The sequence below is a fragment of the Bradyrhizobium icense genome (genome assembly GCF_001693385.1).
GTDB classification, from domain to species: Bacteria; Pseudomonadota; Alphaproteobacteria; order Rhizobiales; family Xanthobacteraceae; genus Bradyrhizobium; species Bradyrhizobium icense.
In genome coordinates, this window is the sequence record NZ_CP016428.1 from 4,513,495 (window position 1) to 4,628,837 (window position 115,343).

The window sequence follows — 115,343 nt, forward strand, 5'->3', positions numbered from 1 at the left end:
AAATCACCGGACTCCACGGCGCCGGGATCAGCCGGTAGCCGTTACCGTCCTTCGCGACAAAACCGTTGGCCGGGAACGGATAGTGGAAGCCCTGGACCCGCATCTTGTCGGCGACCAGCATGTCGTAGACCCGGCGGCGGGTCTTTTCCGCCAGCGCCGGATCCTGGTCGAACATCAGGTGCCAGCCGGGATTGGTGACGAACAGCGCCGGCAGGTTGGTGACGTCAGACTGGATGAACACCTTGTCGGAGCCTGACGCGAGAACGTAGGAGGTGTGGCCCGGCGTGTGGCCGATGGTTTCCACCGCCGTCAGTCCGGGAGCTACTTCCTTGCCCCATTCATAGGGCGTCACCTTCTTCTTGAGCCCTGCCTCCAGCACGCGGCGGGCGTTCTTGAACACGGTCTGCATCCGCCCTTCCGGCGCCCGGCTCATCTCGCCGTCATCCATGAAGTACTTCCATTCCGCCGCCGGCACGAGAACCTCGGCATTGGGAAAGGTCGGCGCGTTGTCCGCAGTCAACAGACCGTTGATGTGATCGCCGTGGAAGTGCGAGATGACGACGATGTCGACCGCCTTGGGGTCGAAGCCGGCGGCGACCATGTTGGCGCCGAACTGCCCGACATTGCCCTTGCTCGATGCAAAGGCCGCAGCGCCGTTACCGGTATCGACCACCACGAGCTTGCCGCCGGTATTGATGACCAGCGGCGCGAACTGGATCGACATCTTGTCCTTCGGCATGAAGGCCTTTTCGAGCGCCGCGTTGACTTCGTCCTTCTTGACGTTGAGCACGAACGTGTCAGGCAGCGCGAAATTGTTGACGCCATCCGAAACCGCCGTCACCTGGGCATCGCCCACCTTGTAGCGATAGAAGCTCGGCGCCTGCTTGTCCGCCACAGGGGCTGCCGCCTTGGCGGGTGCCTGCGGCAAAAGCGGCGTTGCGGCGAGCGCCGCGGCTCCGGCAAGTGCGTGACGACGTGTCAATTCCATGTGATGTCCTCCCAGTGAGACGATGGATGCGGTTCGCAAGATTTCCGTTCTTGCCGGGCCTCGGTTCGGTTGCTGCCGAATTTATCAATTTCTACGTTAGCGCGACGACGGCCAGGCGACGGCGATGCGAAGATGGCTTCGGCATCTTGGGGCTAACACCCTCATCATCACCTTATTCCAATCCGCCCTACGCCACCCGCCACAGCCATTCGGCGAGTTTTCCCATGACGTCGCCGATCAGTAGCAGAGCGGCCGACCAGACCAGCGCGGAGACGAAATTGGCGATCTGGAATGGCCAGTAGGCCATCTCGAAAATGCCGGCGGCCAGCGGCACCGAGGCGCGCAGTGGCCCGAAGAAGCGGCCGATGAAGATCGAAGGCACGCCCCATTTCTTAACGAATTCTTCGCCGCGCAGCAGGATTCCAGGATAGCGCGACAGCGGCCACATCTCGGCGACGTGCTCCTTGTATTTGAAGCCGATCCAGTAAGAGACCCAGTCGCCGAGCGCCGCGCCGATGCCGCCGGCGAGCCAGACCGGCCAGAAGCTGATGCCGCTGACGCCGACCAGCGCGCCGATCGCGACCAGCGCCCCCCAGGCCGGCACCAGCAGCGAGACGAAGGCAAGCGATTCGCAGAATGCCAGCACCAGGACGACCGGTGCGGCCCAAGCCTGATTGTCGCGCACGAAATCAGCCAGGGCGCGCACATAGTCTTCCATCTGTTGAATGCCTTCCCGCCCCGTTTCCGCCTTGAACTTTCGTCTGATTCAAGGCTCTAGCCAGCCGCTTGCGTGACTTCAAGTCACAATGGCCGGCACCGCATGTGATAAAGGCAGTTCTGTCCTCCCTGGGTCGTATCCAAATAGGGTGCCGTCTCGCTTCCGAGTGCCGGTCAACTCTGCGGCGGCGCCGGCCGTTTCGCGGGCCGCGGCCTGGCCGCGCGGGGCGGCGCGACGGGTTGCAGGGTCACAATGACCGGATTTGGCTTGTGATCCATCGCCGCGCCGGTAGCGGCATCGACGCCCATTCCGACCAGGCCACCGAGAAGCACGTTGCCGGCGAAGCCTGCCGCGCCCGCTCCGGGGATCTCTTTGGTCAACGGAATGATCTGCGACTCATAGCCTTCCTTGCTGACGGTTACCGTGATGTCGGCGTTGCGCTTGGCCTGGACCACGCACGGCGTCACGCATGCCGTTGGAATATCCAGACCGGTAATCTCGGCGGTCGCGCCCGCCGGCGTGCTCGAGATGGAAATGTTCTCTGTCGTTCCCCGCGTCACGGAGGCACAGCCAAGACACGGCGCCGCGATTGCGACGGCCAACAATAGTCTGATAGTCATTTGATCGGATCCCCCCAGCCCGAGGGAACCTTCGGACGACCGTAAGGCGAATGCAAGGGCACGCCCGCGCCGGCGTTGGGATATCGTTGATAGCAGGCCCAAAAGTCACAGCTTTAAAGCCGCGAACCCTCCTGGCGCACCGTCACCTTTTGAGCCCATCCGTGGCATAGTCAGAGTGACCGATTCGCTCGCGAGATCGCGCGCAACACCTAAAGAGCCATGTCCAAACCATTGAAATCAGTTGCAAAACCAAAACCGAATGACCTCTTTGGAGCAGAATCGAAGGGCCGGGCTGCGTCCAAGGCCGCCTCGCGCGGAACCAGCGCCGAGGCCGGCTATACCGCTGCTGACATCGAGGTGCTGGAAGGCTTGGAACCGGTGCGCCGGCGCCCCGGCATGTACATCGGCGGCACCGACGAGAAAGCGCTGCACCACCTGTTCGCCGAAGTCATCGACAATGCCATGGACGAGGCACTGGCAGGGCATGCCTCCTTCATCGAGGTGGAATTGAGCGCCGACGGCTTCTTGACCGTCACCGACAACGGCCGCGGCATCCCGGTCGATCCGCATCCGAAGTTTCCGAAGAAATCTGCGCTCGAAGTCATCATGTGCACGCTGCATTCCGGCGGCAAGTTCGACTCCAAGGTCTACGAGACCTCGGGCGGCCTGCACGGCGTCGGCGTCTCCGTCGTCAACGCCCTCTCCTCGCGGCTCGAGGTCGAAGTCGCGCGCAGCCAGAAACTCTACCGGATGAGTTTCGAGCGCGGTCACCCCAAGGGCAAGCTCGAAGACCTCGGCAAGATCAACAACCGCCGCGGCACCCGCATCCGCTTCAAGCCGGATACCGACATCTTCGGCGCCAAGGCCGCGTTCAAGCCGCAGCGCCTGTTCAAGATGACTCGCTCGAAAGCGTACCTGTTCGGCGGCGTCGAGATCCGCTGGCGCTGCGATCCCACGCTGTTGAAGGGAATCGAGGACGTGCCGGCCGAGGACAGTTTCCACTTCCCGGGCGGCCTGAAGGACTATCTCGGCGCGGCCATTCACGCCGACACGCTGGTGCACCCGGATATCTTCTCCGGCAAGTCGGGGCGCAACGGCGCCCATGGCGCCTGCGAATGGGCGGTCGCGTGGACCGCGGATGCCGACGGCTTCCTCTCCTCCTACTGCAACACCGTGCCGACGCCTGACGGCGGCACCCATGAATCGGGCCTGCGCAGCGCGATGCTGCGCGGCCTGAAAGACCACGCCGAGCGCATCGGCCAGGGCAAGCGCGCCGCGCCTGTCACGTCGGAAGACGTCATGGTGGGCGCTGCCGTGATGCTCAGCGTGTTCGTGCGCGAGCCGGAATTCCAGGGCCAGACCAAGGATCGTCTCGCCACGGCCGAAGCGCAGAAGATCGTCGAGCAGGCGATCAAGGATCCGTTCGACCATTGGCTGTCGGGCAATCCGCTGCAGGCCAACAAGCTCCTCGATTTCGTCATCGAGCGCGCCGACGAACGGCTGCGCCGCCGCGCCGAGAAGGAGATCTCGCGCAAGACCGCGGTGAAGAAGCTGCGCCTGCCCGGCAAGCTTTCCGATTGCACCAACAGCGCTCAGGAAGGCTCGGAACTCTTCATCGTCGAGGGCGACTCGGCTGGCGGCAGCGCCAAACAGGCGCGCGACCGCAAAACCCAGGCCGTGCTTCCCTTGCGCGGCAAGATCCTCAACGTCGCCTCTGCGGGCAAGGACAAGCTCACCGCTAACGCGCAGCTTTCCGATCTCATGCAGGCGATCGGCTGCGGCACCGGCGCGCATTACCGCGAAGAGGATCTGCGCTATTCGCGCATCATCATCATGACCGACGCCGACGTCGACGGCGCACACATCGCGTCACTGCTGATCACCTTCTTTTATCGTCAGACACCGCGGCTGATCGACGAAGGCCACCTCTATCTGGCGGTTCCGCCGCTCTACAAGCTGACGCACGGCAGCAAGTCGGTTTATGCACGCGACGATACACACAAGGACGCGCTGTTGAAGAGCGAGTTCAACGCCAACGCCAAGGTTGAGGTGAATCGGTTCAAAGGCCTCGGCGAGATGATGCCGGCCCAGCTCAAGGAAACCACCATGGATCCGGCCAAGCGCACGTTGCTCCGCGTGGTGCTGCTGGCCGACGACCGCGAAGGCACGGCCGATTCTGTCGAGCGGCTGATGGGAACCAAGGCCGAGGCCCGGTTTGCCTTCATCTCCGACAAGGCGGAATTCGCAAGCGACGAGCTGCTGGACGTCTAATTCCGTCAGAACAGGCGATTTTTGGCCGATTTCCGGTCTTTCTGGCCGGTCATTGGCGGAATCTGCTCGTCTTTCGGGCTTTTGCCAGTCATTCCTTTTCGGCCCAGTGTGCTTCCCCCGCAACAGCAATTTGGCCGGAACTGCGTATAGTCACGGTACTGGATTTTGGGAATCGGCGCTCGCGCACCTCGTCAAGCGAACAAGAAGTTGAGGAACTAGACATGAAAAAAGTACTGCTCGCTTTGACCGCGGTTGCAGCATTCACCGGATCGGCAGTTGCGGCCGACCTCGGGGCCCGGCCCTACGCCAAGGCGCCGGCTCCTGTCGCCGCAGCGTATAACTGGACCGGCTTCTACATCTTCGGTGGTGGCGGCGGCGGGCTCTGGAGCGCTGATAGCAACGTCGTGACCTTCCCTGGGGCTCCAGTGGCCCTCACCCGCGACCAGCGGAATGGCGGCAGCGGCTGGTTCGGAACGGTCGGCGCCGGCTACGATATGCAGTTCGCCGGCCGATGGGTGGCCGGTATTTTCGGTGACGCTCAGTTCGGGGATATCCGCGGCTCCCTCAGCGATCCTTTCTTTTTCACCGAAGGCCGCATGAAGCTCGAGACGAGCTATGCCGCTGGTGTGCGACTGGGTTATCTGGTTGCTCCCAATGTGTTGTCTTACGTTAATGCTGGCTACACTGGTTCAGAGTGGTCGGGCACTACTCAATCCACTATCTTCGCGCCCGGCGGCCCGGGAATCTACACCACGCCCTCCTTCGATCGGAATGGATGGTTCATTGGCGGCGGCGTTGAGAACAACCTGGACCTTTTCGGCATCTCGGCTCCCGGCTGGTTCATGAAGACAGAGTATCGCTCTGCTTTCTATGATCGCGTCACCTTGCCGGGGACGGTCACGCCCGCCTTCGGCGGCGGTCCGACCGGTACCGCTGTGACCTTCAAGCCCTGGACGCAGACCATCAGCACCTCGCTGGTGTACCGCTTCAACTGGAGTGGCGCTCCGGTCGCCGCCAGGTACTGATCCCTTCGAATAAACTGCTCAAAAGCCCCGGCATTGTCCGGGGCTTTTTTGTTGCTCGAACACCGGACCAGTCCGGATCCGGCCGCGCGCACGAGCTCGTCAAAGCCGCAGGGCATGGCAGACGTTAGCAGGCGACAGCGTCTCTTGACGCTGCACCGCAGAGCCGGGACCCACCCCACCGCCCCCGCAGACCCCGGATCAGCAGCGCACCACGCCGCCAGCGCAGCGCACTGCGCAGCATCCGGGGAACGCAGTCCAATATTCGCTTCACGGCTCAGATCAAACTAGGGTCATCACGTTCCAACAACAAAGCGGACAAAAGCGATGAAGCCAAAACTCTTCGACCTCACCGGCAAGGTAGCCATCGTCACCGGTGGCAATGGCGGTATCGGGCTCGGCATGGCACGGGGTCTCGCCGAGGCCGGCGCGGTGATCGCCGTGGTGGGCCGCAACGAAGCGAAGTCGGCCGGTGCGGTCGCGGAACTTGAGCAAGGCGGCGCCAAGGCGATTTCGGTTGCGGCCGATGTCACCGACAAGTCGGCAGTCACCGCCATGACCGAACGCGTCGTCCGCGAACTCGGCCGAATCGATATCCTCGTCAACAATGCCGGCATCAACATCCGCAAGCCGCCGCATGCGCTCGATATCGCCGAGTGGAACAGCGTGATCCAAACCAACCTCACCAGCGCCTTCCTGTGCTCGCAGGCGGTTTATCCGGCGATGAAGGCGGTCGGCGGCGGCAAGATCATCAATATCGGCTCGATGATGTCGATCTTCGGCGCCAGCTTCACGCCAGCCTATGCCGCGAGCAAGGGCGGCATCGTGCAGTTCACCCGCTCCTGCGCCTGCGCCTGGGCGGCCGACAATATCCAGGCCAATGCCGTGCTGCCGGGCTGGATCGATACCGATCTCACCAAGCGCGCCCGCAAGGAGATCGACGGCCTGCACGACCGCGTGCTGGCGCGCACGCCGGCGGCGCGCTGGGGCGCGATCGATGATTTTGCAGGGATCGCAGTTTTTCTCGCCTCGCCCGCGTCCGACTTCGTCACCGGCACGGCGATTCCTGTCGATGGCGGGTATTCTGTTATGGGATAGGCGGGCCGTTTGTCAGGTTCACCTTAACAGTGAAATAAGAGCGATTCGCCGGGAAGACAGCCTCGCAGCGCCAACGGGCAGCCAAATAGCTCATATCTCGCCGCTTTCTCATTGTTGGAGCCGAATAGCGGCCGTCCTTCGGCAATCTATTGGTGCAACGGTGCTGGAAGTTGCACGACTGTGGCGTGCAGGTGACAGCTTTAATGCGACTCTTGGGCTATGTTGCACCAGCATCAATTGCTCGCGTTACTTGTCCTAGAAATTGGGGAAAATAATGAAAAAGCTCGCTATCGCCGCCGCCGCGCTGGCCATCGGCACGGTCAGCGCCTCGGCCGCCGATCTGGCCGCCCGGCCTTACACCAAAGCTCCCGCGCCGATCGCCGCCGTCTATAACTGGACCGGCTTCTACATCGGTGCACAGGTCGGTTACGCCTGGGGTGACAACAGCACCCGTGAGTTTGTCACCGCTACGGGCGTGCCTACCGCCTTCAATCAGGGCTTCAACACTGATGGCTTCGTTGGCGGTGGTCACGTCGGCTACAACTGGCAGGTCGGTCAGTTCGTCTTCGGTCTCGAAGGCGACGTTGAAGGCGCCGACATCAACGGCGGTTATCGCCTCATCCCCAGCCTCGATGGCACGGACTTCCGGCTGGATGCTCAGGCATCTATCCGTGGCCGCCTCGGTGTGGCCTTCAACAACTCGCTGCTTTACGTGACCGGCGGTGCGGCCTGGGCGGATATGGAGCACACCTACGTCAACGCGAATATCCTCTTTGAAACCCACTCCACCACACGCACCGGCTGGACCGTGGGCGCAGGCTGGGAATACGGCTTCACGCCGAACTGGTCGGCCCGTCTTGAGTACCGCTACACCGATTTTGGCACTTTCCGGAACGCCTCTGTCTTCTCGTTCCCCGGATTCTCGTATGAACATGATCCGGTGTTTCACACGGTGCGCGGTGGCATCAGCTATCGCTTCGGTGGCCCTGTCGTCGCCAGGTACTGATCCGGCTACTTGATAGCCCTCAACAGCTCAAAGCCCCGGCATCGTCCGGGGCTTTTTGTTGCGTTCTGCTCGCTGGAATGCCTGCTGCACCCGCATCGTACGCTAAGCTGGGGCCGGCGACTGCACATGCTCGGGCCGCACGCCTACCCCCACAAACCGCGCCGTGATGCCCTGCAGCCAGGGCACCGCGGTGACCAGCCGCATCACGAACGGGACCTTCAGGGGCCGGTTGCCCGGCTTCAGCGCAGCGTTCACGATGTTGTTCTGCACGACGACCTGCATTCGCTGCGTCATCCGCACCGGAAACGCGCGCCGCCGGCGCACCGCGTCGAGTTCATCTTCCGACGGGCAGCCGCTCACCAGCGCTGGCGCCAGCAGGTTCGCCGCCGCCACGGCATCCTGGACCGCGAGGTTGACGCCCACGCCGCCGATCGGCGACATCGCGTGCGCGGCGTCGCCGATGCACAGTAGCCCCGGCCGCGTCCAGCGCTTCAGCCGGTTGACCGCAACGGTCAACAGCTTGACGTCGTCCCAGCTCTTCACCTCGGCAAGTCCCGGTTTCAGGATCGGCGCCATGCGCGCGATGTCGTCGAGCAGCGCGGGCAAGCCCCTCGCCTTCACGGCCTCATACTGCCCCTTCGGAATGACGAACGCGCATTGCCAATAGTCACCGCGATCGAAGGTCACCATCATCTTGCCGGGATCGACCCGCGCAAACAGGCTCTCGTTTTCGTTCTCCCGCTTGCCGGCGCGAAACCACAACACGTCCATCGGCGCGCCGATTTCCTCGACCTCAAGGCCGGCGCGTTCGCGCACCAGCGAATGGCGTCCGTCGCAGGCAATGGTCAGGTCGGCATCGACGTCGATGATGCCATCCGGCGTCTTCGCCTTCACGCCCGTGACGCGCTCGCCGTCTCGAATGAGATCGGTCGCTTCCGTCGACATCATCACCTTGAGGGAAGCGAACCGCTTGCCGCTCTCGCGCAGGAAATTGAGAAAGTCCCACTGCGGCATGAAGGCGATGAAAGGATATTTGACGTGAAGCCTGCTCAGATCGGCGATCCGCACCGTTTCTCCGCCGAACATGCCTTGCATCTTCTGCAAGCGCTGGTGCGGCAGTTTCAGGAAGCCGTCGATCAGCCCGAGTTCGTCCATCACCTGAAGCGTCGAGGGATGCACGGTGTCGCCGCGAAAATCGCGAAAGAAGTCGGCATGCTTTTCCAGCACCACGACGTCGATGCCGGCGCGGCCCAGCAGATATCCGAGCATCATTCCGGCCGGCCCGGCGCCGACGATGCAGCAACGTACTTTCATCGCGCTACCTCACCAATCGTGTCACGCGAACTGTAGGGTATCTTTCAGCCCGAAGGAATTGGGCCGCCGCAGCCGAGGTGCGCTTTGCCGGTCGATATCCTAAAGCCCGGCCATGCCTGCCTGTTCTGATCCGCGCGCCAGAGCAGGTTGAGGCTGCGCGCGCGCGACCATGCCGCCCGCTACACCCACGCCGAGAACATAGATCCAACCTTCGTGGAAGTCGAACAGGTGCGAATTGAACAACGAGCTGACGAAGTTCTGAACGACGATCACCATCCCGACCCACGCAACGAGCGTGGATTCCCGAAAGAGCTGCAGATGAAAGTACCACATCGCATACAGGATGAGGGCGCCGAGCATCCCCCACTGGATGGCGACGTAGAGCGTTTGGTTATGCGGGTTGCGAATGGAGCGGCCCCACTCGCCGCTCCTGCCCGCGGCTTCGCGGTCGAACAACTGTTTGGTCGATCCGGTACCGTGCCCGAACATCGGCGCCTCTGAAATCGATCTGACGGAAGCGCGCCAATATGCCAGCCGCAGGCCGTTCGAGGTCGCGGTCGCGGCATTGGTATCGACAGCCACCTGGGAGTCCTGCACGGTGCGCTCGACGCGATCACGCAGATAGGGTGACGCGAGTAGAACAGCGCCCTCGACGATCGCCGCCAATGCGAGAAGACAGATTGCGTGTCTGCGGTTCAGGTATCTGACGGCAAAAAGAACGAGCAAGGCGGGGAAGCAGACCAACGCGGTGCGTGAAGTCGCAACAAACCGCATATCGCAGTAGAAGCCCAACATGATGGCCGCGAGTACGAGGGCCCAGGCTCGATGACCGTTTGCAGTGAATGACAGGAGCAGCGGCGCGATGGCAAACAGGCACAGGGCGAATTCGTGGCTTTGATCGATGTAGTTTCTGACGGGGACTCCAGCCAACCCGTCCGGATGGGCCTTCCAGTCCGCGAAATATGTCACCCATGACACGCCCATGAGCAGGACGCAGGAAACCAGGAACGCAATCAACACCCAATGCCCGCGCTCGGAGCGTTGGTAATGGTAAATGAGAAGCGGGATGGCCAGTAGCTTTACGACGGGACTGAGCCCCAGCAATTTCACGGCCGCGGTATCGTCGGCCCAGAGGACGCCCGCGAGCGCCAGTGCAAAGAAGACCAAAGGCAAAGATCGCGCTGACGCACGTAAGGATTCGAAGAACGCCTGCCAATCGATCGTGGGAAGGACGGTGACCATCCACAACGCCGTGAAAACCGAGACTGCGGTCGTCGACCATGGCAGCGCGGCTCCGGCAAGTGCCGGGTAAATGTCGAGGCAAAGAAGCCAGAGCCGGGACTGCGGCCAGGCGGCGATGAAGCCTGGGAGCCCTGGTCGCAACACCGGCGCGGCGGCAAACTCTGACATTACGCAACACAACTCAAAATAGATTTACAAAACGAGAGGCAGCCGCTGCAGCTAAACAGCAGATGCCCGAAGCGACCGGCTCTCATTTCGAGACGCCCGCTAATCCACTTGCATGCAAGCACATGATGGCCAAAAAAGGAGCCATTTCAGCCGGCGGCATGGTGAACGTTCGGCCTTTTATCGCGCCGCTGTCCCGCCGGCCTGCAGTCGTCCGATCCGCCGTCCGCACACGAGACCGCGGGTGCAGCAAGCGCCCGGCATTCCCTGCTCCCTCCGATTTGAGGGACAACGTCATGCAATGCTCGGGCGTATCACGCCGCGAGAACGTGGATGTTTGGCTTGTCGAAAACTGAACCGCATCCACTCCGTCGTCCTTGCGAACGCAGGGACCCATACGCCGCGGCGGTTGTTGGCGTGCTGGATGGACGACGGCTTTCTTCAACGACGCGCATTTGTGGTTATGGGTCCCTGCGTTCGCAGGTACGACGAAGGAGATGCAACCGAAGGCGCACCTATTACCGCCTAAAACTCTTGATCTCGGAGACGCTGCCGTCGCGATAGGTCAATTCCACCGAAACCGATCTGGTCGCGGGCGCGAGCTTCAAATAAGGCTGCGCATCGTGTGGAATGACGCTGGGATCGCGAGTGTTGCAAGGCGGCATTTTCAGTACCTTGTCGGGCACCGCACTGTCGATGCCGACGCGCACTTCGCGGATCGCGCAACGGTACGACATCAGGTGCGTATAATAGACCAGGACCCCGTTGTACTCGCGGAACGACAACCAACTCGTCGCGGTCATGTCGAGAATCTTCCGCTGATCGCGGATCAGCGCGGCTTCGGGGTCGAACCGGATCGGGAACGGCCCCTGCAACTCGCCATTGGTGTCGACATAGCGCACCTGGATGACGGCCGCTGGTGCATCGGCCGGCAGCTCGACCGACGGGTTGGGCATCCGCTTGCGGGTACGCGGATCGAGCGTATCCATGAAGCCGGTCTCGCGGAAATCGCCGCTGTCGCCGATCCGCCAGGAAATGCCGAGCGTCGGGTCGGCGATCGAGAACACCACGGTCCAGCCGCCATTGTGGCGCGAGAACATCGCGATCGGTGCGTTGACGGAATCGTTCTGCGGCTGCAGCCGCTGCACCGGCGGCAAGGCTGCAAGTTTTTGCAGCGGCTCGGCGGGCTTTGTCGCCTCGGGCTCGGCCTTCGCCAAACCATTCAGAAAAACGTCGTCGACCATCTGGTCGAAGTAAACCGGGATCTGCTTGTGGCGGACGGTCTCCGCCAGTTCGCTGACCGCCCGCCGCGTGCGCTGCGCGACCTGGACGAGGTTTGCCCCGGGCTGCGTGATCTCCTTGGCGAAGGTTCGCGTGAACACCGAATTGGGATTGGCGTCGTCGTTGGAAAGCCGGTCGAGCGCGGTCTGCCGCGGCCCGGCCGAGAAGATCGAGAACACGCCTTCCGGCAGTTGCGTCATCGGCGCAAGCCCGCCGCCGCCGGCGACCGCACGCGTGCCGGCGCGTTCGAACGGATTGTTGCGGCAGGCATCGAACACCAGAATGGCGGTACGGACCTTCCGGTTCTGCAGCCGTTCGATGACGCGATCGGCGAGGATCGAGGCGTCGCGCACCAGCTCTTCCTGGCCTTCGGTCGCCGCCGGCACGTCGGTCGGCAGCAGGAAGTTCTGGCCCGCGATTTCAAAGCCGTGGCCGGCATAGAAGAAGAACGCGGTGTCTCCAGCGTCGACCGCCTTGTCGAATGCCAGCAGCGTCTGGCTGAACGCCTGCCGGTTCTGGTTCTCCGCCACCATCACCGTGAAGCCGAGCTGCTTGAGCGTATCGCCCATGGTGCGGGCGTCGTTGACCGCCTTCTGCAGCTTGGGAACATGCCTGTAGTCGTTATTGCCGACCACCAGCGCGACTCGCTTCGCGGCGTAGGCGGGCGCGGCGAAGGCCGCGATGCACGCTGCAAGGCTCGTCACCGCGAGCAATCTGGAAAACCAATCCTTCATCGAATCCCCCAGTGCACGAATGGTCCTGGTCCGGGCCGTGCATAGCCGCTTCATGCCATAGTCGGCATCCCGATGCCTACGGTTCAACGGCCCCGCTCGATGGCAAGGCAGCGGCTCGGTTTGACGGCCAAATGACGGTTTTTGCCGTTATTTGTGCGAAAACATTAAGCTTTTTGGGCTTCAATGCAGGTTCCTAGATTGACTTTGGCCGTTTCGACCCTATGTTCGCGCTCAACGCGGCCTTGGATCGAAACGCGATTCCTTAGGTTAGCCGCTCGTCTGCGTAAGTCAGAGCCCTCAGCTTTTCAAAAGCGCGCCGTTTCGGGGCAAAACGCGACAGCCTTTTTACCCTCGATTCCGAACGGCGGTGTCGACTAGAGGCTCAATGTCTTTTTCCCATCTCGGCCTTTCCGATAAGGTCCTCGCCGCAGTTGCGGCCACCGGTTACACCACCCCTACTCCCATCCAGGAACAGGCGATCCCCCACGTTCTGGCCCGCCGCGACGTCCTCGGCATCGCCCAGACCGGCACCGGCAAGACCGCCGCCTTCGTCCTGCCCATGCTGACGCTATTGGAAAAGGGCCGCGCCCGGGCACGGATGCCCCGCACCCTGATCCTCGAACCGACCCGCGAACTCGCCGCTCAGGTCAAAGAGAATTTCGACAAGTATGGCGCCGGCCAGAAACTCAACGTCGCGCTCCTGATCGGCGGCGTCTCGTTCGGCGACCAGGACTCCAAGCTGACCCGCGGCGTCGACGTCCTGATCGCAACGCCCGGCCGACTGCTCGACCACACCGAGCGCGGCGGGCTCCTGCTTACCGGTGTCGAACTCCTGGTCATCGACGAAGCCGACCGCATGCTGGACATGGGCTTCATCCCCGATATCGAACGCATCTGCAAACTGGTGCCGTTCACGCGCCAGACGCTGTTCTTCACCGCGACGATGCCGCCAGAAATCAGCCGCATCACCGAAACCTTCCTACACAACCCGGAGCGGATCGAAGTCTCCAAGCCGGCAACCACGGCAGCCGGCGTGTCGCAGTTCAAGGTCAACGGCGGCCGCGAGCCGCACCAGAAGCGCGAGCTCCTTCGCCGCCTGTTGCGCGACGCCAAGGACCTCAATAACGCGATCATCTTCTGCAACCGCAAGCGCGAAGTCGCCGTCGTTCACAAATCGCTGCAGAAGCACGGCTTCAGCGTCGGCGCCCTGCATGGCGACATGGACCAGTCGGCGCGCACTGCGGCGCTCGACCAATTCCGCAAGGGTGAGATTCCGCTGCTGGTGGCCTCCGACGTCGCCGCCCGCGGCCTCGACATTCCCGCCGTCAGCCACGTCTTTAATTTCGACGTGCCGCATCATGCCGACGACTACGTGCATCGCATCGGCCGAACGGGGCGCGCAGGCCGCGCCGGCACCGCGATCTCGATCGTCACCCCGCTCGACAGCAAATCGATCGCTGCAATCGAACGGCTGATCGGGCAAAACATTCCGGTCGCCGAAGGTGACTACGCCGTACACTCGGAACCTTCCGAGGAGTCCGATCAGCCGCGCGAACATCGCGCACGCGACGGCGCCCGGGAAGGTTCGCGTGGCGGGCGCAAGCCCCGGCGCGAACGCGAACCGCGACACGCCAGAAACAGCGACAAGTCAGCCGATCGTGAACCGCGGCATGCCAAAGGCACGGGCCGCAGTGCAAAACCGCAGCCGGAGGCCGCAGCCTTCGCGCCGCCCGTCCCTGCGCAGCCTTCACGCGTGCCCTCGATCGGGCGACCCGAACCGCGGCGCGCCCACCGCGAGGTCGAATCGGAGCCCGCCGATCACTCGCACCTTCCTGCATTCCTGTTGCGGCCCGTTCGCGCCCGCGTCTGACAAGCGTCGATTCCTGCGGCCGGAACTGTTTACCGGCCGTTCATCCTCCTCGGATAACTTGCGGCGATAATTTAATCATTGCTGCACGGCAACGACCGGCGCTGCTCGCTATTGGGGACGGATCAGTGGTCAAGCTGCTGGACGAGCACGAACGCACAATGGCGTTTGCCGAAGTCGCGTTGGGCCAGATCAAATCCCTCCGGCAGACCGCCGTCCCGCGCAACTATGAAATCTGGTACGTCTACGCGACCGGATACAACGCTCCCCTCAACAAGATCATCAACGAGACGCTGGCGCGCAACGGCAAGCTCAGCGAATCCGATCTCGAACAGATCTACGAAACCTATCTCTCCCACATCAAGGCCTCCGACCGTATCGACAAGGTCGGCGCGCGCGTGATCGGCGAAATCGACGACGTAATGGCCCTCATCAACGAGGGCCTCGGCATGTCGGAGAACTATGACGCCAAGCTGAGCGGCGCGAACGAAAAACTCAGGAATGCAAAGAGCCGCGAGCAGATCAAGGCGATCGTCGACGGTCTGGTGAAATCGACGCGCGAGATGCGCGAGATCAACAAGGCGCTGGAGAACCGGCTGGCGCTGTCGAAGACCGAGATCAGCAATCTGCAGCACAGCCTCGAAGCGATCCGCGCCGAGAGCTTGACCGATCCGCTGACCGGATTGGGTAATCGGAAATATTTCGACCGCTCGATCGAGATGGCGGTGCGAGCGGCGCAGGCAAGCGGCGAACCGCTGTCGCTGATGATGTTCGACATCGATCATTTCAAGTCGTTCAACGATTCCTACGGCCATCTCACCGGCGATCAGGTGCTGCGGCTGGTTGCGATGTCGCTCAAGCAGACCATCAAGGGCCAGGACATTACCGCCCGCTATGGCGGCGAGGAGTTCGCGGTGGTGCTGCCCAACACCGCGCTGCGCCAGGCGCTGACGGTCGCCGACCACATCCGCCGCGCCGTCATGGCCAAGGAATTGAAGAAGAAATCGACCGGCGAAATTCTCGGACGCGTCACCATCTCGGTCGGCGTCGCCATGCTCAAGCCGGACGACGACACCGACTCGCTGATCGAACGCGCCGATGCCTGCCTATACGCCGCCAAGCGCAACGGCCGCAACCGCGTGGTCTGCGAAGCCGACCCCGAATACGCGGACGAGACCCGCAGCCAGGTCGCTTAGCGGCTGTTTCGGCGCGGCGCCTTCCTCGCCTTCGCTGCCGGCTGACGGCTGACGGCTGGCTTGCGGGCCGGCTCGTTCACAGCCTTGCTGGAGACCTTCGGCTTCGCCGCCTTGCGCGCCTTCGGCCGCTTGTGCAACGCCGCGCGCTGCGCCGCTGCCAGCGCAGCCCTCGCCCATTCCGCCAGCTCCTCGGAATCGTCAAACAAACGCGCCGGCAGTTGCCAGTAGGAATTCACGGTGACCGTCTTCGCCCGCGTCTGGTACTGGAATGGTGTCGATCCCTCTGCTTCGAATTGCGGGATCGTTTGTTCATCAGCGCGAAGATAAAGCCCCGCGCGTAACGACAGCGCGAAGTTGGTGCCGTCGGCGGATATGCCAAATCCGGAAAACATCCGGCGGATGGTGACGGGGCCGAAGTCCGCAAACAGATCGATCAGAAAATCGCGATCCATCGCTCACCGCCCCCGGCGATACGGTCGCTCAAGCCTTCGCCGGCGTAAGCTGCACCGACTCGCCGCAACCGCAGGCGGAAACCTGGTTCGGGTTGTTGAAGATGAACTGGGCCTGCAGCTTGTCGGCCTTGTAGTCCATCTCGGTACCGAGCAGGAACAGGACCGCTTTGGGGTCGACCAGGATCTTCACGCCCTTGTCCTCGACCACCTCGTCGGTCGGGCGAATCTCATGGGCGTATTCCACCGTATAGGATTGCCCGGCGCAGCCGCCATTTTTGATGCCGACGCGCAAGCCGACGATCTCGGAATCGGCCCGCTTGGTCAGCTCCGTGATCCGCGCGGCGGCGGCCTCGGTCAGCTTCATCACCTGCGGGCGCGGCCGCGGCTTCGGCTTGGACTGGACGATGGTATCCATAGCAGTCGATCTCCGGCGTCGCATGGCGGCGACGAGCTATCATGCCATTAAAATAACAACGAAATTCCCACTGTGAAGGCCTCTCGTCATGAACTCGATCAGAACCCCTCGAAACGCGCCGCACGCTCGTTAGTAAATCTTCCAAATTCCCGGTGTCGCCAGTTCCAGCAAATGGTTGTCCGGGTCGCGGAAGTAGATGCTCTTGCCGCCGCGCGGCCAGTCCGTCCTGCCTTCAATCCCGACATTGTGCTCGCCGAGCGCCTTTTCCCACGCCGGCAACTCAGCCGCCGGGATGGCAAAGGCCATATGAATGGGACCATTGCCGTCATGCGGCGGAATAGTGCCGCCGGGGAGCTGGATCGTCTCGGGCGCCGAGCCGCGGCGAAACAGCAGCAGCACGCTTCTCCCACCCACATCAAAAGCAACGAACCGCGAATCCGCCGTCAGCGCTTCCAGACCCAGCACCTCCTCATAGAACGCGCGGGCGCGGTCGAGGTCATCGACGTAGAGTGCAGTCTCGATGACCCCGGATAGCTTCGGCAACGGATTCCTTCACCACATGTTGAGGACGAGGCGCGCCTCGTCGGACATCCGATCCGGCGTCCAGGCCGGATCCCACACCAGATTGACATTCACGACACCGACGCCGGGCACGCTGGCGATTGCGTTCTCCACCATGGTCGGCAGTTCGCCGGCCGCCGGACAATTCGGCGTGGTCAGCGTCATCGTCACGTCGACGCTGCGGTCGTCCTTCAAGTCGACCTTGTAGATCAGGCCGAGTTCGTAGATGTCGGCGGGAATTTCCGGGTCGAACACCGTTTTCAGCGCCGCAACGATTTCGGTGCCGAGCCGTTCGGTCTCCTCTGGCGGCAGCGCCGAGTTGGTTTCCATATTGGCGGTCTTGACTTCGGCCGTATCACTCATGCGAACAAATCCCGCGCCTTGATCAGCGCCTGTGCCAGATGGTCGACTTCTTCCCGGGTATTATACATTCCAAACGACGCCCGGCAGGTGGCTGTGACATTGAACCGCTCTAAAAGCGGCATCACGCAATGGGTGCCGGCGCGCACCGCGATGCCCTGCCGGTCGATCACGGTTGCGACGTCGTGGGCGTGCGCCCCCTTCATCTCGAAGGAGATCACCGGTCCCTTGCCGCGCGCGGTGCCGATCAGGCGCAGCGAATTGATTTCACGCAACCGCTCCTGGGCGTAATTCAAAAGATCGTGCTCGTGGGCGGCGATGCGCTCCTTGCCGATCGAGCTGACGTAGTCGATCGCAGCGCCCAGCCCGATCGCCTCGACGATCGGCGGCGTGCCGGCTTCGAACTTGTGCGGCGGGTCGCCATAGGTGACCCAGTCCTTAGCCACCTCGCGGATCATCTCGCCGCCGCCATTATAGGGCCGCATCGCGACCAGGTGCTGATGCTTGGCGTAGAGCGCGCCAATCCCGGTCGGGCCATAGACCTTGTGGCCAGTGAAGGCATAGAAATCGCAATCGAGGTCCTGCACGTCGATCGGCAAATGCACAGCGCCTTGCGCGCCGTCGACCAGCACCGCAATGCCGCGGTCATGGGCGAGCTTCACGACTTCCTTGACCGGGACGAAGGTGCCAAGCGCGTTCGACATCTGGGTGATGGCGACGAGCTTCGTGCGCGGCGTCAGCAGCTTCTCGAATTCCTCGATCAGGAAATTGCCGTCGTCGTCGACCGGCGCCCATTTGATCACGGCGCCATGGCGCTCGCGCAAAAAGTGCCAGGGCACAATGTTGGAGTGGTGCTCCATGATCGAGAGCACGATCTCGTCGCCCTGCTTGATGTTGGGCTCGCCCCAGGAAGATGCCACCAAATTGATGGCCTCGGTGACATTGCGGGTGAAGATGATTTCTTCACTACGCCCTGCATTGATGAATTTCGCTACCTTGGCGCGGGCGCCCTCGTAAGCCTCGGTAGCGGCATTGGCGAGGTAATGCAGGCCGCGATGCACATTGGCGTATTCGCTTGTGTAAGCCTCGGTCATGCGATCGAGCACAGCAGTCGGCTTCTGCGCGGAGGCGGCGTTGTCGAGATAGACCAGCGGCTTGCCATAGACCTTCATCGCCAGCGCGGGGAAATCCTCCCGCACGCGCGCGACATCGTAGGCTCCATTTTTGACCGCCGGATGCTGGGTCATGCCCGTGCCTCCAGCCAACGCTGCGCAGCGGCGATTGCGAGCTCGCGCAGATCGTCATTGACGATGGATTCGATGGCCTCGCCCACGAACGCCTGGATCAGCAGCGCCTGGGCTTCCTTCTCGGAAAGGCCGCGGGCGCGAAGGTAGAACAGCAGGCTCTCGTCGAGCGCGCCGGTGGTGGCACCATGACCGCAGGTGACGTCGTCGGCGAAGATCTCGAGCTCCGGCTTGTTATCGGCCTCGGCATCGTCAGACAAAAGCAGCGCCCGCGTCATCATCTTGGCGTCGGTCTTCTGTGCGTCCGGACGTACGACGATGCGGCCCTGGAACACCGAATGGGCGCGATCGTCGGCAACGGCGCGGAACACCTCACGGCTGGCGCAGTTCGGCACCGCGTGATCCATGAACAGCGTGGTATCGGCGTGCTGGCGTCCGTTGAGTAGATTAACGCCGTTGGTCTCGACCCTCGAGCCCTCGCCGGCAAAGGCGATGGTCGCCTGATAGCGGCTAACGGCGGCGCCGGAGGTCATGCCAAAGGTGTTGAAATGCGCGTGCGCGCCCAGCGTCACCACAGCGGAGGAAATATTGAACGCCTCCCGCCCGTCCTCGACCAGTCGAACATGGTCGAGCCGCGAATTATCGCCGATTGCGACGATCAGGGAGTCATGCGCCTGATAGGCCTTCGCAGCCTCGGCCGCGATATAGCTCTCGACCAGCGTCGCGCCGGCATCCTTGCCGAGACGCAGTAGCGAACGGGTGAACATCGCAGCCGGCGTGGCTCCACCAGCGACATGAACGATCTGCAGCGGCTGCGTCAGCACGATGCCATTGGCGATCTCGATCACCACGCCATCGGTCATCATCGCGCTGTTGAGCGCGACCAACGGATTGGCATTGTCGGGCGTGAATAACTGCGTCTGCAGCGCGGCGTCGCCGGTCTCCAGCACGTCGCGCAGGGCGCGGATGGTAACGCCCTTCTCCAGCCCCTCCAGTTCGGAAAGCTTCGGCGCGAACACGCCGTCCACCAGCACCAGCCGACGCGCGCCCTTGATCGCCTGCAGCTTTACGGCGGCTGCAGCCTGCTTCAGTGCGGCCGCATCCGGTGCGGCCGCCAGCGGCAGCACCTCGCGCATCAGCGCGCGTAGATCGGTGTATTTCCAGTCCTCGAGCCGCCGGTGCGGCAGGCCGACGCGCTCATAGGCCTCGAAGGCGGTATTGCGCGCCTCGGCAACCTTGCCGCCGCCCGGCAGCCGATCGCGCGCCACCGCGAAGCTGTCGCTCAGCGCGCGCCCGGTCTCGTTTTTTGCCAGAACTACATTCATCACAAATCCGCTTCCCGTCAGGCCGCGTCTTCGAACTGGGTATAGCCGGAAGCCTCGAGCTCCAGCGCCAGTTCCTTGTCGCCGCTTTTGACGACCCGGCCCTTCGACATCACGTGCACGAAATCAGGCACGATGTAGTTGAGCAGCCGCTGATAGTGGGTGATGACGACCATGGCGCGATCGGGCGAACGCAACGCATTGACGCCATCGGCCGCTATCCTGAGCGCGTCGATATCGAGGCCGGAATCCATTTCATCGAGGATGCAGACGGCCGGCTCGAACAGCGCCATCTGCAAAATCTCGTTGCGCTTCTTCTCGCCGCCGGAAAAGCCGACATTGACGCCGCGCTTGAGCATGTCCTGCGGGATGTTCAGCGACTTTGCGACCTCGCGGACCTTCTTCAGGAAGTCGGGCGTGGAGAACTCGCTCTCGCCACGCGCCTTGCGCTGCGCGTTCAGCGCGGTGCGCAGGAAGTTCATGGTAGCGACACCTGGGATTTCGACCGGATACTGGAACGCGAGAAATACGCCCTTGGCGGCGCGCTCGTCGGGATCCATCTCGAGTAGGTCCTCGCCCCTAAACAGGATCTGGCCATCGGTGACCTCATAGCCCGGCTTGCCGGCGATCACGTGCGAGAGCGTGGATTTGCCGGAGCCGTTCGGCCCCATGATCGCGTGAACCTCGCCCGGGTTCACGGTCAGCGTCAGCCCGTGGAGAATCTCGCGATCCTCGACGCGGACTTTCAGATCTTTTACTTCAAGCAATGACATCTGGTTTTTTCCGTTTTCACCCCTCGCCCTGAGGAGCGCCGCCAGGCGCGTCTCGAAGGACGTGGCCACAATCTTTCCTCTCATCCTTCGAGACGGCCGCTGCGCGGACTTCTCAGGATGAGGTCGCTATCCAACCGATCCTTCGAGCGAGATCGAGATCAGCTTCTGCGCCTCAACCGCAAACTCCATCGGCAGTTGCTGCAGCACGTCCTTGACAAAGCCGTTGACGACGAGGCCAACCGCTTCCTCCTGCGAGAGCCCGCGCTGGGTACAGTAGAACAGCACGTCCTCGGAAATCTTTGACGTCGTCGCTTCGTGCTCGAAGGTCGCCGACGAGTTCTTCGCCTCGACGTAAGGCACGGTATGCGCGCCGCATTTGTCGCCGATCAGGAGCGAGTCGCAGGCGGTATAGTTGCGTGCGCCGATCGCCTTGCGGTGAGCGGTGACGAGGCCGCGATAGGTATTCTGCGACACACCGGCCGCGATGCCCTTGGAGATGATCCGGCTCGACGTGTTCTTGCCGAGGTGGAGCATCTTGGTGCCAGAGTCGACCTGCTGGTGACCGTTCGAGATCGCGATCGAATAGAATTCGCCGCGCGAATTGTCGCCGCGCAGGATGCAGCTCGGATACTTCCAGGTGATCGCCGATCCGGTCTCGACCTGGGTCCATGAAATCTTCGAATGATTGCCGCGGCAGTCGCCACGCTTGGTGACGAAATTGTAGATGCCGCCGAGGCCTTCCGAATTGCCGGGATACCAATTCTGCACCGTCGAATATTTGATCTCGGCATCGTCGAGGGCGACGAGTTCAACGACCGCCGCATGCAACTGGTTCTCGTCGCGCTGCGGTGCGGTACAGCCTTCGAGATAGCTGACGTAGGATCCCTTGTCGGCGATGATCAGCGTGCGCTCGAACTGGCCGGTGTTGCGCTCGTTGATGCGGAAATAGGTCGACAATTCCATCGGGCAGCGCACGCCCGGCGGCACGTAGACGAACGAGCCATCGGAAAACACCGCCGAATTGAGCGTCGCGAAATAATTGTCCGAGGTCGGCACGACCGATCCGAGATATTGCTTCACCAACTCGGGATGTTCGCGGATCGCCTCCGAGATCGGCATGAAGATCACGCCGGCGGCCTTCAGCTCCTTCTGGAAGGTGGTCGCCACCGAAACCGAGTCGAACACCGCGTCGACTGCGATCTTGCGGTTGGCCGACGGCTCGCCGCCGGGCGGGGGCTCAACGCCTTCGAGAATGGCGACTTCGCGCAAGGGAATGCCGAGCTTCTCGTAGGTCTTGAGGATTTCGGGATCGATTTCGTCGATCGACGACAGCGTCTTCTTCGGCTTCGGCGCCGCGTAGTAGTAAATGTCCTGGTAGTCGATCTTGGGATAGTTGACGCGCGCCCAGGTCGGCTCGGTCATGGTCAGCCAGCGGCGATAGGCCTCCAGACGCCATTCCAGCATCCAGGCCGGCTCGTTCTTCTTCGCGGAAATGAAGCGGACGGTGTCTTCCGACAGCCCCTTGGGGGCCTTGTCGGACTCGATCAGCGTCTCAAAACCATATCGATATTGGTCGACGTCGATGCGCTTCACGCGCTCGACCGTCTCTTGTACGGCTGGCATTCCATCCTCCGCTCGCGGTTTCAAGGACCGCGGTGGAACAATCGCAAAATCAGTCTGACGAAGCGTTCCGGCGAAACCCACTTAGAACGTTTCAAGCCGTGTTTCGTCGCCCTCTAAGTAAGGCATCGGCAAGCTTTCGCCAAGCCTCAAGGGCCAAATCAATGTCTGCCTCAGTGGTAGACCAGCCCAGACTGAGCCGCACCGCTCCCTGCGCCAACTCCCCGCCGAACCCCATGGCGGCCAGAACGTGGGACGGCTGCACTTTGCCGGAGGAACAGGCGGAACCGGACGATACCGCAATACCGCCGAGATCGAAGCCAATCACTGCCGTTTCGGCTCGAAGCCCGGGAACGGTAAACAGCGTCGTATTGGGAAGGCGCGACGCCCCCTCTGAAAACACAATGATTTCAGTCGCTTGGCGCAGCCCCTTCTCAAGGCGCTCGCGCAAACCCTGCTGCCGGACGGCATTGGCGGCCAGCTCGGCCATCGCCGCCTTGGCTGCTGCGCCAAAGCCCGCGATACCAGCGACATTCTCGGTTCCCGCCCGGCGGCCCAGCTCCTGGCCGCCGCCGCGAAGCAGCGGCTCCAGAGCCTGCACCGGCTCGGTCAGAACCAGCGCACCAACTCCCTTGGGGCCGCCGATCTTGTGCGCAGACAGCGTGATCAGATCGGCCCCTAACGATTTGATATCGAGGGGTATTTTTCCGAATGCCTGAATCGCATCGACGTGCAGCAGCCCGCCCGCTTCACGCACGATGTCAGCGACTTCGCCGATCGGTTGAATGGCGCCGGTCTCGTTGTTGGCCAGCATTACCGACACCAGCGCCGGCGGCCCTTCGGCAAGCAAAGCACGCAGATGGGCGAGGTCGACCAAGCCGGTACGGGAGACCTTAATCGCCGCGATCGTATCTGCCGGAAACCGCCCCCCCGACAGCACCGACGTATGTTCGATGGCTGAGACCATCAGCCGCTGGACCGGGCCGCTTGCACCCCGGCGCAGTCCCGGCGTCAGCGCCATTGCATTGGCTTCGGTGCCTCCGGAAGCAAACACCACATCCTGCGGACGGGCACCGACGGCCGCCGCGATGGCGGCCCGCGCGTCCTCGACGAGCCGGCGCGCCTGACGCCCTTCGGCATGCACCGAGGACGGATTGCCAGCCAGATCCCAAGCAGCCGTCATCGCCTGCCTCGCCTCGGGGCGAAGCGGCGTTGTCGCATTCCAGTCGAGATAAACGCGGTTCGACATGTCTGTATAATATTACCTACATCCGCGAGCGGGCAGCGCGAGCCCAGGCGATGCACCGTCGCGAGACGCCTTATGGCAATTGGGGATCGCGCCGTCTCCTGCAATCGTAAGCTAACGCATTGAACCGCCTTCGAGATGTTCAAGATGCTTGCTTTTTGCCCCTCGCCTCATGCTAGAAGGCCGCAACCAGTTCACGGGAGCGCCCGTTCGCGCATCGCCCAACGACGCATGATCACATTCTTTTCCGCCGGATCACGTCCGTTGCCTAGGGATCATCAATGCCTGAAGTAATTTTCACCGGCCCTGCGGGCCGCCTCGAAGGCCGTTATCATCCGGCCAAGCAGAAGAACGCGCCAATCGCGATGATCCTGCATCCGCATCCGCAGTTTCACGGCACGATGAATCACCAGATCGTCTACCAGTGCTACTACGCGTTTGCGCATCGCGGCTTTTCGGTGCTGCGGTTCAATTTCCGCGGTGTCGGCCGCAGCCAGGGCTCGTTCGATCACGGCACCGGCGAACTCTCGGACGCGGCGTCCGCGCTCGACTGGGCGCAGACCATCAACCCCGAAGCGCGCGCCTGCTGGGTCGCGGGCTTTTCGTTCGGCGCCTGGATCGGCATGCAGCTTCTGATGCGCCGGCCCGAAGTCGAAGGTTTTATTTCGATCGCGCCGCCCGCCAATCTCTACGATTTCTCGTTCCTCGCGCCCTGCCCGTCTTCAGGCCTGATCGTGCATGGCGAGAAGGATGCGGTGGTGCCGCCGAAGGACGTCAACACGCTGGTCGAGAAGCTGAAGACCCAGAAGGGCATCGTGATCGATCAGCAGATCATCCCGGGTGCCAACCACTTCTTCGACGGCAAGCTCGAGCCGCTGATGGAGACGGTGACCGGCTATCTCGACATGCGGCTCGCCAACGTCCGCTGACGCCTGATTCGTGCCCCGGGACGCGGTGCAACACGAAGTGGTGCACGGCAGAGCCGGGCCTATCCTTTCTGTTGTTTCCGTTACCGGCATCGGTCCCGGTTCTGCGAAGCAGCGCCATAGCGTGTCGAAGATGCGCGTGAACGCGCTTATGGCGCTGCATCGCGCCCGGGACACGCGGCCTACACCACGTCGCAACTCGCAAGATGGGTTGCGCGAAGCCTGCCCGGCACGCTACGCCGCCAGCTTCAGCAGATGCGCGTTATGGCGCACCAGGAACGCGTGCAGCAATTGCGGATAGTCGGCTCCCACCGCCGTGCGGACGCTCGGCCGCTTCGCCAACTCCTCTCGCCATGCGCGGACCTTCGGCGTATCGGCAAAGACCGAGAGATCGGTCAGTTGATCGAACACGTCGAAATAACGGAAGATCGGCGCGAACACCGCGTCTACCAGACTGAAATTTTCGCCGGCAAAGAACGGACCCGACCCTAGGGCATCCTCGACGCGCGCAAATTTTGCGGCGACCGCCTGCCGCTTGCTCTCGAAGGTGGCGGGATCACCCGTCGTCTCCAGGCCCCAGAGCTCGCTCAAAATGGTGGACCCGAACTCCATCCAGGCCCGGTGCTGTGCGCGCTGGAGCGCATCCTGAGGATGCAGCTTGGCGCTGCCCTGGGTATCCTCGATGTATTCGCAAATCACGTTGCTTTCGAACAGCGCGGCCTCCTTGCCGTCGGCGCCGGTCACGACCAGCACCGGCACCTTGCCGAGGGGCGATATCTTCAAAAACCAGTCCGGCTTGTTGGCGAGATCGATATCGACCCGCTCGAACGGCACGCCCTTCTCGGTCAACGCGATCACGGCGCGCTGCACATAGGGGCATAGCTTGTGGCTGATCAACGTGAGCTTCTGCGCCATGACGACCTCTCAAAACGCGAAGGCCAGCCGGCCTCCGCTCCATGCATTTGCATCTAAATTAGATGCGCCTGCATGTAGCCGTCAAGGTCAATGCAACTGCATCAACATATCTTGAACCGCGTCACGGTCGCGCGATGATACCGCCGGTCATCGGCAGCGGCACCCCGGTGGTGGCAGGGTAGCTCAGCGGCAGGCCCTTCAGGCCTCGCGCCGCCAGAAATCCGAAAGCCTGCGCCTCGATGGCGTCGGAGGCCCAGCCCAAAGTGTCCGCCGCCCGGACGGTCGCCGGCGCCAGACACTCCCGCAGCATCCGCAGCATGGTCAGGTTGCGGGCGCCGCCGCCAGCCACGATCCAGTTCTTGGGTTCCTTCGGCAGCAACGGCACCACCCGGGCAATTGCAGCGACGGTAAAGGCGGTCAGCGTCGCCGCGCCATCCTCGGGCGGCATATCGCCGAGCTTAAGCCCCGCAAAATCGTTGCGATCGAGCGATTTCGGCGGGGGCAGCGAAAAGAACGGCATCTCCAGCGCACGGTTGATCCAGGCCGCATCGACCCTGCCCAGCGCGGCGGTGCGGCCCTCGGTGTCGAAGCGCTGGTTCATGCGGCGGAACATGTGATCGTCGAGCAAGGCGTTGCCCGGCCCGGTATCGCAGGCGATCAGCGTGTCGCCGTCGATATAGGTGATGTTGGCGACCCCGCCGATATTGACCACGACGGTCGGGCCCTCCCACTCCAGCGATTGGGCGAGCGCGCGGTGATAGACCGGCACAAAGGGCGCGCCCTGCCCGCCGGCTTCGACATCGGCAGCGCGGAAATCGTACATGACCGGAATGTGGATCGTCTTGGCGAGCATCTGCGCGTCGCCGATCTGGACCGTCAGTTTTTTCTCGGGCCGGTGCAGCACGGTCTGGCCGTGAAAGCCGACGATGTCGATATCGTCGAACCGCATCCGGTGTTGTGCGGTAAAGGCGGCCACCGCCTCGGCATGCGCTGACGTGACGACCCGCTCGGCCTCGCGCAGGCAGCCGGGCCGCGCGGCGCGATCGGCCAGGTCGGCAGCCTCATACAGCGCCTGGCGCAACAGGCCGCGCTCCGTGTCGGTATAGGGCCGGTATCCGGACGGTCCGAGCGCGTTCACCCGGCGGCCATCGGTCTCGATCAAAGCGACGTCGACCCCGTCGAGCGAGGTGCCGCTCATCAAACCTACTGCCGTCAACATCATGGTCGATTGTGCCTTTGAAACGCCCTGCTCGATACGTCCCGCCGACGACGACCAGCTTGTGCCAAACACGCACATCTTATAATGCCACAGCGCCCGGCCCTGCGGCAGCCTGTTCCGCCATGGTTCCGCAAACTCGTTACAATTACAGTGAAAATAGAATGATCAAAGCAGCCCGCCAATGACCGCATTTAAATCAGATTTCCTGAACATTTTACAGGAGCGCGGCTTCATCCACCAATGCTCCGATTTCGAGGGCCTCGACGCGCTGGCGGCCAAGGGCCAGGCGACCGCCTATGTCGGCTACGACTGCACGGCGCCGTCGCTGCATATCGGCAACTACCTCACCATGATGATGCTGTACTGGTTGCAGCAGAGCGGCAACAAGCCGATCACCCTGATGGGCGGCGGCACCACCATGGTCGGCGACCCCTCCGGCAAGGACGAATCGCGCGCCATCCGCTCGATCGAGGAAATCGAAGCCAACAAGGCCTCGATCCGCGGCGTGTTTGCGAAGGTGCTGCGATACGGCGACGGCCCGAGCGATGCGATCATGCTCGACAATGCCGAATGGCTGACGAAGCTGAACTGGATCGAGATGCTGCGCGACATCGGCCGGCACTTCTCGGTCAACCGCATGCTGACGATGGATTCAGTCAGGCTCCGGCTCGAACGCGAGCAGGAGATGAGCTTCATCGAGTTCAACTACATGGTCTGCCAGGCCTATGACTTTGTCGAGCTGGCGCGGCGCACCGGCTGCCGGCTGCAGATGGGCGGTTCCGATCAATGGGGCAACATCGTCAACGGCGTCGATCTCGGCCGCCGCATGGGCACGCCGCAATTGTTCGCGCTGACCACGCCGCTGCTCACGACTGCTTCCGGCGCCAAGATGGGCAAGACCGCGCAGGGCGCGGTCTGGCTCAACGCCGATCAGTTCTCGCCCTATGACTTCTGGCAATACTGGCGCAACGTCGAGGATGCCGACGTCGTCAAATTTCTAAAACTGTTCACGATCCTGCCGATGAGCGAGATCGAAAAGCTCGCGGCGTTGCAGGGCGGCGAGATCAACGAAGCCAAGAAGGTGCTGGCGACGGAGGCGACCGCGCTGTTGCATGGCCGCGACGCTGCCAACACCGCCGCCGAAACTGCCCGACAAACGTTCGAGCAAGGCGCGATCGCGGAGAACCTGCCCACTGTGGAAGTTTCGCGCGGCGAACTCGAGGCCGGCGCGGCCGTGCTGGGGCTGTTCGTGAAAGCGGGGCTTGTGACTTCGAATGGCGAGGCGCGGCGCCAGATCAAGGGCGGTGGCTTGCGCGTCAACGATGCCGCTGTGACCGACGAGAAGATGGTGCTCACGCCATCCAATCTCACGCCGGAAGGCGTCATCAAACTTTCCATGGGGAAGAAAAAGCACGTGCTGCTGAGGCCCGCCTGATCTGGCCTGCATAGGCGCATTCGCTTTTGACGCTTGCGGGTAACAGCGGAAACGCGCTCCCTGCGTCCCATGAATGAAAAGACGCCACAGGGAGACGCGTTGGCGAGGCCGCTCAAGCCGGGCCGGCTTGCGCTCAACGTGCTGGCGCTGTGCTTCACGCTGGCGCTGCTCGGCCGCGGCCTCGGCGAAAGCTTTACGGTTTTCCTCAAACCGATCTCGGAGAATTTCGGCTGGGACCGCGCGGAAGTGGTCTCGGTCTACTCGCTGACCTGGCTCGCCGGCGGACTGACGGCGCCGGTGGTCGGCCGGGTGTTTGACCGCTACGGCCCCCGGACCGTCTATTCGCTGGGACTGCTGCTGCTTGGCAGCGCGTTTCTGGTCGCCTCCCGTGCGCAGGCGCTGTGGCAATTCCAGTTGAGCGTCGGCGTTTCCGTCGGGATCGGCATCGCCTTCATCGGCAACGTGCCGAACTCGATCCTGCTCGGCCGCTGGTTCGGCGCGCGGCTGCCCACCGCGATGGCGGTGGTCTATTCTGCGGCCGGCGCGGGCGTGCTGGTGCTGCTGCCGGCGTCGCAGCTTCTAATCGATCACATCGGCTGGCGCGGCGCCTACCAGACGTTCGGTGTCATTGCGCTATGCCTGCTAGTGCCGTTGTTGCTACTGCCATGGCGGCTGTTCTCGACGGGCTCGCCGCACATCGCCAAAAAGGCCGATTCCGATTTCGTCGACGGCGGCTGGACCCTCGGTAGCGCAATGCGTCACCACGCGTTCTGGGCGCTGTTTTCGACTTTCTTCTTTACGGCCGTGGGGATGTATGCGCTTGCGGCGCAGATCGTTGCCTATCTGATCGATGCCGGCTTCCCGCCGCTGCAGGCGGCGACCGCCTGGGGTTTTTCCGGCGTCGTGCTGCTGTTCGGCATGCTGGGCGTGACCCAGCTCGATGCGATGATTGGGCGACGGCCGTCGGTGCTGCTGAGCTACGCCATCTCGATCGCGGGCATCATCCTGCTCTGGCTGCTGCAGTTCTATCCGAACTTCTGGCTGCTCGGCGCCTTCGTCGTGACCTTCGGCAGCATGATCGGCTCCCGTGGGCCGCTCATCACGGCGACCGCGATGAGGATCTTTCGCGGCGAACGGGTCGGCACCATCTACGGCACGATTTCGATCGGCAGCGGCCTTGGCTCCGGACTCGGCGCCTGGGCCGGCGGCCTGATCCACGACTGGACCCACAGCTATAATCCGGTGATCGCGTTCGCGCTGGTGGCCGTGGTGCTCGGAATGATCCCGTTTCTGGTCGTGCCGGCGCTACGGCGGTAGCTACGTCCCTGCCTGCTTGCCAGGGCTCCTCTTTGTTGCTGCAATCGTTTCAAGCAGCCAGCTCTTGAATGAGAGCATCGCGGGTGTCGGTCGCCTAAAGTGCAGCGACGTAATCCAATAATCGCCGAGCGCGACTTCGATCTGAAAAGGACGTACCAGCCGCCGCTGCCGGATCTCGTCCTGAAACAATGCCGCCGGCAACAGCGCAACGCCGAAGCCGCGGGCCGCTACGCTGGCGATCGTAATGGATGAATCGAATACCATTCCTTTGAGCACCGGACTCTGCAATCCCGCTGCAGCAAACCATCGCGGCCATTCCTCCTGTCGGTAGGAACGCAGCAGTACCTCTCGCTTCAGATCGGCCGGCCGGCTCAGCCTGCGAGCCAGCGAAGGTGCGCAGAACGGGGTAAATGGCGCCCCCATCAAGTGGGTCGCCTCGGTGCCATGCCAAAGGCCATCGCCAAACCTGATCGCGTAATCGAGGCCCTCACCCGCGATGTCGATCCGATTGTTGTTGGTGAACAGGCGCAAATCGATCCGCGGATAGGCTTTTCTGAAAGCATCGAGCCGCGGCAGCAGCCATCCCGAAGCGAAAGTACCGACAACGCCGACCGCGATGACCTCCTGGTAGTGGCCGTCTTCGAAGCGATTCAGTGTTTCGGTGAGCCGGCCGAAGGCCTCGACGATGCTCGGCAGCAGCAACTGTCCTTCATCGGTGAGCGCGACGCCGCGGGGCAATCGACGAAACAACTGTACGCCAAGCCGGTCCTCCAGCACTTTCACGTGCTGGCTGACGGCGGCCTGCGTGACTCGAAGTTCAAGGCCGGCACGAGTGAAACTGAGGTGGCGCGCCGTCGCTTCAAAGGCCCGTAGTGCATTGAGCGGAAGGTGCGAAAGCCTCGTCCGGCGCCGCATTGCTCGTCCCTAGTTTTTCTTATGCCTGCCCGCAGAACTGATCGTTTGTCAAGACGACGACCTGTCGGCACCTTCCAACTCACAGCACGGAGGGATTCATAGTGATCACGAGAAGACAGTTCCAGCTTGGATGCGGCGCAGCGCTGGTAACGACTGCCTTGAGCGCCCGGCAAGCGATACGCGCATCGACCGCAAATCAACGATTGATCGACGAGATCAAGCGTCTGGAGCGTGAGAGCGGCGGCCGACTCGGTGTTTGTGTCCTCGACACGGCAACGGATGCTCGTCATGTCCACCGGGGTGACGAGCGCTTTCCGATGTGCAGCACTTTCAAGATGCTGGCAGCCGCAGCGATCCTGGCGCAGGTGGATGCCGGCAAGGAACAATTGACGCGGCGCATAACCTTCGACGCGTCCGCGCTCATCGTGTACTCACCCGTAACCGAGAAGCGCGTCGGCGGTGACGGCATGACGCTCGCTGAAATTTGCGAAGCGGCGGTGACGTTGAGCGACAACACGGCCGGCAATCTGCTGCTCGCCAGCATCGACGGACCGCCGGGGCTGACGGCCTTCGCACGGAGCCTCGGCGACCAGGTCACGCGGTTAGACCGGAATGAGCCCTCGCTCAACGAGGCCTTGCCTGACGATCCCCGCGACACAACGACACCGAACGCGATGGCTTCCAACTTGCAGGCCCTGATCCTTGGGACTACGGCGCTATCGGCTGCATCGCGCGAGCAACTGACGGCATGGTTGGTCGCCAACAAGACTGGGGACACGCGACTGCGTGCAGGTCTTGCGAAAGATTGGCGCGTCGGCGACAAGACCGGCACCGGTGCCCGAGGCACAAACAATGACGTTGCCGTGATCTGGCCACCCGGCAAGGCGCCCATCGTGATCACCGCTTATCTGACTGGCGCCACCGTTTCTGCCGCGCAGCAAAACGCCACTTTGGCTTCGGTCGCGCGGGCGGTCTCGACCATGGCATCTGGCTAGGTGCCTGGTCCTTGCGGCGTGGTTCGCTACTGATCCGGGGGCCGGACGACGCTTTGCATCGCAAGGCTCTGACCCGCGTCCGGACACGGAGACTAATTATTCGGCGGGAATTCGATCGGGGTGTTGTTCTGCTTGCCGGTGTTGAACTCGAAGATCTTTCTGAGCACGCCGGGCATCACTGCCGAAATCGGATTGACGCGCAGCACGGGCTGGCCAGGCGTGCCGACCACCTCGTAGGTCACGCCAATCAGGCCCTCGTTGCTGCCGCCACCGAGGAACAAGCCGAGCACGGGAATCTGGCCGAACATGTTGTTCAGCCCGTACATCGGAACGAAGGTGCCGCTCATGCGCACGGCATTACCGACATAGTCGATGCTGCCTTCGATGGTCGCGCCGATGATCGGACCCTTCACAACACCATCGCGGATCGTGAGCTGTCCGCTCTGCCGCGTGAACTCGGCGCGCAGTGCCGTAAAGGAAATGCCGTTCTGAACGCCGGCCGCTCCGCCCGCGGCGGCGCGCTCCAGTGCGGCCTCACCCCTGACGGAGAAATCGCGGACATTGATCAGACCGTCCTTGGCACTGGGTTCGACCGTCGGCGGCTCCATCGCAAGCGCGAGCTGTCCGCCGACCATTTTCGAGTAGGTGTCGGTGAAGCGGAAGAACGCACCCGCATCGTTGGTCTGCAGGATGATGATGTCGCGTCCCTGTCCCTGCCCGCGACCGCGCAGATCGGCCGTCACCGGCGTGTCGCGCCCGACCTTGCCGGAGAGCGTGAAGTTTTTGACGATGCCGTTGCGGCGGGAGAATTTGCTGTCGACGCTGCGCAGCGCCTCGCCGTTGAAGCCGGCGACCGCGCCGAGCTTGACGTCGATATCGAGATCGATGTTCCTCGACTTGCTCTTGGGGTCGGCTTCCTTGCCCGAGATCGCCGATTTCAGGAAGCCGCGGCCGTCGAACACGTCGCCCCGCATCGTGACTTTCACGACGCCGTCGGCGCCGCGCTCGGCCTTCAACGTCGTCTTGTCGCCGTCCGATGGCGCGTAGGTCGGGAAGTTCGCGTTCAACAGGTCGCCGTTCTGGTCGACTTCGAGCGATCCCTTGATCGAAACGCCACCGCCTTCGACCACGATGTCCTGGAACAGCGTCGTCTGTTCCTTCTTTACGACATTGAACGTCGCCTTGCCCGACTTGCCGGGCACCTTGACCCAGCCCGGCAGGATGTTGTCGAGACGCAGCGAGGTCAGATCGGCTTCGATGCCGACGCGGCTGTCGTTCTCGCCGATTTTGCCGATCACCTTGATCGGGATGGAACCGCTCACAGCAGGTCCGAGATCGATCCCGAGACGTGCGCGGCTGGCATCATCCAGCGTCGCCTGCAGCCTGATATCGGCGTCGCCCTCGCTCGGCTTGCGGTAGTCCAGCGAAGCCGGCTGGCCGTTGATCTTGACGTCGCCCTTGACCTGGTAGCCCGCGTTGTTGGCGAGCACCTTGAGCGTATTGGACTCCAGTTTCTGATTCATCACGAGCTTGTCGGCGGCAAACCCTGCCAGATCGGCAATCACGGTGTAGGTGGTGTCGGCCTTGGTCATCGATCCCTTGACCGGCATGCCGAGCGTGATGGTGGCGGCAACGTTTCCCTTGCTGGCGTTCGGATCGATCAGCGTGCCGGAGAGATCGCTGATGCGGTCGGAGGCCAGAATCTCGGCCGCGGCCGGTACCGAAGCATCGACCCTGAACTTTACCCGCGAGGGCGACGGCTTCGGCGCCATGTCCGGCACCTCGAAGATGAAGTCCGAAATATTGATCTTGCGGCCGGCGGGCGTGTCGGCAACGCCCTGCCCGATCGTCACCGTCGCGGTACGGCCCGTGACTCTCGCCTTCAGATCGGCATCGCGAACCGACGGCATTTCGTCCACCGGGTGGACCGTAACGCCTGACGCGACGATGTTGACGGCCAGACCATCGTCCGGAATCGGCGGTCCCTTGCGCGACAGATTGCGCACCGGCGAATTGACGCCGACCTCGATGCGCTGGAGCGTGCCGCGCTCGATGCGCTCGATCACCCATTCGCGCACTTCAGGCACGATCAGAATCGGCCACATCCGTTTCAGCGCGGAGGCCGACATCGGCGTACCCGCAAAACCAAGCTGGAGACGCGCCTCGTTCGCATAGTCGATGCTGCCGGTGCCGGCGATGCCGATCTCGCCGTTGCTGATATCGGCCTGGGTCAGCAGCACGCGCTTGCGGTCGGTGTCGAACTTCATCCCGATCGCGATCCGGTTGAAGATCAGCGGCGGTTCGTTGTCGGTGCCGGCCAGCAGGATCGTGCCACCGCTAAGGCCAGCCTGCCATTCGGTGGTGGCACCGTTCGGGGGCTCGAGATGGCCGAGCAGCGTGATCCGGTTCGCGCCGGAAATGACCTTGAAGGGCGCCACCAGCACGCGCCGTCCGGCATCCCATTCGACGCTCATCTCCGCCGAGTCGATCGGCATCGGATAGTCAGGCGTATCGCTGTCGATCAGGTTGCCGGCGCCGGCGATGATCTTGCCGCGGAAATAGGTCGGCAGGCCGTCACGGCCCAGTTCGCCTTTCAGTTCGCCGGAAAGCGGCAGCTCGGCGCTGTAGGTCAGGTCCTTGACCCGCATCGCCAGCAGGATGTTGGCGGCAGGCACCTTGTCGGCGCGAAGATCGACGGACCGCACGCCATTCTGCTGCGGTCCGACCACGACCTTGAGCGACCAGGGACGAGCGCCTTGCTCGCCAAGGCTCACCGCAACTCCACCGCCGCTCGGACGGCGCATGCTGAGGCTGATATTCTCGAACGTCCATTTGTTGCCGCGCTGCTGATCGTCGACGCTGAGATTGCCGTTCTTGAGGCCGATCTCGTTCAGGTTCTGCCCGTCGAGGCCGGTCAGGCTGAGGCTGTCGAGCCAGTCGAGGCCGGCCAGCAATCCGCTCTGCGTGGTATCGGGGGCCGTCGCAGCAGCTTGCGGCGGCGCGGGCGGCTGGCGGGGGAATGTCGGCGCCAAGCCGGCATCGCGCTTGGAGGCAACGCCAGTCGCCAGCGGCTTGTCGGTGTCGCCGGCAGACACCGTCACCTGGCCGTCCGGCGTGATTCGTACCGCGAGCTCGGCATCGACCAGATTGAGACTCTCGGCGCGCAGCCGTCCCATCAGGAGCGCCATGCCCGATAGTTTCACCTCGGCCTTCGGCGCGGTGGCGACAACGACCTGGTCACGGTCGCGGACCACGATGTCGCGGATGCGCACAGCGATTCGAATCCGTCCGGCCCGCTCGATCTGCGTGCCGCCGATCTCGACCGTATTGCCATGGCCGATATTGTCTTCAATCGCGGCCACCAGCCACGGCGTTGCGACGTCGAGATTGATCGGTCCGGCGCCGAGCCGCCACCACAGACCGCCGAAACAAGTAGTGAAAATCACCGCCAGCACGGCGACTACGATCGCCACGCGCTTGACCCAGCGCTCGCCACTCAGCCACCGCTGCAGCGTTGAGAACTTGTCACCGACGCGGTGAAATCTGGAATTGGAACGCGACAACAGGCGCCGCGCGCGGTAGCCGGCCGCCTCTTCCTGCTCCCAGCCCGCCGCGTCATCCCATTGCGGGGCCTCGGCACGCGGATTCGACCCCTTGGGCGAAGTATTCCTAGCCATTGCCTCTCGGTGCCGGCACTGAGATTGATCGCCGCCAAGGGCACGCTCTTCGATCGGTATCGAGCGTTCCTGTGACGGCATCGCTGCCAATCCTCGATTAATACTGTTACTCGTGGTCGGGCCCAAGGATTGATTGGGCGGCCCCATCGACGAGCAGACGGGGGTAGCGTCGAATTCCTTGTAACCATACTCCGGGGTCATCAAACTTACCCAGCAGCCGGAGCGAATCCGACGGTCAAAGGTGAAATCCGCAATACCCTAATGATTGATCTGCGGAAAGCGACGAAAGGAAGGCGTATGTCCAAGAAAACGCGCAAGAAATCCTCCAAGCCATCCCCCAAAAGCCGCAAGCCGCCGGCCACAAAACCGGCCGCCGCCAAGACCGCCCGCAAGACCGCCCGCCGCAGCGCGCCGGCAGCGACCAAAAAGGCTGCCGCCACAGCGGCCAACAAGGCCGCCAAAACCGCAACGAAGGCAGCCGCCAGGAAACCGGCCAAGACGGCCAAGAGCCCTTCAGCCAAAGCGTCGCATAAGCCGACATCGAAACAGTTAATAAAATCCAATCTATCGGATACGCCCAAGCCGGTTGCTGGAACCGGACTGGTCGAAGGCGCCATGGCTCCTCCCTTCAGCCTGCCGCGCGATGGCGGCGGCAGTGTCTCGCTGGCGGACTATGCCGGCAGGAAACTAGTGCTGTTTTTCTATCCCCGCGCCGACACGCCCGGCTGCACCCGGGAGGCGATCGACTTCACGCGGCTCGATAGCGCGTTTGCCGATGCGGGAGCCGTGGTGCTCGGGATCTCGGCCGACACCGTAAAGGCCCAGGAATCCTTCCGGAACAAGCACCAGCTTTCGGTTCCTCTGATCTCGGATGAGCAACATGAGATGCTCGAGGCCTATGGTGCCTGGGGCGAAAAATCGATGTACGGCAGGACTTTCATGGGGATCATTCGAACGACGGTTCTGATCGGTGCCGATGGGCGGATCGCCAGGATCTGGCGCAATGTGCGGGTCGACGGCCATGCCGACGAGGTACTGGCTGCCGTCCGCGGCATGTGATCGGCAGGTTCCATTTTCCAAAAATTAACCATGAGTGGGTCAAATCGGCACGCAAATTGAGCCGAACGGAGCTGATTTCCGACCGGCGCGGGAGTGCCGATGTCGTACCGTTCCGGTCATTATTCCGATCACCACCATCCCCATGATCATGGCCGAACGCCGCCGCGGCGCCCTGCCCCTCAGGCGGCACGGGCCGCCGCCGCGGTCGATGGCAACGGTTATGCCATCGTCCATGCCGGCAAGCACGTACGCTTCGGACCTGTGGTGTTCTGGATCGTCGTCGGCACGATCGTGCTGCTTGGCATGTGGTCGGCGGCCACAGCCACCTATTTCGCGTTTCGCGACGACGTCCTGACCCGGCTGATCGCTCGCCAAGCCGAGATGCAATATGCCTATGAGGACCGCATCGCGGAGCTGCGTGCCAAGGTCGACCGCACCACCAGCCGCCAGTTGCTCGATCAGGAACAGTTCGACCAGAAGCTCGACCAGATCATGCGCCGCCAGACCGCGCTCGAATCGCGCGCTACCGCCCTCGGCGCAATTCCGGATGCCGCTGCCACCGGTTCGATTCGGCCTCCGGCGCGCGGCGCGGCCGCGGAGACGCCCGCTTCCGGCACGCTAAAACCCTCCCCGATCAGCGACACCGTGATCTTCGTCGCGCCGCCGGATCGCGAGGCGCGGCTGGAATCGCGCACGCCCGCTATCGCCAAGCCGCAGCCGAATCAGTTCGCCAAGGTTCAGGGTGTCGACAATGTCCTGGTCCGCCTGCAGACCTCGCTCGACACCGTCGAGCGGCGGCAGATGGCGGCGCTCAGCGCGGTCGAGGACAGCATGGAATCGCGCCTGCGCCGCATGCGCGGCGTGTTCACCGATCTCGGCCTCAACATGGGGCAGCTAGAGGCCGCGACGCCGCGCTCGGCTATCGGTGGCCCGTTCGTGCCAGTGAAGTTGCCGGCGGATGCCGGTGCGTTTGAACGCCAGCTCTACCGGATCAAGGCTACCCGCGCCCAGATGCAGCGCCTCAATGCGACGCTTGCGCTGGTGCCCTATCGCAAGCCTGTCGTCGGCGAGGTCGAATTCACCTCGGGCTTCGGCGTTCGCAGCGATCCCTTCCTCGGCCGACCCGCGATGCATACTGGACTAGATTTCCGCGCCGCGACCGGCGATCCGGTGCGCGTGACCGCGAACGGCAAGGTCGTGTCGTCGGGATGGATGGGCGGCTATGGCCGCATGGTGGAGGTCGACCACGGCAACGGGCTGTCGACCCGCTACGGCCATCTGTCGGAGATTCACGTCAGGGTCGGCGACTTCGTCAAGATCGGACAGGTCATCGGCGCCGTCGGCTCGACCGGCCGCTCCACCGGTCCGCACCTGCACTATGAAACGCGGATCGACGGTGACCCCGTCGACCCGCAGAAATTCCTGCGCGCAGGCGTGAGGCTCAGCTCAGGCTAGCATCGCGCCGTCGGAACCGGCGTGCTCGCGTCGGTGAAATTTTTTCTGGCTCCGTGTCGGAACGCATGGAGGCCAGGCGTCCTTGTGGCAGAGACTGAGCAACCCAACCCAATCGATATGCTCCGCTCAGTAATGGAGAAAGTAACGTCATGTCCCAAGGCAATACCGTTCGTTTGCATCGTGTCCTCGCCACCAAGCCGGAGAAGGTTTTTCGCGCCTTCCTCGATGCGGAAGCCCTGGCCAAGTGGCTGCCGCCCTACGGCTTCACCTGCAAGGTCCACCAATTCGAGGCGAAAGTTGGCGGCACATTCAGGATGTCGTTCACGAATTTCACCACGAATACGGGCCATTCGTTCGGCGGAGAATATCTGGAGATCGTGCCCAACGAGCGGATCCGCTACACCGATCGTTTCGACGACCCCAATTTGCCCGGCGTCATTGAGGTCACCGTGACCCTGAAAGCGGTTTCGGTCGGAACCGAAATCAACATCGAACAAACGAACTTGCCGACGGTGATTCCGGTCGAAGCCTGCTATCTCGGCTGGCAACAGTCGCTCGCCCAGCTCGCGTTGCTCGTGGAGCCGGATATTCCGGGATAGTGAAGGCCTGAGGAGAGGCACCACGCTGTGGTGCCTCATCTTCCAGCGCCCAACCTCGCCGGTGATGATTCCCCCGAATACTTCCGTCGCCTCGCCGTTGAACTTGATCAACTGCAATTTGCTCGATCGGGAAGAAATCGTTTGCCGCAGTATCGATGCCGGGCGGCAGCAAGATCGGCAACATCATGCGCTTCAACGTTGCAAGCATGTGCTCATTCCGCAGCACGAAACGGCATTGTTGCCTGGCGCCAATTGTGGTTGATGCAGGCTGCGCCATGACCTGGCCTGACGGCGTGGCCCAGAGGTTGGACAGGGTTGAAACAGTACACACGAATTGGTCCGCGGCATCCCAGGCTTGCGGCCGGCGGCTTCCGCTTCGCGCGCTGGCTCGCGGCAAAAACCATGGGCGCTGCGGGATTTCACCAGCTCGGCTCGGAATTCGCCGAGGCGCGGATCGTGCATGTTCGCGAAAAACTCACGCGGGGCGACACGGTCTATCTCGCAGGCCTCGGCGCACCCGGCACGCACAATTCAGGTCTGGCGCTGGTCGAGGTGACGCAGGCGGATGGGCCGCGGCTGATCGTCAACAACGAGGAAGAACGCTTTTCCGGCAACAAGCACACCACCGAATATCCGAGGCTGTCGATCGACGCAGCAGTGGCGACGCTGCGCGGCATGGGCCGCGATATCGGGGACATCGATGCCTGGCTCACGAGTTGGGATTACCCGACGCTCGCGGGAACGCTGGCCCGCTCGGTGCTCGAGGAGCTGCCGCAGAGTATGAAACTCGTGCGCACCACCGAGGCCACAGGCTTCGACGGCCGCCGCCTCGACCAGATGACGCGGACGCCAAAGATCCTCGCCCGCCAGCTCGGACTTGCCGAGCGCGTGCCGTTGATCTGCCTGCCGCATCACGACAACCATGCCTGGTTTTCCCACGCGGCCTCGCCGTTCGCCGACGACGGCGCCCCGACCGCGATTGCGGTGCTCGACGGCACCGGCGACCAAGGCTCGATCTCGCTCTATGTGGTCGAGAACGGCGCGATGCGCCGGCTCCACTGCAACGACAGCATGTTCGATTCACTCGGTGCATTCTACAGCGTGATCTCGTCGACACAGGGCGGCTGGACCTGGCTGTCGAGCGAGGGCCGCTACATGGGCGCCGCCGCCTGGGGCGACATGGACCGCGCCAGCAATCCTTATTACGCGCGGCTACGCGATGTTCTGCATTTTGGGGCGAACGGCGATATCAGGCTCAATCGCGCGCTGGCCAACTGGTATTGCGACCCCTTCGACCATCCCTACAAGGAAGAACTCACCAAAATCCTCGGCGAACCGCTTAAGCCCGACCAGCTCTGGAATCCGGATGCGGTGCTGCGTGTCGAGGACATCCACCACCGTCCCGATACCAAAGACCGTCTCGACAAGGCGGCCGCGACGCAATTGGTGTTCGAGGATGCCATGATCCACGTCGTCGATCATGTGTTGCGCACGACCGGCGCCAACCGGCTGGTGCTGACCGGCGGCGTTGCGCTGAACGCGGTCGGCAATATGCGGCTGCTCGAACATTTCGACGAAGTATGGTTCGCCGAGGCGCAGCAGCGCAACGCGCGCCTGCATCTATGGGTGCCGCCGGTGCCCGGCGATCCCGGCGTCACCATCGGCGCCGCCTGGCTGTTTGCACATCTGGCAGGCGCTCCGCGCGGCGCGCCGATGACGCACGCCTTCTATTGCGGCACGCCGCCCTCGCAAGGCGATATCGCCCATGCGGTTGCGGCCGTCGACACCGCCTCGCAACAGATCGGCGATATCTCGACGCCTGAAGGCCTTGACGCGATCGCCGACCTGATGGCGTTCATGGTCGCGCAAAACGGCGTGATTGCGCTGTATCAGGGCGCGGCCGAAACCGGCCCCCGTGCGCTCGGCCACCGTTCGATACTTGCCAATCCCCGCGATCCCGCGGTGCGTGAACTACTCAACGCGCGCGTCAAATACCGCGAGGCCATTCGCCCGCTAGCGCCGATGGCGACGCTGGAGGCAGCACGCGAATATTTCGAACTGCTGCCGGGCGCGTCGGATGCCGACTACAACGCCTACAATTACATGGTGCTGACGGCGCATTCGAAGCTGCATGCCCGCGAAAAAATCCCGGCCGTCATTCACGCCGACGGCACCGGCCGCATCCAGATCGTGCGCGCCGAAGACGATCCCCTCACCTATGCGTACCTGAAGGCGCTCGGCCGCCATGTTGGCGTCGAGCTGTCCGTCAACACTTCCTTCAATGTCGCGGGACCGATTGCGCAGACGCCGCAGCAGGCGATCGATACGCTGCGCCGCTCCAAGGGGCTCGATGCCGTCCTCATGGTCGCCGGCGACGGCACCGTCACTGCAGCCTGGCACGGCGACGAGCGTGACAGCGGAAGATTCACAAACTGGCTCGCCGACTGGAAGAAGACATCCGCTTCCAGCCGGCCAGTGCGATAATTCGCCTCCCCCTGAGACAGGGCGATCCGCCGGTTCAGAGATCGACGCGTTCGCTCGCAACCGCCTTGCGTTCTGCCATGTTGAACCGACCGCTATAGATCGGGCGCTCGCCGGTCGTCGGACCGGGATACTGGACGATGAATATTTCCCCGCCCGTCTCGGTGCGGAATTCGCCCTCAAAGTGTGGGTCGGGATGGAACAGCACCGTTCCCGGACCATGCGGCGTTCCGTCGATTAAAAACTCGCCCTTCAGGATATGCCAGACCTGCGCGAAGCCATGATAGTGCTCGGGGTGATAGGCGCCGGGCTCAAGCCGCAGAATTCCCGCGTTCGGTTCGGTCGGACGTTCCGGTCGCGGATGAAAAAGCATTTTGCCTGTCTCGCCCGGCCAGCGGATCGTCTCCCATTCGACGTCGTCGAAATGACGCGTCTCGTAAGGCTTGTGGTCCTTTCGCGACGCTTTGCGCACGGTCGTCAATTCCGCATTGGCGGCCGCCGTATCGGAAATGTCCTTGCTCCTGACTGCGCTCATTTTGCTCTCCCTTTTGCAGTTTTCTCTCGTTCGCCTTTCCTGCCCGCAATATCGCTCCACCACTCAACCGCGATGGCCGACTGATTTTCGATTGATGTCACCATGAGCAGGCGCGCGCTGCCGGACCCGCGCGCCCACGCCATATGCGGCACGTCCGAGCGCAAATGAATCGAATCCCCCCGCTCCAGCGCGATGGTCTCATTGCCCACCTGAAATTCGACGCTGCCTTCGAGGACGAAGCACATTTCTTCGCCGGGATGCGCGACCAGCGTCGGCTTGCGCGGTTTTGCCGACAATTCGAGCAGAAAAGTTTCCAGCCGCTGCTCGCCAATGCCCGATGCGAGCTTGCGCCAGGCATAATTTGCGTCAGCGTCCTTCGATGGAACGGCATCGATTGACCGCACTACACGATACGCGCGCGTCCGGTCCTCTCCTTCGATGTCGGCAAACAATTCGGCCGGCGGCAGTTGAAGGACGCCGGCAATTTCCAGGAGATTGCCGATCGAGCACGCGATCAGTCCGCGCTCGATCCGCGAGAGAAACGTCACGGATAACCCGACCATTCCTGCGAGTTCATCGAGCGTCAAACCGCGCGCCGAACGAGCCCTGCGAATGACGGCTCCAATTCCCGCAAGGCGCGCCGCCTCGCGGGCGCGCCGGCCAGCTTCTGCCGAAACCACGCCGCTCTCCCTTTTGCTTATAAGGCAAATCATATTGCTATATAGGCAAATGTCAAGCGGGCTCGCGTGGCCCTGCGCGAACGGACTAACGCTCGAAAAGCTTCAGCACGCGGCCGTCGATCAACAGCAGCGCGCTGCCGATCACCAGTGCGCCCGCGATCTCACGCGGCGAAATTTGCTCACCGAGCACAAGCGAGCCGAGCAGGATGGCCGTAACAGGCACAAGCAGCGTCACCAGCATGACGTTGGTGGCGCCGGAGCGCCACAGGATCTGGAAGAACACGATGTAGGCGAGCGCCGTCGACAGAGTGGCAAGGCCGATCACCGCGAGCCATGTCGTGATGCTCGGCATCGCCAATCCCCAAGGGCGCTCGACCAGCCCGGCGACGACGGTCATCATTGCGGCGGAAGCCAGCATCTGAAATGTCGCGGTGCCGACCGGCGGCGATTTGGACAGCAGCCGTCGCGCCAGCAGCGCCGACAATCCGTAAGAGAAGGCGGCTGCCAGGCAGAGTAGAATGCCGAACCCCTGCCCGCTTTCCCATCCAAGGCCATCACCGTGTAGAACAACGACCCCGGTTAGACCCGCGATGACGCCCGCAATCCGCCGCGCCGACAGCTTCTCCTCACCCGCGACCGCCATCACGACCACCGTGAACAATGGCGTCGTAGCATTCAGGATCGATGCCAGCCCGCTCGGGATATAGGTCTGCCCAACCACGATCAGCGAAAACGGCAGCACGTTGTTGAGAAGCCCGATCGCGAAAAACGGCCGCCAATCGGACAGTCCGGTCGGGAAACGGATGCGGGAGAGCCAGAGCAACGGCAGCAGCATGATCGCAGCGAGCGTCACGCGCAGGAACACCACCGTGAACGGCGGCAGTTCTTTCAGCACCACACCGTTGAAGAAGAACGAGCCTCCCCACAGGATCGAGAGCAGGCCGAGCAGCGACCAGTCGCGGCCGTCGATCCGGTTATCGTTGACAATCATGTGCGGCTCATCGTGGAGGCTGACCGGAGACCACAGGCCTTAAGGCCGGAGAGAACCTGCAAGCGAAGCTTGCGGGCCATAACCTTTGAGCGCGGGTTCAGACCCCGCCCCGCGCCATGAGGATTTCACGGATCGCTCTTTCAGTTTGTTGCCAGTCGGTCTGTGGAACGAATCTCAGGGCGGAATCGAGCGATCGCCCCCGTTGTTCGTGCTCCCTTACCAATCCTGGCAAGTCGATCTGTATGTCGGACGGAAGGCGGCCTGCAACGACTTGATCTACCCGGGCAGCCATCTGGTCCATCAGCCGGACGTGAAACGATTTCATCTCTTCTATGAATTCGTCTCGAGGCATTTGGTAAGAGCCGAGAACCGCTGACCATGCCGGCTTGCCATCGAAGTGCCTGTCGCGGTTGTCCCATTCGATGTGAACGTGCTCTTGATCGGACCAAATTGCGATATTTGCAGACGGAGAAAGGTAGGTACTATCCAGCCGGCGCTTTCCGCTCCACGCGACTGCCGCATCAGCGACTTCGCAAAAATAATCCGTGTCAAGGACATCGTCGCTTCTATCACGCCACGCGTCATAGGCATTCTGCCAAGCTTTCGCTGGCTCGCCGCAGATGTAAGGCACAAGCGGTTCAGGAACCGGCTCTAATATGGAAGGAAGTATTTCCATCAAGTCTTCGTAAAGACGGACGACTTGATAATCGCAGTAGCGCTTTGCGCCGGCATTCCGCGCATGATCGCTGTACTCGAAGAGTGCGGCGTCGCCCGCCTGTATCCAATATTCGCCGTAAGTTAAGCCAAACCAATGGAGGCTATGGCTTCCGGGCTGCCCCCAAGGAACGATCTCTTCGATTGGCGTAAGATTGAAATTGATGAGCACGGCTAAGCCAGGGCTAACTCTGCGAAGACGTAGATCTATTCTACCGTGACGGGCTTTCCCACCCGATTTCCGATATAGCCCGCAACGGCTATTTCGGCCGCGACACGATCTCGATCATCCTGCCTTCGTCTTCATCGGGCATCTCGGCCTTCGCACGCGCATAGGCTTCGACCGCAGCGCGTCCGACCAGCGGCGCGTCGGCCAGCAGGTTCTCGGCCAATTTCACCGCGTAGGCTGCATCCTTGTAGCGGAGGGCTGACGTAAACGATGCACCGGAGAAATCGCGCGCCACCATGCGTTTTGAATGGCGGATCACCTGCGGACTTGCCACCGCGCCGGTCGCCAGCGCCTCCGCCACCAGGTTCATGTCGAGCCCGGCCTGCTCGGCTATCGCGATGCCTTCGGCGAGGCTTGCGATCTGCACCGCGCCCATCAGGTTGTTGATCAGCTTGAAGACGGTGCCGGTGCCGACGGCGCCGAAATGCCGGATCACGTCGCCGATTGGCGCGAGATAGGGTTTCGCCCGATCGAGATCGGCCGCGTCAGCGCCGACGAGCAAGGTTAACTTGCCGGCCGCCGCCGCTTGCGGCAGGCCGGTGACGGGACAATCGATATAGCTGAGCCCGCGCCCGCGCAGTTCGCTCGCCATGTCGAGCGCATGCTGGTGCGATACCGTCGAGCATTCGATCGCAAGGCTGCCCGCTTTCATCTTGGCAGCCGCGCCATCCTGGCCGAGCCAAACGAGCCGCGACGCCTCGTCGTCGGCGACCATGGTCACTACCGCATCGGCGCTATCGGCGGCGTCCGCCGGCGACGAGGCCCAGCGCGCGCCGCGCGGGATCAGGTCCTCCGCCTTGGCCTTGCTACGATTCCACACCGCGACCGAAAAACCGGCATCGAGGTAGCGGCCGGCCATGCCGTGGCCCATCCGTCCTAGCCCGATGAAGGCCACTTTGGTCATGGATTAATCCACATCCTCGACCTGCCCGGGCGCGGTGCCGAACGCGCGCTGCGCCAGGGTTGCCGCCATGAACTCGTCGAGGTCGCCGTCGAGCACGCCTGACGTATCCGAGGTCTGCACGCCGGTGCGCAGGTCCTTCACCATCTGGTAGGGCTGCAGGACGTAGGAGCGGATCTGATGGCCCCAGCCGATATCGGTCTTGGCGGCCTGATCGGCGGCGGCCTGCTCCTCGCGTCTCTTCAGTTCGATCTCGTAGAGCCGCGCGCGCAGCATGTCCCAGGCTTGCGCGCGGTTCTTGTGCTGCGAGCGGCCGGCCTGGCAGACCACTGCGACGCCGGTCGGAATATGCGTGAGCCGCACCGCGGATTCGGTCTTGTTGACGTGCTGGCCGCCGGCGCCGCCCGAGCGCATGGTGTCGGTGCGCACGTCGGATTCCCTGATGTCGATCTTGATGCTGTCGTCGACGACCGGAAAGATCGCTACTGACGAAAACGAGGTGTGCCGGCGCGCGTTGGAATCGAACGGCGAGATCCGCACCAGGCGGTGCACGCCCGCTTCCGTCTTCAGCCAGCCATAGGCATTGTGCCCACTGATCTGAATGGTCGCGGATTTGAGGCCGGCCTCTTCGCCAAGCGTTTCTTCCAGATATTCGATCTTGAAGCCGTGGTTCTCGGCCCAGCGCGTATACATGCGCAAGAGCATCGCGGCCCAGTCCTGGCTTTCGGTGCCGCCGGCACCGGCATGCACTTCGAGATAGGAATCGAACTTGTCGGCCTCGCCGGACAGCAGGGCTTCCAGCTCGCGGCGGGCGACTTCCTTCTTCAGGGCCTTCAGCGCATTCTCGGCCTCGACCACCACGCCTTCATCGTTCTCGGCCTCGCCGAGCGCGATCATCTCGACATTGTCGTCGAGCTCGCGCTCGACCTTGCCGATGCCCTCGAGCGCATCCACCAGCGAGGTGCGCTCCTGCATCAGCTTCTGGGCTTTCTGGGGATCGTTCCAGAGGTTGGGATCTTCGGCGAGCTTGTTCAGCTCGGCCAGCCGTGCCGTCGATTTCTCGACGTCAAAGATGCCTCCTCAGCAGCCCGACTGACTGCTTGATCTCTTCTACGAGGCGTTCGACTTCCGCGCGCATGGTCTCTTCTGCTCTGCGGTCACCGACCGCTATTGGATTGACTTGCGAGGGATGTAGCGGCGTCAGCCCTAAAGCGCAATCGGAAACGGCTAGTACAGCCGGCCGGTTCCCGGACGCATCATCGTGTCGTCATCGGGGTAGATCGGCTGCGGCACCCGTCCGTCGCTGTCGACAACCCCGACGACGGAGTAGTTGTCCGGCGGCGCGGTGCCCGGCTTGAACGCTTCCAGAATGGTGCGGCCGCCCTCGCCCGGGTTGGGGCGCATACCGCTCTTGGCATCGACGCGAACCAGCCTGATGCCGGGTGGCATCTTGAACGGGGTCGCTGGCTTGTCGGCGAGCGCAAGCTTCATGAAATCCTTGACGATCGGAGCGGCGGTATGGCCGCCTTGCGCGGCTCTGCCCAGACTGCGGGGCTTGTCATAGCCAAGGTAGAGACCGACGACGAGATCCGGCGAAAAGCCGATGAACCAGACGTCCTTTCCGTCAGAGGTGGTGCCGGTTTTGCCCGCGATCGGCTTGCCCACCTCCCGCAGCACCGATGCTGTGCCACCCTGCACCACCCCTTCCATCATCGAGGTGATCTGGTAGGCCGTCATCGGATCGAGCACCAGCTCGCGGCGATCCACCAATTGCGGCTCAGGCTGATTCTTCCAGCCGCCCGGCGCGTCGCAGCCGCGGCATTCGCGCGCATCATGTTTGAAAATCGTACGTCCGTAACGGTCCTGGATGCGGTCGATCAGGGTCGGCTTGACGCGACGGCCGCCGTTGGCGAGCATCGAATAGGCCGTAACCATCCGCATCACAGTGGTTTCACCGGCGCCGAGCGAATAGGAAAGATAGTTCGGCAGTTCATCGTAGACGCCGAAGCGTTTGGCATATTCGCCGATCAGGGGCATGCCGACATCCTGCGCCAGCCGCACCGTCACGGTGTTGACCGACCATTTGAGGGCCTCACGCAGGGTAATCGGGCCCCGGTAACTGCCCACCGAAAAATTCTCCGGACGCCAGATGGCGCCCTGCCCCTGATCGATCTCGATCGGCCCGTCGACCATGATGGTCGACGGGGTGTAGCCGTTGTCCATCGCCGCCGAATAGACCAGCGGCTTGAACGTCGATCCCGGTTGCCGATAGGCCTGGGTCGCGCGATTGAACTGGCTTTGGTCGAACGAGAAGCCACCCACCATCGCAAGCACGCGGCCGGTCCACGGATCCATCGCGACCATGGCGCCGGACACTTCAGGCAATTGCCGCAGGCGATACTGGCCTTCGACCGGATTGCCATCTTTGATCAGCGGATCGGCGTAGATCACATCGCCCGGCGACAAAATTTGCGAGACCGAGGCCTGCGGCTTGCCGCGCACCGAACCGGAGGCCGCTCGCGCCCATCTGACGCCGTCCAGCGTAATCAGGCCGGTTTGCCGGTCCTTGGAGACGGCGCCTCCCAGTTCGCGCCCGGGCTGGAAGCCGATCCGCGCCGACTGATCGGACGTCTCCAGCACCACGGCCATACGCCAGGGCGAGATGTCGCCGAGCGATTTGACGTCGGCTAGCTTGACGCCCCAGTCGCCGGAAATGTCTAGCTTGCTCACAGCCCCACGCCAGCCCTGGGCCTCGTCGAACTTCACTAGGCCGGCGGCCACCGTTTTTCGCGCCATCACCTGCAGCTTCGGATCGAGCGTGGTGCGGACCGACAGACCGCCTTCATAGAGCTTCTTTTCGCCGTAGCGCTCGAAGATGTCGCGCCGGACTTCCTCGGCAAAATACTCGCCGGCAAAAGTATGCGCGGCGTTGGACCGGCTCGCCACGATTAGCGGTTCCTTGCGGGCCTTGTCGGCATCGGCCTGCTTGATCCAGCCGTTTTCAAGCAGGCGGTCGATCACGTAGTTGCGCCGCTCGGTCGATCGGTCGCGGTTGCGCACCGGATGCAACGTTCCCGGCGCTTTTGGGAGCGCTGCGAGATATGCGGCTTCCGCGACGGTTAGTTCGTTCACTGATTTGTCGAAATAGACCAGCGACGCCGCAGCAATGCCGTAGGCGCCGAGGCCGAGATAGATTTCGTTCAAATAGAGCTCGAGGATGCGATCCTTCGAATAGGCGCGCTCGATGCGCATCGCCAGCAAGGCTTCCTTGATCTTGCGGGTGAAGGAGACCTCGTTGGTCAGGAGAAAGTTCTTCGCGACCTGCTGGGTGATGGTCGAGGCACCCTGCGGCCGCTTGTTGGAGCCGAAATTCTGCGCATACGCCACGGCCGCGCGCGCCATGCCGGTGAAGTCGATGCCGCCATGCTCGTAAAAGTTCTTGTCCTCTGCTGCGAGGAACGCGTTGGTGACGAGTTTTGGCACCGCCTGGATCGGCAAATAGAGACGCCGCTCCTTGGCGTATTCGCCGAGCAGCGCACCGTCAGACGCATGCACGCGCGTCATCACCGGCGGCTCATAATTCTGAAGCTGCGAATAATCCGGCAAGTCCCTGGAGAAATGCCAGATCGCAGCTGCGACGCCGGCCACGCCGACCAGGAACACTACGCTTCCGGCCGCGAACAAGAAGCCGGAAAACCGCAACAGAAAGCGCACGATCAAAGGTCCATTCCAACTGTTGCGTCGTAATTCCCGACGTTCGTCCTGGTGCGAAAGCCCTCCACCCGAGGGCGCGCTGTCTGACGTGATTCTCTGATGCCCCGCTCGAATGGTCGAAATTGGGCATCGATTTGCAGCGATGCCGTTCGAACCCGCCGGGTCGATATCAAGCGACGTTCAAACGCGCAGCTTGAGATTGTAGGGGATTGTCAGACTAGTAAAGTCCGCCGGTGCCGGGCCGCATGATGTTGCCCGCATCAGGCTGATAGCCTTGCGAGTATCCCTGCGGCGCCCGGCCATCCATGTCGGCAACGCCGATGACCGAGTAATTGTCCGGCGGCGCGGTGCCCGGCTTGAACGCTTCGAGGATGGTGCGGCCGCTCTCGGGACCGGCGCGCATGCCGCTCTTGGCATCGACGCGAACCAGCTTGATGCCCGCAGGCACCTTGAACGGAATAGCCGGCTTATCGGCGAGCGCGAGTTTCAGGAAATCCTTGGCGATCGGCGCGGCGAGATGACCGCCGGTCATGCCGCGGCCGAGATTGCGCGGCTTGTCGAAGCCGACATAGATGCCGACCACGAGGTCCGGCGAGAAGCCGATGAACCACGCGTCCTTTTCATCGTTGGTGGTGCCGGTCTTGCCGGCAATGGGCTTGCCGACTTCCTTGACCACCGTCGCGGTGCCGGCCTGCACCACATATTCCATCATCGAGGTGATCTGGTAGGCCGTCATCGGATCCAGCACCTGCTCGCGGCGGTCGACCAGTTGCGGCTCGGTCTGATTCTTCCAGCCGCCGGGCGCGTCGCAGCCGCGGCATTCGCGGGCGTCATGCTTGAAGATGGTGCGGCCGTAGCGGTCCTGGATCCGGTCGATCAGAGTTGGCTTCACGCGGCGGCCGCCATTGGCGAACATGGAATAGGCCGTCACCATCCGCATCACTGTGGTCTCGCCCGCGCCGAGCGCATAGGACAGGTAATTCGGCAGTTCGTCGTAGACGCCGAAGCGCTTCGAATATTCGCCGATCAGGGGCATGCCGATGTCCTGCGCCAGCCGTACCGTCACCGTATTCAGCGACTGCCGGAGCGCATTGCGCAGTGTTGTCGGCCCGCCGTATTTGCCGGACGAATAGTTTTCCGGGCGCCACACGCCGGCGCCCTGACCCTGGTCGATTTCAATGGGCGCGTCGACCACGACGGTTGACGGCGTATAGCCGTTGTCCATCGCCGCCGAATAGACCAGCGGCTTGAACGACGAGCCCGGCTGTCGATAGGCTTGGGTCGCGCGATTGAACTGGCTCTGATCGAACGAGAAGCCGCCGACCATCGCCAGCACGCGGCCGGTCCACGGATCCATGGCGACCATCGCGCCGGATACTTCCGGCAACTGGCGCAGCCGGTACTGGCCCTCGACCGGCTTGCCTTCCTTGTCGAACAGCGGATCGGCATAGATCACGTCGCCCGGCGACAGCACCTGCGCGACCGAACTCGGCGTCCTGCCTTTGGCCGGGCCCGAAGCGGCCTTGGCCCAGCGGACGCCATCGAGCGTGATGATACCGGTCTGCCGCTGCTTGCTGACGGCGCCACCGAGCTCGCGGCCCGGCTGGAACCCGATCCGCGCCGACTGGTCGGATGTCTCGAGCACCACGGCCATGCGCCAGGGCGAGATGTCAGAGAGCGATTTGACGTCGGCGAGTTTCACGCCCCAGTCGCCGGAAATATCGAGTTTGGAGGGCGCGCCGCGCCAGCCGCTGGCTTCGTCATATCTGACGAGACCAGCGACCATGGTCTTGCGCGCCATCACCTGCATCTTCGGATCGAGCGTGGCGCGGACCGACAAGCCGCCCTCGTACAGCTTCTTTTCGCCGTAGCGCTCGAAAATGTCGCGCCGGACCTCCTCCGCGAAATATTCGCCGGCGAAGATATGCGCGCCGTTGCCGCGGCTGGTGACGTTGAGCTGCTCCTTGCGGGACTTGTCGGCGTCGGCCTGCTTGACCCAGCCGTTTTCCACGAGGCGATCGATCACGTAATTGCGCCGCTCCACCGCGCGATCGCGGTTACGCACCGGGTGCAACGCCGCGGGCGCCTTCGGCAACGCCGCCAGATAGGAAGCTTCCGCGATCGTGAGCTCGTTCACCGATTTGTCGAAATAGACCAGCGACGCCGCAGCAATGCCGTAAGCGCCGAGGCCGAGATAGATTTCGTTGAGATAGAGCTCGAGGATGCGGTCCTTGGAATAGGCGCGCTCGATGCGCATCGCCAGCAAGGCTTCCTTGATCTTGCGGGTGAAGGAGACCTCGTTGGTCAGAAGGAAATTCTTCGCGACCTGCTGGGTGATCGTGGACGCACCCTGCGGGCGCCTGTTGGAGCCGTAATTCTGCGCATAGAGCACGGCCGCTCGCGCCATGCCGGTGAAGTCGATGCCGCCATGCTCGTAGAAGTTCTTATCTTCCGCCGCCAGGAAGGCGTTGATGACGAGTTTTGGCACCGCCTGGATCGGCAGATAGAGCCGGCGTTCCTTGGAATACTCGCCGAGCAGCGCACCGTCAGACGCGTGCACGCGCGTCATCACCGGCGGCTCGTAATCCTGAAGCTGCGAATAGTCGGGCAGGTCCTTGGAGAAATGCCAGATCGCGCCCGCGACGCCGGCCACGCCGACCAGGAACACCACGGTGCCGGCGGCAAACAGGAAACCCAAAAACCGGACCAACAAGCGCATTATCGAAGTTCCGTTCCAACCCTGTGCGCCGTCATCCGCGGCGCCTATCCTGACACGGCAATCCCGCCGAACGGGTTGCCGCCACGCGGTCGAACAATAAAAGGTCCGGCGGACAATATTGACCGATTCCGAAGACCAACAGTCTGTTTTCTATACCGTTGCGGCTGTGGCCAAACTAGGGCTTGGTCCATCGGACGGCCCCCTTTTCAATGCACCTTTACGCCATGCGCGCCGGGCTTTTCACTTGGCCGGTCCGGCAGTTGCCAGCCGTTTGGCCAGAAACGCATCGATTGCCTGCGCCATCGAGCCGACCGTCCTGTTCCGCCAGTTTTCCGACACCAGATGCTCGAGGTCGCCCTTGTTCGAGACATAACCGAGTTCGACCAGGACAGACGGCACATCAGGAGCCTTCAGGACCCGGAAACCCGCCGATTTCAACGGGTGCTTGTGCATCCGCACGGTATTCTTCATTTCACTCATCAGGATCCGCGCAAACCGGTTTGAAAAGGTTTTGGTCTCCCGCTGCACGAGGTCGATCAGGATGTCGGCAACTTCGGTCGGCTCGTCGATGAGATTGACCCCGCCGATCGCGTCCGACTTGTTTTCGGCATCTGCCAGCCGTTGGGCCTCGGAATCGGAGGCCTTGTCCGAAAGCGTGTAGATGGTGGCACCCTGGGCGTCGCCCTCGCCACGCGGCAAGGCGTCCGCATGGATCGAAACGAACAGCGCCGCGGCCTCGTTGCGCGCGATCTTCACCCGGTCGGCAAGCGGAATGAAGCTGTCATCGGTCCGGGTCATGACGACGCGATACTTGCCCGACTTCTCGATTCTGTCGCGCAGCGCCAGGCCAAAAGCCAGCACCAGATTCTTTTCCATGAAATCGCCGCCGCCGGCCTGGGTGCCGTTGTCGACGCCGCCATGACCAGGATCGATCACGATCACCGGCCGCTTGTCGGGCGCTTGCGGGGGCTGGGCCGCTGTCGACGAATCCGGCTGGGCGGCAGCGGCGTTGGCCTCGGCGATCGCGGGCCGCAGTTCGGGGCGGCTTTCCGGCGCGAGCGACTGGACAAAGGCGGTGCGGTCCACCTGTTCGAATTCGAGCACCAGCCGCGGCGGTTGGCCGTTGGCCGCTTCCAGTATGTAGGATTTGGCGATCTTGGCCGGCCCTGTCAGGTCGAACACGATCCGTGATCCGCCCGGCATGACGAGACCGTAGCGGAACGCCTTGACCAGCCCCCGTCCCCCCAGTCCGATCCCGGCGGGAAGGTTGAAGGTGACCTGGGGAAGATCGACCACCATGCGATAGGGATCCGCCAGCGCGAAGGCGCGAAACTGAACCGGCTTGTCCAGATCGAGGATGAAACGGGTCTGCCTGGCATCGCCAGCCAGCCGGGCATCAGACGCAACAGGGAAATTCGATACGGCCGCCGGGCCGGGGACGGCGGCGACAGAAGCCGGCGGCTGAGAGGCTCCTCCTTGGGCCGCGCAGGAGCCAATCATCTGGGTGCACAGCAATGCTGCGGTGCACAACAGCCCACATCCCAGCAAAACAAGGTGATTTGCGCGGCTCGCCAACGATTCGGTGCCTCCGGAGGAGCCCTCCCTTACCGCATTAGAACCACAGGGTTAATTGGGCCTTAATGCTTGATCGGCGAAAAAGGAGCAAGTGTTGCCGCGCTGCGACGCTCGGCGGCGGGTTCCATTGCGCTTCCCTTGCACGCAGCCCCCAATCCACGTATGTACGAGGTGCTGACGGCTAATACTCCCGGTTGTGTCGCGTTCAGCCTCCCGGTGCAGCGCCGGAACCTCCGAAGCCCGGAGGGACCTGCGTCTTTCCCGATCCCTCCACAGCCAGCGCCGCGCGCGGCTGACACGGAGCGGCGGTTTCGAGCCCGAGCGGCGTCCGGTCCCAGGTCCTTACTTCCAGGGGCGGTTTGAGACACGGCAAAACTGATTATCCGGACCTAACGGTCCGATATGCGATGGCCGGCGGGCGTTTAGGCGCCGAACCGGGCCTTCAGCGATAAATGCGGCGGTATCCCTTTCCGCCAACATGTTCAGACGGGCCGACGCTTGATGCGCCAGACTGTGTTGCCGACCAAGATCCACGGAACGATCGCGCCGACGCGAGGCGAAAGCTTCGCGCGTCACATCGCTCTGGTGGGCCCCCGCTCGGCGCGGCGCCAAGAAGTGCGTTTTGGCCTTCCCCTCACCCCCGAATCAGGTGGACCGTCGCGTCACCGGGCCGCGCAATTTGCGCGCGCCATGCATCGCGCCCGCCCCCGTCAAGAGTTCCAAAATGCCCAACAAGATGTTAATCGACGCCACCCACCCGGAAGAGACCCGGGTCGTTGTGGTCCGCGGCAACCGCGTCGAAGAATTTGATTTCGAGACCGCCCAACGCAAGCAGCTCCGCGGTAATATCTATCTCGCCAAGGTCACGCGCGTAGAACCGTCGCTGCAGGCGGCGTTCATCGAATATGGCGGCAACCGCCACGGTTTCCTGGCGTTCAGCGAAATCCACCCGGACTACTATCAGATCCCGGTCGCCGACCGTCAGGCGCTGATCGAGGCCGACGAGCGCGCCCATCGCGAGGCCGAGGAAGAGAGCGAGAACCGCTCCAGCCACCGCCGCCGTTCGCGCCATCGCAATGCGCGCCGCCGCGGCCATGGCGACCGCGTCCAGAGCGACGTGGTCGAGGGTGGCAGCGAGGATCGCTCGCAGGCCGCCCAGCCCTATGAAGGCCAAGAAAATCTTCAAGACAATTTTCAAGACCAGAATTTTGAGGAACATCTGCACGAGCCTGAGGCCTTGCAGGCCGGCGATACATCGGCGCACGACGCCGAACAGCACGACGCCGAACATCGCGCCGAAGTCGCTCTTGAAGCACACGACCGCGAGGCGCGTGGTGACGAGCAGGCGCGTGATGGCGACCGCCCCGCACATGATCACGACGAACGCGAACAGGCGCATACCGCGAGCGAAGCGCCGGTCGCGGAGGTGCAATCCGATGCGTCTGCCCCTGCTTCGGTACCTGACCCTGTTTCGGTAGAAGCCGCCGAAGCGCCGGAGGAGCACGGCCACGACGATCGTCATGACGAAGAGCGTGCGCAGGAAAACGCCGCCCATGCCGACGACGTGCCGCATGTCGAGCACGTCGGTGATTATACCCCCCCTCCCGATGAACCTGCCGCGGCTCTGGAAGCGGACGACGGCCAGGACGATGAGGACGATGGCGAGGACGCCGAAGAGGAGGTCGTCGAATCCGTCGGTGGCGACGACGTTCTGGAAGAAGTTCCGGAGCGCCCGTTCCGGCCGCGCCGTCAGTACAAGATCCAGGAAGTCATCAAGCGCCGCCAGGTGATGCTGGTTCAGGTCGTCAAGGAAGAGCGCGGCAACAAGGGCGCGGCGCTGACGACCTACCTCTCGCTGGCCGGCCGCTATGCCGTCCTGATGCCCAACACCGCCCGCGGCGGCGGCATCAGCCGCAAGATCACCTCTGCCCAGGACCGCTCGCGGCTGAAGGAAGTGGTGCAGGACCTCGACGTGCCCGAGGGCATGGGGATCATCCTGCGCACCGCCGGCGCCTCGCGGACCAAGCCCGAGATCAAGCGCGACTTCGAGTACCTGATCCGCATGTGGGAAACCGTGCGCGACATGACGCTGAAGTCGCAGGCCCCCACCCTCGTCTACGAGGAAGGCTCGCTGATCAAGCGCTCGCTGCGCGACCTCTACAACAAGGAAATCGACGAAATCCAGGTCGCTGGCGAAGCCGGCTATCAGGAAGCCCGCGATTTCATGAAGATGCTGATGCCCTCGAACGTGCGGGCGGTGAGGCAATATCGCGACGGCCAGCCGCTATTCTCGCGCATGGGCGTCGAGAGCCAGTTGGACGCGATGTTCTCGCCGACCGTGCAGCTTCGTTCCGGCGGCTACATCGTCATCAACCAGACCGAGGCGCTGGTCTCGATCGACGTCAACTCGGGCCGCTCGACCCGCGAGCATCACATCGAGGACACCGCGCTCAAGACCAATCTGGAGGCAGCGGAGGAAGTCGCCCGGCAACTACGTCTGCGCGATCTCGCCGGCCTCATCGTCATCGACTTCATCGACATGGACGAGAAGCGCAACAACCGCGCGGTCGAGCGCAAGCTCTCCGACTGCCTGCGGCAGGATCGCGCGCGCATCCAGGTCGGACGCATCTCGCATTTCGGTCTTCTGGAAATGTCGCGCCAGCGCATCCGCGCCAGTGTGCTGGAGAGCTCGACCGAGCCCTGCCCGCAATGCGGCGGCAGCGGTCACGTCCGCTCGGTCTCTTCGGTCGCGCTGCAATTGTTGCGCGGCATCGAGGAAATCCTGATGAAGGGCGCGACCCACAATCTGGTGGTGCGCACCCGCACCGACGTGGCGCTCTATGTGCTCAACCACAAGCGCGGCCACCTGCGCGATCTCGAAAATGCCTTCAAGGTTTCGCTGGCCGTCGTCGCCGACGCCACCGTGAGCGGCCAGCAGTCATATGTCATCGATCGCGGCGAGCAGGTGCATACGCTCGAAGCCGCCAAGGCATTGCTGGCGGCGCAGGCTACCGCCTTCCCACCTCAGGTCGAGGAGGCCTATGACGACGACGAGGCGTTCGACATCGAATCCGAGATCGAAACCGAGGAGACGGAGGGGCTGACCGACGATGCAGCCGAGGCAGCGGTGGGCGAAGGCGAAGGAGACGGTCACCGCCGCAAGCGGCGCCGGCGGCGGCGCGGCCGTGGCGAACCGCGTGAAGGCGGCGCCCCGCGCGAGGACGGTGACGCGATGCGCGTTGCCGGCGAGACCGTCGAAAGCGCGATCGCCGAAGACGGCGATGCCGACGAGGATGAAGGCGACGAACAGGCCGGCATGGTGCGTGGCGATCAACTTGCCAGTGGCGAACGGCGTCCGCGCCGCCGTGGCCGTCGCGGCGGACGCCGCCGGCGTGGTACCGGACCGGAAGATGGTCTGGCCGGGTCGATCGCAGACGAACTCGGGCCGACCTCGGCTCCGGAGGCAAGCGACGCGGTTGCCGATTTCGACGGCGGTTCGTCCGAGCCCGCGCCATCGCTGATGCAGACTGACATTCAGCCCGAACCGGTCTCGCTGCCGGCGGAGATGCAGCCTGCGGCCGAAGCCCACCCGGAGCCCGCTGCGAGCGCGCCTGCGCCAAGCGCTGAGGAAACCAGGCAAGAGGCGGAGCGTGCCGCCGCGCGGCGGCGTTCGACCGTGCGCGAGAAGGTCAGCTTCTTGACCAGCGCTCCGGCCGAACCGGCGCCCTCCGTCGGCCAGAACGAGCCGGAGCCGATCGCGCCCCCCGCGCCCGCTCCAGTCGAACCTACGCCGGCTCCGGCCAGCGAAGCCGCGCCACGCAAGGCGGGCTGGTGGTCGCGGCGCTTCGGCAGCGGCGAGTAAGGAATCGAATGTAAAAAGAAAAACCGCCCGGCGAAAACCGGGCGGTTTTTGTTGGCAGTGTCTACAAGACCGATCACCAGCGCGAAGCGGAGGCGGCTGGTATTAACAGATGCGATGGCTTATCCGCGCGGGCCGAACATCCGCCGGATCGCCGGCACGAGAGCAGCGCCGAGTGCGTTCTTGATCAGCGATGCCGCGATGAACGGGGCAATTCCGACCAGCCACGCCTTTTCGACGCCGAGTTTCATGCCGAACGCAAGCCAACCAAATCCGGCGGCAAGAATAAGAATGTGCCCGAGCGCCATCGCGACGAACAGCCGGAACACTGATCGATCCCAGCCGCGCTCGCTCAGCCACCCCGTCACGAAGGCCGCCGCAACGAAGCCGACGAGATATCCGGCTGTCGGACCGACGAACGGCGCGAGGCCGCCGACCGGGCCCGCAAATACCGGAAATCCGATCGCCCCCTCGGCCAGGTAGGCCATGAGTGTAACGCTGCCGAGCCGCCAGCCATAGGCTGCGCCGATCACCAGCACGACCAGCGTCTGCAGCGTCATCGGCACGTAGGGCAACGGCAGATTGACCTTCGCCGACAAGGTCAGCAGCGCCGTTCCCAGCGCGACCAGGATCACGCCGCGCAACAGGCCCGACGATCCATCGGCGCGATGCGGCCACAGCAGCGCGGCGAGCGGGAAATGCGATGGCGCGACGGTTTCAGGCATAGTTCTGGTGGACACGGATGGCTCCCGGCTGGTTATAGGTACGGATGAGGTGTGTGACAGGCCGAAGCTATTATCGCAGCCAACGCGCGATGCGCGTCACCGCTTCGCGCATCTCGTCGACCGAGCGCGCATAAGAGAAGCGAATGAAGCTGCGGCCATGGATCGGATCGAAGTCGACGCCGGGCGTCGCTGCCACATGCGCCTTCTCCAGCATGCGGCCGGCAAACTCGAAACTGTCGGAGGTGAAATCCGAAACATCGACGTAGAGGTAGAACGCGCCATCGGCCGGCAGGAACTTGGTGAGACCGGCCTTCGGCAATCCCTCGATCAGGATGCGGCGATTCTCCTGGTAGCCGCGCTTGATCGCTTCCATCTCTTCGCGGCCTTCGAATGCCGCTTCGGCGGCGATCTGCGATAGCGTCGGCACCGAGATCGACAGGTTCTGCTGCAGCCGCTCGATCGGGCGCACCAGAGACTCCGGCACCACCATCCAGCCGACCCGCCAGCCGGTCATGCAGAAGTATTTCGAGAACGAATTGATCACGAGCGCCTGCGGCGAGAGCTCAGCCGCGGTCACGGCTGGAAACGCATAGTCGAGGCCGTGATAGATCTCGTCGGAAATGAAGCGGATGCCCGCGCCTTCCGCCGCGTTGATCAGGTCGGTGAGCGCTTCGCGCGACATCATCGTTCCCGTCGGATTGGCGGGGCTGCCGACCAGCACGCCCTTCAGCGGCGCCTTGCGATGCGCCGCCAGCAACGCCTCTCCCGTCAGCGCATGGCGTGTCGCGCTCGACGTCTCGATCAGCACCGGCTCGCAACCGAGCGCGGTCAGAATGTGCCGGTAGGGTGGATAACCCGGCACCGTGACCGCCACGCGGTCGCCCGGCTCGAACATCGACAGGAACGCCAGAATGAATCCACCGGACGAGCCGGTCGTGATCACGATCCTGTCGGGCTCGACCGCGCAGCCGTACGTATCGCGGTAGTGCCTGGCAATCCGCGCACGCAGCGTGGGCATGCCGAGCGCGGAGGTGTAGTCGATCCGCGCCTCATCGAGCGCCGCATGCGCGGCCGCGATCGCCGTTCTGGGCGCGGGCGCCGCCGGTTGTCCCACTTCCATGTGAATGACATGGCCGCCGGCCGCTTCGATGCGAGCTGCGGCCGCCATCACGTCCATCACCATGAAGGGCGGAACGTCGCTCCTAGCCGAGGGGGTTAGCAGCGCTTTCGCGCGGTCTCTAAGTGTCGATTCCAGCATCGATATCTGCTATGTGCACGGGCGCCGTCCGAATTCGGGTTCCCGAACCGGTTAGCGCCCCAGACTGGCCGTATTCGGTGGCTTGTTATAGCGTTTTCAAGCGAAGCGATACCGGCTCGGGTGAAAAACGCGTTGAAACAACAAATTGGGACCCGTTTCTGATCTAATCGGAAACCGAACCGGCGTCCGGCAAACTCCGGATGCACCGAGGATCGCCAAAAGACCGCTCATGCTGCTCCGCATCGCCCCACGCAAGAAATCACTGAAGCTGACGACGTTGACCACTGCGCTCGCCCTTGCCGTCGCGCCGATGGCCGCGCTGGCGCAGGAGAACCGGGGCCCACCGGTGCTCCGCGACACCGAGACGGAGCAATTGCTGCGCGAATATACTCGCCCGATCCTGCGCGCCGCCGGGCTGGAAAAACACAACATCCAGATGGTCATCATCAACCAGGGCGTCTTCAACGCCTTCGTTGCCGACGGACGCCGCATCTTCGTGAACTACGGCGCGATCATGCAGTCGGAGACGCCGAATCAGATCATCGGCGTGATGGCGCACGAAACCGGCCATCTTGCCGGCGGCCATCTCGCCAAGATGCGCGAACAGATGGCGCGGGCCCAGACGCAGATGATCATCGCCATGCTGCTTGGCGCCGGCGCGATGGTCGCGGGCGCGCAAGGCGGCAGCAACAGCGGGTTGGCCAACGCCGGCGCGGCGATGTTTTCCGCGCCGGGAGAAGTGATCCGCCGCAACCTGCTCTCCTACGTGCGCCAGCAGGAAGAAAACGCCGACAAGGCCGGCGTGAAGTTTCTGACCGCCACAGGCCAGTCCGCCAAGGGCATGTACGAGACCTTCAGACGCTTCACCGACGAAAGCCTGTTCGCCGCGCGCGGCTCCGACCCCTACGTTCAGTCGCATCCGATGCCGGCCCAGCGCGTCGCAGCGCTGGAAGAACTGGCACGGTCGAGCCCTTATTGGGACAAAAAGGACGACCCTGCCCTGCAGTTGCGCCACGACATGGTGCGCGCCAAAATCTCGGCGTTCATGGAGCGGCAGGATACCGTGTACCGGCGCTATCCGATGTCCAACAACAGCCTGCCTGCACGCTACGCGCACGCAATCGCGACCTATCGGCACGGCGATCTGCGCAGCGCGCTGGCGCAGATCGACGCCCTGATTCAGCAGCAACCCAACAATCCCTATTTCCACGAGGTGCGCGGCCAGGCGCTGCTGGAGGGCGGCAAGCCGCAGGAGGCGATCGCACCGCTTCGCAAGGCCGTAGCGCTCTCCAATCACGCGCCACTCATCGAGATACTGCTTGGGCAGGCCCTCGTGGCAACCGGCAACAACGCCCACACCGACGAGGCCATCGCGATCCTGCGCGCGGCGGTCGCGCGCGAGGGCGAGGCGCCGATCGGCTATATGCAGCTTGCTATGGCCTATGGCCGAAAAGGCGACTACGCGCAGGCCGATCTGGCATCGGCCCAGGCCGCCTACCTGCGCGGCGACAGCAAGACCGCGCGCGATCTCGCCTCACGGGCAAAGACGCGTTTTGCCATTGGGACGCCGGGATGGGTCAAGGCTGACGACATCGTGAACACCAAGCCGCCGCCCGGCCAGAAGGGCAACTAGAATTCAACCGCGTTCGGCTATAATCGGACTTGGCCGCCAAGGACTTGGAACTTGGCCAACCCGAACCAAGACATTCTCCAGGAGCCGGCCCTCAGCAGAATTGCCCGGGAACCCGCCGCATAAGGATTTACCGATGCCCTCGTTCCGTCTTTTCGTCCCCGCACTGTTCGCTTTGGCGCTCTGCGGCGCGCCGCTTCCCGCCTCTGCGCAGAGCTTTACCGACACCCAGCGCGGCGACATCGAGGCCATCGTCCGCAATTACCTGATCGCGCATCCCGAGGTGCTCGAAGAGGCGATGACCGAACTCAGCAAGCGTCAGGCCGCAGCCGAAGCCGCCAAGCACGAGGCCGGCGTCGCCAAGCATGCGGACGCGATCTTCAACTCGCCGCGCAACGTCACGGTCGGCAACAAGGACGGCGACGTCACCTTCGTCGAGTTCTTCGATTACAATTGCGGCTATTGCAAGCGCGCGATGCTGGACATGATGGAGCTGATGAAGAGCGACCCGAAGCTCAAGGTCGTGCTCAAGGAATTTCCGGTGCTGAGCGCGGGCTCGGTCGAAGCCGCTCAGGTCGGCGTCGCCGTGCGCATGCAGGATCCGACCGGCAAGAAATATCTCGACTTCCATCAGAAGCTGCTCACTGGCCGCGGCGCCGCCGACAAGGCACGCGCGATGGCTGTTGCCAAGGAAGTCGGCCTCGACATGGCGAAGCTGGAGAAGGATATGAACAGCGCAGAAGTGCGCAGCACGCTCGAGGAAAATTTCAAGCTCGCCGAGGCCATGGGCATGAACGGCACGCCGAGTTATGTGATCGGCAAGCAGGTCGTGATCGGCGCAGTCGGCGTCGAGGCCCTGCGCGAAAAGATCAGCAACGCTCGCTGCGGCAAGGCGACCTGCTGAGGCGACGCTTCGCGCACGGAGTAGTGAATGGCCGGCTCGACAGCCGGCCTTTTTCTTTGCAGCACTATGCGGCGCAGCGGTTCATTTCCCGTTCACAAAACAAAGACAACGGAACCGCCAACTATCAGGAACATCAGGCAATTCCTTTCGTTGTCGGCGCGGGCAATGCAGATACGTGAGGAGACATTCGATGAGTAATCGTTTTCTGATGACGGTCGCCGCGGCGGCCCTGATCGCCGGAACCGGCTTTGCAAATGCGCAAGGCACCGGCACGGGACGCGGCGACGCCGGGTCGGCCGGTTCTGCGGCGCAGCAGGGCGCGCCTTCTTCTGAGCGGGGCGGTGCCGGCACGATGCAGCGTGAACCCGGTGGCACCACCGGCATGGGGCAGTCCGAGCAGAAGTCGATGGGCGGTGAAAAGGCCCAGCGCAGCGAAGACCGCAAGGGCGGCAAGGACATGAAGGCCGAGGGCAAAGAAGACCGCGGCGGCATGAAGAGCGACAAGGGCCAGACAACCGGCCAAGGCACAATGCAGCGTGATCAGGGCACGACCCAGCGTGACCGTGACCAGACCACGACGCAGGGCCGCGACCAAATGCAGCGTGACCAGAAGGCCCAAGGCCAGCAGGACCGCGACCGCACGCAGACCCAGACTCAGGGCGGAGCCGCGGGCCAAACGACCACAACAGGTCAGGCCGGTGCGGGCGCCAAGCTCTCGACCGAGCAGCGCACCCAGATCACCAGCGTGATCAAGGAGCAGCGCGTTCAGCCGGTGACGAACGTGAACTTCTCGATTTCGGTTGGCACCCGCGTACCGCGCGACGTGCACTTCCACGCGTTGCCGGAGCGGGTGGTGACGATCTATCCGGAATGGCGCAGGTATAAGTTCATCCTCGTCAAGGAGCAGATCGTGATCGTCGATCCGAATACCTTCGAGATCGTGGCAATTCTGGAAGCCTAACAGCGGCCTTTCGAAGGATGAGGGCGGGCAGAAATGCCCGCCCTTTTTCTGGCTCGGCGCAGCCGGTTCTGCGGCACGCACGCTGGCGTCAAACCCTAACGTCCGAAGTTGCGGACCAGCGCTACCAACGTGGCCTGATTATGCATGCCGGTCTTGCCAAAAGCGCTTTTCAGATTCTGCCGCACAGTGCTGGCTCGAAATTCAAGGCGGGCGGCGATTGACGTCACGCCCAGCCCGCCCGCCAGCAGGCAGACGACTTCGCATCTGGGGCACCTTCCGCGGGCAAAACGCCATGAGCCTGGGCGCGCAGATGCGGTTGAACGAATATGTCGTCTCAACGGCGGGGTAGCCGCCGGCTTTGCGCAAGGCGCGTCGGCGGACGCGCCGGATTAAGCGTCGCGTGGTGACGGCAGGGCGATGAGCGGCAAGTGGCGAAGCTGGCGAATTCTGATGTCCGCAGTTAGCCTGTTGGCGGTGATCTCCGCGGGCCGTGCCGAATCGGCCGCGCCAGACCCGCGCAGATCGATCGCAACGGGGTGGTGATCCTGATCCGGTCGACGCTGCTGGCGCTGGACCAAGCCAACAAGACTGGCAACTACACGGTGCTGCGTGATATCGGCGCGCCTGGATTCCAGAGCAACACGGCGGCGCGCCTCGGCGAGATTTTCGCCAAACTGCGCAACGACAATCTCGATCTCTCGGGCGTTGCGGTGATCGATCCGCAGCTCAATTTGCTGCCGCAGATCGAGGCCAACGGCATGATGCATATGGCCGGCTTCTTTCCCTCGGTGCCGACACAGGTAAATTTCGATCTGTTGTTCGCGCCGGTGAACGGCCAGTGGCGGTTGTTTGGCATCTCGGTCGGCGTTGGATCGTCGACGCCCGCCGCGCCCGAACCACCGGTCGCGAAAAAACTGCCCGCTGCTCCGAACGGAGCCAAGCCGGCAGTGGCTGCGAAGTCGGCGCCCGGGAAAAAGCCTGCGCCATCGGACAATAAGCCGGCCGAAAGCCAGCAACCGAAATAGACCGCAAACCAGCAATCAGGAATGCCCCGCGACGAAGCCCGACTCTGGCCGCAGGACTATGTATTCTGCGCCGCTGGCGCGATATCTGCGGCAATCTGGGTCGGCCTGCACTGCAAACTGGCAATACTTTGGGTAGCAAAATTTCTGGGACGACTTCGCAGAAAGCCTGCGGCTCCAGAACCGCTGGTGATCGGGCGGACCGGCCGTCTGGGGCTGCACATCCATGACCTTGGTTAACAAGCGATTTCCGTAGGTTCCGCACAGTTTTTTGCGAACTGGATGAGGCATTTGAGGGAGATTGGAGATGGCCGGGAGGCTTCCCCTCGGGCCCGATGTTACCTATAAACCCCGCCACCCAACGCCACTTTGCTGGAATCCGGATGGCCCAAGCCTCTGCCGCGACGATTTATGTGCTCAACGGCCCGAACCTCAACATGTTGGGGACGCGCGAGCCCGAAACCTATGGCCATGCGAGGCTCGCCGACGTCGAAAAACTCTGCGTCGAAACGGCAGCGCAGTTCGGCCTGAAGGCCGATTGCCGCCAGTCCAACCGCGAGGGCGAACTGATCGACTTCATCCATGAGGCGCATGCGAAGAAGGCGGCCGGCATCATCATCAACGCCGGCGGTTATTCGCACACCTCGATCGCGCTGCACGACGCGCTGGTCGCGGTCAAAATCCCGACTGTGGAAGTGCACATCAGCAACATCCACGCCCGCGAGAGCTTCCGTCACCACTCCTTCACGGCGATGGCCGCCTTTGCATCGCTCTGTGGCTTCGGCATCGATGGCTACCGGCTCGCAATATCAGGCCTGGCCGCCAAAATCGGCAGCAAGGCCAAAGGCTGACTTCAAAGAACTCACCTCAAAACCTGACGTCGAACGACACCTGACGCTTACGCCGTCACCCACATCGAGAAATTTCGGATCAAGAGCATGGCCCGCCAGCCCGAGAACAAATCAGCGGACAAATCAGCCGCAAATCTAAAGAGCGACGACAGCGCCCTCATCCGCGAACTTGCGCTGTTGCTCGATGAGACCAGCCTGACCGAGATCGAGATCGAGCGCGCCGGCTTAAGGGTGCGCGTCGCGCGCAACATCAGCGTGTCGGCGGCAATGCCGGCGAGCTTCCAGCCGGCGCCGGCTGCAGCGGCAGCCATCGCTGCGGGGAGCGCGGCGGGTGCCGACCTGGCCAAGCATCCGGGCGTGGTCCCCTCGCCGATGGTCGGCACCGCCTATTGGGCGCCCGAGCCCGGCGCCAAGCCCTTCATCGACGTCGGCACCAAGGTTTCGGCCGGCCAGACTCTGCTGATCATCGAAGCGATGAAGACGATGAACCAGATCCCGTCGCCGCGCGCCGGCACGGTGACGCAAATTCTCGTCGAGGACGGCCAGCCGGTCGAATTCGGCGAACCGCTCGTGATTATTGAGTAAGATGCTTCAACGTCAGGCGCTGCGATGTTCGACAAGATTCTGATAGCCAATCGCGGCGAGATCGCGCTCCGCGTGCTGCGCGCGTGCAAGGAGCTCGGCATCAATACCGTCGCGGTGCATTCCACCGCCGACGCCGATGCCATGCACGTGCGGCTCGCCGACGAGAGCGTCTGCATCGGACCGCCGCCGTCAAAGGACTCGTATCTCAACGTCCCCGCTTTGCTCGCGGCCTGCGAGATCACGGGCGCGGATGCCGTACATCCCGGCTACGGATTTCTTTCCGAGAACGCCCGCTTCGCCGAAATCCTCGCCGACCACAATCTGCACTTCATCGGCCCGAAGGCCGAGCACATCCGCCTGATGGGCGACAAGATCGAAGCCAAGAAAACCGCCAAGCGGCTCGGCATCCCGGTCGTGCCCGGCTCCGACGGCGCGGTCTCGTCGGACGACGACGCCATGGCAATCGGCAAGGCGATCGGCTTCCCGGTACTGGTGAAGGCTGCCGCTGGCGGCGGCGGGCGGGGCATGAAGGTTGCGCACACCGCCGACGACCTGATGCTGGCGTTGTCGACCGCATCCAATGAGGCCAAGTCCGCCTTCGGCGACGCCTCGGTCTATCTGGAAAAATACCTGCAGAAGCCGCGCCACATCGAGATTCAAATCCTGGGCGACGGCCGCGGCGGTGCGATCCATCTGGGCGAGCGCGATTGCTCGCTGCAGCGCCGGCACCAGAAGGTCTGGGAAGAAGGCCCCTCGCCGGTTCTCGCCGCCGCCGCCCGCGCCAAGATCGGCGAGACCTGCGCCAAGGCGATGCGGGATATGAAATATCTCGGCGTCGGCACCATCGAATTTCTCTATGAGGACGGCGAGTTCTATTTCATCGAGATGAACACCCGCATCCAGGTCGAACATCCCGTCACCGAGAGCATCACCGACATCGACCTCGTACTGGAGCAAATCCGCATTGCCGCCGGCGGCGACCTGCCCGCAAAGCAGGAAGAGGTCGCGATCATCGGGCATGCCATCGAATGCCGCGTCAATGCGGAAAACCCCCAGACTTTCCGCCCCTCGCCCGGCAAGATCACACAATTCCATCCGCCCGGCGGGCTCGGCGTGCGGATCGATTCCGCCGTTTATCAGGGCTACGTCATTCCGCCCTACTATGATTCTCTCGTCGGCAAGCTGATCGTGCACGGCAAAACCCGCGCCGAGTGCCTGATGCGGCTGCGCCGCGCGCTCGACGAGATGGTAGTGGATGGCATCGAAACCACGCTGCCGCTGTTCCGGGCGCTGGTCCGGGAGGCCGATATCATCAACGGCGACTACCACATTCACTGGCTCGAGCAGTACCTCGCCGGCCAGCCCACGGATGGCAAGGCGCCATAGCTGCCTCGGAAGTTCCACCAGCGATGGAACCAATTGGACCCTCCGGTATTAGGGGGTGTTGGGGTCCTTTTGGCAGGGCAGTTTCGTCTTTATGAACCGAAATCTTGTGACCGCTGATGCTCAGCGCCGGCGCGCCACGGGACAAATCCTGCTGCTCGCCGCGGCATTGTTGGTGCTGGTGGCCATCAGCGCCGCCTCGGTCGTGCTCGTCAACGAAGCGCGAAAAGATAACGCTTCCGTGCTTCACACCATCGAGGTTGAAAATCATCTCAATGCCTTGCTGCTGGAGATACGGCGGGCCGAAAGCGGCGCCCGCGGCTATCTCTTGACCTCGGGACCGGAGTTTCTTCGCGACCACGATTCCGCAGTATCCAATATTTTGCCCTATCTCGAAAAGCTGGAGCGATCGACCAGCGACAACGCCGCCCAGGTCGAAAACTTGAAGAAGCTTCGGCCGGCGATCGAGACCCGGCTCGGCCAGTTCACCAGGGAGATGAGCTTCGTCAAGCAGGGCGATCCCCAGAGTGCCACCGCCCTGGTACGCGAAGCAGCGGCCGGCGATACGAGCACGATCATCTACGATGTCGGCCAGGCTATGCGGGCCGAGGAAGATCGGCTGTTTCTGGCACGCACCGCGACCGCAGACCGCACCCAGCAGTTGGCCTCGCTGGTAACGGTAGCGGGATCGGGCCTCGTGATCGCGCTCGCCGGAATTTCGATCTTTCTGGTGCGACGCTCGTCGCGCGCCCGCGACGAGGCCGAGACGCAATTGCGCGACAGCAATCTCAATCTCGAGACCACTATCGACGAGCGCACCGCCGACCTGCGCGAGGCCAATGACGAGATCCAGCGCTTCGCCTATATCGTCAGCCACGACCTGCGCTCGCCGCTGGTGAACATCATGGGCTTCACCAGCGAACTGGAGGAATTGCGCGGCGACATCTTCAAACGCATCGCAGCGCTTTCCCGCGCGCAGTCCGCCGCGCCATTAGCCCCGGAAAACGCCACCGATACCGCCGAACCCGCGCTCGAGGGGACTGACAAGCAACTCTCGGAGGATTTCTCCGAGGCGCTCAGCTTCATCAAATCGTCGATCGGCAAGATGGACCGGCTGATATCGGCGATCCTCAATCTCACCCGCGAGGGACGGCGCGAGTTCGAGCCGGTCTGGATCGATACGAGCGAGCTGATCGAGGGCATCGTGGCGACCGTGGCGCATCAGGCCGCGGAAGCCCAGGCCGAGATCCGGATCGACGCATTGCCGAATATCGTCAGCGATCGCCTTGCGCTGGAGCAGATATTCTCCAATCTGATCGACAATGCGCTCAAATATCTCAAGACCGGCGTCCCCGGCGAAATCGCGATTCGCGGTCGCACCAAGCTCGGCTTTGCTATTTTCGAGATATCGGACAATGGTCGCGGCATCGACCCCAAGGATCATCAGCGCATTTTCGAGCTGTTCCGTCGCGCCGGAACCCAGGACAAGCCGGGGCAAGGCATCGGCCTTGCCCATGTACGCGCTCTGGTGCGTCGTCTGGGGGGAACCATGTCGGTCGCATCGGAACTTAACCAGGGCAGCACGTTCACGATCACGTTGCCCATTAATTGGTCTGCCAACCGGAACCCACGGACATGAGTAATCCAGTCACCATCATCATGATTGAGGACGACGAGGGCCATGCTCGCCTGATCGAACGGAATATACGCCGATCCGGTGTCAACAATGACATCATGCCGTTCACCAGCGGTACAGCAGCGCTGAATTACCTGTTCGGCAAGGATGGGACCGGTCTCGACCACAAGGGCAGCGCGCTTCTGATCCTGCTCGATCTCAACTTGCCCGATACGTCCGGCATCGACATTCTGAAGCGGGTCAAGGAAAACCAGTATCTCAAGACCACGCCGGTCGTGGTGCTGACCACCACCGACGATTCTCAGGAGATCAAGCGCTGCTACGAACTCGGTTGCAACGTCTACATCACCAAGCCCGTGAACTACGAAAGCTTCGCCAACGCCATTCGCCAACTCGGTCTGTTCTTCTCCGTCATTCAGGTCCCTCCGGCCGCCCTATGAAACCCGTGACGCCTACACTGCTCTATATCGATGACGACGCGGGCCTCGCCCGGCTGGTCGACCGCGGCCTCACGCGGGCGGGCGTCAAGGTCGTGCATGCGGCAAGCGGCGAGGAAGGCTTGGCGCGGCTGGCGCAAGGCGGCATCGACGTGATTGCGCTCGACCAGTACATGCCGGGCCTCGACGGCCTCGAAACGCTGGAGCGGATCATGGCGATACCGGACGCCCCGCCGGTGGTGTTCGTTACCGCCGCCCAGGATTCGGCAATCGCCGTCACGGCGCTGAAGGCCGGCGCCGCCGACTATCTCGTCAAAGATACGCAGGGCGATTTCATTCCGCTGCTTCAGGTCGCAATCGACGGTGCGCTCCGGCAGGCCGAGCTGCAACGGGCGCGCGACGAAGCCGAAGCCGAGGTTCACGCCTCGCGCGACCGCTATGCGGCGCTCGCCGCCGAACGCGAAGTGCTGCTGCGCGAAGTCAACCACCGCGTCGGCAACTCCTTGCAGATCATCGCCTCGCTCCTGCACCTGCAGGCCAATTCGGCAACCCAGGACGACGTCAAGGCGGCGCTGACCAATGCGATGGGCCGCGTCGCCGCGGTCGCGCAGGTGCATCGCCGTCTCTACACCTCGCACGACCTCAAGAGCGTGCTCTTGAACCAGTATCTTGAGGCCCTGCTGGAAGACCTTCGCCGTTCGGCCGAGGGCAACAAGATGTCGCGGCTGACGCTCAAGGCCGAGCCGATCGAGATCGACCCGGACCGCGCGGTGGCGATCGGCATCATCGTCAACGAACTGGTGATGAACGCCGTCAAATACGCCTATCCGGACGGCGCCGGTCCCATTCACGTCGAGCTCAAGCCCGAGGACGAAGATCTCGTGGTCTCGATTGCGGACGACGGCGTCGGCCTCAACGCCAAGTCAGATCCCCGCTCCACCGGCATGGGACAACGCATCGTGAGCGCCATGGCGGCCAAGCTGGACGCGAGTGCCGAGCGCGATCCCAACCATCACGGCACCAGAATCGTGCTGCGCTTCCGCCGCGTTCCGGCAGCGGCGCCGAAGTCGACCAACGCCGCGGCGAGTTAATCCCTCGCCGTCGCCGCTTCGATCGCACGCGCAGCCGCGACAAGAACGTCCGCCACTTCGATCGCGCGGCGTGGGCTCAATCTGTTTCGGATGGCGGAGAGCGTAATCGCTGCAGCGGGCTGGCCGTCGGGCGTCCTGATCCACGCCGACAATGACTTCGTTCCCTGCACGAGGCCGACGTCACGCAGATTGTAGCCCCGGCGGCGCGCGAGCTGGATCTGGCCGAGCACGGTGGCCGTATCCGTCCGGTAAGCACCAAACCGGGTTTCGTTGGCGAGCACGATCTTGCGCGCCTCTGCTGACGGCATGGCGGCCAGGATTGCCACCCCGGCGCTGCTGACGCCCAAAGGACGCCGTACACCGACCTCGATCGACAACACCTGGATCGGATAGCTGCCGATGCGGCGCGCCACGCACAGCGTATCGAGCCCGGTGCGCACCGTCAGAAACAGGGTATCGCCGAGTTGCGCCGACGCTGCCGCCAGATGCGGCTCGGCGGCAATCAACAGCGGCGAGCGCGATGGACGTGCCAGTGCCAGTTCGGGCACCTGGCGGCCGACGATGTAGTTTCCCGTCCGCTCGCTGCGCTCGACAATCCCCTCCTCGATCAGCACATGCACGATGCGATGTACCGTAGGGCGAGCGAGCGAAGTCGCCTGCACGACTTCAGCCAGAGGTACGCCTCGTTCCCCGCCGACGGCGAGCGTCCGCAGCACGGCCAACGCGCGGCGGATCGCCTGCCCACCCTGCCGCGGCCCTCGTGCCTTTAACCGACCGTTCGCCATACGCCTCGTCCGCTGTCCACAATGTGGACAAAAACACCACAATTTGGTCGACAGCGGAAGGGCGGAGCGCAAGATCGCGGCGCGGAACAATACAGGCGCATGCCGCTGGGACGGGGCTCGCGCAAAACAAGAATGTAGCGGCAGAAGTGCCGCTTTTCGGGAGAGTGCGATGAAATTTTTCGCGATCGCAGGCGTCGCCCTGTCGGCACTGATCACGGTAGCGCTGAACACACCGGTAGACGCCCAGCAATGGCCGGCGCGTCAGGTACGGCTGATCGTGCCATATCCCGCCGGCGGCAATGTCGACGGCGCTGCGCGCGTCATCGCCGACAGGCTGCAGGCGAAGCTGGGCCAGCCGTTCATCGTGGAAAACAAGGCCGGCGCCGGCGGCCTGATCGCCGCCGAGGCGTTCGCGAAAATGCCGCCCGACGGCTACGCCTTGTTCGTCGGCGCCAACGGTCCCGTGCTGTTCGCACCTGAGATCGCCAAGCGCGAGGCCTATAACTGGAAGCGGGATTTCGTTCCCATCACCTCGATCACGATGACGCCGCTGGTGCTCGAAGTGCATCCGTCGGTGAAGGCCAAGGACCTGAAGGAATTTATCGAGCTTGCCCGCCGCGATCCGGGCAAGCTGACGATGGCTTCGCCCGGCCAGGGCACCACCAACCATCTGCTCAGCGAACTCATGCAGTCGACGCTGGGCCTGCAATGGCTGACGGTGCATTACCGCGGCAACGCGCCCGCTCTCAACGACCTGATCGGCGGACAGGTGCAGTTTGCCCTGGACCAGATCTCGGTCGGATTGCCTTCGATCAAGAGCGGCATGCTGCGCGCGCTCGCCGTCACCGGCAACCGCCGTACCTCCTGGCTGCCGGATGTCCCGACCTTCACTGAACTCGGCTACAAGGACTTTGACGGCCAGACGTTTACCGGCCTGTTCGCGCCGGCTGGCACGCCGGCGGAGATCGTGACCAAGCTCCACGATACCCTCGCGGAGATCCTGAAAGATCCGGCGATCGTTCAGAAGTTCAACGCGCTCGGCGCCGAGGCCGTATCGATGACGCCGGCCGAGTTCACGAGCTACCTCGAACGCGAGGACGCCAAGTGGATTCCCGTCGTCCGCAAGGCGAACATCAAGGCCGATTGAAGCGCATCCGATGCGGATCGATCCTGCATATCTCGACGCTGAGGCGGCCTACCGGCTGATCACCGGCATCGTGGTACCCCGCCCGATTGCCTGGGTGACCAGCCTGTCGGGCGGCGGGGTGCTCAACCTCGCCCCATTCTCTGCCTTTACGTTCGTCTCCCCGAAGCCGCCGATGCTGGCCATCAGCGTCGGCCGCAAGAGTGGAATTTACAAGGATACCGCGCAGAACATTCTCAACAACGAGGAGTACGTCGTTCACATCGCCGACTCCAGCCTGATGACGGCGGTGCACGAGAGCTCCACCGAACATCCGCCCGACGTCAGCGAGGTCGAGGAGTTGCGGCTTTCGACGCTGCCGGGAGAGCGCATCAAGGTGCCTCGTCTCGCGGCCGCACCGATTGCGATGGAATGCCGCTTCCGGCAGTGCCTCGAATTCGGCGAGACCCGCAGCCGGCTTATCGTCGGCGAAGTGCTGGCCTTTCACATCAGGGATGGCCTTTTGAACAACGGCAAGATCGAAACCGAGGCGCTCGATCCGATCGCCCGCATTGCCGGTCCCCGTTACGCCAAGCTCGGCGAGATCGTCACGCTGAAACCCGTATTCCAGACCTCGAAAACTGAATCCTGAAGCGTGCCGCGCCATCGCGCGCCGCGCTGATCCGGAGACCGATCGCATGCATCTTCTGAGCTATCTTGCAAACGGCAAGCCGTGCTTTGGCGCCAGCATCCCGGACGGGGTCGTCGACCTGACCGAACGGACGAGGTTTGCTGACCTGCGGGCGCTGATCGCCGGAGGCGGACTGAACATCGCGCGCCGGGCGATTGCCGGGCAGAAGCCGGACCATGCACTCGAGGACATCACGCTGCTGCCGCCGATTCCGGCGCCGGAAAAGCTCTGGTGCATCGGCGTCAACTACAGGGATCGCAACGCCGAGTACAAAGACAACTCGGACCTGCCGAAATATCCGAGCCTGTTCGTCCGCAACCCCTCCTCCGTCGTCGGCTCCGGTCAGCCAATCGAAAAGCCTGATGTCTCCGAACAGCTCGACTATGAAGGCGAACTGGTGATCGTGATCGGCAAGGAGGGCCGGCACATTCCCCGTGAGCGCGCCTGGGAGCACATTTTCGGTATGACGCTGTGCAACGAGGGCAGCGTTCGCGACTGGCTGCACCATGGCAAGTTCAATGTCACGCAAGGAAAGAATTTCGACCGCTCCGGCAGCATCGGCCCATGGATCGTCACCTCGGACGAATGCGATCCGCACGGCCCGCATGACATCATCACGCGCGTCAACGGCGAGGTACGCCAGAGCGATTCCACCGAGCGGCTGATGTTTCCGTTCGATTACCTGATCGCCTACCTCTCGACCTTTGCCACCCTGAAGCCCGGCGACATGATCGCCACCGGCACCCCGACCGGGGCCGGCGCCCGATTCACGCCGCCGCGCTGGCTCAAGGTCGGCGACGTCGTCGAGGTCGAGTCTGGAAAGATCGGCATCCTTCGTAACACCGTGGCGGCGGAGCAATAGAAGATGCTCGATCAACAATCCGTCGAACGGCTGGCGCAGCGCCTCGATGAAGCCGAACGCAGCAAGTCGCTGATCCCGGCATTCACGCGCGAATATCCTGACCTCACGATCGAGGACGCCTACGCCATTCAGCGCGCCTGGACCAAGCTGCAGCTCTCCCGCGGCCGCATCGTCCGGGGCCACAAGATCGGCCTGACATCGAAAGCGATGCAGAACGCCGTCGGCATTTCCGAGCCGGATTACGGCGTGCTGTTCGCCGACATGTTCTATCCCGACGCTTCGCCGATCCCGTTCGACCGCTTTCGCGCTCCCCGCATCGAGGTCGAACTGGCCTTCGTGCTGAAGACGCCGCTGAAGGGCCCTGATTGCACCCTGTTCGACGTGCTCAACGCCACCGATTACGTCACCCCGGCGCTCGAAATCCTGGAAACCCGGATGCATCGCGTCGATCCCGAGACGAAGGCGCCGCGTAAGGTGATGGATACGATCTCCGACAACGCCGCGAATGCGGCGCTGGTCGTCGGCGGCCGGCCCATTCGTCCGCTCGACGCCGACCTGCGCTGGATCGGCGCGCTGTTGTTTCGCAATGGCCAGATCGAAGAGACCGGCATTGCCGCTGGCGTGCTCAACCACCCCGCCAACGGCGTGGCCTGGCTTGCCAATCGGCTGGCTGCGCAGGGCGAGTATCTCGAAGCCGGCGAAGTGGTGCTGGCAGGATCGTTTACGCGGCCGGTCGAGATCGTCAAAGGCGACACGTTTCATGCCGATTACGGCCGGTTCGGATCGGTGTCCTGCCAGTTCGTCTGAACAAGAAGCATCCCGGAGGGAGAGCAGCGATGACAAGGCGCAAAAGCATTCACATCGGCGAGTTCAAGCACGCCAATCCCATTCCCAACGCCTGCCGCATCGGCAATCTCCTGATGTCCGGCGTCATCCTCGGCCGCGATCCCAAAACCGGCGCGATGCCAGAGCGCATCGAGGACCAGTGCGCCAACATGTTCGGGCATATGAAGGCCATCGTCGAAGCCGGCGGCGGCACGACCGACGACATCATCAAGATGACGGTTTGGCTGCAGGATCGAAAGCAGCGCGCGCCAGTCAATACCGAATGGCTGAAGATGTTTCCCGACGAGCACTCCCGCCCTGCCCGCCATGCGCTGCAGATGGACATGGAGAACGGCGCGCTCGTGCAATGCGATTTCACCGCCGTGATCGGCTGACCGCGATCAGACAAGGAACCCGAGATGCCGACCTATCTTCCGTTCGATCCGAACCCGCGCCGCCCCTCAAAACTGCCGCCGCCGAAGAGCATCGACAGCCAGTTTCACGTACTGGGACCGCTGGAAAAATATCCGGTGCGGCCAGGGGCCGCCTACCAAATGCCGACCGCGACCTGGGAGGCCGCGCTTCGCGTTCACAAGGCGCTCGGCATCGAGCGCGGCATCATCGTGCAGACCACGACCTATGGCGCCGACCATTCGGTAGTGCTCGACGGCCTCGCGGCGATGGGACCGAACTATCGCGGCTGCGCCAACGCGCTGGTGTTTGCCGAAGCCGATGACGCCTATCTCGCCAAGCTGCACGATGCCGGTGTCCGCGGGGCGCGTTTCAGCTTCCGGCAGGAACTTGGCGCCGTGCTCTCGGACAAGGATTTTGCCCGCGCCATCGCGAAGATTCGCGAACTCGGCTGGTACGCAAAAATCCAGCCGGAGAAGGATGGCATCGTCTCCAGCGTCGCCAAATACGAAAATCTCGACGTCCCCGTGCTGATCGATCACATGGCGCGGCCGGACCCGACACGCGGCAAGGACGACCCGAACTTGCAGAAGATGCTGGAGCTTCTGTCGAAGGGCAATTTCTGGGTGATGCTGTCGCTCGGCGAAAAGACCTCGAAGAAGGGCCCGCCGTGGGACGACGTCATTCCGATCGCGCGCGCCTATATCGAGGCGGCGCCCGATCGCTGCGTCTGGGCGAGCGACTGGCCGCATCCCGTGTCAGTCGTGCAGCCGCCCAACGATGCAGACCTGCTCGAACTGCTCTATCGCTACGTGGCCGATGAGGCCGAGCTGAAAAGGATCCTGGTCGCCAACCCGGCCAAACTATTCGGCTTCGAGGATTAGGGGCCTAACTCGGTCAGTTGCCATCAGAAGGCTGTGATGTTCGCGCGGGCCACGGCTGAGTAGTTTGTGGCGAGTTTGTCATAGCGGGTTGCGACACGGCGGACGCGCTCACATTTCACCGCACCCGTTGTGAAAATTTGGGGTAGACTGAAGCTCCTGGTGCTCTGCCGAGGAACCGGACCAGGAGGCACCCATGAACGTTGCGGCTTGGCTGCACGGCCTGGGGCTGGGACAATACGAGCAGGCGTTCCGCGAGAACGACCTTGACGCCGCGGTCCTTGCCCACCTGACCGCCGACGATCTGATCGGGATTGGCGTCACCTCGGTCGGCCACCGCCGCAAACTGCTTGCCGCGATCGCAGCGTTGCGTGATGGAACGGAATTGACGCCCCGTCCTGTCGCGAGCGCACCGGCCTCGATATCTCGGGTTGCTTCGCCGCTGCCGGAGGCTGACCGGAGGCAGGTGACGGTGCTGTTCGCCGATCTCGCCGGCTACACGAAGCTCGCCGACGAACTCGACGCTGAGGAAGTCCACGCCTTCCTCGGAAGCTTCTTCGACCTTGCCGACGCAAGCGTCGCCGATCACGGCGGAACTGTCGACAAGCACATCGGCGATTGCGTGATGGCGGTTTTCGGGGCCCCCATGGCCTATGGGAACGACCCCGAGCGATGCGCCCGGGCAGCCCTCGACATCGGGCGTCGCCTGCCCATGCTCGCAGCCGAGCTCGGCCGCCCGGTTGGCGTGCACATCGGCATTGCCAGTGGCGAGGTTGTGGCAAGCGGCACCGGCAGCGCGCGGCACCTTGAGTACACGGTCACCGGCGAGTCCGTGAACCTCGCCTCGCGCCTGAAAGATAAGGCGGCCACGGGCGAGATCCTCATTTCGGATTCGGTCTACCGTGCGCTCGCCGAGCGGGTCGATTGCGCCGATGTCGGAGAGCTCGCCATCAAAGGTCTCGCAAAGCCGGTCAGAGCGTGGCGACTGCGCGCCTTTCGCGAACCGGCCCGCTCAGGCCGCCAAGCCTTTGTTGGCCGCCACCGCGAACTGCGGCAGCTCGAAGCGGCGCTTGTCCAGTGCCGGGACACGAGACACGGCCGCGCCATCTACATCCGTGGGGAGGCCGGAATCGGCAAAACCCGTCTGCTTGAGCATTTCCAGGCGAAGGCCGAAGCGGAGCGCTTCGCCTGTCACAGCGGATTAGTGCTCGACTTCGGAATGGGCTCCGGCCAGGACGCAATCCGCTCGCTCGTCCGCAGCCTGCTCGATCTGACGGGCCAGAGCAGCCAGGACGAGATCGACGCAGCAGCGGAAAAGGCCTTTACAGATGGCCTGCTTGCTGACGAGCAGCGGGTGTACCTGAACGACCTCCTGAACATGCCGCAATCGACCGAGCTGCGTACACTCTATGATGCGATGGACAACGCTGCCCGCAACCGCGGCAAGCGGGTTACCGTCGCCGAGCTCGTCACCCGCGCGAGCCAGCGTCGTCCTCGGCTGCTGGCGATTGAGGACCTGCACTGGGCTGACCAGACCACGCTCGACCATCTGGCAAACCTTGCCGAGACAGTCCTTGGGTGTCCGGCGCTGCTAGTCATGACCTCGCGGATCGAGCGCGAGTCGCTCCGTGAGGTTGCCGGCCATCCGATTGTGACGATCGACCTCGGCCCGCTTCAGCCGAGCGAAGCCAACGGACTCGCCGAGGCCTATTTCGACGCACTCGGCGAGGTCGCCCAGCGTTGCATTGAACGGGCTGCCGGCAACCCGCTGTTTCTGGAGCAACTGTTGCGGCATGCCGAGGAGAGTGCCGACGGTGGCATCCCCGGGTCGATCCGGAGTTTGGTGCAGGCACGCTTGGATCGGCTCGCGATGCCCGACAAGCGGGCGCTGCAAGCGGCCTCGGTACTCGGCCAGCGCTTTACCACCGAAGCGTTGGCAGCCCTGATCGATCAGCCCGGATGGAATTGTGCCGACCTAGAGCGGCATCTCCTGGTGCGCCCGCAGGGCAATCACTACCTCTTCGCCCACGCGCTGATCCAGGAGGGCGTCTACGACACGCTGCTCAGGAGCCGGCGTCGCGAGTTGCATCGGCGGGCAGCAGATTGGTTCAGGAGCCGTGACCTGACGTTGTGCGCACAGCATCTGGACCGGGCCGACGACGATGGCGCTCCTCAGGCCTACCTGGAAGCGGCACGTGCGCAGGCAGCGGAGTACCGGATCGAACGGGCCCTGCGTCTTGTCGAACGCGGGGTTACCCTGGCCAGAAAGCGCGCCGATGTGAGCGCGCTGTCCCTGCTCCGGGGTGAGATCCTGCACGACTTCGGTTCAATCTCGGAATCGATTGCTGCTTTCGAGCAAGCCTTGGCGGTCGCTGATGTCGACATCGAGCGGTGTCGAGCCTGGCTTGGGCTCGCCGCCGGCCTGCGCATGACCGATCGTTTCGACGAGGCCTTTGCGATGCTGGACAAAGCCGCGACCGCGGCAGCTACGGACGACCTCGCGGCAGAGCGCGCTCGGGTCCACCACCTGCGTGGCAATCTCTGCTTCCCGCTCGGAAGGCTCGTCGAGTGCCTGCAGGAGCATGAGCAGGCGCTCGACTGCGCCCGAAGAGCCCACTTGCCGGTGATGGAGGCACGTGCGCTTGGTGGCTTGGGCGACGCCGAGTACGCGCGCGGCCGGATGGCCAGCGCCCATCGGCACTTCAGCCGGTGCGCGGAACTGTCGCGCGCGTCCGGCGCCGGGCGCATCGAAGTCGCCAACCTCAGTATGGTCGCGCATACCCAGGCATACCTCAACGATTTCTCCGCCGCGCTTGCGACGACCCAGACCGCGGTCGAGTTGGCGGCGCGAGTCGGGCATCACCGGGCGGAAATCATCGCCCACAACGCGGCGTGCAACGTGTTTCGCACAACCGGCGAGTTTGCGCGTGTGAAGCTGCATGCCCAGCGGGCGCTGACCCTCGCTCGACAACTCGGCGCCAAAAGGTTCGAGGCGGTCAGCCTCAACGATCTGGCCATGGTCGCTCGCGCAGAGAAAAGCAGGGCGGAGGCGATCGATCTGCTACATCGTGCCCTGGCAATCAGCCGTGAGACCGGGTTCAGCTTTGTGGGCCCGTGGATCCTCGGCCACCTTGCGGTCACGACCGAGGATCCGATTGAGCGTCATGCGACGCTGACGGAAGGCGAGGAGATCCTCCGCAAAGGCGCGGTGGGCCACAATCATTTGTGGTTCTTCCGGTACGCGATCGACGCATCGCTAGACTCTCGGGATTGGGATGGCGCGGAGCGCTACAGCGCGGCGCTCGAGTATTATACGCGGCCAGAACCGTTGCCCTGGGCCAATTTCTTCGTCCGCTACGGGCGCGTCGTTGCTGTACATGGTCGACGCCGCCGCGGACAGGAGACCACATTCGAGCTTGACGACCTGTTGGCCGAGGCCGAGCGGCTCGGCATCGGTCCGGCGCTTGTGGCCCTTGCGCGGCCGCAACGGCCCCGTTGGCAGCAAGAAACGTGACGAATGTATACGGAGTTCTCTAGCGGAGATCCGCTCCGCGCCAAGTCCGTCGCGTCGGCAAGAGCGACACCGCTTGGAACACGCGCGATGCGACCTGGTCGATGGTCATTGCGGGTATCGATCCCAATCCGCAAAATGCGGGCGAAATCACGCGCTGCACCAAGGGCTACTGGGAGGCCGTGCATCCCTACTCAGCTGACGGCAGCTATGTGAATTTCATGATGGACGATGGGGACGACAACAGGCTCAAGGCAACCTATGGCAATAACTACGACCGCCTCGTCGCTTTGAAAGCCAAGTACGACCCGACAAACTTCTTTTGCGTGAACCAGAACCTCAAACCGCTGCACTCATCTGTGGACGCCCCGCGAGATGCAAGCGGTTTTTGAAGAAGATTGGCGCGTAGTCGGATGCTGCCATCTGTCCGGCCTCTGATGCAGCGATGGAGCTGCGGGCCCGTATGGGAGTTCGCGGACCGGAACCAAATCATAAATACGTGCTCCAGGCACGATGAGTACATCTGGTTCTTCCGGCCCCGTCTCGCCGACTGTTGCGCCATACCCTCCTTCGACCGACTACATCTCTGACGACCTCAGGCCCACTAGGCTTACGCCTTGGCGGCGACCGGAGCTCTGTAGTTTTCCTGCTTTACAAGTAGTGCCCAGACAATCCGCGCCATCTTGTTGGCGAGCGCGACGGTTACCAGCATGCGTGGTTTGCGAGCCAGCATCTGTTCGAGCCACGAACCCTTTGGTGCGCCCCGTTTGCTTGCCTGCTGCACGACGGCGCTGCTGCCGATGATGAGGAGGCGCCTGAGTGTGCGCTCACCCATTTTGGATGTCGCACCGAGCTTCTGCTTGCCGCCTGTCGATCTTTGAAGAGGCGTAAGACCCAGCCAGGCGGCAAAGTCCCGGCCCTTGGCAAAGGTCTCGGCCGGCGGTGCTAGAGCGGTGATCGCGGTAGCGGAGATTGGGCCAATGCCGGGAATGGTCATCAGCCTTCGCGATACTTCGTCCTCGCGGGCACGTCGGGCGATCTCCTTGTCGAGATCCGCGATCTTGCCATTGAGGCCGGCGAGCAGGTCTAACATCACTCGGAACATGGTGTGGGCCGCTTCTGGAAGCGAGCTGACCATCTCTTCTTCCTCGATCAGGTCGGCAAGCATCGCCACATGCGATGGTCCCTTGGGTGCGACCCAACCATATTCAGTGAGGTGTCCCCGAATCGCGTTGATGAGCTGGGTTCGCTGCCGCACTAACAGATCACGGGTCCGAAACACCAGACCCGCCGCTTGTTGCTGCTCGCTCTTCACGGCCACGAACCGCATGCTCGGCCGCTGCGCTGCCTCGCAGATCGCCTCGGCATCGATCGCGTCGTTCTTTTGCCGCTTCACGAACGGTTTTACATAGGCGGGCGGGATCAGCCGAACTTCATGGCCGAGTTGGGTGAGCTGACGGGCCCAGTGATGTGCTCCGCCACATGCCTCCAGCGCTACCGTGCAACTCGGCTGGGCTGCGAAGAAATCCAGCAGCTTTCCTCGGCTGATCCGCTTGCTGAATATCGCTCGACCCCGCTCATCCGCTCCGTGCGCGTGAAAAACATGCTTGGCGATATCCAGACCGATTATGATAACCTCTGACACGGACGCCTCCCTTAAGTGGTGCTCAACATCTCCACTTTGGCACATCGATGCCGTCGGCGGGGCGTCCACCCCATCATAAATGATCACGTCCGCCGCGCAGTTCGAGTATGTCCAAGGATATTGTCGGAACGTTCTTGGAGCGGGTGCAATCTGATTGAGTTTGACGCGAGGAACCGGCCACCGCTATCCGGCGGTGGCCGTCATTTTGGCAAGTAGCATCGGCCGTCGGCATCCTACTATCATCGGCAGATGACCACACGTGAGTCTGCTGCTTCCGAAATCACGCCCGAAGTGCTGCTGCGGGCCTATGCCTGCGGCATCTTCCCGATGGCCGAGAGCGCCGGCGATCCGACGCTGTTCTGGGTCGAGCCGGAAATGCGCGGTGTGATTCCACTCGACGGCTTCCGCATCGCCTCTCGGCTTGCCCGCACCGTACGTTCGGACAATTTCAGGGTTTCCGTCGATACCGCCTTCAAGGCCGTCATCGCGGGCTGCGCGGCGCCGCAGCCGGGCCGCGACGACACCTGGATCAACAAGCGCATCCGCGATCTCTATCTCGGGCTCCACGAGCTCGGGCACTGCCACAGCGTCGAGGTCTGGCAGGACGGCGATCTCGTCGGCGGCCTCTATGGCGTGAGTTTGGGGCGGGCGTTCTTCGGCGAAAGCATGTTTCATCGCGTCCGCGACGCTTCCAAAGTGGCGCTGGTGCATCTGGTGGCGCGGCTGATCGCAGGCGGGTTCGAGCTGCTCGACACGCAATATGTCACCGAACATCTGCGCCGTTTCGGAGCGGTCGAAATTCCAAGGCGCCGCTATCGCGCACTTCTCGACAAGGCGATCGCGGGGGAGCAAGCGGATTTTATGCGGCTACCGTCCAGCATCGGCGGTGCGGAGGCGCTCGCGATCATCGCCAAACGCAATTGATTTGGTCCAAACCTGGTGCGGCGCCGGGCAATCGAAAGCTACGGGCTCGTTGTCTCGCCCACTTCCAAATGGCTCAAACCGGCGGTGGGTTCAATCGCGCAAAGCCTTCCTGGGTGCGATAAGGATAGTAGGGATAGCAGGGCATCACCGCGCTCGCCTTGTCCAGGCGCGCGATCTGCTCGGCGGTCAGCGACCAGCCGACCGCGCCGAGATTGTCGCGGAGCTGCGCTTCGTCGCGCGCGCCGATGATCACGGACGACACGCTCGGGCGGGTGAGCAGCCATGCGATCGCGACCTGCGGCACGGAGCGACCGGTCTCGGTCGCGACAGCATCCAGGACATCGACGACGCGATAGAGCCGCTCCTCGTCGACGGGTGGACCGAACTGCGCCGTCTCGCGCAGGCGGCTGCCCGCCGGCAGCGGCTGGCCACGTCGTATCCTGCCGGTGAGACGCCCCCAACCCAGCGGGCTCCAGACCAGCGCGCCGACGCCCTGATCGAGGGCGAGCGGCATGAGCTCCCACTCATAGTCTCGGCCGACAAGCGAATAATAGACTTGGTGCGCCACATGGCGCGGCCAGCCGTGACGCTCGGCAATGGCGAGCGACTTCATCAACTGCCAGCCCGAGAAGTTGGAGGCGCCGACATAGCGCAACTTGCCGCCGCGGACGAGCCCGTCAAGCGTTGACAGCACTTCCTCGATCGGCGTGAAGGCATCGAAGGCGTGGAGTTGCAGCAAGTCAATATAGTCGGTCCCGAGCCGCCGCAGGGCAGCGTCCACCGCCGACACGAGGCGATGTCGCGATGAGCCGGCGTCGAATGGACCGTCACCCGTCGGCAAGCTCGTCTTGGTAGAGATCAGCACCCTGTCGCGGCGGCCTTTGATCGCGGCGCCGAGAATCGCTTCCGACGCGCCGTTCGAATAGACATCGGCGGTGTCGAACAGGTTGACGCCGGCCTCGAGGCAGATGTCGATTAGCCGCCTCGCCTCCTCGGCGCCGCTCTGGCCCCAGGCCGAGAACAGCGGCCCCTGTCCGCCGAACGTGCCCGTGCCGAAACTGATAACGGGGACCTTCAGGCCCGAGGCACCCAGATTGCGATATTCCATCATCGTGCTCCCTTTTGATCCTTCTTCATTCCGCCGGGCACGGCGCAGCGGAAGGTACCGGCCGGTCCAGATGCATGCTGCATAGCGCCAGCACGAGTCCCCCCGCGGTGATCGCCGCCGCGACGAGCGGAAGCGCGGCAAGGCCCAGGCCGTGATCGATCGCAAGCCCGCCGGCCCAGGCGCCGAGCGCATTGCCGAGATTGAAGGCCGCGATGTTGAGGCTGGAGGCGAGCGTGCGCCCCTCCGCGCCGGCCGCTTCGAGCACGCGAAGCTGCAGCGGCGCAACGGTGGCGAAGGCGGCGATGCCGAGCAGGAAGATGGACGCCACGGCGAGACCTTTGATCGGCAGCACTGCCGCAAGCGCGACGAGCACGAGCGCAAGCGCCGCGAGCGTACCGATCAGGGCGCGTCCGAGACCACGGTCGGCGAGCCGCCCGCCCGCAACATTGCCGATCGACAGGCCGACACCGAACACGAGAAGGATCGGCGAGACTGCCGCTTCAGAGAAGCCGGTCAGCCGCGTCAGGATCGGCTGAACATAGGTAAAGACCACGAACAGGCCGGCAAAACCGAACACCGTCATGGCGAGGCCGAGCAGGACTTGCGGACGGCCGACCACCGCCAGTTCCTCGCGCAGCGAAGTGGCTTTCTCATCGCCACCCACGTTGCCGGGAACGAGAACGACCAGCACAGCGAAGGCGACCACCCCGATCGCGGTCACCGCCCAGAATGCGGCGCGCCACCCCAGCATCAGGCCGAACCACGCACCAAAGGGTACGCCGAGCAGTGTCGCCACCGTCAGTCCGATGAACATAGTGGCAATTGCGGAGGCACGCTTGTCCTCAGTGACGAGGCTCGTCGCCACCACCGATCCGACGCCAAAGAATGTGCCATGAGCGAGAGAGGTGAGGATCCGCGCCGCCATCAACAGCCCGTAGTCCGGCGCCAGCGCGCAGGCGGCGTTGCCGAGGGTAAAGATCGCCATCAGAGAAAGCAGCACCGCCTTGCGCGGCATCCGCCGCGTCGCCAGCGTCAGGATCGGCGCTCCCACGAACACGCCGAGCGCATAGCCGGAGATCAGGAGACCTGCCGTTGAGACCGAGACCTGCATGTCGGCGGCGACCTGCAGCAGGAGACCCATGATGATGAACTCAGTGGTGCCGATGCCAAAGGCACCGGCGGTCAGCGCAAGGACGGCGGCAGGCATGCGTTGCTCCGGATAGGGACAGGATTGCTGCAACGCAAATAGCGGAAGGACGGTGGAAGAATTAGAGTGCCGGCAGTCCAATCATTTGTGACGTGAAATCAACATGAGCCGACTCGACACCAATCGTTCCGCCGAGATGGAGGTCTTCGTCCGCGTCGTCGACCTCGGCGGGTTCACCGCTGCGGCAAAGAGCTTTCGCCTGACCCCATCCGGCGTCAGCAAGCTGCTATCCCGCCTGGAAGCCCGGCTCGGCACGCGGCTCGTCAACCGGACGACACGCAAACTCCAACTGACTGAGGAAGGCCAAGCCTTCTACCAGCGCTCGCTGCGCATCCTCGGCGAGATCGAGGAGGCCGAGCGCGAGGCCGGCTCCGGTGCGGCGCCGCGCGGGCATCTGATGGTGAACAGCAATATCCCCTTTGGCATGCGGCACGTAATGCCGCTGTTGCCGCGCTTCCTCGTCGAGCATCCGGAGATCACGCTCGACGTCGTCCTCACCGATACCGTCATCGACCTGATGCAGGAGCGCGCCGACGTAGCCATCCGCGTCGGGCCGCTGGGGGCTTCGCGCCTCGTCGCGCGCAAGCTCGGGACCAGCCGCATGGCGGTGGTAGCCGCGCCGACCTATCTTGCCCGTTTCGGCGAGCCGAAGACGCCGGCTGACCTCGCCAGCCATCGCGGCATCGGCTGGACTTTTCCGCGCAGCATCCGCGGCTGGCCATTTCGTCGCGGCGAGCGGATCGAGGAGGTGTTGCCGCCGCCGTCCGCGCGCGCCAGCGACGGCGAAGCGGTCCGCCGGCTCGCGCTCGGCGGCGTCGGCTGCGCACGCCTGGCTCTATTCCACATCGGTCCCGACATCGAGGCCGGGCGTCTCGTTCCGATGCTGCAGAACTATAATCCGGGGGACCGCGAAGACATCCATGCGATCTACGTCGGCCACGCCGGGCCGCTGCCAGCGCGCGTGCGGACCTTCATCGATTTCCTCGCAACGCACATCCGGATGGGTGACCCCACCCTAAGGCGCGCTGCCGACGGCAAGTGGAAGCTGCACGGCGGATACTAAGTGTTTGGGACAGAAGACGCCCACACGGAAGCGCAGACGTCCTGGCTAATTCCCGAACAACCCGCCAAACAACCCGCCCGGCCGCTGTTGCGGCGGAGGCGGCGGCGGTGCTTGCTGCGGCTGCTGCTGGAATTGCGGCTGCGGCGGCGGTCCCGGCGGACGCGGCGCCGCCTGCTTCGGCGATGGCGGACGCTTCGCACCCGGCGGCGGCACGGCCGGCTTCGGTGGATCGGGCTGCGCACTGACGATGGTTTGGTCTGGGCCTTTGCAGTCGGTCAGCCAGATATCGTAGACCGGGTGCTCGACGCCGTGCAGGCCGGGACTGGCGGCGAACATCCAGCCGGAGAAGATCCGCTTCACCTCCCCCTGCAGCGTGATCTCGTCGACTTCGACAAAGGCGTCGGTGTTGGCCGCTTCGGTCGAGGGGCGCGTGTAGCAGGCGCTGGTCTTCACGCGCAGCGCGCCGAACTGCACGGTCTCGCCGATATCTTCGTCGAAATTGATGATGCGGCCGGTGATCTTGTCGAGGCCGGAGAAGCTCGCCTTCTTGTTGGTGATCTTGGTTGCCGGCGGTTCGGACACGACCTCGTCGCCCGGCTGCAGGGTCGCCGGCGAACTGGGCACGCCCTTCGCCGGAGGCTGGCGCTGGCCCGGCGGCACGTTGGCGACGCCTGGACCTCCGGGCTGCGGCGGCTGAACGGCGACACCCGGCTGGGTGCCCTGAGGAGTCCCTGGCGGCGGCGCCAGCGGCTGCGACTGGAAGCTTCCCGGCGGGGGCGCACCCTGGCCCGGCGGCGGACGGTTCGGCGTCGGCAGCAGGCGGCCGCGCGGCAGTTCCGGCACTTCCTCGTCGTCATCAGGGAATTGTTGCTGCTGTTGATGGCCGCGCGGAATGGCACCCGGCGGCCGCAGCGGCGGATCGGAAAAGATATTGCCGATCTGCGCCTGCGCGGGCGGCGCGAGCGAGGTCATGGTGGCGGCGATCAGGGCCGCAAGACCGGTCAGGGCAATGGTTCGAAGCATCTCGCGCGGCTTTAATGGGCGAATCGGGCTCGCGACATAGTACAGACTAATCCGCCGCTCGCGTCCTTCCCGGTTAACACGGTGAATACGGCGGGGAAAGGGCGGTTTGCCGCCTTCCCGCCGCACTCCATGGCGGCGCCCGGAATGGACGAAACCGGTTCTCGAATAGTGCCCCCATGATCTAGTCATCCCCCGTTTCAGATGAAATAGTCACCTCCGTCGCGCGGCCACGCGCGAAAACCACCAAAATCCGGGAAAACCGGAAGGAGTCAGAGGAAACCTCAAGCTATGCCCGATCGAATTCGCCTCGATGGCCGGGTTGCCGTCGTGACCGGCGCGGCCGGTGTCATTGGAACCGCGACCATCCGCCTGTTGGCCGAGCGCGGCGCCCGCATCGTTGCGGTCGACCGCAGGGAAGACGACCTCAAGGCCGCCATCAGCGACCTGCCCGCCTCCGCCGAGGCGCTTGCCGTCACCGCCGACGTCACGCGGGAAGACGAGGTCGCGGAATATGTCCGCGCCAGCGTCGACAGGTTCGGGACGATCGATGCCTTCTACAACAACGCCGGCGTCGAAGGCGATATCAAGCCGATCCCGCAATATTCGCTGGAGAGTTTCCGGCGCGTGCTCGACGTCAACGTCGTCGGCGTCTTTCTCGGCATGAAGCATGTTCTGCCGGTGATGCTGAAGCAGAACAAGGGCAGCATCATCAACACCGCCTCCATCGCCGGCCTGGTCGGCTCGCCGATGATCGCCGTCTACAGCGCCAGCAAGCACGCGGTGATCGGTCTGACCAAGAGCGCCGCATGGGAATGCACCGGCACCGGCGTGCGGGTCAATTGCGTCTGCCCCGGCCTGATCGACAGCCGGATGCTGAGCACGATCCTACAGGGCCGCAACCCCGGCAATGAGCCGCCGCCGACCGAAAAGATCGTCGACCGGATTCCGGCGCGGCGGCTCGGACAGGCGTCCGAAGTCGCCTCCATCGTGGCGTTCCTCGCCTCCGACGAGGCCAGCTACGTTTCCGGCTCCGCCTATACCGTCGATGGCGGGCGCACCGCCGCCTGACGCACTCAGAAACAGAGGTCATTCCCCATCATGCCCGTCACGCTCGATCCCGATGCCGCCGCCGTCTACAAGGCTTTCCAGGAGGCGGGCCGTCCCGCCTATGAGACGCTGACCGCGCCGGAAGCGCGCGAATATTATCGAAGCGCCCGCGTCGTCAGTAATCCCGAACCGCCAGCGCTCGAATCCAACCAGCCACTCGCGATCCCCGCGCCGCACGGCACGATTCCGGCGCGCATCTACACGCCGAAGACGCTGCGCAAGAACAACGGCCTTGCGCCGTGCCTGGTGTTCTTTCACGGCGGCGGCTGGGTGATCGGCGATCTCGATACCCACGAGGTGGTCTGCCAGAAGCTTGCCCATGAAGGCGAGCTGATCGTGATCTCGGTCGACTATCGACTGGCGCCGGAGCACAAATTTCCCGCCGCCGCCGACGACGCCATCACTGCGACCAGGTGGGTTGCCGCCAACGCCAGCAAGCTCGGCATCGACGCTGCTCACTTGCTGGTCGGCGGCGACAGCGCCGGCGGTAATCTCGCCGCCGTCGTGGCGCTCGCCGCGCGCGACGGCGACGGCCCGAAACTCGCCGGCCAGGTGCTGATTTATCCCGCCACCGACTTTGCGATGAGCCATCCCTCGCACAGCGAGCCCGAGACCAGCATCCTGCTGACGCACTCCGTGACCAAATGGTTCTGCAACCATTATCTGAACGGCGCGGCCGACATCGAGCATTGGAAGGCCTCGCCCGCGCGCGCCAAAACGCTCGCCGGCTTGCCGCCGGCCTATGTGCTGACCGCAGGCGCCGATCCGCTGCGCGACGAGGGCGCCGAATATGCCGCGCGGCTCAAGGAGGCCGGCGTGCCCATGACCTACCGGCATTTCCCCGGCCAGTTCCACGGCTTCTTCACCATGGGCAAGCTGCTGCAGCAGGCCAATGTCGCCGTCAGCGAGATCGCGGCGTGGCTGAAGGCGCTGAAATAGCGCTACAGTCCCCTCCTTGTCGCGCACGTTCGAGGCCATCGTGATTGAGCCGATATTTGTGTTTGGAATACCCGTCGACTTTATCCTGTTGCGCTGACGCTGCCCGGGGTCGCAAGGCCAACGGTGTCGTTACACCGCTGGAACCCGCCCGCATCCACATCTTGTTGACCGGCGTCATCAAGCCGCAATGTCTCCCATTTTCAGGCTAGTCTTCGCGCATAAACCGATCTGCCGCTGATTCGGCGGACGATCGCGACGCGCGGGGGTATTTGCCATGGCATTTTTTAAGCGCGAACTTTTTAAGCGCGAACTCGACCCGATCGAGCGCTTCGAGAACGCGCTAAAGGAGAAATTGGCGGCCCGGCAGAAGCTGGCCGACCGCTTGAGCATTGCCGAAACGGAACTTGCGGAGAAACGCGCCGCCACCGAACGGCTGGCGGTCGCAGGAGCCGCCGCTGCCCGGCTCGATCGGGCGGAGGCCGACATGCGCGCCGTCGAAGAGCGCACCAAGACCTGGCGCGCCAATTTGGTTGAACACGACGAGCAGGTCGCATCAGCCGAACGCGCACTGGCTGACGCCAAGGCACAGCGCGACCGCGATACGATGGCCGACCAGATCGAAGCGATGGCTGCAGCCATCGAGCGCGCTGCGCCGGGATTTGATGCAAGTGCCACGGCGCTCGTCGAAGCCGTCACCAAAGCTACGCTGTCGATCTCGGACGCAACCAGGTTTTCGAGCAACGTCGATGCCGTGCGTCGCGAGGTTCTCTCGGCGGCGGACTTGATATGTTGGGAGTTGCGGTCCGCGGCCGTGCGCACACGAGCCGGCAACGCCAATCTCGCCAGCCCCATGCTGTCAGAGTCGGAGCAACCGCTATCCGCCGAGATCGATCGGCAACTGATCTACACCCTGCATCCCCTGCAGTGGCGCGAGGACGGTGAAGTGCGCCGAGTTCCGGCCTTCGCGCTGGTCGGGCTGCCCAAGGCGTTGCTGCCGGTCGCGCTGCAGCATCAGCACGTGGATCATCTCAACGCCCGCCGTGTGCAGACGCTGATGCATCTTCATGGCAGCGCGGGACAGAGCGGCGAACCCGACCCTGATGATCCGCAGCTCGTCGACCTCGATGCCCTGCTCGCGGAAGAGCAGCCGAGCGCGAAAGCCGACGTTGCCTGAGCCAGCAGACGGCCACCGACAAGCGCTGAACCAAACCGCTCCAGCGGACGTTGTCCGGGTTGGTTCATGAAGCCGGCTTTCGAGGATGCGGCTACGCGTCGTCACGCTCAACGTCTGGAATCGGCAAGGCGATCCGAAACGAACCGGCTTGATCAACCTGGAACTGCGCCGGCTGGCTCCCGACCTCGTGTCATTCCAGGAAGTGGTCAAATCGCCGGACCATTCGCAACTCGACGAGTTGATCCACGACACCGGCCTGCATGGAACGCATCAGGCTGACGTGCTGCGCAGCGTCCCGCCCCATGCCGATCGTTTTGGCGGAGGCGCCGTCGCGACGCGATGGCCGCATCGCGTCGAGGAAGTCCTCGATCTGCGCATGTCGGATGCGAACGATGTCCCCTGGTGCTCGCTGGCAGTAACGGTGCCGCTACCCGGCGAAGGCGATCTCCTGTTCATCGCCGCTACGACCTCGTGGCGGCTTGCCGCGGAATCGGCCCGGGAACGGCAGGTCGTTGCGCTGACGGATCTCGACGCGCGTCACCGGCAGCCCCTTCCCACCGTCATCGCCGGCGACTTCAACGCAACGCCTGAAGCGGCCAGCATTCGCTACCTCACCGGACTGCAGTCGCTCGGCGGACGAAGCGTCAAGTATCACGACGCCTGGGAAGTCGCAGGCGAAGGTCAGGGTTATACCTGGAGCGTCGACAATCCAAATGCACAGTCGGAGATCGACCGGATCGTCCGTCAGCCGCGTCATCGGCGCAGGGTCGATTACGTGTTCGTGGGCTCCCGGGACGCCCACCCGAAGGCGAGCTGCGACGTTCAGGCCGCCTCGCTCGCATTCGACCTGCCGGTCGACGGCATCTGGCCCAGCGACCATTTTGGCGTCGTGGCCGATCTGGAAATCAGCACCGCTCCCTCCGCGTGAGGCCCTTGCAGCCTGGCACTGTTCGAAATCGGCTTCGGCAACATCGCCACTGCAGTTCCTTCGGGAATCGGGTGGCCGCGACGGCTTCGTCCTGCGATCCGATGCTCACGTACCAAGCCGTGCCGTTGAATCAAGGCAAGGCGATTGCAGTTGGAGAAAGCCAATGAAATCGGAAAACAATCCGGCAAGCCGAAATCCCTTCGGCGTCATGGACGTTCCAAATCCCAGTGATGACGATGTGATGCAGTTCGCCCGCATCACGGTGCCGGAAGAATCCGCCACCGATGAGAATGCAGCGCCATGGAGCCCTGGAGATGCGAGCTATCAGCACGGCACGATCGATGGTGAGTGGTCGAGCCGCTGGAAGGGCGCTGCCGACCCCACTATCCCGGGCGATGCTGCCGATAAATGGAAACAGGGCCAGGGCGAAGCGAGAACCGTGGGGGACCGCGTATACCTGCTATTCGACTGGAGTTCCGGCGCGCGCCGGGGACTGATCGACGCACGTCGCGAAGGCCCGCGGCGACTGGTCGGCAAGTATATCAACCTGAACAACCCGGAGATCACGGTCCCCTGGGTCGGCCTCGTCGTGAACGACCAGCGAATAGATGGCTACTTTGCGCAGGGCCGCGTGGATTTCCGGAGGTAGCTGCTCTCCATCCACCTACCCTGCCCGCGCCGCGCGGCGCAGCGATTGCGGGGGCTGGCCGAAAGCGCGGATGAACGCGCGGCGCATCCGCTCGGGGTCGCGGAAGCCGGTGGTTTGCGCGACGCGCTCGATCGCCTCGCTGGAGGACTGCACGCGTTGCCGCGCCACCTCGATGCGCAACCTCTCCACCGCCTTTGACGGTGTGGTGCCGGTCTCGGCCATGAAGGCGCGGGTAAAATGCCGCGAGCTCATGCCGGCCTGCTCGGCGAGGTCCTCGACAGTGAGCGGCGCATCGAGATTCTCGCGGGCCCAGGCCAATAGCGTCCCGAACCGGCCGTTCGGCGCCTTCAATTCCAGGAGCGATGAGAACTGCGACTGGCCGCCGCTGCGGCGGTGATAGAGCACGAGTTGCTTTGCGGTGTTCTGCGCGATCTCGTCGCCGTAATCCTCCGCGATCATCGCCAGCGACAGATCGATGCCGGCCGATATGCCGGCCGAGGTCCAGACGTCGCCGTCGCGCACGAAGATGCGGTCGGGCTCCAGCTTCACCTGCGGATAGGTTTTCAGAAAATGCCGCGTGCGCTGCCAATGCGTGGTGGCGCGGCGGCCATCGAGCAGGCCGGCTTCGGCGAGGATATAGGCGCCGGAGCAGACGCTGGCGATGCGGATGCCGCATCTGGCAATCGCGCGCACGAAGCCGACCGTCTTCTCGCAAGCGGCGGCCTGCCGTACACCCTCGCCGCCGGCGACGATCAGCGTCGTGATCGCCGATGCCGATTTCAATCCTCTCGCGACGATCTCGACGCCCGACGACGAGCGCACCGGCCCCGCCGTCACCGCCAGAACGCGGATCGCGGGCGCCCCCTCGGCAAAGCGCGCCGCGATCTCGAACGCCGAAATCGGCCCGGCAGCGTCGAGCAACTGGAAGTCTGGAAACACGAGAACGCCGATCATGATGTTTACCCGCTTTTGGCCGATGTCCTGAAATGAGGGAAATATGCCATTTTGGACACGAAGCGACCATGGCAGGATGCCCTCCGTCAAGGCAAATTTTCCGGAGGTCACGATGTCCGCGCCATCTCCAACGCCCACGCCGCTGCAAATCGGTCTCGTCCTGTTCCCGCGCGTCACCCAGCTCGATTTCACCGGTCCCCTGCAGGTGTTTTCCAGCCTGCCCGGCGCAAAGGTGCATTTGATCTGGAAGCGGATCGAACCGGTCGCGAGCGATTCCGTGCTGGTGCTGACGCCGACCACGACCTTTGCGGACTGCCCGCAGCTCGACGTCATCTGCGTGCCCGGCGGGTTCGGCACCGACGACATGATCGACGACGAGGAGATGCTGGCCTTCCTGCGCAAGCAAGCGCCGGGAGCGAAATACATCACCTCGGTCTGTACGGGATCGCTGGTGCTCGGCGCAGCCGGCCTGCTCAAAGGTTTTCGCGCGACTACGCATTGGACGGCGATGGATTTTCTGAAAGCGTTCGGCGCGATCCCGACCAAAACGCGCGTCTGCGTCGACCGCAACCGCGTCACCGGCGGCGGCGTCACCGCCGGCATCGATTTCGCGCTGACGCTGGTCTCGCTGCTGCACGACCAGAAGACCGCGGAAGCGATCCAGCTCCGGCTCGAATACAACCCGGCGCCGCCGTTCAATTCCGGCTCGCCCGACACCGCGCCGCCGGAAGTGCTTGCATTCATGAAGGACAGGATCGCGCAAGCGCAAATCCGCCGCGGCGAAATGATCGACCGTGCCGCCGCGCGGCTGGGGTAAATCTCCGTGTCCCGGACGCGGCGCGGCACGAAAGTGACGGGACGCAGAGCCGGGACCTACACACATATGGGTCCCGGCTCTGCGGTGCATCGTTGCACGCTGCACCGCGTCCGGGACACGTGATTGCCGCCACGAAGAAAAAGGTGCCGCCCGGTTTCCCAGACGGCCTTTCCTGTCCTACGGCAGCCACACATTAGCGGGCGATTTCAGAACCTCCGCACCGGGGGCCTATCTCCCGGCCGTGTCCTACTCGGTGACCGCTGCTCGCCGGGGCAGTCGCGAACTGGAGCCCGGCACCGACGCGATGGTTTCCCATCTCCGTAAGATGGCTACATTGAGCCGCGATAACGCGCTGAGCACAAGGGAGCCGTGACGAATGTCCCCGCTGATCCCGTTATCCACAGACCTGGAGCAAGACCAAACACATCGCGACGCAAGCCCGGATGACCGAGCACGCGCATCATCATCGTTGCGAGGCCTCCGCGCCCTGGCTGGCGCGGGCCAGTTGCCTGAAAATGACGGCGTGCACAATAAGGAACATCGGCACCAATACGGTCGGGATCAGCGACCACGGCAGCACCTGCACCGCTTCCGAGCCTGATCCGGCATGGATCACCTGCAGCGGCGACCCATTCGCCGAGATGACGCCGAGCGTGATCGCGACAACGAGATCGAGCATGCCGAATGCGTTCCAGGTCCAGACCAGCGCTCTGCCTTGCCCGCGTAGCGCGAGCCAGGCCACTGGCAGAGCGAGTACGCCGGTGATGATATCGCCCCAGCCTGCCGAATATGGAAATGGTCCGCCAAGCCGGCCTTCGGCCGCGAGCAGGATAAAGAACCCTCCCGCTATGCGCCAGACGTTGAGGCCGATCAGGAACGGCATCGGCATTCCGAGCAGCGACGCGCGCACCGGCGCAGAGATCGCGCTGGCAACGGCAGTCGCTACCAGCGGGAGCGCGATGACCGCACCGATCATCAGCGGTCCCAGCGGACTTGCGCCGCGGAACTGGTTTGCGGCCGCGAGCGCGGCGGCGAGCCCGGTCCACAGACCGGCACCGACGGAGACGGCGATACGCTGCGCTGTGCTGATCGGCATCGCGCCGGTAAGCGCATTGATGCTGACGATGATGGCGGCAACGAGCACGATGGTTCCGATGAAGTCGAGCATGGATATCTCTCTTTACGTGCAGTTACACCTATCGCGATGAACGATCGCGTCGGCCAAAGCCCCTTCGTTTCAGCCCAAATTCCGGGCATCCAATAGTTTCAGCGCGGCTTGGCCGTCGGCGCCGAGCAACCTGCTTAAGTGCGCCTGCGCCTTCGACCAGAACGGAAAGCTGCGGCGCACCACATTCCGTCCCTGCCTGGTGATGCTGATCATGCGCGCGCGCGGGTCGTCGCCGGCCTTGATCGAAATCCACTTTTGCTGCTCGAGCACCGCGAGATTTCGCGTCAGCGTCGTGCGCTCCATGCCGAGAATGCCGGCCAGCCTGCCGATCGGCATTTCCCCTCGCAGCATCAACTGCGACAGGATGGTGAATTGGGTGATCCGAATTCCGGATTCCTGCATGTAAGAATCGTACAGCCGCGTGATCTTTCGCGCAGCCTGCCGCGACGCCAGACAGAAACAGCCCGCAGCGGCCATGTAGTCAGCGGCGTCGGGGTCGTTTGCCTGCTTCATGAAATAAGTGTATCTACACCTATTTGCATCCGCAAGCGCAACCCGAAGCTGTTCCTGCTAAAATAAACTTGAAGTCAGCTTCCCGGCGTCCAGGGCTGGTAGTCGCCCGTCGCCTTGGGACGGCGGCCGCTTGCCAAGGTCGAGCCGGAGGGGCGGTAGGCCGCGGGCGTGCCGGTCAGGTTCGGGACGTGCGGCTTTTCCCACTCGCGCGGCGTGTAGCTCTCTTCGGTCGGCGCGGTATCGACAACGTGATGCAGCCAGCCATGCCATGACGGCGGCACCCGGCTCGCCTCGGCAAGGCCGTTATAGATCACCCAGCGCCGCTCGAAACCCAGAGTCGGATCGATCTTGCCGCCCTTGGTGCGGTAGTAGCGGTTGCCCTGCTCGTCCTGGCCGACCAATTCGCCGAACCGCCACGTCCACAATTGCGTGCCGAAAGTCTGGCTGTTCCACCAAGTGAAAAATTTCAGCAGAAACAGCTTCATGAGAGCTCGGCCGGTTCGAGATGTCGTGCCGCTCTGATGCCATCGGCGGGGCAGATTGTCCAGCCAAACGCTGGACTTTCAGCCCTGCGGAAGGCCGGTTTTGGCCGCGCTCGATTGAGCCCGCGCATTATCGCGGAATCGGCACAATCCGTTCATTTCGCATACAGTTCCGACCCGACAGGCTGAGCTCGCCTGCAATCAATGCGCGGGCTCTGGAACGTCCGCCCCTTGAACGGGTTAGGGCCTATATCCCGCAAATGGAGCCTAAAATGATCAGTCTAAAGGTTTTGAGTACCGCGGCAGCGATGGCGCTCGTGTTGCCAGTGGTCGCGCCGAGCGTTAGCGCCGTTCAGGCCCAGGAAGGCAGAGGCGGTGGTATGGGCGGCGGTGCCAGGGGCGGCGGTGGCGGCGGCGCAGCTATCGGCGGTGGCGGCGGAGCTGTCGGCGGTGGCGCGGCTATCGGCGGTGGCGGTGGCTTTAGAGGCGGTGGTGGCGCCGCCGTTGCACCAGGCGGCGGCGGCGGCTTTAGAGGTGGCGGCATGGCCGTCGCGCCCGGCGGTGGCAGCATTAGAGGTGGCGGCGTGGCCGTTGCGCCCGGCAGTCCCGGCTTCAGGGCTGGCGCCGTTGCCAGCACGGAAGGCCGTGGAACCGGCTTCCGGCCCGCACCCGGCGTCGGTGGAGGTACCGTCGCAGGTGGTCGCTGGCACGGCGGCGGACGTCATTTTCATCACCGCCACCGTCACGGCGGCTTCTGGCCGGGCTTCGCAATCGGCGCGGGCATCGGGTCGGCCTATGGCTACTACGGCAGCCCCTACTATTACGATGACCCCTATTATTACGACGACACCGTGGTCGCCGCTGCGCCTCCCGCCGGCGATGATGCCGTGGCCTATTGCATGCGGCGATACAAATCCTACGATCCGGCATCGGGAACGTATCTCGGCTATGACGGCCAGCGTCACCCCTGCCCGGCGCAATAGCACGATAGCGTAAATTCGAAGGGCGGCACATTCCGGTGTGCCGCCCTTTTCGTTCGGAGTTAGGCGCGCAGCGCCACCGCGACGCCGCCAAGCGTGATCACCAACGCCGCGACTTCGCGCAGGCCGAGCGGCTCGCCCAGCATCACCGCCGCTGCGAGCACCCCGATGACGGGAACCAGCAAGGTTCCGATCGAGGCGGTCGCCGCCGGCAACCGCTCCAGCGCGGCAAACCAGCACACGTAGCACAGGCAGAACTGGATCAGCGTCATATAGAGCAGCGACGCCCAGCCGACGGATGACAGAGCAGCCAGTTGCGGTTGCTCGACTACAAGGCCACGATCGCGATCGGCAGGCAGCCGACCCCGATCTGCCAGGCGGCCAGCGATAGCGGCGGCATCGCCAGCGGAAAATGCTTCGTCAGTACGGTGCCAAGCCCAACGCACACCGCGCCTGCCAGCGCGCAAGCGATGCCCGGCAACTTCTCGACGCTGGCCTCGATGCCGTGGCCGCCAATCAGCACGGCGATGCCGGCAAGCGCGACCATCAGCGCGACCGCTCGAAGCGGCGACAGCCGCTCGCCGAGGATCGGCCGCGCCAGAAGCGCCACCCAGACCGGGATCGATATCCCGAGCACTGCGGCCTCGCTGGCGTTGAGCCACAATAGTGCCAGCCCCATGAACGCGACCCAGCCGCCGATCGTGAGCATCGAGACCAGGAGCAACCGCAGCCACATCAGACGCGGCACGCTCAATCTTTGCCGCAGCGCGAGGGCGAACAGTGCCAACGCCGCGGCGCCGACGATGCCGCACAGGCCGCGCGAGGACAGCGGCGGCCATTCGGTCAGTAAATGTTTCATGATCGGAAAGTTGAGGCCCCACCCCACTGACGTAACGGCGAGCAGGATGAGCCCGAGTGGCGACAGCCGGGCGGCAGCGGCGCGCCTCGCATGATTGATTGGCGACATGACGGGATTGGATCCGGAACCGGCGGTTGAATGTTATCGTTCTGATACAGCGAAACGGGAATTGCCCTCGGCAATTTTTATGGGCACTCTACCATGCAGACGACCTGTCGACGTTTCGACTTAATCGTCACATGGGACGCGCGACTCGCCTGGCCGCCGCCCGAGGAAGAAGGAATCATCGTGCCGCGCGTTCTCGTGGTCGATGACGACCCGATGGTGTGCGTTGCCATCGAGGTTTGTCTGACGCGCAAGGGTTTCGAGGTCACCGTTGCCGACGGTGGTGAAGCGGGAATGCGCGCGCTCGAAACTGCCGATTTCGATGTCATGCTGATCGATGTGTTCATGCCGCATATGCGCGGCTTCGAATCGATCCGAATGTTCCATGAGCGCAAGCCGGATGTACCTGTTATTGCGATGTCGGGCTACGCCTTTGCCAACACCGAACGCGCACCGGATTTCCTGCGGATGACGATCGAGCTCGGCGCGGCATGCTGTTTGCGCAAGCCCTTCACGCCGGACGCGTTGTTGACCTCGGTCAATCAATGCATCACCAAGCCGAAAACTTCCGCGCAGCAGTCGAAATCGTGAAGTAAACAACCGGCAATGCCCACGCAGCGTATCATTCTTGGAATCGGCCTCGCTATCCTCCTCGTTATCGGCGCTGCCTCGATCGGTCTCGACCTCAAGTCGCGGTCCGATAACGCCTCGGTCGACCGCGCACTTGGCATCCTCAGTAAAATCTCGGACATGCGCCCGCTGCTGCGCCGGGCGGAAAGCGCGGCGCGCGCCTTTGCGCTGTCAGGCGAGCAGGAATTCGCCAGGGACTACCGCGAGGCCAGCGAGGCGATCCTGCCGGCGCTGGCGGCATTGATCGAGGCCGTCAAGGATAATCCCACCGAAAAGCGGCTAGTCGAGGAAACCAAGGCGCTCTTGGAGCGGCAGATTGCCGTCAATGGCGAGTTGATCAGGCTCCGGACCGCGGGAGATGACGCCGCTGTCGCCGCGCTTGTCAGCCAGGAAGATCGCGCGGCGACGGAGGCGATTGCCGGAAACCTGGCAAAGGCGGTGGCGGAAGAGCGCAGGTTGCTTTTTGCCAGACGCGCCGAATCCGAAACCAACGGGACGCTCCTGCTGGCGATCGATCTCGCCGGCGTCCTGCTGATTCTGTTTCTCGCCACCCTTCTGACGGTCTCAACCCGCCGCTCGCGCCGGGAACTGCAGGATTCGCTGAGCGCCACCAAGGCCAGCAACGAGGCACTGGAGGCAGCGGTCGCCGAGCGCACCGAGCATCTGGTTGCCGCGCACGAGGAACTCAGGCTTTCCGCCGCGGTCTTGCGCAGCACCTTTCACAGCATGGCGGAGGCGGTGCTCGTCATCGACACCAGCGGCGAGGTGTTGCTCTCGAACCCGGCCGCCGAGAAGATGCTGCGCTTCCGGCCGGGCATGACGGTCGAACGCTTACGGTCGCTCAGCGCGGTTTTCCATGCCGACGGTATCACGCCGCTACCAGTCCATGACATGCCCGCCTCGCGCGCGCTGCGCGGCGAAGCGTTCGACGCCATCGAAATCGTGCTGCGCCCGATCGGCGACAATTCGCCTGTCCATCTCGTGGTCAGCGGCCGGCCGCTGCGCGATGCCTCGGGCGCCATCAGCGGCGCGGCGCTGGTCTATCACGACATTACGGGGTCGCGCGAAACCGAGCACAAGCTGCAGCAGGCGCAAAAGCTCGACGCCATCGGCAAGCTCACCGGCGGCGTCGCGCACGACTTCAACAACATGCTGACCGTGATCACCGGCACCACCGAAACGCTGGCGGCCAACCTTGCGCACGAGCCGGCGTTGCAGAAGACCGCCGAACTGATCGACCAGGCGGCGGAGCGCTGCAGCGAGCTGATCCAGCATCTGCTCGCTTTCGCCCGCCGCCAGCCGTTGCAGCCGCGCAATGTCGACATCAACGCGACCGTGCTCGATATCGCAAAATTGCTGCGCCCGACGCTCGGCGAGCAGATCGAGGTCAACTCCATTCTCGACCAGGAAACGGCGATTGCCCATATCGACGCATCGCAGCTCGCCAACTCCCTGCTCAACATGGCGATCAACGCGCGCGATGCGATGCCGAACGGCGGCAAGCTGCTTTTGGAGACGCGCAACGTCGTGCTCGACGAGTCCTATGCGCAGGCCAACCCGGACGCAAAGCCCGGTCCCTATGTGATGCTCGCGGTCAGCGACACCGGCGCCGGCATGCCGCAGGAGGTGCTGGACAAGGTGTTCGAGCCGTTCTTCACCACCAAGGAGGTCGGCAAGGGCTCGGGCCTTGGGCTGAGCATGGTCTACGGCTTCGTCAAACAGTCCGGCGGGCACATCCGGATCTACAGCGAGGTCGGCCACGGCACCACGATCAAGCTCTATCTGCCCCCCGCACGCGGCCAGGTCGAGGCCACGCCGCCGGCGGCCGCGGCGTTGCCGCATGGCAACGAGACCATCATGGTGGTGGAAGACGACGCGCTGGTGCGCAATTTCGTCACCGCGCAATTGCAGAGCCTCGGCTACCGGACGGTCGCCGCCGCCAACGGGCCGGCAGCGATGAAACTGATCGAAGGCGGTCAGGCATTCGATCTCTTGTTCACCGACGTCATCATGCCCGGCGGCATGACCGGACGCGAATTGGCGGAGAAGGTGCTGAAGCTCCGGCCCGGCATCAAGGTGTTGTATACGTCCGGCTACACCGACAACGCGATCGTGCACCAGGGCCGCCTCCATCCCGGCGTGCTGCTGCTGACCAAGCCGTACCGGCAGTCGCAGTTGGCCAACATGGTGCGGCGCGCGCTGATGGGGTAATGAGGCGAAGCCTCTTACAGCGTCGTTTTCAATGCCGACTTGATGTATGAAAGGGTGTGACGTTGGACGAAGGAATTCCGGGGGAAGGGCCAAGGCTGATGGCCGACGTGATCTACAAGCGCTGCTATTTCGATTGGGGCGGACGATGCGCCTATTGCGACGTTGCACTCTCCCGGCAAAAGACGGGCGGCAACGTCAAGGCCAGCATCGACCATTTCATCCCGCTCGCAAAGGGAGGTCAGAACGGCAGGAGCAACCGCGTGCTGGCCTGCTATCCCTGCAATCTCGCCAAGGGCGACACCGACCCGCGCGAGACGAACCAATGGCCCGACGTCGAACAGCGCCTCGCCGAGATTGCCGCCACGCCGCTCCTCAGTCACGGGAAGCTCAGACAGCTTATTCCCGAACTGGTGAAACAGCTTGGCGTTGGGGCGTGATCCGCGCCCTTGCTAGGTCATCGACGCGTGCTAGGAGCTCAGCACCGATCCTCGATCGGCCTCTTATTCGTTTCCATGCGATGATCTGATCTGTGGCAGTGCGTTTTGTCATTTTGGATCTTGTCCAATCCGTGCTGCAGGCAAAAGCCGCGTCAAGCGGCCGACAGCCGCACGTGAAACTTACTACCGGTTGCTTGGGCATAGCGCAGCAGTGTCTTCGTGCTCGGTAACGTTTGACCGCTTTCAAGTCGTGCGATCGTGGATTGGCTGGTCCTCATCCGAGCAGCCAGTTCGGCTTGCGAGAGACCTGCGCGCAGGCGAGCCCTAAGCAACTCGGCGGCAATTTCGAACTCTGGAGCGAGTGCCTCGTACTCCGCCTTCACCTTCGGATTGGCCAAGAGACGAGCTTTGATCTTCTCAAACGGAATTGTCATGTGACCTCCTTTGCTCGCTGCAGCGCGAGCTCGATCTCCGAGCGTGGAGTCTTTTGAGTCTTCTTTACAAATGCGCGAACTATGACCACCCTTCGGCCAATCGCCGTGACATAAAGCGCGCGAGCAATTCCGTCACGACCTGTCAGCCGCAACTCCCATAGCTTCCCTTCGAGATGTTTGACGTGCGGCTCGCTCAGGCTTTCTAGCCCGGCCAAGCTGATGCGCTCTGCTAGTCGCAGAAATCGCGCCTGCATGTCACTCGGAAGGGAAGCAATTTCCGCAGCGACCAATTCGTTGAGGATTTCTACCCGCCAGGCCACGAGCAACTATATCTCATTTTTGAGATATAATCAAGACGAACGTCACGGAAGGCCTGCGATGCTTGGCGCTGCCGCAGGTACTATCGGTTCCGACGAGAAGAGCCCATTTTTAGTCGTGGCACGCCATCCTCGAACTGCCCTTCCCCACCCGCCTACTGCGCGCCCGATCCGCCTGCCACGATCTTTTCGTTCAGCTTCTGATCGACGATCTCGACCGTGCGGTCGATCTCGGCGCTGGGCGCGCCGAGCTGATGCGAGATCAGCTTCACGAGCAGGTCGACGCGCTCGATGAACGGCGCGCCGGCGGCGACCGCGCGGGCCGCCGACGACGGCTTGAGCAGGCTTTCTGCCGCCTTGGCGTACTTCCCGAACGGCACCTGATCGGTCGGATCCGCACCCAACCGCCGGGCGATGCCGTCGACATGGTCGTAGATCGACTGCGACAGCTTGAGATCGCCGTGCACGGCGTCGCGGATCGACTGCGGATCGTTCGGCGTGATGCAGCGGTAGTTGCCGGTCAGCAGCATCGACCATTTGGCGAGCGGCACGAACAGCGAGTCGAACACTTTCAGCTTCACCGGCACGTCGTGGCCGTCCAGCGTCACCGCGTCGATATCGGCTTCCAGCTCGCGAAGCAGCTTGTTGTGCTTCTCGTCGGCAAAGGCGGCGGCCTTGAAGTTGGTCGGCAGGCCGACATGCAGCACGTTTGCCGCCTCTTCCGGCGGGCGGAAGGCCTGCGGATCGGGCGAGCACAGCGTCACCAGCCCGGGCGTGAAGCGTTCCCACACCTGCGCGTTGGTATAGGCCTCCTCCAGGTCCATGTCCGCCAGCGCCGGGATGCGCTTGAGATAGGGCAGCGGCGGCATGTTCATGATCGACAGACAAGGCAGCTTTGCCTCGGCGATCTTGATCATCAAAACCCGGATCGTGTGGTTGGTGTATTGCGGCTCCTGCATCGCAAGACCGACCAGATCATAGCGGGAAAGATCGACATCGGCGGGCGTCGTCGCGTCCAGCTTGCCGGGCAGATCGCGCGAGAAGATCGCGCGGTGCACCGCCTCGTCGCGCAGCTTGATGCGAACTTCGGTGCCGTCGCGGTTGATGAGCTCTGCCGTCTTCTTCCGGCACACCAGGGTCACGTTGTGACCGGCCATCAAAAGCTTCGTCGCCAGCAGGGAGCCATACGAGGCCCCCAGGATCAGAATATTTCGCGCCATACTCTCTCTTTCGCCGATTATACCAGACACAGGTATACCAGAAGCATCCCCTCCCGATGCCTACTGCAAATGATGGGGTATTACAATCGCATAACGGTTCTCGATTTCATCCTTCTGCGGCACCGCTCGTTTCAGCGCACCGGTCGGCACTCAAGCGCCGTGGTCATGATGTACGGCGCTTGTGGCGAACGCCCGGCGCTTGGGGCCGCCACCGGTAAATAGTTGGCGGAGGCCCGAGTTTGCCGCCAGCCGTGGCCGTTCTCATCTTACAATCTTATTCATACTCAACCGCTGGCTTGCACCGTTAGCTTGCAAAGTCTCGGGCCAACGCTGCTTTGCCGAGCGCATGCCTGCAAATGATTAGAAATTTCCTATCCTCGTTGAGGCGTCCTTAAGTCGGCTTGCATGAACCTCTTTCGGGAAAAACATGCAATTGCGCGCAGGAGAGGTCATGAGCCTGGGAAATATCTGCAGCCGCGTTGGCCGAATTCCACATCAATCGTCGCAGGATCAAGTTGGTCGGCGCCCGACCCGCATCCATGTATTTCGTCACTTCATTCGTGATGAATCGGGCAGCTATGTGATTCTCTCTGCGATACTGATGCCCGTTCTGGTTGGTGCCGCCAGTCTTGGCACTGAGGTCGGATGGTGGCTCTACAAGCACAAGAACATGCAGAGCGCGGCAGATTCTGGCGCGGTGAGCGCAGCGACCGCCGGCAGCAACATGATGGCTGAAGCCAATGCGGTCACCGCAACCTATGGCTACGCAAATGCAGTGAACAACGTAACGATAACCGTCAACCAGCCACCGAAGACGGGCAACTTTACTTCGAACGCGCAGGCCGTCGAAGTCATCGTCAGCCAGCCGCAGCAACGCCTTTTGTCCTCGCTGTTCGGATCCGACCCCGTGCTCATCACGGCGCGCGCGGTGGCGCTGCCAAATGCCGGAACGGGCTGCGTGCTAGCCCTTAACTCGACTGCCAGCCCCGCTGTGAACGTGAGCGGCAGCAACAAACTCAATTTGGTCAACTGCAATCTCTACAGCAACTCAAGCGGCAGTCCATCGCTGAACGTCAGCGGCAGCGGCACAGTAACTGCCAATCTGGTCGGGGTAGTCGGCGACATCTCGGGCGCGAGCAACATCACGGCAACCAACGGCATCCGCACTCATGCGAAGCCGATCGCTGATCCCTATGCGGACGTATTTCCTCCCTCCAAGCCGAGTTGCACCAGCGCCAAGATCACCGTGAACGCCAACAACAAGACCAACTCACTCAGCCCGGGTTGTTATAGCGGCGATATCACCGTTAATGCAGGAGCGACGCTAAACCTGGACCCTGGAATTTACTACCTGGACGGAGCGAACCTGAGCGTAGCGGGCAATGCCACGATCACGGGTACCGGCGTGACCCTGGTCTTTACAGGTTCGGGCAGCAGCTGGGGCACAGCTTCGATCGGCAGCAATGCGGTCATTGATCTGACGGCGCCAACGTCAGGAACGACGCAAGGCATTGTCATGTATGGCGACCGCAAAATGCCGGCGGGTACGGCATTCAATTTGACGGGCGGCGGCACGCAGAATTTCGGTGGCGCCATTTACCTGCCAAGAGCGAACCTAAGCTTCAGCGGCGGAAATGGCACGACCACATCGTGCACAAAGATCATCGCAGATACGATCACCTTCAGCGGCACGTCAAATGTTCAGGTCAATTGCTCCGCGCTTGGCACTGCGGCCATCGGCACACTGACCGCGCAACTGGTTCAATGAGGTTGCCTCACATGAGCACTCGAAACTTGTCATGCCATGCCCAATTCCGATCATTTGGCACATTTCATCGCCTTTTTCGGAACGTCCTGCGCGATACAGGCGGCGTCGCGGCGATCGAATTCGCAATCATGATCCCGCTATTCGCCCTGATGGTGGTCTCCGTGACCGATATCGGTCTCGCCGTCTACCGCAAGATGCAAGTCGAGAATGCCGCCCAGGCTGGGGCTCAGTACGCCATTGTGCGCGGCTTTAACAAGTCCGCCATCTCCAGCGCCGTGATCGCCGCCACGAATTCCTCCGCGGTCTCTGCATCACCCGAGCCGGTTCAGTATTGCGGCTGCCCGACGAGCACAGGCGTTAGCACCGTGAGCTGCGGTACAGTCTGCCCGGGCGGCGCAGTGGCCGGAACATATGCCAAAGTTTCGGCGCAGGCGACGTACTATACGCTCATCAATTATCAGCTCGTCGCCAACAGCTATAGTTTCAACGCAGAGTCCACGGCGAGGCTGCAGTGAAGCTCACAACGATATGGCGCGACAATCGCGGAGCTTCAGCGCTCGAATTCGCTTTGACCGCTCCGGTTTTCTTCCTGTTCATATTTGGGGTCATCGAGCTTGGGCTGCTATTGTGGACCCAGATCGGCCTGCAACATGGGGCCGAAATGGCGGCGCGCTGTGCAACCGTCGATTCCACGCTTTGTAGCAATCCAGGCGCTATTACCAGCTACGCTACCCAGCAGACATTCGGCCTCACTCTTCCTTCGCAGACGTTCACCTACTCCACGCCGGCTTGTGGCAATCAGGTAAGTGCAAGCTATGCGTTTCAGTTTCCGGCAATTCTCAAGCTCTCTCCCTTAACGCTGACCGCGCAAGCATGCTTTCCTAGCTAGGCTATCGTTCGCGTTGCCGCTGTTGGCAATACACCGTTACGCCCAACTTGGCTGAAGCAAGGGCAATTGCCTCTAAGACCGCGTCGCCAGCACGACGCCGGCCAGCGTGAACACCAGCGCTGCGATCTGGATCGGCCCAAGCGGCTCGCCGAGCGCGATGGCCGAGGCGACGACGCCGATCACCGGCACCGCCATGGTGCCGATCGCCGCGACCGAGGCCGGCAGGCGGGCGAGCGCGGCGAACCAGCTCACATAGGCGATGCAGAACTGGATCACGGTGGAATAGATCAGGAGCCACCAGCCGAGCTGTGTGACATCATCGATATGCGTGGTCTCGACGGCGAGCCCGATGATGACGATCGGAAAACAGCCGAGCCCGATCTGCCAGGCTGCGGCCGGGATCGGCGGCAGCGGCACCGGCAGCTTTTTCGCCAGCACCGTGCCGAGCGCAAAGCCGAACGCGCCGCCCAGCGCCATCACTATGCCCGGCAGTTTTTCTGTGGTGGCTGAGATGCCGCTGCCCCCCATGATGGCGGCGAGGCCGGCGAACGCCATCACCAGCGCCACCGTGCGCAACACCGTCGGCCGCTCGCCGAGCACCGGCCAGGCAAGCAGCGAGGCCCAGACCGGCATGGTGTAGGCGATCAGCGCCGCCTCGCTCGCCGGCAGCCACAGCAGCGCCAGCCCCATCAGCACCATCCACCCGGTGACGTTGAGCAGCGCGGAGAGCATCAGCCGCGGCCACAGATGCCGCTCGACCTTCAGGCTTTGCGAGCGCGCCAGCGCCAGCACCGCCAGGAGCGCCGCGCCGATCACCCCGGTCGAGCCGCGCAAGGTGAGCGGCGGCAGCTCGCTCAACAGGTACTTGGTGACGGGCCAGTTGAAGCCCCAGCCCACCGAGGTGATGGCGAGGAACATCAGGCCAGCGGGCGCGATCCGCGCCGGCGCGGTGGGTTTTGATTCTGTCATGGGGCCCGGCAAAGGGTGGAATCGGCCCTCACCATGCCGTGTATCTGCCCCTCCCGCCACGGGCGCGCGGGCATGCCAGCCCTCCCCGCTCCGTAGCCTTACGTGAGTCTTTCGAACGCAATCCCGGGAGCTGAAAAAATACCTGCCCTGTGAACAGCGGGACGAAGCCGGTTTCCACACCGCCGGAACAAATTTTTTGGTTGGGAATCCCTGAGGACTCACTGATACTTGGCACCATCACAGGCGCGGGAACACCCCCTGTTATCCCTCACTTTCCACCATATTTAGTATTTGATTCAGGAACTCGTACTACTCCTTGACGGGCGCAACGGGTTTGGCCTAGCCTTATTGCTGGACGGCGCGAGTTAAGTTCTGGGTCCCGCCGATCGCTCCCAAATGGGTTCCGAACGAGCACTCCGTCAGCCGGTTGAGGCACGGATCGAGGGCTTGTCTGCCCAAAATTCGGAGGCGATCCGGGCCTTAAAAAACGAGCCGAATGGCTCAGGCGACGAGTTGCGGCGTTGAGTTGGAGCACGATCCGGAAAACGTGGGTACCGGTGATGCTCAAACCGAAGGGATGGGGTTGGCCTCGCCGAAACGGCGCGACGAACCCTTGGGGTGGCGAAGACAGAAACAGGGCCGGGTTCACCGGTAGAGCTTGCGGATTTTACGAACCGAAGTCGGCTTTCGACTCCGGTGCGCGAGGTTCGCTCAATGAAACAATCCGGCAACCGCAGGAAATGCGGACCGGGCAAGAAGACGGGGCACGACAATTATGCGAATCGAGCGGCGCAACACCACTTCCGGCCAGTCACCCTATGCAGGGATTGATTTCAGGCTGACGACATCGGAGATCCGCAACCCCGACGGTTCGGTCGTGTTCCGGCTTGAGAATGTCGAGGTGCCCCAGTTCTGGTCGCAGGTCGCCTCCGACGTGCTGGCGCAGAAGTATTTCCGGAAAGCCGGCGTTGCCGCGCGCCTGAAGAAGGTCGAGGAAGAGACCGTGCCGTCGTGGCTGTGGCGCTCGGTGCCCGACACCGAGGCGCTCGCCCTGCTCCCCGAAAGCGAGCGCTATGTCGGCGAGACCAGCGCAAAGCAGGTGTTCGATCGCCTCGCCGGCTGCTGGACCTATTGGGGCTGGAAGGGCGGCTATTTCTCCAGCGATGAAGACGCGCAGGCGTTCTACGACGAGCTGCGCTACCAGCTCGCCAAACAGATGGTCGCGCCGAACTCGCCGCAATGGTTCAACACCGGCCTGCACTGGGCCTACGGCATCGATGGTCCCGGCCAGGGCCACTATTACGTCGACTGGAAGACCGGCAAGCTGACGAAATCGAAGTCGGCCTACGAGCATCCGCAGCCGCACGCCTGCTTCATCCAGGGCATCGAGGACGACCTCGTCAACGAGGGCGGCATCATGGACCTCTGGGTGCGTGAGGCGCGCCTGTTCAAATACGGCTCCGGCACCGGCTCCAACTTCTCGCGCCTGCGCGGCGAAGGCGAAAGGCTTTCTGGCGGTGGCCGCTCCTCCGGCTTGATGTCGTTCCTGAAGATCGGCGACCGCGCGGCGGGAGCCATCAAGAGCGGCGGCACCACGCGCCGCGCCGCCAAGATGGTCGTGGTCGACGTCGATCACCCCGACATCGAGACCTATATCGACTGGAAGGTGAAGGAGGAGCAGAAGGTTGCGGCTCTGGTCACCGGCTCCAAGATCAACCAGAAGCACCTCAAGGCTGTGCTGAAGGCGTGCGTGAACTGCGAGGGCTCCGGCGACGACTGCTTTGATCCCGAAAAGAACCCAGCGCTCCGCCGCGAGATCAAGCTGGCGCGCCGCGCGCTGGTGCCTGACAACTACATCAAGCGGGTGATCCAGTTTGCGAAGCAAGGCTACAAGGACATCGATTTCCCGATCTACGACACCGATTGGGATTCGGAAGCCTACCTCACGGTATCCGGCCAGAACTCCAACAACTCGGTCTCGCTGAAGGACGACTTCCTCCGCGCCGTGGAAACCGATGGCGACTGGAATCTGATCGGCCGCACCAACAAGAAGATCACCAAGACCCTGAAGGCCCGCGAACTCTGGGAAAAGATCGGCCACGCCGCCTGGGCTTCGGCCGATCCCGGCCTGCACTTCAACACCACCATGAACGACTGGCACACCTGCAAGGCGTCCGGCGAGATCCGCGCGTCGAACCCGTGCTCGGAATACATGTTCCTGGACGACACGGCGTGCAACCTCGCTTCCGCGAACCTGCTGACGTTCTATTCGACCACGACCAAGCGCTTCGACGTCGAGGCCTACGAGCACCTTTGCCGGCTCTGGACCATCGTGCTCGAAATCTCCGTGATGATGGCGCAATTCCCGTCGAAGGCGATCGCCGAACTCTCCTACGAGTTCCGCACGCTGGGCCTGGGCTTTGCCAATATCGGCGGCCTCCTGATGACCATGGGTCTGCCCTATGACTCCAAGGAAGGCCGTTCGCTGTGCGGCGCGCTGACCGCTGTGATGACCGGCATCGCCTACAAGACCTCGGCCGAGATGGCGGCCGAGCTTGGCACCTTCCCCGGCTACAAGAAGAACGCCCAGCACATGCTGCGCGTGATCCGCAACCACCGCCGCGCCGCCCACGGCCACGCAACAGGCTATGAGTCGCTCAGCGTCAACCCGGTGCCGCTCGACCACGCCTCCTGCCCGCAAGCCGATGTGATCGCGCACGCGACCAAGGCCTGGGACGACGCCCTCGCCCTCGGCGAAGCCAACGGCTTCCGCAACGCGCAGACCACCGTCGTGGCGCCGACCGGCACCATCGGCCTCGTGATGGATTGCGACACCACCGGCATCGAGCCTGATTTCGCGCTGGTGAAGTTCAAGAAGCTTGCCGGCGGCGGCTACTGGAAGATCATCAACCAGGCCGTCCCCGAGGCGCTGCGCGCGCTCGGCTACAGCGAAGCGCATATTGCAGAGATCGAGGCCTACGCCGTCGGCCACGGCTCGCTCTCCAATGCGCCCGGCATCAACGCCACCACCCTCAAGGCAAAGGGCTTCACCGACGAAGCGCTGGCGAAAGTGGAAAAGGCGCTGCCGACTGCCTTCGACATCAAGTTCGCCTTCAACAAGTGGACGTTTGGCGAAGACTTCCTGCGCGACACGCTCAACCTCGCGCCGGAAGCGATCGCGACCCCCGGCTTCGACCTGCTGGCCGCACTCGGCTTCACCAAGCGCGAGATCGAGGCCGCGAATGTGCACATCTGCGGCGCGATGACGGTCGAGGGAGCTCCCCACCTCAAGGCAGAACATTACGCGGTGTTCGACTGCGCCAACCCCTGCGGCAAGATCGGCAAGCGCTACCTCTCGGTCGAGAGCCACATCCGCATGATGGCGGCCTCGCAGCCGTTCATCTCGGGCGCGATCTCCAAGACCATCAACATGCCGAACGACGCCACCGTCGAGGATTGCAAGGCGGCGTATCTCTTGTCCTGGAAGCTCGCACTGAAGGCCAACGCGCTCTACCGCGACGGCTCAAAACTCTCCCAGCCCTTGAACTCGCAGCTCATCGCCGACGATGACGACGAGGACGATGCAGTGGAGGCGCTCTACGAGAAGCCGATGGCCGCGCGCACCGCGCAGGTCTCGGAAAAGATCGTCGAGAAGCTGGTCGAGCGCATCGTCGTGATGCGCGAGCGCGAGAAGATGCCTGACCGACGCAAGGGCTACACCCAGAAGGCGGTCGTCGGCGGCCACAAGGTCTATCTCCGTACCGGCGAGTATGACGACGGCCGTCTCGGCGAGATCTTCATCGACATGCACAAGGAAGGCGCGGCGCTCCGCTCCTTCATCAACAACTTTGCGATCGCCGTCTCGCTCGGCCTGCAATACGGCGTGCCGCTGGAGGAATATGTCGACGCCTTCACCTTCACCCGCTTCGAGCCGGCAGGCCCCGTGCAGGGCAACGACTCGATCAAGTACGCGACCTCGATCCTCGACTATGTGTTCCGCGAACTCGCGGTCAGCTACATGTCGCGCTTCGACCTCGCCCATGTCGATCCGACCGAGTCGAATTTCGACGCGCTCGGCAAGGGCGTCGAGGAAGGCAAGGAGCCGTCCGACCAGGGCCAGCAGGCCACCAAATATCTGTCCAAGGGCCTGACCCGCTCGCGCACGGATAATCTCGTCGTGATGCGCGGCGGCGATACGGACGCCCGCGGCTCCCACAACGTCACCGCAATCGGCGGCCACGGCCCCAGTGCCCGCGCCTCCGACGCCCACGAAGGCGCGGTGGCCTTAAGGCAGGAATCCCAGCACGACCTGTCGCCGACGGAAAAGCTGGGAGCCCTGCAATGGAGCAAGTCCGGCAGCGCCGCCGTGGCGGTAGCTCCAAGCAAGGCCGAACGCCGGGCGGAAGCCAAGGCCAAGGGCTACGAAGGCGAGATGTGCTCGGAGTGCGGCAACTTCACTCTGGTGCGGAATGGGACGTGTATGAAGTGCGATACGTGTGGCAGCACGACGGGGTGTAGTTGATAGTCGGCTGCTGCTGCCATTGAAGATGACCCTCGTCCCTGTGACTTTGATCATGGGGTCGAGGGTTCGAGCCCCCGCGCTCACCAAAACTCCCTTAATTATAGTGTTTCCTGAGTTAGCCGAAATGCCGTAAGCGATGCTTAACAACCGCGGCGAGCCGTTAGTAAGTGCGCTTAGTAAGCTCCCTTCGTAAAACGCCACCGCAACTCGGCAGTGTCCCCATAATGTCCTTTTGAGAGCCTGTGAAATAGCCGGTCCTAAGGCGCAGATTCGTTTGACCGATTTGCCGCTCCTTCGGTATTCCAAGAACGACCACAGCAGGGGCATCAACCGCATGGCCGAACCCAACGGCGACAACCCCCAACAAAAGAAAACGCAGCAGCCTAAGGTCGGTGACCGATTTTGGTTTTGGCTTGAGGGAGAACCATCCGCATTCGAAGTCATGTTAGCCGACGCACTCGCCGCCTTTCCAAAATCGGAAGGTGCTGACAATGGTGTCTTTCAGGTAAGAACTTACTCGTGGCGCGGCACAGTAGATTTCACGCACGATTTTCTAGAAACCCATCTTCCTCGCAAGATCGAACTCCCCTTTGACCGTATAATTACGTTCTTGAGGGTCGATGACACATTGAATTTCTCAATTCCGGTTCCTACGCTGTCTTTTTCTGACATTGCAACGGCTGGCTCAATCCACATTAGCCCACACAAATACAGCTTCACCCATCAAACGCTATTGATATTGGCGTGTCGTCAGACCGATCACGATCGCGAGCCACCGGCTCTTGCTGAGACGTTTGACGCTCTCGGCCTCGTCTCGATCCTGTCAGGTCATATTTTGCAGGGTCGCTCTCTTTTTTCTTCCTATTTCTGCACAAATCGCAAGAAATTCATCAGCGGAACGTTGGGCGTTGTTAGCCAGTCATCTGTAGACTGGACACCTTTAAAGTTAGCGGCTGCTGATCCAGAGGTATTTGATGCGCGGGATGATAGGACTCATGCCGCACTTTGGTTTGCTGGCGCAGCATTCTCCTCACACGACGACGCTGCCAAAGTTGTTTCTTACGTCACTGCTTTCGAAATTCTCATGGGAAAGAACCTGCAAAATTACGTTAGGCAGCTCTATCGGAGAGACTCTGAGTTACAAAAACTTGCATTGGAAAAAATACAAGCCTTGGAAAAACTGCGAGGTGACCTAGTGCATGCAGGTCGCCGCATCGCACTTTCGCCTGAACTGGAAAGATACGCGCAGGCATTTATCCTTGATGCGATCCGCCGCAACAAAAACTTGGCGTCAATGGCGTTTGCAGTGCAAAGCGTGGGTCACTCGATCCGCCAAGGTGTAAGCCCCTAAGTCAATTCATTATCAGTTCGCTCTGCCACTCGATCAGCAAACGTATCCCGGATGAACGCAGCTATATCCGGGACAACTCTACCCCCCGGATATCGCTTCGCTCATCCGGGCCACGTTCGCTATAACTCACTTCATCCACTTACTTCGCCAGCCCGAGCGACTTCAGCCGCTTGCCGTTGTCCTCGTTGTCGGCCTTCATGAACTCCGCGAACTTCGCCGAATCAAGATAGAATTACGGTGACAGTGCACTTAACCTGGCGTGATGCTGACCGAGGCGCAACGCGTCAATTGATTGCACTGTCACCGTAATGCTGCGTAATGCCTTATAGATAGTCTTACGTGTGCTCTGCGCGTGTTCGTCAGGGCGCCCGCACCTTGATGCCGCCGAGGGCGTTGGCGGCTTTGGCGAAATCCTGGTCAAAGCTCATGACGGCCTCACAGCCTTCCGCCTTGGCCAGATGCAGGCCATCCGCAAAGTCCACGCCTTGCCGCATCCAGCCCAGCGCCTTCGCCGCGGCGGTAGCATCTTCCAGACTCACGCGCGGAAGCCCTGCGAAATCGGAGAGCGCCTTGGAGCACTGGGCAGCGGAAAACCCATAGACGCTCCGCAGCACCCACTCGGTCTCCAGCAGGACTGTGGTGCAGACGAAGACGTCATTGTTGTCGATCAGCTTGCGCGCCCGGGCAGCCTGTCCGGAATCGTCGCCCACCAGATAGCGGACGATGAGATTAGTATCTATTGCGAGCATGCCGCCGCTTCGCCTCGGCGGCGATCCCCCTCTCCATATCCGCGATCGACTTTGCCGGCCCCTTATGGGGCAGCGAGCCAAATACGTCTTTCGGCCGGGTGGGCGCAAAGATGGGCTTCGCCTTCAGCAATACGCCCTCGGGGGTATTCTCCACCATCAGTTCCGTTCCCGCAGGCCAATGCCGCTGCTCCCGGATCGCCTTGGGCAATATCACTTGGCCCTTGGTCGAGACGATGGTGGTCAGCTTCTGTTTGGCGGACATAGCGAGCTCATCCGGTAAGACAAAAGTAAGATAGTGGGGCTTGGGCCGGATGGCAAGAGCCCATCTGTTGGGACCTCAAGGTGCACTGACGCCGCCAGCTCCGCAATTGCGGTGACAGTGCTTAATCTGCCGAAGGCGAAGTGCTGTTTAGTGCACTGTCCCCGTAATCCAAATGAACGAGGCCGCCAACTGAGGCGGCCTCAATTTCTTGGCCCATCCAGCGCGCGGTTGCGCGCGCTGGAGCAGCTTGTCCCCCTACTTCTTCTTCATGCCGGAGTCGCGTTGATTTTTCTCATATAGCGCGCGGTCAGCGGCACTAACCGGGGCCCCCAACATGGGCGGTGCTGCGCCAACCGTGGTCGTGGCGGCGGCGGCGGCAGCAGGTGCCTTCGGCTTCGTCGTTTTCTTGGCTGCCAAAGCGCCAGAAGTGGAGACAGCGAAGATCGCCACACCGACCAGAATTATTTTCTTCATGCTCAGTTCTCCCTTTACTTGGAAAAAGGACGCGCCGGCAGTCCAGCATAAAGCTCGCATCACGGCAAGCTGGAGTGCTACGCTCCAGGCATGACACGTTCCCATTGCGAAAGGCCCGCCAGCGTGAACCGGCGAGCCTTCTAACGGCGTCACCATCGCGGATACGCGCCGACAATGCCGATCTGACAGTGCGTTCAATTCACCGATGGTGAAGCGAGTTTAGTGCACTGTCATCGTAATGCCGCAATGCATCCACGCTTTCCCTGGGGTTTATCAGTCCCATCACCCACGAACAGACGACGGCGGGTAACCCCCACACAAGTGCCACATAGAACCACTGCTGCCGGAAGATCTTCGCATTCTCTGCCGCCGAGGGGCCCTCGTGCATGAGGCCGTAGTACAGCACGAAGGCGATTCCGAAGCCCGCCAGGCCACAGGCGAGTGAACGCCACCATCTGTCTGACGGTCGGCGGTCCACCCACGCGGTAAAGAGCATGGGAAGAATCGAGAACGCGTAACAGACCACATTACGGTGACAGTGCACTTAATCTGCCGATGGCGAAGTGCAATTTAGTGCACTGTCACCGTAATAGGTCGGCGGGTTACGCTTCGCTAACCCGCCCTACTCTCTGCCACCCCATCACCCGCAATTCCATACCGGCCCGATCGGCGTCCGCGTCCAGCACGGGCCGAAGCTGCCGCCATTGTAGCGGCCGCCGTAGAAGCCGGGCCGGCCGAAATAGTGCAGATTGCCATCCCACCCGTAATATTTTGGGACCGGGTCGATGTACCAGGGACGCCGGTTCTGGCGCGCCAGGCGCCGCAGCGCGTCCTTCTGCTTGTAGAGCGGAAGGCTGTTGTTCAGCGGCTGCTGGTAACCCGGCAGGAAGCCGTAGCCGTGCCAGCGCGGCGCCGCCCGCTTCTGAAGCGGCGCGGCCGAAGCAGCGACCGACGACAGCGACAGGACGATGGCGGTGAACAGACAGAAAAGCCTCAACATCCGCGCACCATAGACAGCCAGCCGCCGGTTCGCCATTCAAATCTGGCGGCAAGCACGCAGCATAAAAGTCTGTTCGAGCGCTGATTGCGGCCACCTGCGAATCGGTCGATTCTCGGATCGACATGGGGTGATTCGTGCTCGCTGAAACCAACGATCGATATCTTGAAGGCCTCAATGCGGAGCAGCGCAGGGCCGTCGAGCACGGCATCGGCCCGGATGGAACGGTCGGCGCGCCGCTTCTTGTCATTGCTGGCGCGGGGTCCGGAAAGACCAACACTCTCGCTCATCGTGTGGCCCATCTCATCATCAAGGGCGCCGACCCGCGCCGCATGCTGCTGATGACGTTCTCGCGCCGTGCCGCCTCCGAGATGACGCAGCGTGTCGAACGCATCGCGCGCCGCGTGCTCGGCGACAAGGCCGGCATCATGACGGAGGCGCTGACCTGGGCCGGAACGTTTCATGGCATGGGGGCGCGGCTGCTGCGCGAATATGCCGAGAGCATCGGCTTCGATCCGGCCTTCACTATCCACGATCGCGAGGATTCGGCCGACCTGCTCAACCTGGTGCGCCACGAGCTCGGATTTTCAAAGACGGAGTCCCGCTTTCCCACCAAAGGCACCTGCCTTGCGATCTATTCCCGTTGCGTGAACGCGCAGGCGCCGATCGAGACGGTGCTCGGACAGCACTATCCATGGTGTTCGGGATGGGCGGACGAGCTCAAGCAACTGTTCGCCTGTTACGTCGAGGCCAAGCAGAAGCAGAATGTGCTCGACTATGACGACCTGCTGCTGTGGTGGTCGCAGATGGTATCGGAGCCCACCATCGCACAGGAGATCGGCGGCCGGTTCGATCATGTCATGGTCGACGAGTATCAGGACACCAACAAGCTGCAGGCGGCGATCCTGCTGGCGCTCAAGCCGGATGGGCGTGGCCTCACCGTGGTGGGAGACGATGCCCAATCGATCTATTCGTTTCGCGCCGCCACCGTCAGGAACATTCTGGATTTTCCTGACCATTTCAGCCCGCGGGCTGAGATCGTCACGCTCGACCGTAACTATCGCTCGACCCAGCCGGTCCTGGCCGCAGCAAATGGCGTGATCGGGCTTGCCCGGGAACGCTTCACCAAGAACCTCTGGACCGAGCGCCATTCGGCCCGGCTGCCGCGTCTCGTCACCGTGCGCGACGAGGCCGACCAGGCGCGCTACATCGTCGAGCAGGTGCTGGCGAACCGCGAGGAAGGATCGCGGCTCAGGGAGCAGGCCGTTCTGTTCCGGACGTCGTCGCACAGCGGCCCGCTGGAGGTCGAGCTGACGCGGCGCAATATTCCCTTCGTCAAGTTCGGCGGCCTGAAGTTTCTGGACGCCGCCCACGTCAAGGACGTTCTGGCGCTGCTCAAGTTTGTCGAGAACCCGCGTGACCGCGTCGCCGGATTCCGCGTGCTGCATCTGTTGCCCGGCATCGGCCCGGCGTCCGCGCAGCGCATTCTCGATCAAGTCACTGTCATGGCCGATCCGATCTCTGCGCTCGCGGCGCTTCCTACCCCGCCCCGCGCCGGCCAGGACTGGACCGCCTTCGTCGAAACGCTTGCTAATCTCCGCTATTCGGAATGGCCTGTCGACATCGAACGCATCAGGCACTGGTACACCCCGCATCTGGAGCGCATCCACGAGGATGCCGAGGTGCGGCTCGCCGATCTGCTACAGCTCGAGCAGATCGCATCTAGCTATCCCTCCCGCGAGCGCTTCCTGACCGAACTCACGCTCGATCCGCCTGATGCGACCAGCGATCGCTCGGGGCCACCGCTGCGCGACGAAGACTATCTGATCCTGTCCACCATCCATTCTGCAAAGGGGCAGGAATGGAAATCGGTATACGCCCTCAACGTCGTCGACGGCTGCATGCCGTCCGATCTCGGCGCCGGCACGACGGCTGAACTCGAAGAAGAGCGACGCCTGCTCTACGTTGCGATGACGCGCGCCAAGGACGATCTGCACCTGATCGTGCCGCAGCGCTTCTTCGTGCATGGCCAGCAGGCCCGCGGCGACCGCCATGTCTATGCGTCGCGGACGCGGTTCATACCCGACCATCTGGTGAAGCTGTTCGATCGGCAGATATGGCCGGCGGCGGCCCCGGCGGCACGCGCGACGCCAAGTCAAGCCGTGCAGATGGATATTCGTGAGCGCATGCGCGGCATGTGGCGTTAGCGGCCTACTTCCGTCGCCAAGCGCGCCGGCGTGCTGTGTTGTGTCTTGTTTATGGGATTAAGCGCTCAAGCGCTCGTGCAGACATCGGCCGCGGACAATCCGGGCCTGACCGCCGCGCAGCTTTCGAGATTACGGTGACACTGTCACCGTAATACATCTACGCTCTCCTTACCGTTCGTCAGTCCCATTACCCACGAGCAGACAACGGCGGGTAACCCCCACACAAGTCCCACGTAGAACCAGTCCCGCTGGAAGATCTTCGCA

100 protein-coding genes and 1 pseudogene (2 of these 101 only partly in view) are annotated in these 115,343 nt (G+C 63.1%); 52 read left to right on the forward strand and 49 right to left on the reverse strand.

Annotation, left to right across the window (positions count from 1 at the left end):
- The 3 genes from LMTR13_RS21315 to LMTR13_RS21325 all read right to left on the reverse strand — a co-directional run.
- On the reverse strand, nucleotides 1-988 hold the 5' portion of the coding sequence (locus LMTR13_RS21315; RefSeq protein ID WP_065729543.1) for an MBL fold metallo-hydrolase. Its footprint begins 2 nt before the window's first position; only the first 988 of its 990 coding nucleotides appear in the window; it begins with the start codon at nucleotides 986-988; the stop codon is cut by the window's left edge — 1 of its three bases falls inside, at nucleotide 1.
- Between the two features lie 187 nt (nucleotides 989-1,175).
- Complete coding sequence (locus tag LMTR13_RS21320) at nucleotides 1,176-1,706, reverse strand: DedA family protein (protein ID WP_065729544.1); 531 nt, start codon at nucleotides 1,704-1,706, stop codon at nucleotides 1,176-1,178.
- Nucleotides 1,707-1,879: 173 nt separating this feature from the next.
- On the reverse strand, nucleotides 1,880-2,320 hold the full coding sequence (locus tag LMTR13_RS21325; protein WP_418219804.1) for a PEGA domain-containing protein: 441 nt from the start codon (nucleotides 2,318-2,320) through the stop codon (nucleotides 1,880-1,882).
- A 225-nt stretch (nucleotides 2,321-2,545) separates the two neighbouring features.
- Between LMTR13_RS21325 and parE the strand changes: the two genes are divergently transcribed.
- From parE to LMTR13_RS21345, 4 genes are all read left to right on the forward strand, one after another.
- Nucleotides 2,546-4,597 (forward strand): DNA topoisomerase IV subunit B, encoded by a 2,052-nt coding sequence (parE, locus tag LMTR13_RS21330; protein ID WP_065729546.1) that lies wholly within the window; start codon nucleotides 2,546-2,548, stop codon nucleotides 4,595-4,597.
- Nucleotides 4,598-4,818: 221 nt separating this feature from the next.
- Entirely contained in the window at nucleotides 4,819-5,622 is an 804-nt protein-coding gene (locus tag LMTR13_RS21335) for an outer membrane protein (protein ID WP_065729547.1), read from the forward strand.
- A 324-nt stretch (nucleotides 5,623-5,946) separates the two neighbouring features.
- The gene (locus tag LMTR13_RS21340) at nucleotides 5,947-6,717 is read left to right on the forward strand and encodes an SDR family NAD(P)-dependent oxidoreductase (protein ID WP_065729548.1); all 771 of its coding nucleotides are present in this window, start codon (nucleotides 5,947-5,949) and stop codon (nucleotides 6,715-6,717) included.
- Nucleotides 6,718-6,991: 274 nt separating this feature from the next.
- Complete coding sequence (locus tag LMTR13_RS21345; protein ID WP_065729549.1) at nucleotides 6,992-7,723, forward strand: outer membrane protein; 732 nt, start codon at nucleotides 6,992-6,994, stop codon at nucleotides 7,721-7,723.
- Nucleotides 7,724-7,825: 102 nt separating this feature from the next.
- On the opposite strand, the gene LMTR13_RS21350 is transcribed toward LMTR13_RS21345, so the two are convergent.
- From LMTR13_RS21350 to LMTR13_RS21360, 3 genes are all read right to left on the reverse strand, one after another.
- Entirely contained in the window at nucleotides 7,826-9,037 is a 1,212-nt protein-coding gene (locus LMTR13_RS21350; protein ID WP_083219119.1) for an FAD-dependent oxidoreductase, read from the reverse strand.
- Between the two features lie 99 nt (nucleotides 9,038-9,136).
- The gene (locus tag LMTR13_RS21355) at nucleotides 9,137-10,447 is read right to left on the reverse strand and encodes an O-antigen ligase family protein (protein ID WP_065729550.1); all 1,311 of its coding nucleotides are present in this window, start codon (nucleotides 10,445-10,447) and stop codon (nucleotides 9,137-9,139) included.
- A 515-nt stretch (nucleotides 10,448-10,962) separates the two neighbouring features.
- Nucleotides 10,963-12,459, reverse strand: a complete 1,497-nt coding sequence (locus tag LMTR13_RS21360; protein WP_065729551.1) for a caspase family protein — start codon at nucleotides 12,457-12,459, stop codon at nucleotides 10,963-10,965.
- 385 nt (nucleotides 12,460-12,844) lie between these two features.
- Between LMTR13_RS21360 and LMTR13_RS21365 the strand changes: the two genes are divergently transcribed.
- Both LMTR13_RS21365 and LMTR13_RS21370 read left to right on the forward strand, forming a co-directional pair.
- Nucleotides 12,845-14,329, forward strand: a complete 1,485-nt coding sequence (locus LMTR13_RS21365) for a DEAD/DEAH box helicase (protein WP_065729552.1) — start codon at nucleotides 12,845-12,847, stop codon at nucleotides 14,327-14,329.
- Nucleotides 14,330-14,454: 125 nt separating this feature from the next.
- Nucleotides 14,455-15,522, forward strand: a complete 1,068-nt coding sequence (locus LMTR13_RS21370; protein WP_065729553.1) for a GGDEF domain-containing protein — start codon at nucleotides 14,455-14,457, stop codon at nucleotides 15,520-15,522.
- Here LMTR13_RS21370 and LMTR13_RS21375 read toward each other — a convergent pair.
- The 9 genes from LMTR13_RS21375 to LMTR13_RS21415 form a co-directional block, all read right to left on the reverse strand.
- On the reverse strand, nucleotides 15,519-15,974 hold the full coding sequence (locus LMTR13_RS21375; protein ID WP_065729554.1) for a TfoX/Sxy family protein: 456 nt from the start codon (nucleotides 15,972-15,974) through the stop codon (nucleotides 15,519-15,521). The two genes, LMTR13_RS21370 and LMTR13_RS21375, sit on opposite strands and share 4 nt — an antisense overlap.
- A 28-nt stretch (nucleotides 15,975-16,002) precedes the next feature.
- Nucleotides 16,003-16,389 carry a HesB/IscA family protein gene (locus LMTR13_RS21380; protein WP_065729555.1) on the reverse strand — a complete coding sequence of 129 codons (387 nt, stop codon included), beginning with the start codon at nucleotides 16,387-16,389 and terminating at the stop codon, nucleotides 16,003-16,005.
- A gap of 129 nt (nucleotides 16,390-16,518) precedes the next feature.
- Nucleotides 16,519-16,932, reverse strand: coding sequence for a VOC family protein (locus tag LMTR13_RS21385; protein WP_065729556.1), 414 nt, complete (start codon nucleotides 16,930-16,932; stop codon nucleotides 16,519-16,521).
- A 9-nt stretch (nucleotides 16,933-16,941) separates the two neighbouring features.
- Nucleotides 16,942-17,313, reverse strand: coding sequence for an SUF system Fe-S cluster assembly protein (locus LMTR13_RS21390; protein WP_028346267.1), 372 nt, complete (start codon nucleotides 17,311-17,313; stop codon nucleotides 16,942-16,944).
- Nucleotides 17,310-18,557: a cysteine desulfurase gene (locus LMTR13_RS21395; RefSeq protein WP_065729557.1), complete on the reverse strand. Its 1,248-nt coding sequence runs from the start codon at nucleotides 18,555-18,557 to the stop codon at nucleotides 17,310-17,312. Before LMTR13_RS21395 ends, LMTR13_RS21390 begins: the two co-directional genes overlap by 4 nt.
- On the reverse strand, nucleotides 18,554-19,879 hold the full coding sequence (gene sufD / locus LMTR13_RS21400; protein ID WP_065729558.1) for a Fe-S cluster assembly protein SufD: 1,326 nt from the start codon (nucleotides 19,877-19,879) through the stop codon (nucleotides 18,554-18,556). The genes LMTR13_RS21395 and sufD overlap by 4 nt, the downstream gene beginning before the upstream one ends.
- 17 nt (nucleotides 19,880-19,896) lie before the next feature.
- The gene (gene sufC / locus LMTR13_RS21405) at nucleotides 19,897-20,649 is read right to left on the reverse strand and encodes a Fe-S cluster assembly ATPase SufC (RefSeq protein ID WP_065732862.1); all 753 of its coding nucleotides are present in this window, start codon (nucleotides 20,647-20,649) and stop codon (nucleotides 19,897-19,899) included.
- 126 nt (nucleotides 20,650-20,775) lie between these two features.
- Complete coding sequence (sufB, locus tag LMTR13_RS21410) at nucleotides 20,776-22,272, reverse strand: Fe-S cluster assembly protein SufB (protein ID WP_065729559.1); 1,497 nt, start codon at nucleotides 22,270-22,272, stop codon at nucleotides 20,776-20,778.
- Nucleotides 22,273-22,363: 91 nt separating this feature from the next.
- Nucleotides 22,364-23,518: a cysteine desulfurase family protein gene (locus LMTR13_RS21415; protein ID WP_065729560.1), complete on the reverse strand. Its 1,155-nt coding sequence runs from the start codon at nucleotides 23,516-23,518 to the stop codon at nucleotides 22,364-22,366.
- Between the two features lie 278 nt (nucleotides 23,519-23,796).
- Between LMTR13_RS21415 and LMTR13_RS21420 the strand changes: the two genes are divergently transcribed.
- A complete protein-coding gene (locus LMTR13_RS21420; protein ID WP_025589847.1) occupies nucleotides 23,797-24,444 on the forward strand; it encodes an alpha/beta hydrolase in 648 nt (215 codons plus the stop codon).
- Between the two features lie 231 nt (nucleotides 24,445-24,675).
- Here LMTR13_RS21420 and LMTR13_RS21425 read toward each other — a convergent pair whose 3' ends face one another.
- Together LMTR13_RS21425 and LMTR13_RS21430 are read right to left on the reverse strand one after the other, a co-directional pair.
- Complete coding sequence (locus LMTR13_RS21425) at nucleotides 24,676-25,356, reverse strand: glutathione S-transferase family protein (RefSeq protein ID WP_065729561.1); 681 nt, start codon at nucleotides 25,354-25,356, stop codon at nucleotides 24,676-24,678.
- A gap of 121 nt (nucleotides 25,357-25,477) precedes the next feature.
- Nucleotides 25,478-26,578, reverse strand: coding sequence for an anhydro-N-acetylmuramic acid kinase (locus tag LMTR13_RS21430; protein WP_065729562.1), 1,101 nt, complete (start codon nucleotides 26,576-26,578; stop codon nucleotides 25,478-25,480).
- A 178-nt stretch (nucleotides 26,579-26,756) separates the two neighbouring features.
- Here LMTR13_RS21430 and tyrS point away from each other — a divergent pair, with 178 nt between their 5' ends.
- Together tyrS and LMTR13_RS21440 are read left to right on the forward strand one after the other, a co-directional pair.
- On the forward strand, nucleotides 26,757-28,010 hold the full coding sequence (gene tyrS / locus LMTR13_RS21435; RefSeq protein ID WP_065729563.1) for a tyrosine--tRNA ligase: 1,254 nt from the start codon (nucleotides 26,757-26,759) through the stop codon (nucleotides 28,008-28,010).
- 69 nt (nucleotides 28,011-28,079) lie between these two features.
- The gene (locus LMTR13_RS21440; RefSeq protein WP_065729564.1) at nucleotides 28,080-29,327 is read left to right on the forward strand and encodes an MFS transporter; all 1,248 of its coding nucleotides are present in this window, start codon (nucleotides 28,080-28,082) and stop codon (nucleotides 29,325-29,327) included.
- Here LMTR13_RS21440 and LMTR13_RS21445 read toward each other — a convergent pair whose 3' ends face one another.
- Nucleotides 29,328-30,242, reverse strand: a complete 915-nt coding sequence (locus tag LMTR13_RS21445) for a LysR family transcriptional regulator (protein WP_065729565.1) — start codon at nucleotides 30,240-30,242, stop codon at nucleotides 29,328-29,330.
- A 101-nt stretch (nucleotides 30,243-30,343) separates the two neighbouring features.
- Here LMTR13_RS21445 and bla point away from each other — a divergent pair, with 101 nt between their 5' ends.
- Nucleotides 30,344-31,237 carry a class A beta-lactamase gene (gene bla, locus LMTR13_RS21450; RefSeq protein WP_083219120.1) on the forward strand — a complete coding sequence of 298 codons (894 nt, stop codon included), beginning with the start codon at nucleotides 30,344-30,346 and terminating at the stop codon, nucleotides 31,235-31,237.
- A 92-nt stretch (nucleotides 31,238-31,329) separates the two neighbouring features.
- On the opposite strand, the gene LMTR13_RS21455 is transcribed toward bla, so the two are convergent.
- Complete coding sequence (locus tag LMTR13_RS21455) at nucleotides 31,330-34,995, reverse strand: YhdP family protein (protein ID WP_065729566.1); 3,666 nt, start codon at nucleotides 34,993-34,995, stop codon at nucleotides 31,330-31,332.
- A gap of 216 nt (nucleotides 34,996-35,211) precedes the next feature.
- On the opposite strand from LMTR13_RS21455, the gene LMTR13_RS39465 reads away from it, so the two are divergent.
- The 4 genes from LMTR13_RS39465 (at nucleotide 35,212) to LMTR13_RS21480 (ending at nucleotide 40,511) form a co-directional block, all read left to right on the forward strand.
- Entirely contained in the window at nucleotides 35,212-35,973 is a 762-nt protein-coding gene (locus LMTR13_RS39465) for a peroxiredoxin (RefSeq protein WP_083219121.1), read from the forward strand.
- Between the two features lie 99 nt (nucleotides 35,974-36,072).
- Entirely contained in the window at nucleotides 36,073-37,428 is a 1,356-nt protein-coding gene (locus LMTR13_RS21465) for a M23 family metallopeptidase (RefSeq protein ID WP_197520880.1), read from the forward strand.
- A 149-nt stretch (nucleotides 37,429-37,577) separates the two neighbouring features.
- Entirely contained in the window at nucleotides 37,578-38,027 is a 450-nt protein-coding gene (locus LMTR13_RS21470; RefSeq protein ID WP_065729568.1) for an SRPBCC family protein, read from the forward strand.
- A gap of 315 nt (nucleotides 38,028-38,342) precedes the next feature.
- Nucleotides 38,343-40,511 (forward strand): carbamoyltransferase C-terminal domain-containing protein, encoded by a 2,169-nt coding sequence (locus LMTR13_RS21480; RefSeq protein ID WP_065729570.1) that lies wholly within the window; start codon nucleotides 38,343-38,345, stop codon nucleotides 40,509-40,511.
- Between the two features lie 34 nt (nucleotides 40,512-40,545).
- Here the strand turns inward: LMTR13_RS21480 and LMTR13_RS21485 are convergent, their stop codons facing one another.
- From LMTR13_RS21485 to LMTR13_RS21525, 9 genes are all read right to left on the reverse strand, one after another.
- Nucleotides 40,546-41,043 carry a cupin domain-containing protein gene (locus LMTR13_RS21485; RefSeq protein ID WP_197520881.1) on the reverse strand — a complete coding sequence of 166 codons (498 nt, stop codon included), beginning with the start codon at nucleotides 41,041-41,043 and terminating at the stop codon, nucleotides 40,546-40,548.
- Nucleotides 41,040-41,723, reverse strand: coding sequence for a helix-turn-helix domain-containing protein (locus LMTR13_RS21490; RefSeq protein ID WP_065729571.1), 684 nt, complete (start codon nucleotides 41,721-41,723; stop codon nucleotides 41,040-41,042). Before LMTR13_RS21490 ends, LMTR13_RS21485 begins: the two co-directional genes overlap by 4 nt.
- 85 nt (nucleotides 41,724-41,808) lie before the next feature.
- Nucleotides 41,809-42,714 (reverse strand): DMT family transporter, encoded by a 906-nt coding sequence (locus LMTR13_RS21495; protein WP_065729572.1) that lies wholly within the window; start codon nucleotides 42,712-42,714, stop codon nucleotides 41,809-41,811.
- Nucleotides 42,715-42,811: 97 nt separating this feature from the next.
- Nucleotides 42,812-43,600, reverse strand: a complete 789-nt coding sequence (locus tag LMTR13_RS21500; protein ID WP_065729573.1) for a DUF5984 family protein — start codon at nucleotides 43,598-43,600, stop codon at nucleotides 42,812-42,814.
- A gap of 88 nt (nucleotides 43,601-43,688) precedes the next feature.
- Nucleotides 43,689-44,561 (reverse strand): NAD(P)-dependent oxidoreductase, encoded by an 873-nt coding sequence (locus LMTR13_RS21505; RefSeq protein ID WP_065729574.1) that lies wholly within the window; start codon nucleotides 44,559-44,561, stop codon nucleotides 43,689-43,691.
- 3 nt (nucleotides 44,562-44,564) lie between these two features.
- Nucleotides 44,565-45,696, reverse strand: a protein-coding gene (gene prfB, locus LMTR13_RS21510) for a peptide chain release factor 2 (RefSeq protein ID WP_156795711.1) whose coding sequence is annotated in 2 segments (ribosomal slippage) — nucleotides 44,565-45,626 and nucleotides 45,628-45,696 — 1,131 coding nt in all. Because the reading frame shifts where the segments join, the coding sequence is not laid out codon by codon here.
- A gap of 89 nt (nucleotides 45,697-45,785) precedes the next feature.
- Entirely contained in the window at nucleotides 45,786-48,272 is a 2,487-nt protein-coding gene (locus LMTR13_RS21515; protein ID WP_065732866.1) for a penicillin-binding protein 1A, read from the reverse strand.
- A gap of 217 nt (nucleotides 48,273-48,489) precedes the next feature.
- Nucleotides 48,490-50,991 carry a penicillin-binding protein 1A gene (locus tag LMTR13_RS21520; protein WP_065729576.1) on the reverse strand — a complete coding sequence of 834 codons (2,502 nt, stop codon included), beginning with the start codon at nucleotides 50,989-50,991 and terminating at the stop codon, nucleotides 48,490-48,492.
- Between the two features lie 240 nt (nucleotides 50,992-51,231).
- The gene (locus LMTR13_RS21525) at nucleotides 51,232-52,566 is read right to left on the reverse strand and encodes an N-acetylmuramoyl-L-alanine amidase (protein ID WP_065729577.1); all 1,335 of its coding nucleotides are present in this window, start codon (nucleotides 52,564-52,566) and stop codon (nucleotides 51,232-51,234) included.
- A gap of 724 nt (nucleotides 52,567-53,290) precedes the next feature.
- On the opposite strand from LMTR13_RS21525, the gene LMTR13_RS21530 reads away from it, so the two are divergent.
- Nucleotides 53,291-56,428, forward strand: coding sequence for an Rne/Rng family ribonuclease (locus tag LMTR13_RS21530; protein WP_065732867.1), 3,138 nt, complete (start codon nucleotides 53,291-53,293; stop codon nucleotides 56,426-56,428).
- A 119-nt stretch (nucleotides 56,429-56,547) separates the two neighbouring features.
- On the opposite strand, the gene LMTR13_RS21535 is transcribed toward LMTR13_RS21530, so the two are convergent.
- Together LMTR13_RS21535 and LMTR13_RS21540 are read right to left on the reverse strand one after the other, a co-directional pair.
- Nucleotides 56,548-57,165 (reverse strand): biotin transporter BioY, encoded by a 618-nt coding sequence (locus LMTR13_RS21535; protein WP_418219709.1) that lies wholly within the window; start codon nucleotides 57,163-57,165, stop codon nucleotides 56,548-56,550.
- Nucleotides 57,166-57,220: 55 nt separating this feature from the next.
- A complete protein-coding gene (locus LMTR13_RS21540; protein ID WP_065729578.1) occupies nucleotides 57,221-58,408 on the reverse strand; it encodes a pyridoxal phosphate-dependent aminotransferase in 1,188 nt (395 codons plus the stop codon).
- A 229-nt stretch (nucleotides 58,409-58,637) separates the two neighbouring features.
- On the opposite strand from LMTR13_RS21540, the gene LMTR13_RS21545 reads away from it, so the two are divergent.
- The 11 genes from LMTR13_RS21545 to LMTR13_RS21595 all read left to right on the forward strand — a co-directional run bounded on the left by LMTR13_RS21545 (nucleotide 58,638) and on the right by LMTR13_RS21595 (nucleotide 68,908).
- Nucleotides 58,638-60,041 carry a M48 family metalloprotease gene (locus LMTR13_RS21545; protein ID WP_065729579.1) on the forward strand — a complete coding sequence of 468 codons (1,404 nt, stop codon included), beginning with the start codon at nucleotides 58,638-58,640 and terminating at the stop codon, nucleotides 60,039-60,041.
- A gap of 133 nt (nucleotides 60,042-60,174) precedes the next feature.
- Nucleotides 60,175-60,942: a DsbA family protein gene (locus LMTR13_RS21550; RefSeq protein WP_065729580.1), complete on the forward strand. Its 768-nt coding sequence runs from the start codon at nucleotides 60,175-60,177 to the stop codon at nucleotides 60,940-60,942.
- A gap of 23 nt (nucleotides 60,943-60,965) precedes the next feature.
- Nucleotides 60,966-61,121 (forward strand): hypothetical protein, encoded by a 156-nt coding sequence (locus LMTR13_RS40915; protein ID WP_156795712.1) that lies wholly within the window; start codon nucleotides 60,966-60,968, stop codon nucleotides 61,119-61,121.
- Nucleotides 61,122-61,150: 29 nt separating this feature from the next.
- The gene (locus LMTR13_RS21555; RefSeq protein ID WP_236843044.1) at nucleotides 61,151-61,903 is read left to right on the forward strand and encodes a DUF1236 domain-containing protein; all 753 of its coding nucleotides are present in this window, start codon (nucleotides 61,151-61,153) and stop codon (nucleotides 61,901-61,903) included.
- 536 nt (nucleotides 61,904-62,439) lie between these two features.
- Nucleotides 62,440-62,928, forward strand: a complete 489-nt coding sequence (locus tag LMTR13_RS21565) for a hypothetical protein (protein WP_335622028.1) — start codon at nucleotides 62,440-62,442, stop codon at nucleotides 62,926-62,928.
- A gap of 380 nt (nucleotides 62,929-63,308) precedes the next feature.
- Entirely contained in the window at nucleotides 63,309-63,776 is a 468-nt protein-coding gene (gene aroQ, locus LMTR13_RS21570) for a type II 3-dehydroquinate dehydratase (RefSeq protein WP_065729583.1), read from the forward strand.
- 87 nt (nucleotides 63,777-63,863) lie between these two features.
- Complete coding sequence (accB, locus tag LMTR13_RS21575) at nucleotides 63,864-64,361, forward strand: acetyl-CoA carboxylase biotin carboxyl carrier protein (protein ID WP_065729584.1); 498 nt, start codon at nucleotides 63,864-63,866, stop codon at nucleotides 64,359-64,361.
- 24 nt (nucleotides 64,362-64,385) lie between these two features.
- Entirely contained in the window at nucleotides 64,386-65,747 is a 1,362-nt protein-coding gene (gene accC, locus LMTR13_RS21580; RefSeq protein WP_065729585.1) for an acetyl-CoA carboxylase biotin carboxylase subunit, read from the forward strand.
- Between the two features lie 91 nt (nucleotides 65,748-65,838).
- Nucleotides 65,839-67,383, forward strand: coding sequence for a sensor histidine kinase (locus LMTR13_RS21585; RefSeq protein WP_065729586.1), 1,545 nt, complete (start codon nucleotides 65,839-65,841; stop codon nucleotides 67,381-67,383).
- Nucleotides 67,380-67,820: a response regulator gene (locus LMTR13_RS21590; protein ID WP_065729587.1), complete on the forward strand. Its 441-nt coding sequence runs from the start codon at nucleotides 67,380-67,382 to the stop codon at nucleotides 67,818-67,820. The genes LMTR13_RS21585 and LMTR13_RS21590 overlap by 4 nt, the downstream gene beginning before the upstream one ends.
- Entirely contained in the window at nucleotides 67,817-68,908 is a 1,092-nt protein-coding gene (locus tag LMTR13_RS21595; protein WP_065729588.1) for a sensor histidine kinase, read from the forward strand. Before LMTR13_RS21590 ends, LMTR13_RS21595 begins: the two co-directional genes overlap by 4 nt.
- Here the strand turns inward: LMTR13_RS21595 and LMTR13_RS21600 are convergent.
- Nucleotides 68,905-69,693, reverse strand: coding sequence for an IclR family transcriptional regulator (locus LMTR13_RS21600; RefSeq protein ID WP_065729589.1), 789 nt, complete (start codon nucleotides 69,691-69,693; stop codon nucleotides 68,905-68,907). The two genes, LMTR13_RS21595 and LMTR13_RS21600, sit on opposite strands and share 4 nt — an antisense overlap.
- A gap of 169 nt (nucleotides 69,694-69,862) precedes the next feature.
- Between LMTR13_RS21600 and LMTR13_RS21605 the strand changes: the two genes are divergently transcribed.
- From LMTR13_RS21605 to LMTR13_RS21640, 8 genes are all read left to right on the forward strand, one after another.
- On the forward strand, nucleotides 69,863-70,840 hold the full coding sequence (locus LMTR13_RS21605; protein ID WP_065729590.1) for a Bug family tripartite tricarboxylate transporter substrate binding protein: 978 nt from the start codon (nucleotides 69,863-69,865) through the stop codon (nucleotides 70,838-70,840).
- A 10-nt stretch (nucleotides 70,841-70,850) separates the two neighbouring features.
- Entirely contained in the window at nucleotides 70,851-71,468 is a 618-nt protein-coding gene (locus LMTR13_RS21610; protein ID WP_065729591.1) for a flavin reductase family protein, read from the forward strand.
- A gap of 46 nt (nucleotides 71,469-71,514) precedes the next feature.
- Nucleotides 71,515-72,369: a fumarylacetoacetate hydrolase family protein gene (locus tag LMTR13_RS21615; protein ID WP_065729592.1), complete on the forward strand. Its 855-nt coding sequence runs from the start codon at nucleotides 71,515-71,517 to the stop codon at nucleotides 72,367-72,369.
- A gap of 3 nt (nucleotides 72,370-72,372) precedes the next feature.
- A complete protein-coding gene (gene hpaH, locus LMTR13_RS21620; RefSeq protein WP_065729593.1) occupies nucleotides 72,373-73,176 on the forward strand; it encodes a 2-oxo-hept-4-ene-1,7-dioate hydratase in 804 nt (267 codons plus the stop codon).
- Between the two features lie 29 nt (nucleotides 73,177-73,205).
- Complete coding sequence (locus LMTR13_RS21625) at nucleotides 73,206-73,589, forward strand: RidA family protein (RefSeq protein WP_065729594.1); 384 nt, start codon at nucleotides 73,206-73,208, stop codon at nucleotides 73,587-73,589.
- A gap of 24 nt (nucleotides 73,590-73,613) precedes the next feature.
- Nucleotides 73,614-74,489 carry an amidohydrolase family protein gene (locus LMTR13_RS21630; protein WP_065729595.1) on the forward strand — a complete coding sequence of 292 codons (876 nt, stop codon included), beginning with the start codon at nucleotides 73,614-73,616 and terminating at the stop codon, nucleotides 74,487-74,489.
- 193 nt (nucleotides 74,490-74,682) lie between these two features.
- Nucleotides 74,683-78,000 (forward strand): adenylate/guanylate cyclase domain-containing protein, encoded by a 3,318-nt coding sequence (locus LMTR13_RS21635; protein ID WP_065729596.1) that lies wholly within the window; start codon nucleotides 74,683-74,685, stop codon nucleotides 77,998-78,000.
- A gap of 101 nt (nucleotides 78,001-78,101) precedes the next feature.
- A complete protein-coding gene (locus LMTR13_RS21640; RefSeq protein WP_065729597.1) occupies nucleotides 78,102-78,389 on the forward strand; it encodes a BBE domain-containing protein in 288 nt (95 codons plus the stop codon).
- 218 nt (nucleotides 78,390-78,607) lie between these two features.
- Here the strand turns inward: LMTR13_RS21640 and LMTR13_RS21645 are convergent, their stop codons facing one another.
- Nucleotides 78,608-79,642: an IS110 family RNA-guided transposase gene (locus tag LMTR13_RS21645; RefSeq protein ID WP_065732464.1), complete on the reverse strand. Its 1,035-nt coding sequence runs from the start codon at nucleotides 79,640-79,642 to the stop codon at nucleotides 78,608-78,610.
- 249 nt (nucleotides 79,643-79,891) lie between these two features.
- On the opposite strand from LMTR13_RS21645, the gene aat reads away from it, so the two are divergent.
- Nucleotides 79,892-80,566 (forward strand): leucyl/phenylalanyl-tRNA--protein transferase, encoded by a 675-nt coding sequence (gene aat, locus LMTR13_RS21650; RefSeq protein ID WP_065729598.1) that lies wholly within the window; start codon nucleotides 79,892-79,894, stop codon nucleotides 80,564-80,566.
- A 73-nt stretch (nucleotides 80,567-80,639) separates the two neighbouring features.
- On the opposite strand, the gene LMTR13_RS21655 is transcribed toward aat, so the two are convergent.
- Both LMTR13_RS21655 and LMTR13_RS21660 read right to left on the reverse strand, forming a co-directional pair.
- On the reverse strand, nucleotides 80,640-81,674 hold the full coding sequence (locus tag LMTR13_RS21655; RefSeq protein WP_065732869.1) for an aldo/keto reductase: 1,035 nt from the start codon (nucleotides 81,672-81,674) through the stop codon (nucleotides 80,640-80,642).
- 25 nt (nucleotides 81,675-81,699) lie between these two features.
- The gene (locus tag LMTR13_RS21660; protein WP_065729599.1) at nucleotides 81,700-82,881 is read right to left on the reverse strand and encodes an MFS transporter; all 1,182 of its coding nucleotides are present in this window, start codon (nucleotides 82,879-82,881) and stop codon (nucleotides 81,700-81,702) included.
- A 103-nt stretch (nucleotides 82,882-82,984) separates the two neighbouring features.
- Here LMTR13_RS21660 and LMTR13_RS21665 point away from each other — a divergent pair, with 103 nt between their 5' ends.
- Nucleotides 82,985-83,944 carry a LysR family transcriptional regulator gene (locus tag LMTR13_RS21665; protein ID WP_065729600.1) on the forward strand — a complete coding sequence of 320 codons (960 nt, stop codon included), beginning with the start codon at nucleotides 82,985-82,987 and terminating at the stop codon, nucleotides 83,942-83,944.
- A gap of 45 nt (nucleotides 83,945-83,989) precedes the next feature.
- Here the strand turns inward: LMTR13_RS21665 and LMTR13_RS21670 are convergent, their stop codons facing one another.
- A complete protein-coding gene (locus tag LMTR13_RS21670) occupies nucleotides 83,990-84,967 on the reverse strand; it encodes a DUF2155 domain-containing protein (protein WP_065729601.1) in 978 nt (325 codons plus the stop codon).
- 288 nt (nucleotides 84,968-85,255) lie between these two features.
- Between LMTR13_RS21670 and LMTR13_RS21675 the strand changes: the two genes are divergently transcribed.
- The 5 genes from LMTR13_RS21675 (at nucleotide 85,256) to LMTR13_RS21695 (ending at nucleotide 89,764) form a co-directional block, all read left to right on the forward strand.
- Nucleotides 85,256-86,035, forward strand: a complete 780-nt coding sequence (locus LMTR13_RS21675) for an SDR family NAD(P)-dependent oxidoreductase (RefSeq protein ID WP_065729602.1) — start codon at nucleotides 85,256-85,258, stop codon at nucleotides 86,033-86,035.
- A 30-nt stretch (nucleotides 86,036-86,065) separates the two neighbouring features.
- Entirely contained in the window at nucleotides 86,066-87,013 is a 948-nt protein-coding gene (locus LMTR13_RS21680; RefSeq protein ID WP_065729603.1) for an alpha/beta hydrolase, read from the forward strand.
- Between the two features lie 274 nt (nucleotides 87,014-87,287).
- Nucleotides 87,288-88,187, forward strand: coding sequence for a hypothetical protein (locus tag LMTR13_RS21685; RefSeq protein ID WP_065729604.1), 900 nt, complete (start codon nucleotides 87,288-87,290; stop codon nucleotides 88,185-88,187).
- An 85-nt stretch (nucleotides 88,188-88,272) separates the two neighbouring features.
- Nucleotides 88,273-89,115: an endonuclease/exonuclease/phosphatase family protein gene (locus tag LMTR13_RS21690; protein ID WP_065729605.1), complete on the forward strand. Its 843-nt coding sequence runs from the start codon at nucleotides 88,273-88,275 to the stop codon at nucleotides 89,113-89,115.
- Nucleotides 89,116-89,278: 163 nt separating this feature from the next.
- A complete protein-coding gene (locus tag LMTR13_RS21695) occupies nucleotides 89,279-89,764 on the forward strand; it encodes a hypothetical protein (RefSeq protein WP_065729606.1) in 486 nt (161 codons plus the stop codon).
- A gap of 15 nt (nucleotides 89,765-89,779) precedes the next feature.
- On the opposite strand, the gene LMTR13_RS21700 is transcribed toward LMTR13_RS21695, so the two are convergent.
- Nucleotides 89,780-90,718, reverse strand: a complete 939-nt coding sequence (locus tag LMTR13_RS21700; RefSeq protein ID WP_065732870.1) for a GlxA family transcriptional regulator — start codon at nucleotides 90,716-90,718, stop codon at nucleotides 89,780-89,782.
- 112 nt (nucleotides 90,719-90,830) lie between these two features.
- On the opposite strand from LMTR13_RS21700, the gene LMTR13_RS21705 reads away from it, so the two are divergent.
- On the forward strand, nucleotides 90,831-91,535 hold the full coding sequence (locus tag LMTR13_RS21705) for a DJ-1/PfpI family protein (protein WP_065729607.1): 705 nt from the start codon (nucleotides 90,831-90,833) through the stop codon (nucleotides 91,533-91,535).
- Nucleotides 91,536-91,998: 463 nt separating this feature from the next.
- Here the strand turns inward: LMTR13_RS21705 and LMTR13_RS21710 are convergent, their stop codons facing one another.
- From LMTR13_RS21710 to LMTR13_RS21720, 3 genes are all read right to left on the reverse strand, one after another.
- On the reverse strand, nucleotides 91,999-92,703 hold the full coding sequence (locus LMTR13_RS21710) for a hypothetical protein (RefSeq protein WP_065729608.1): 705 nt from the start codon (nucleotides 92,701-92,703) through the stop codon (nucleotides 91,999-92,001).
- Nucleotides 92,704-92,772: 69 nt separating this feature from the next.
- Nucleotides 92,773-93,216 carry a MarR family winged helix-turn-helix transcriptional regulator gene (locus tag LMTR13_RS21715; protein ID WP_083219125.1) on the reverse strand — a complete coding sequence of 148 codons (444 nt, stop codon included), beginning with the start codon at nucleotides 93,214-93,216 and terminating at the stop codon, nucleotides 92,773-92,775.
- Between the two features lie 74 nt (nucleotides 93,217-93,290).
- A complete protein-coding gene (locus tag LMTR13_RS21720) occupies nucleotides 93,291-93,701 on the reverse strand; it encodes an NADH:ubiquinone oxidoreductase subunit NDUFA12 (RefSeq protein WP_065729609.1) in 411 nt (136 codons plus the stop codon).
- Nucleotides 93,702-93,970: 269 nt separating this feature from the next.
- Between LMTR13_RS21720 and LMTR13_RS21725 the strand changes: the two genes are divergently transcribed.
- Nucleotides 93,971-94,681, forward strand: coding sequence for a BA14K family protein (locus LMTR13_RS21725; RefSeq protein WP_065729610.1), 711 nt, complete (start codon nucleotides 93,971-93,973; stop codon nucleotides 94,679-94,681).
- 59 nt (nucleotides 94,682-94,740) lie between these two features.
- Here LMTR13_RS21725 and LMTR13_RS21730 read toward each other — a convergent pair.
- Nucleotides 94,741-95,645, reverse strand: a pseudogene (locus LMTR13_RS21730) (DMT family transporter).
- 180 nt (nucleotides 95,646-95,825) lie between these two features.
- Between LMTR13_RS21730 and LMTR13_RS21735 the strand changes: the two are divergent.
- The 3 genes from LMTR13_RS21735 to LMTR13_RS21745 all read left to right on the forward strand — a co-directional run bounded on the left by LMTR13_RS21735 (nucleotide 95,826) and on the right by LMTR13_RS21745 (nucleotide 98,920).
- Complete coding sequence (locus LMTR13_RS21735) at nucleotides 95,826-96,233, forward strand: response regulator (RefSeq protein WP_065732872.1); 408 nt, start codon at nucleotides 95,826-95,828, stop codon at nucleotides 96,231-96,233.
- A 15-nt stretch (nucleotides 96,234-96,248) separates the two neighbouring features.
- Complete coding sequence (locus LMTR13_RS21740) at nucleotides 96,249-98,483, forward strand: CHASE3 domain-containing protein (protein WP_065729611.1); 2,235 nt, start codon at nucleotides 96,249-96,251, stop codon at nucleotides 98,481-98,483.
- A gap of 98 nt (nucleotides 98,484-98,581) precedes the next feature.
- On the forward strand, nucleotides 98,582-98,920 hold the full coding sequence (locus LMTR13_RS21745; RefSeq protein ID WP_065729612.1) for an HNH endonuclease: 339 nt from the start codon (nucleotides 98,582-98,584) through the stop codon (nucleotides 98,918-98,920).
- A gap of 152 nt (nucleotides 98,921-99,072) precedes the next feature.
- Here LMTR13_RS21745 and LMTR13_RS21750 read toward each other — a convergent pair whose 3' ends face one another.
- From LMTR13_RS21750 to LMTR13_RS21760, 3 genes are all read right to left on the reverse strand, one after another.
- The gene (locus LMTR13_RS21750) at nucleotides 99,073-99,354 is read right to left on the reverse strand and encodes a helix-turn-helix domain-containing protein (protein ID WP_065729613.1); all 282 of its coding nucleotides are present in this window, start codon (nucleotides 99,352-99,354) and stop codon (nucleotides 99,073-99,075) included.
- Complete coding sequence (locus LMTR13_RS21755; RefSeq protein ID WP_065732873.1) at nucleotides 99,351-99,674, reverse strand: type II toxin-antitoxin system RelE/ParE family toxin; 324 nt, start codon at nucleotides 99,672-99,674, stop codon at nucleotides 99,351-99,353. Before LMTR13_RS21755 ends, LMTR13_RS21750 begins: the two co-directional genes overlap by 4 nt.
- Nucleotides 99,675-99,826: 152 nt before the next feature.
- A complete protein-coding gene (locus tag LMTR13_RS21760; protein ID WP_065729614.1) occupies nucleotides 99,827-100,891 on the reverse strand; it encodes a ketopantoate reductase family protein in 1,065 nt (354 codons plus the stop codon).
- 451 nt (nucleotides 100,892-101,342) lie between these two features.
- Between LMTR13_RS21760 and LMTR13_RS21765 the strand changes: the two genes are divergently transcribed.
- The 3 genes from LMTR13_RS21765 (at nucleotide 101,343) to LMTR13_RS21775 (ending at nucleotide 103,548) form a co-directional block, all read left to right on the forward strand.
- Nucleotides 101,343-102,659, forward strand: a complete 1,317-nt coding sequence (locus LMTR13_RS21765; RefSeq protein ID WP_083219126.1) for a TadE/TadG family type IV pilus assembly protein — start codon at nucleotides 101,343-101,345, stop codon at nucleotides 102,657-102,659.
- A 128-nt stretch (nucleotides 102,660-102,787) separates the two neighbouring features.
- Entirely contained in the window at nucleotides 102,788-103,174 is a 387-nt protein-coding gene (locus LMTR13_RS21770) for a TadE/TadG family type IV pilus assembly protein (RefSeq protein WP_065732874.1), read from the forward strand.
- The gene (locus LMTR13_RS21775) at nucleotides 103,171-103,548 is read left to right on the forward strand and encodes a TadE/TadG family type IV pilus assembly protein (protein WP_236843045.1); all 378 of its coding nucleotides are present in this window, start codon (nucleotides 103,171-103,173) and stop codon (nucleotides 103,546-103,548) included. Before LMTR13_RS21770 ends, LMTR13_RS21775 begins: the two co-directional genes overlap by 4 nt.
- 72 nt (nucleotides 103,549-103,620) lie before the next feature.
- On the opposite strand, the gene LMTR13_RS21780 is transcribed toward LMTR13_RS21775, so the two are convergent.
- Nucleotides 103,621-104,517 carry a DMT family transporter gene (locus LMTR13_RS21780; RefSeq protein WP_065729616.1) on the reverse strand — a complete coding sequence of 299 codons (897 nt, stop codon included), beginning with the start codon at nucleotides 104,515-104,517 and terminating at the stop codon, nucleotides 103,621-103,623.
- Between the two features lie 775 nt (nucleotides 104,518-105,292).
- Between LMTR13_RS21780 and LMTR13_RS21785 the strand changes: the two genes are divergently transcribed.
- Nucleotides 105,293-109,039 carry a vitamin B12-dependent ribonucleotide reductase gene (locus LMTR13_RS21785; RefSeq protein WP_065729617.1) on the forward strand — a complete coding sequence of 1,249 codons (3,747 nt, stop codon included), beginning with the start codon at nucleotides 105,293-105,295 and terminating at the stop codon, nucleotides 109,037-109,039.
- Nucleotides 109,040-109,373: 334 nt separating this feature from the next.
- Nucleotides 109,374-110,390, forward strand: a complete 1,017-nt coding sequence (locus tag LMTR13_RS21790; RefSeq protein WP_156795715.1) for a hypothetical protein — start codon at nucleotides 109,374-109,376, stop codon at nucleotides 110,388-110,390.
- Between the two features lie 359 nt (nucleotides 110,391-110,749).
- On the opposite strand, the gene LMTR13_RS21795 is transcribed toward LMTR13_RS21790, so the two are convergent.
- The 4 genes from LMTR13_RS21795 to LMTR13_RS21815 all read right to left on the reverse strand — a co-directional run bounded on the left by LMTR13_RS21795 (nucleotide 110,750) and on the right by LMTR13_RS21815 (nucleotide 112,875).
- Complete coding sequence (locus LMTR13_RS21795) at nucleotides 110,750-111,139, reverse strand: type II toxin-antitoxin system VapC family toxin (protein WP_065729619.1); 390 nt, start codon at nucleotides 111,137-111,139, stop codon at nucleotides 110,750-110,752.
- A complete protein-coding gene (locus LMTR13_RS21800; protein ID WP_065729620.1) occupies nucleotides 111,120-111,401 on the reverse strand; it encodes an AbrB/MazE/SpoVT family DNA-binding domain-containing protein in 282 nt (93 codons plus the stop codon). Before LMTR13_RS21800 ends, LMTR13_RS21795 begins: the two co-directional genes overlap by 20 nt.
- 255 nt (nucleotides 111,402-111,656) lie before the next feature.
- Entirely contained in the window at nucleotides 111,657-111,875 is a 219-nt protein-coding gene (locus LMTR13_RS40925) for a hypothetical protein (protein WP_156795716.1), read from the reverse strand.
- Between the two features lie 640 nt (nucleotides 111,876-112,515).
- Nucleotides 112,516-112,875 carry a hypothetical protein gene (locus LMTR13_RS21815; RefSeq protein WP_065732876.1) on the reverse strand — a complete coding sequence of 120 codons (360 nt, stop codon included), beginning with the start codon at nucleotides 112,873-112,875 and terminating at the stop codon, nucleotides 112,516-112,518.
- Between the two features lie 134 nt (nucleotides 112,876-113,009).
- On the opposite strand from LMTR13_RS21815, the gene LMTR13_RS21820 reads away from it, so the two are divergent.
- Nucleotides 113,010-115,079, forward strand: a complete 2,070-nt coding sequence (locus LMTR13_RS21820; protein ID WP_065729623.1) for an ATP-dependent helicase — start codon at nucleotides 113,010-113,012, stop codon at nucleotides 115,077-115,079.
- A gap of 143 nt (nucleotides 115,080-115,222) precedes the next feature.
- Here LMTR13_RS21820 and LMTR13_RS21825 read toward each other — a convergent pair whose 3' ends face one another.
- Nucleotides 115,223-115,343: the end of a hypothetical protein gene (locus tag LMTR13_RS21825; RefSeq protein ID WP_156795718.1), read on the reverse strand. It continues 305 nt past the right edge of the window; 121 of the gene's 426 nt are visible here — the last part of the coding sequence; its start codon lies off the right edge, out of view — the gene reads right to left on this strand; the stop codon is at nucleotides 115,223-115,225.

Coding starts and splice junctions, on each gene's coding strand:
- hpaH (WP_065729593.1), top strand. CDS start 72,373: ATGCTCGATCAACAATCCGTCGAACGGCTGGCGCAGCGCCTCGATGAA.
- LMTR13_RS21665 (WP_065729600.1), top strand. CDS start 82,985: ATGAGCCGACTCGACACCAATCGTTCCGCCGAGATGGAGGTCTTCGTC.
- LMTR13_RS21380 (WP_065729555.1), bottom strand. CDS start 16,389: ATGGATACCATCGTCCAGTCCAAGCCGAAGCCGCGGCCGCGCCCGCAG.
- LMTR13_RS21720 (WP_065729609.1), bottom strand. CDS start 93,701: ATGAAGCTGTTTCTGCTGAAATTTTTCACTTGGTGGAACAGCCAGACT.
- LMTR13_RS21595 (WP_065729588.1), top strand. CDS start 67,817: ATGAAACCCGTGACGCCTACACTGCTCTATATCGATGACGACGCGGGC.
- LMTR13_RS21350 (WP_083219119.1), bottom strand. CDS start 9,037: ATGAAAGTACGTTGCTGCATCGTCGGCGCCGGGCCGGCCGGAATGATG.
- LMTR13_RS21550 (WP_065729580.1), top strand. CDS start 60,175: ATGCCCTCGTTCCGTCTTTTCGTCCCCGCACTGTTCGCTTTGGCGCTC.
- LMTR13_RS21425 (WP_065729561.1), bottom strand. CDS start 25,356: ATGGCGCAGAAGCTCACGTTGATCAGCCACAAGCTATGCCCCTATGTG.
- LMTR13_RS21505 (WP_065729574.1), bottom strand. CDS start 44,561: ATGACCAAAGTGGCCTTCATCGGGCTAGGACGGATGGGCCACGGCATG.
- LMTR13_RS21675 (WP_065729602.1), top strand. CDS start 85,256: ATGCCCGATCGAATTCGCCTCGATGGCCGGGTTGCCGTCGTGACCGGC.
- LMTR13_RS21765 (WP_083219126.1), top strand. CDS start 101,343: ATGAGCCTGGGAAATATCTGCAGCCGCGTTGGCCGAATTCCACATCAA.
- LMTR13_RS21795 (WP_065729619.1), bottom strand. CDS start 111,139: ATGCTCGCAATAGATACTAATCTCATCGTCCGCTATCTGGTGGGCGAC.
- LMTR13_RS21705 (WP_065729607.1), top strand. CDS start 90,831: ATGTCCGCGCCATCTCCAACGCCCACGCCGCTGCAAATCGGTCTCGTC.
- LMTR13_RS21725 (WP_065729610.1), top strand. CDS start 93,971: ATGATCAGTCTAAAGGTTTTGAGTACCGCGGCAGCGATGGCGCTCGTG.
- LMTR13_RS21465 (WP_197520880.1), top strand. CDS start 36,073: ATGTCGTACCGTTCCGGTCATTATTCCGATCACCACCATCCCCATGAT.
- LMTR13_RS21770 (WP_065732874.1), top strand. CDS start 102,788: ATGATCCCGCTATTCGCCCTGATGGTGGTCTCCGTGACCGATATCGGT.
- LMTR13_RS21745 (WP_065729612.1), top strand. CDS start 98,582: ATGGCCGACGTGATCTACAAGCGCTGCTATTTCGATTGGGGCGGACGA.
- LMTR13_RS21800 (WP_065729620.1), bottom strand. CDS start 111,401: ATGTCCGCCAAACAGAAGCTGACCACCATCGTCTCGACCAAGGGCCAA.
- LMTR13_RS21790 (WP_156795715.1), top strand. CDS start 109,374: ATGGCCGAACCCAACGGCGACAACCCCCAACAAAAGAAAACGCAGCAG.
- LMTR13_RS21740 (WP_065729611.1), top strand. CDS start 96,249: ATGCCCACGCAGCGTATCATTCTTGGAATCGGCCTCGCTATCCTCCTC.
- LMTR13_RS21760 (WP_065729614.1), bottom strand. CDS start 100,891: ATGGCGCGAAATATTCTGATCCTGGGGGCCTCGTATGGCTCCCTGCTG.
- LMTR13_RS21445 (WP_065729565.1), bottom strand. CDS start 30,242: ATGCGGCGCCGGACGAGGCTTTCGCACCTTCCGCTCAATGCACTACGG.
- LMTR13_RS21340 (WP_065729548.1), top strand. CDS start 5,947: ATGAAGCCAAAACTCTTCGACCTCACCGGCAAGGTAGCCATCGTCACC.
- LMTR13_RS21390 (WP_028346267.1), bottom strand. CDS start 17,313: ATGAGTGATACGGCCGAAGTCAAGACCGCCAATATGGAAACCAACTCG.
- LMTR13_RS21635 (WP_065729596.1), top strand. CDS start 74,683: ATGAACGTTGCGGCTTGGCTGCACGGCCTGGGGCTGGGACAATACGAG.
- LMTR13_RS21615 (WP_065729592.1), top strand. CDS start 71,515: ATGCATCTTCTGAGCTATCTTGCAAACGGCAAGCCGTGCTTTGGCGCC.
- LMTR13_RS21600 (WP_065729589.1), bottom strand. CDS start 69,693: ATGGCGAACGGTCGGTTAAAGGCACGAGGGCCGCGGCAGGGTGGGCAG.
- LMTR13_RS21660 (WP_065729599.1), bottom strand. CDS start 82,881: ATGCCTGCCGCCGTCCTTGCGCTGACCGCCGGTGCCTTTGGCATCGGC.
- LMTR13_RS21750 (WP_065729613.1), bottom strand. CDS start 99,354: ATGACAATTCCGTTTGAGAAGATCAAAGCTCGTCTCTTGGCCAATCCG.
- LMTR13_RS21520 (WP_065729576.1), bottom strand. CDS start 50,991: ATGCGCTTGTTGGTCCGGTTTTTGGGTTTCCTGTTTGCCGCCGGCACC.
- LMTR13_RS21495 (WP_065729572.1), bottom strand. CDS start 42,714: ATGATTGTCAACGATAACCGGATCGACGGCCGCGACTGGTCGCTGCTC.
- LMTR13_RS21670 (WP_065729601.1), bottom strand. CDS start 84,967: ATGCTTCGAACCATTGCCCTGACCGGTCTTGCGGCCCTGATCGCCGCC.
- LMTR13_RS21780 (WP_065729616.1), bottom strand. CDS start 104,517: ATGACAGAATCAAAACCCACCGCGCCGGCGCGGATCGCGCCCGCTGGC.
- LMTR13_RS21680 (WP_065729603.1), top strand. CDS start 86,066: ATGCCCGTCACGCTCGATCCCGATGCCGCCGCCGTCTACAAGGCTTTC.
- LMTR13_RS21375 (WP_065729554.1), bottom strand. CDS start 15,974: ATGGATCGCGATTTTCTGATCGATCTGTTTGCGGACTTCGGCCCCGTC.
- tyrS (WP_065729563.1), top strand. CDS start 26,757: ATGACCGCATTTAAATCAGATTTCCTGAACATTTTACAGGAGCGCGGC.
- sufB (WP_065729559.1), bottom strand. CDS start 22,272: ATGCCAGCCGTACAAGAGACGGTCGAGCGCGTGAAGCGCATCGACGTC.
- LMTR13_RS21395 (WP_065729557.1), bottom strand. CDS start 18,557: ATGACCCAGCATCCGGCGGTCAAAAATGGAGCCTACGATGTCGCGCGC.
- LMTR13_RS21640 (WP_065729597.1), top strand. CDS start 78,102: ATGGTCATTGCGGGTATCGATCCCAATCCGCAAAATGCGGGCGAAATC.
- LMTR13_RS21345 (WP_065729549.1), top strand. CDS start 6,992: ATGAAAAAGCTCGCTATCGCCGCCGCCGCGCTGGCCATCGGCACGGTC.
- LMTR13_RS21355 (WP_065729550.1), bottom strand. CDS start 10,447: ATGTCAGAGTTTGCCGCCGCGCCGGTGTTGCGACCAGGGCTCCCAGGC.
- LMTR13_RS21700 (WP_065732870.1), bottom strand. CDS start 90,718: ATGATCGGCGTTCTCGTGTTTCCAGACTTCCAGTTGCTCGACGCTGCC.
- LMTR13_RS21690 (WP_065729605.1), top strand. CDS start 88,273: ATGCGGCTACGCGTCGTCACGCTCAACGTCTGGAATCGGCAAGGCGAT.
- LMTR13_RS21485 (WP_197520881.1), bottom strand. CDS start 41,043: ATGAGCGCAGTCAGGAGCAAGGACATTTCCGATACGGCGGCCGCCAAT.
- LMTR13_RS40925 (WP_156795716.1), bottom strand. CDS start 111,875: ATGAAGAAAATAATTCTGGTCGGTGTGGCGATCTTCGCTGTCTCCACT.
- LMTR13_RS21710 (WP_065729608.1), bottom strand. CDS start 92,703: ATGCTCGACTTCATCGGAACCATCGTGCTCGTTGCCGCCATCATCGTC.
- accB (WP_065729584.1), top strand. CDS start 63,864: ATGGCCCGCCAGCCCGAGAACAAATCAGCGGACAAATCAGCCGCAAAT.
- LMTR13_RS21455 (WP_065729566.1), bottom strand. CDS start 34,995: ATGCCGTCACAGGAACGCTCGATACCGATCGAAGAGCGTGCCCTTGGC.
- LMTR13_RS21785 (WP_065729617.1), top strand. CDS start 105,293: ATGCGAATCGAGCGGCGCAACACCACTTCCGGCCAGTCACCCTATGCA.
- LMTR13_RS21590 (WP_065729587.1), top strand. CDS start 67,380: ATGAGTAATCCAGTCACCATCATCATGATTGAGGACGACGAGGGCCAT.
- LMTR13_RS21815 (WP_065732876.1), bottom strand. CDS start 112,875: ATGTTGAGGCTTTTCTGTCTGTTCACCGCCATCGTCCTGTCGCTGTCG.
- LMTR13_RS21545 (WP_065729579.1), top strand. CDS start 58,638: ATGCTGCTCCGCATCGCCCCACGCAAGAAATCACTGAAGCTGACGACG.
- LMTR13_RS21420 (WP_025589847.1), top strand. CDS start 23,797: ATGCCTGAAGTAATTTTCACCGGCCCTGCGGGCCGCCTCGAAGGCCGT.
- LMTR13_RS21360 (WP_065729551.1), bottom strand. CDS start 12,459: ATGAAGGATTGGTTTTCCAGATTGCTCGCGGTGACGAGCCTTGCAGCG.
- LMTR13_RS21630 (WP_065729595.1), top strand. CDS start 73,614: ATGCCGACCTATCTTCCGTTCGATCCGAACCCGCGCCGCCCCTCAAAA.
- LMTR13_RS21555 (WP_236843044.1), top strand. CDS start 61,151: ATGACGGTCGCCGCGGCGGCCCTGATCGCCGGAACCGGCTTTGCAAAT.
- LMTR13_RS21655 (WP_065732869.1), bottom strand. CDS start 81,674: ATGGAATATCGCAATCTGGGTGCCTCGGGCCTGAAGGTCCCCGTTATC.
- LMTR13_RS21685 (WP_065729604.1), top strand. CDS start 87,288: ATGGCATTTTTTAAGCGCGAACTTTTTAAGCGCGAACTCGACCCGATC.
- LMTR13_RS21715 (WP_083219125.1), bottom strand. CDS start 93,216: ATGAAGCAGGCAAACGACCCCGACGCCGCTGACTACATGGCCGCTGCG.
- sufC (WP_065732862.1), bottom strand. CDS start 20,649: ATGTCATTGCTTGAAGTAAAAGATCTGAAAGTCCGCGTCGAGGATCGC.
- aat (WP_065729598.1), top strand. CDS start 79,892: ATGACCACACGTGAGTCTGCTGCTTCCGAAATCACGCCCGAAGTGCTG.
- accC (WP_065729585.1), top strand. CDS start 64,386: ATGTTCGACAAGATTCTGATAGCCAATCGCGGCGAGATCGCGCTCCGC.
- LMTR13_RS21695 (WP_065729606.1), top strand. CDS start 89,279: ATGAAATCGGAAAACAATCCGGCAAGCCGAAATCCCTTCGGCGTCATG.
- LMTR13_RS21335 (WP_065729547.1), top strand. CDS start 4,819: ATGAAAAAAGTACTGCTCGCTTTGACCGCGGTTGCAGCATTCACCGGA.
- LMTR13_RS39465 (WP_083219121.1), top strand. CDS start 35,212: ATGTCCAAGAAAACGCGCAAGAAATCCTCCAAGCCATCCCCCAAAAGC.
- LMTR13_RS21540 (WP_065729578.1), bottom strand. CDS start 58,408: ATGCTGGAATCGACACTTAGAGACCGCGCGAAAGCGCTGCTAACCCCC.
- LMTR13_RS21320 (WP_065729544.1), bottom strand. CDS start 1,706: ATGGAAGACTATGTGCGCGCCCTGGCTGATTTCGTGCGCGACAATCAG.
- LMTR13_RS21610 (WP_065729591.1), top strand. CDS start 70,851: ATGCGGATCGATCCTGCATATCTCGACGCTGAGGCGGCCTACCGGCTG.
- LMTR13_RS21415 (WP_065729560.1), bottom strand. CDS start 23,518: ATGTCGAACCGCGTTTATCTCGACTGGAATGCGACAACGCCGCTTCGC.
- parE (WP_065729546.1), top strand. CDS start 2,546: ATGTCCAAACCATTGAAATCAGTTGCAAAACCAAAACCGAATGACCTC.
- LMTR13_RS21365 (WP_065729552.1), top strand. CDS start 12,845: ATGTCTTTTTCCCATCTCGGCCTTTCCGATAAGGTCCTCGCCGCAGTT.
- aroQ (WP_065729583.1), top strand. CDS start 63,309: ATGGCCCAAGCCTCTGCCGCGACGATTTATGTGCTCAACGGCCCGAAC.
- LMTR13_RS21470 (WP_065729568.1), top strand. CDS start 37,578: ATGTCCCAAGGCAATACCGTTCGTTTGCATCGTGTCCTCGCCACCAAG.
- LMTR13_RS21430 (WP_065729562.1), bottom strand. CDS start 26,578: ATGATGTTGACGGCAGTAGGTTTGATGAGCGGCACCTCGCTCGACGGG.
- LMTR13_RS21440 (WP_065729564.1), top strand. CDS start 28,080: ATGAATGAAAAGACGCCACAGGGAGACGCGTTGGCGAGGCCGCTCAAG.
- LMTR13_RS21605 (WP_065729590.1), top strand. CDS start 69,863: ATGAAATTTTTCGCGATCGCAGGCGTCGCCCTGTCGGCACTGATCACG.
- LMTR13_RS21625 (WP_065729594.1), top strand. CDS start 73,206: ATGACAAGGCGCAAAAGCATTCACATCGGCGAGTTCAAGCACGCCAAT.
- LMTR13_RS21530 (WP_065732867.1), top strand. CDS start 53,291: ATGCCCAACAAGATGTTAATCGACGCCACCCACCCGGAAGAGACCCGG.
- sufD (WP_065729558.1), bottom strand. CDS start 19,879: ATGAATGTAGTTCTGGCAAAAAACGAGACCGGGCGCGCGCTGAGCGAC.
- LMTR13_RS21585 (WP_065729586.1), top strand. CDS start 65,839: ATGAACCGAAATCTTGTGACCGCTGATGCTCAGCGCCGGCGCGCCACG.